General features: G+C 63.9%; 113 protein-coding genes, 1 tRNA gene, 1 rRNA gene and 2 pseudogenes (1 of these 117 running past the window's edge). 36 read left to right on the top strand and 81 right to left on the bottom strand.

Annotation, left to right across the window (positions count from 1 at the left end; all coding sequences use genetic code 11):
• On the bottom strand, positions 1 to 1036 hold the 5' portion of the coding sequence (gene rpsA / locus ACSU1L_RS00585) for a 30S ribosomal protein S1 (protein ID WP_438255372.1). It extends 428 nt beyond the left edge of the window; the window shows 1036 of its 1464 coding nt (coding positions 1-1036); its start codon is at positions 1034 to 1036; its stop codon lies off the left edge, out of view.
• A gap of 210 nt (positions 1037 to 1246) precedes the next feature.
• Between rpsA and ACSU1L_RS00580 the strand changes: the two genes are divergently transcribed.
• From ACSU1L_RS00580 to ACSU1L_RS00570, 3 genes are read left to right on the top strand one after another with little or no spacing between them, the layout of a single operon-like run.
• Positions 1247 to 1786 (top strand): hypothetical protein, encoded by a 540-nt coding sequence (locus ACSU1L_RS00580; protein WP_439254252.1) that lies wholly within the window; start codon positions 1247 to 1249, stop codon positions 1784 to 1786.
• 47 nt (positions 1787 to 1833) lie between these two features.
• Positions 1834 to 2598: a hypothetical protein gene (locus ACSU1L_RS00575; protein WP_439254251.1), complete on the top strand. Its 765-nt coding sequence runs from the start codon at positions 1834 to 1836 to the stop codon at positions 2596 to 2598.
• A gap of 37 nt (positions 2599 to 2635) precedes the next feature.
• A complete protein-coding gene (locus ACSU1L_RS00570) occupies positions 2636 to 3556 on the top strand; it encodes a 5'-3' exonuclease (protein WP_439254250.1) in 921 nt (306 codons plus the stop codon).
• A gap of 7 nt (positions 3557 to 3563) precedes the next feature.
• Here ACSU1L_RS00570 and ACSU1L_RS00565 read toward each other — a convergent pair whose 3' ends face one another.
• Genes ACSU1L_RS00565 through trpD form a run of 3 tightly spaced genes read right to left on the bottom strand, consistent with a single transcriptional unit; the run spans position 3564 to position 6865 of the window.
• Positions 3564 to 4820, bottom strand: coding sequence for an MFS transporter (locus tag ACSU1L_RS00565; protein WP_439254249.1), 1257 nt, complete (start codon positions 4818 to 4820; stop codon positions 3564 to 3566).
• A complete protein-coding gene (locus tag ACSU1L_RS00560) occupies positions 4808 to 5794 on the bottom strand; it encodes a PHP domain-containing protein (RefSeq protein ID WP_439254248.1) in 987 nt (328 codons plus the stop codon). The genes ACSU1L_RS00565 and ACSU1L_RS00560 overlap by 13 nt, the downstream gene beginning before the upstream one ends.
• A gap of 6 nt (positions 5795 to 5800) precedes the next feature.
• Positions 5801 to 6865 (bottom strand): anthranilate phosphoribosyltransferase, encoded by a 1065-nt coding sequence (trpD, locus tag ACSU1L_RS00555; protein ID WP_438255366.1) that lies wholly within the window; start codon positions 6863 to 6865, stop codon positions 5801 to 5803.
• Positions 6866 to 7044: 179 nt separating this feature from the next.
• On the opposite strand from trpD, the gene ctaE reads away from it, so the two are divergent.
• From ctaE to ACSU1L_RS00525, 6 genes are all read left to right on the top strand, one after another.
• The gene (gene ctaE / locus ACSU1L_RS00550; RefSeq protein ID WP_438255365.1) at positions 7045 to 7698 is read left to right on the top strand and encodes an aa3-type cytochrome oxidase subunit III; all 654 of its coding nucleotides are present in this window, start codon (positions 7045 to 7047) and stop codon (positions 7696 to 7698) included.
• A 20-nt stretch (positions 7699 to 7718) separates the two neighbouring features.
• Complete coding sequence (qcrC, locus tag ACSU1L_RS00545) at positions 7719 to 8522, top strand: cytochrome bc1 complex diheme cytochrome c subunit (RefSeq protein ID WP_438255364.1); 804 nt, start codon at positions 7719 to 7721, stop codon at positions 8520 to 8522.
• A 39-nt stretch (positions 8523 to 8561) separates the two neighbouring features.
• Complete coding sequence (gene qcrA, locus ACSU1L_RS00540; protein ID WP_439254246.1) at positions 8562 to 9641, top strand: cytochrome bc1 complex Rieske iron-sulfur subunit; 1080 nt, start codon at positions 8562 to 8564, stop codon at positions 9639 to 9641.
• Positions 9638 to 11452, top strand: coding sequence for a cytochrome bc1 complex cytochrome b subunit (qcrB, locus tag ACSU1L_RS00535; RefSeq protein ID WP_438255362.1), 1815 nt, complete (start codon positions 9638 to 9640; stop codon positions 11450 to 11452). Before qcrA ends, qcrB begins: the two co-directional genes overlap by 4 nt.
• A gap of 69 nt (positions 11453 to 11521) precedes the next feature.
• A complete protein-coding gene (locus tag ACSU1L_RS00530; protein WP_439254245.1) occupies positions 11522 to 11959 on the top strand; it encodes a RidA family protein in 438 nt (145 codons plus the stop codon).
• Positions 11960 to 11963: 4 nt separating this feature from the next.
• Complete coding sequence (locus ACSU1L_RS00525) at positions 11964 to 12383, top strand: rhodanese-like domain-containing protein (protein ID WP_439254244.1); 420 nt, start codon at positions 11964 to 11966, stop codon at positions 12381 to 12383.
• 196 nt (positions 12384 to 12579) lie between these two features.
• Here ACSU1L_RS00525 and ctaF read toward each other — a convergent pair whose 3' ends face one another.
• From ctaF to ACSU1L_RS00500, 5 genes are all read right to left on the bottom strand, one after another.
• On the bottom strand, positions 12580 to 13014 hold the full coding sequence (gene ctaF, locus ACSU1L_RS00520) for an aa3-type cytochrome oxidase subunit IV (protein WP_438255359.1): 435 nt from the start codon (positions 13012 to 13014) through the stop codon (positions 12580 to 12582).
• 3 nt (positions 13015 to 13017) lie between these two features.
• Positions 13018 to 14766 carry an aa3-type cytochrome oxidase subunit I gene (ctaD, locus tag ACSU1L_RS00515; RefSeq protein WP_439254242.1) on the bottom strand — a complete coding sequence of 583 codons (1749 nt, stop codon included), beginning with the start codon at positions 14764 to 14766 and terminating at the stop codon, positions 13018 to 13020.
• A 5-nt stretch (positions 14767 to 14771) separates the two neighbouring features.
• Complete coding sequence (gene ctaC, locus ACSU1L_RS00510) at positions 14772 to 15683, bottom strand: aa3-type cytochrome oxidase subunit II (protein WP_438255357.1); 912 nt, start codon at positions 15681 to 15683, stop codon at positions 14772 to 14774.
• 96 nt (positions 15684 to 15779) lie between these two features.
• On the bottom strand, positions 15780 to 16142 hold the full coding sequence (gene erpA / locus ACSU1L_RS00505) for an iron-sulfur cluster insertion protein ErpA (RefSeq protein WP_438255356.1): 363 nt from the start codon (positions 16140 to 16142) through the stop codon (positions 15780 to 15782).
• Positions 16143 to 16231: 89 nt separating this feature from the next.
• Complete coding sequence (locus tag ACSU1L_RS00500) at positions 16232 to 17641, bottom strand: dipeptidase (RefSeq protein WP_439254240.1); 1410 nt, start codon at positions 17639 to 17641, stop codon at positions 16232 to 16234.
• Positions 17642 to 17688: 47 nt separating this feature from the next.
• On the opposite strand from ACSU1L_RS00500, the gene ACSU1L_RS00495 reads away from it, so the two are divergent.
• A complete protein-coding gene (locus tag ACSU1L_RS00495; RefSeq protein WP_438255354.1) occupies positions 17689 to 18252 on the top strand; it encodes a DUF3043 domain-containing protein in 564 nt (187 codons plus the stop codon).
• Between the two features lie 103 nt (positions 18253 to 18355).
• Here ACSU1L_RS00495 and ACSU1L_RS00490 read toward each other — a convergent pair whose 3' ends face one another.
• The 25 genes and pseudogenes from ACSU1L_RS00490 to ACSU1L_RS00370 all read right to left on the bottom strand — a co-directional run bounded on the left by ACSU1L_RS00490 (position 18356) and on the right by ACSU1L_RS00370 (position 45004).
• A complete protein-coding gene (locus tag ACSU1L_RS00490; RefSeq protein WP_438255353.1) occupies positions 18356 to 19378 on the bottom strand; it encodes a quinone-dependent dihydroorotate dehydrogenase in 1023 nt (340 codons plus the stop codon).
• Positions 19379 to 19388: 10 nt separating this feature from the next.
• Entirely contained in the window at positions 19389 to 19865 is a 477-nt protein-coding gene (gene nrdR / locus ACSU1L_RS00485; protein ID WP_438255352.1) for a transcriptional regulator NrdR, read from the bottom strand.
• Positions 19866 to 19884: 19 nt separating this feature from the next.
• Positions 19885 to 21198 (bottom strand): histidinol dehydrogenase, encoded by a 1314-nt coding sequence (gene hisD, locus ACSU1L_RS00480; RefSeq protein ID WP_439254238.1) that lies wholly within the window; start codon positions 21196 to 21198, stop codon positions 19885 to 19887.
• A gap of 1 nt (position 21199) precedes the next feature.
• Complete coding sequence (locus tag ACSU1L_RS00475; protein ID WP_439254236.1) at positions 21200 to 22375, bottom strand: hypothetical protein; 1176 nt, start codon at positions 22373 to 22375, stop codon at positions 21200 to 21202.
• A 106-nt stretch (positions 22376 to 22481) separates the two neighbouring features.
• Positions 22482 to 26000, bottom strand: a complete 3519-nt coding sequence (gene dnaE, locus ACSU1L_RS00470; protein WP_439254235.1) for a DNA polymerase III subunit alpha — start codon at positions 25998 to 26000, stop codon at positions 22482 to 22484.
• Positions 26001 to 26072: 72 nt separating this feature from the next.
• Positions 26073 to 26459 (bottom strand): annotated as a pseudogene (locus ACSU1L_RS00465) (GNAT family N-acetyltransferase); the annotation flags it as partial.
• A gap of 170 nt (positions 26460 to 26629) precedes the next feature.
• Positions 26630 to 27550, bottom strand: a complete 921-nt coding sequence (locus tag ACSU1L_RS00460; protein ID WP_438255348.1) for an RluA family pseudouridine synthase — start codon at positions 27548 to 27550, stop codon at positions 26630 to 26632.
• A gap of 2 nt (positions 27551 to 27552) precedes the next feature.
• Positions 27553 to 28161: a signal peptidase II gene (gene lspA, locus ACSU1L_RS00455; RefSeq protein ID WP_439254234.1), complete on the bottom strand. Its 609-nt coding sequence runs from the start codon at positions 28159 to 28161 to the stop codon at positions 27553 to 27555.
• Positions 28162 to 28170: 9 nt separating this feature from the next.
• Entirely contained in the window at positions 28171 to 28806 is a 636-nt protein-coding gene (locus tag ACSU1L_RS00450) for a DivIVA domain-containing protein (protein ID WP_439254233.1), read from the bottom strand.
• A gap of 159 nt (positions 28807 to 28965) precedes the next feature.
• Positions 28966 to 29271, bottom strand: coding sequence for a YggT family protein (locus tag ACSU1L_RS00445; protein WP_438255345.1), 306 nt, complete (start codon positions 29269 to 29271; stop codon positions 28966 to 28968).
• 3 nt (positions 29272 to 29274) lie between these two features.
• Positions 29275 to 29757 carry a cell division protein SepF gene (locus ACSU1L_RS00440; protein WP_439254232.1) on the bottom strand — a complete coding sequence of 161 codons (483 nt, stop codon included), beginning with the start codon at positions 29755 to 29757 and terminating at the stop codon, positions 29275 to 29277.
• Between the two features lie 40 nt (positions 29758 to 29797).
• On the bottom strand, positions 29798 to 30484 hold the full coding sequence (locus ACSU1L_RS00435; protein WP_439254231.1) for a YggS family pyridoxal phosphate-dependent enzyme: 687 nt from the start codon (positions 30482 to 30484) through the stop codon (positions 29798 to 29800).
• Positions 30485 to 30511: 27 nt separating this feature from the next.
• Positions 30512 to 31660 carry a cell division protein FtsZ gene (gene ftsZ, locus ACSU1L_RS00430; protein ID WP_439254229.1) on the bottom strand — a complete coding sequence of 383 codons (1149 nt, stop codon included), beginning with the start codon at positions 31658 to 31660 and terminating at the stop codon, positions 30512 to 30514.
• A gap of 165 nt (positions 31661 to 31825) precedes the next feature.
• Complete coding sequence (locus ACSU1L_RS00425) at positions 31826 to 32698, bottom strand: FtsQ-type POTRA domain-containing protein (RefSeq protein ID WP_438255341.1); 873 nt, start codon at positions 32696 to 32698, stop codon at positions 31826 to 31828.
• A 75-nt stretch (positions 32699 to 32773) separates the two neighbouring features.
• Positions 32774 to 34174: a UDP-N-acetylmuramate--L-alanine ligase gene (gene murC / locus ACSU1L_RS00420; RefSeq protein WP_438255340.1), complete on the bottom strand. Its 1401-nt coding sequence runs from the start codon at positions 34172 to 34174 to the stop codon at positions 32774 to 32776.
• A 71-nt stretch (positions 34175 to 34245) separates the two neighbouring features.
• Positions 34246 to 35319 (bottom strand): UDP-N-acetylglucosamine--N-acetylmuramyl-(pentapeptide) pyrophosphoryl-undecaprenol N-acetylglucosamine transferase, encoded by a 1074-nt coding sequence (locus ACSU1L_RS00415; RefSeq protein ID WP_438255339.1) that lies wholly within the window; start codon positions 35317 to 35319, stop codon positions 34246 to 34248.
• On the bottom strand, positions 35316 to 36494 hold the full coding sequence (ftsW, locus tag ACSU1L_RS00410; protein WP_438255338.1) for a putative lipid II flippase FtsW: 1179 nt from the start codon (positions 36492 to 36494) through the stop codon (positions 35316 to 35318). Before ftsW ends, ACSU1L_RS00415 begins: the two co-directional genes overlap by 4 nt.
• Positions 36463 to 37992, bottom strand: a complete 1530-nt coding sequence (gene murD / locus ACSU1L_RS00405) for a UDP-N-acetylmuramoyl-L-alanine--D-glutamate ligase (RefSeq protein WP_439254228.1) — start codon at positions 37990 to 37992, stop codon at positions 36463 to 36465. The genes ftsW and murD overlap by 32 nt, the downstream gene beginning before the upstream one ends.
• Positions 37989 to 39104, bottom strand: a complete 1116-nt coding sequence (gene mraY, locus ACSU1L_RS00400; RefSeq protein ID WP_438255336.1) for a phospho-N-acetylmuramoyl-pentapeptide-transferase — start codon at positions 39102 to 39104, stop codon at positions 37989 to 37991. The genes murD and mraY overlap by 4 nt, the downstream gene beginning before the upstream one ends.
• Positions 39101 to 40513, bottom strand: coding sequence for a UDP-N-acetylmuramoyl-tripeptide--D-alanyl-D-alanine ligase (locus tag ACSU1L_RS00395; protein WP_438255335.1), 1413 nt, complete (start codon positions 40511 to 40513; stop codon positions 39101 to 39103). The genes mraY and ACSU1L_RS00395 overlap by 4 nt, the downstream gene beginning before the upstream one ends.
• 28 nt (positions 40514 to 40541) lie before the next feature.
• Positions 40542 to 42323, bottom strand: a complete 1782-nt coding sequence (locus ACSU1L_RS00390; RefSeq protein ID WP_439254226.1) for a peptidoglycan D,D-transpeptidase FtsI family protein — start codon at positions 42321 to 42323, stop codon at positions 40542 to 40544.
• Between the two features lie 20 nt (positions 42324 to 42343).
• On the bottom strand, positions 42344 to 42916 hold the full coding sequence (locus ACSU1L_RS00385) for a hypothetical protein (RefSeq protein WP_438255333.1): 573 nt from the start codon (positions 42914 to 42916) through the stop codon (positions 42344 to 42346).
• A complete protein-coding gene (gene rsmH / locus ACSU1L_RS00380; RefSeq protein WP_438255332.1) occupies positions 42913 to 43851 on the bottom strand; it encodes a 16S rRNA (cytosine(1402)-N(4))-methyltransferase RsmH in 939 nt (312 codons plus the stop codon). The genes ACSU1L_RS00385 and rsmH overlap by 4 nt, the downstream gene beginning before the upstream one ends.
• A gap of 101 nt (positions 43852 to 43952) precedes the next feature.
• Entirely contained in the window at positions 43953 to 44384 is a 432-nt protein-coding gene (mraZ, locus tag ACSU1L_RS00375) for a division/cell wall cluster transcriptional repressor MraZ (protein ID WP_438255331.1), read from the bottom strand.
• A 230-nt stretch (positions 44385 to 44614) separates the two neighbouring features.
• Entirely contained in the window at positions 44615 to 45004 is a 390-nt protein-coding gene (locus ACSU1L_RS00370) for a DUF3040 domain-containing protein (protein ID WP_439254225.1), read from the bottom strand.
• A gap of 86 nt (positions 45005 to 45090) precedes the next feature.
• Between ACSU1L_RS00370 and ACSU1L_RS00365 the strand changes: the two genes are divergently transcribed.
• Entirely contained in the window at positions 45091 to 46179 is a 1089-nt protein-coding gene (locus ACSU1L_RS00365; RefSeq protein WP_438255329.1) for a polyprenyl synthetase family protein, read from the top strand.
• 48 nt (positions 46180 to 46227) lie between these two features.
• On the opposite strand, the gene ACSU1L_RS00360 is transcribed toward ACSU1L_RS00365, so the two are convergent.
• Positions 46228 to 46578, bottom strand: a complete 351-nt coding sequence (locus tag ACSU1L_RS00360) for an Rv2175c family DNA-binding protein (RefSeq protein ID WP_438255328.1) — start codon at positions 46576 to 46578, stop codon at positions 46228 to 46230.
• A 130-nt stretch (positions 46579 to 46708) separates the two neighbouring features.
• On the opposite strand from ACSU1L_RS00360, the gene ACSU1L_RS00355 reads away from it, so the two are divergent.
• Together ACSU1L_RS00355 and pknB are read left to right on the top strand one after the other, a co-directional pair.
• Positions 46709 to 47908 (top strand): LysM peptidoglycan-binding domain-containing protein, encoded by a 1200-nt coding sequence (locus tag ACSU1L_RS00355; RefSeq protein WP_439254224.1) that lies wholly within the window; start codon positions 46709 to 46711, stop codon positions 47906 to 47908.
• A gap of 73 nt (positions 47909 to 47981) precedes the next feature.
• Positions 47982 to 49970 carry a Stk1 family PASTA domain-containing Ser/Thr kinase gene (pknB, locus tag ACSU1L_RS00350; RefSeq protein WP_439254223.1) on the top strand — a complete coding sequence of 663 codons (1989 nt, stop codon included), beginning with the start codon at positions 47982 to 47984 and terminating at the stop codon, positions 49968 to 49970.
• A gap of 87 nt (positions 49971 to 50057) precedes the next feature.
• On the opposite strand, the gene ACSU1L_RS00345 is transcribed toward pknB, so the two are convergent.
• The 3 genes from ACSU1L_RS00345 to ACSU1L_RS00335 all read right to left on the bottom strand — a co-directional run bounded on the left by ACSU1L_RS00345 (position 50058) and on the right by ACSU1L_RS00335 (position 53205).
• Positions 50058 to 50741 carry a hypothetical protein gene (locus ACSU1L_RS00345; RefSeq protein WP_439254222.1) on the bottom strand — a complete coding sequence of 228 codons (684 nt, stop codon included), beginning with the start codon at positions 50739 to 50741 and terminating at the stop codon, positions 50058 to 50060.
• Positions 50742 to 51140: 399 nt separating this feature from the next.
• A complete protein-coding gene (locus tag ACSU1L_RS00340) occupies positions 51141 to 52481 on the bottom strand; it encodes a class II 3-deoxy-7-phosphoheptulonate synthase (protein ID WP_438255324.1) in 1341 nt (446 codons plus the stop codon).
• Positions 52482 to 52518: 37 nt separating this feature from the next.
• Positions 52519 to 53205, bottom strand: coding sequence for a lysophospholipid acyltransferase family protein (locus tag ACSU1L_RS00335; RefSeq protein ID WP_438255323.1), 687 nt, complete (start codon positions 53203 to 53205; stop codon positions 52519 to 52521).
• A gap of 179 nt (positions 53206 to 53384) precedes the next feature.
• On the opposite strand from ACSU1L_RS00335, the gene ACSU1L_RS00330 reads away from it, so the two are divergent.
• Positions 53385 to 55211 carry an AMP-dependent synthetase/ligase gene (locus tag ACSU1L_RS00330; protein ID WP_439254220.1) on the top strand — a complete coding sequence of 609 codons (1827 nt, stop codon included), beginning with the start codon at positions 53385 to 53387 and terminating at the stop codon, positions 55209 to 55211.
• Positions 55212 to 55287: 76 nt separating this feature from the next.
• Here ACSU1L_RS00330 and ACSU1L_RS00325 read toward each other — a convergent pair whose 3' ends face one another.
• From ACSU1L_RS00325 to ACSU1L_RS00315, 3 genes are read right to left on the bottom strand one after another with little or no spacing between them, the layout of a single operon-like run.
• Positions 55288 to 55779, bottom strand: coding sequence for a peptide deformylase (locus tag ACSU1L_RS00325; protein ID WP_438255321.1), 492 nt, complete (start codon positions 55777 to 55779; stop codon positions 55288 to 55290).
• On the bottom strand, positions 55779 to 57779 hold the full coding sequence (locus ACSU1L_RS00320) for a nucleotide-binding protein (protein WP_439254218.1): 2001 nt from the start codon (positions 57777 to 57779) through the stop codon (positions 55779 to 55781). Before ACSU1L_RS00320 ends, ACSU1L_RS00325 begins: the two co-directional genes overlap by 1 nt.
• Before the next feature lie 42 nt (positions 57780 to 57821).
• Positions 57822 to 61229 carry a pyruvate carboxylase gene (locus ACSU1L_RS00315; protein WP_439254217.1) on the bottom strand — a complete coding sequence of 1136 codons (3408 nt, stop codon included), beginning with the start codon at positions 61227 to 61229 and terminating at the stop codon, positions 57822 to 57824.
• A 93-nt stretch (positions 61230 to 61322) separates the two neighbouring features.
• Here ACSU1L_RS00315 and ACSU1L_RS00310 point away from each other — a divergent pair, with 93 nt between their 5' ends.
• The gene (locus tag ACSU1L_RS00310) at positions 61323 to 62135 is read left to right on the top strand and encodes a ParA family protein (RefSeq protein ID WP_439254216.1); all 813 of its coding nucleotides are present in this window, start codon (positions 61323 to 61325) and stop codon (positions 62133 to 62135) included.
• Positions 62136 to 62290: 155 nt separating this feature from the next.
• Here the strand turns inward: ACSU1L_RS00310 and ACSU1L_RS00305 are convergent, their stop codons facing one another.
• From ACSU1L_RS00305 to ACSU1L_RS00295, 3 genes are all read right to left on the bottom strand, one after another.
• Entirely contained in the window at positions 62291 to 62836 is a 546-nt protein-coding gene (locus tag ACSU1L_RS00305; protein WP_438255317.1) for a MerR family transcriptional regulator, read from the bottom strand.
• Positions 62837 to 62935: 99 nt separating this feature from the next.
• Positions 62936 to 63625 carry a transcriptional regulator FtsR gene (ftsR, locus tag ACSU1L_RS00300; RefSeq protein ID WP_439254215.1) on the bottom strand — a complete coding sequence of 230 codons (690 nt, stop codon included), beginning with the start codon at positions 63623 to 63625 and terminating at the stop codon, positions 62936 to 62938.
• Positions 63625 to 64110: an FHA domain-containing protein gene (locus ACSU1L_RS00295; RefSeq protein ID WP_439254214.1), complete on the bottom strand. Its 486-nt coding sequence runs from the start codon at positions 64108 to 64110 to the stop codon at positions 63625 to 63627. The genes ftsR and ACSU1L_RS00295 overlap by 1 nt, the downstream gene beginning before the upstream one ends.
• A gap of 99 nt (positions 64111 to 64209) precedes the next feature.
• Here ACSU1L_RS00295 and ACSU1L_RS00290 point away from each other — a divergent pair, with 99 nt between their 5' ends.
• Positions 64210 to 64893: a copper resistance CopC family protein gene (locus ACSU1L_RS00290; RefSeq protein WP_439254212.1), complete on the top strand. Its 684-nt coding sequence runs from the start codon at positions 64210 to 64212 to the stop codon at positions 64891 to 64893.
• Between the two features lie 9 nt (positions 64894 to 64902).
• A complete protein-coding gene (gene lpdA, locus ACSU1L_RS00285) occupies positions 64903 to 66300 on the top strand; it encodes a dihydrolipoyl dehydrogenase (protein WP_439254211.1) in 1398 nt (465 codons plus the stop codon).
• A gap of 142 nt (positions 66301 to 66442) precedes the next feature.
• Here the strand turns inward: lpdA and ACSU1L_RS00280 are convergent, their stop codons facing one another.
• From ACSU1L_RS00280 to ACSU1L_RS00250, 7 genes are all read right to left on the bottom strand, one after another.
• A complete protein-coding gene (locus tag ACSU1L_RS00280) occupies positions 66443 to 67561 on the bottom strand; it encodes an FAD-dependent oxidoreductase (protein ID WP_439254210.1) in 1119 nt (372 codons plus the stop codon).
• Complete coding sequence (locus tag ACSU1L_RS00275; RefSeq protein ID WP_439254209.1) at positions 67554 to 68237, bottom strand: methyltransferase domain-containing protein; 684 nt, start codon at positions 68235 to 68237, stop codon at positions 67554 to 67556. Before ACSU1L_RS00275 ends, ACSU1L_RS00280 begins: the two co-directional genes overlap by 8 nt.
• A gap of 16 nt (positions 68238 to 68253) precedes the next feature.
• Complete coding sequence (locus ACSU1L_RS00270; RefSeq protein WP_438255310.1) at positions 68254 to 69420, bottom strand: type III polyketide synthase; 1167 nt, start codon at positions 69418 to 69420, stop codon at positions 68254 to 68256.
• Between the two features lie 72 nt (positions 69421 to 69492).
• A complete protein-coding gene (locus ACSU1L_RS00265) occupies positions 69493 to 70125 on the bottom strand; it encodes a CYTH domain-containing protein (RefSeq protein WP_439254208.1) in 633 nt (210 codons plus the stop codon).
• Complete coding sequence (locus ACSU1L_RS00260) at positions 70115 to 70330, bottom strand: response regulator (protein ID WP_438255308.1); 216 nt, start codon at positions 70328 to 70330, stop codon at positions 70115 to 70117. The genes ACSU1L_RS00265 and ACSU1L_RS00260 overlap by 11 nt, the downstream gene beginning before the upstream one ends.
• A gap of 34 nt (positions 70331 to 70364) precedes the next feature.
• Positions 70365 to 70847, bottom strand: coding sequence for a prepilin peptidase (locus ACSU1L_RS00255; protein WP_439254207.1), 483 nt, complete (start codon positions 70845 to 70847; stop codon positions 70365 to 70367).
• A gap of 51 nt (positions 70848 to 70898) precedes the next feature.
• On the bottom strand, positions 70899 to 71189 hold the full coding sequence (locus ACSU1L_RS00250; RefSeq protein WP_439254206.1) for a DUF1905 domain-containing protein: 291 nt from the start codon (positions 71187 to 71189) through the stop codon (positions 70899 to 70901).
• Between the two features lie 93 nt (positions 71190 to 71282).
• Between ACSU1L_RS00250 and ACSU1L_RS00245 the strand changes: the two genes are divergently transcribed.
• From ACSU1L_RS00245 to ACSU1L_RS00230, 4 genes are read left to right on the top strand one after another with little or no spacing between them, the layout of a single operon-like run.
• Positions 71283 to 72041: a hypothetical protein gene (locus ACSU1L_RS00245; RefSeq protein WP_439254205.1), complete on the top strand. Its 759-nt coding sequence runs from the start codon at positions 71283 to 71285 to the stop codon at positions 72039 to 72041.
• Positions 72038 to 73561 carry a DNA polymerase Y family protein gene (locus tag ACSU1L_RS00240; RefSeq protein WP_439254203.1) on the top strand — a complete coding sequence of 508 codons (1524 nt, stop codon included), beginning with the start codon at positions 72038 to 72040 and terminating at the stop codon, positions 73559 to 73561. Before ACSU1L_RS00245 ends, ACSU1L_RS00240 begins: the two co-directional genes overlap by 4 nt.
• A complete protein-coding gene (locus ACSU1L_RS00235) occupies positions 73561 to 76959 on the top strand; it encodes an error-prone DNA polymerase (protein ID WP_439255023.1) in 3399 nt (1132 codons plus the stop codon). Before ACSU1L_RS00240 ends, ACSU1L_RS00235 begins: the two co-directional genes overlap by 1 nt.
• 22 nt (positions 76960 to 76981) lie before the next feature.
• Positions 76982 to 77800 carry an alpha/beta fold hydrolase gene (locus ACSU1L_RS00230; protein ID WP_439254201.1) on the top strand — a complete coding sequence of 273 codons (819 nt, stop codon included), beginning with the start codon at positions 76982 to 76984 and terminating at the stop codon, positions 77798 to 77800.
• A 3-nt stretch (positions 77801 to 77803) separates the two neighbouring features.
• On the opposite strand, the gene ACSU1L_RS00225 is transcribed toward ACSU1L_RS00230, so the two are convergent.
• Positions 77804 to 78184: a hypothetical protein gene (locus ACSU1L_RS00225; RefSeq protein WP_438255299.1), complete on the bottom strand. Its 381-nt coding sequence runs from the start codon at positions 78182 to 78184 to the stop codon at positions 77804 to 77806.
• Positions 78185 to 78276: 92 nt separating this feature from the next.
• Here ACSU1L_RS00225 and ACSU1L_RS00220 point away from each other — a divergent pair, with 92 nt between their 5' ends.
• The 4 genes from ACSU1L_RS00220 to ACSU1L_RS00205 all read left to right on the top strand — a co-directional run bounded on the left by ACSU1L_RS00220 (position 78277) and on the right by ACSU1L_RS00205 (position 80590).
• On the top strand, positions 78277 to 78921 hold the full coding sequence (locus ACSU1L_RS00220; protein ID WP_438255298.1) for a DedA family protein: 645 nt from the start codon (positions 78277 to 78279) through the stop codon (positions 78919 to 78921).
• Between the two features lie 96 nt (positions 78922 to 79017).
• Positions 79018 to 79449 (top strand): helix-turn-helix transcriptional regulator, encoded by a 432-nt coding sequence (locus tag ACSU1L_RS00215; protein ID WP_439254200.1) that lies wholly within the window; start codon positions 79018 to 79020, stop codon positions 79447 to 79449.
• 10 nt (positions 79450 to 79459) lie between these two features.
• A complete protein-coding gene (locus ACSU1L_RS00210) occupies positions 79460 to 79864 on the top strand; it encodes a VOC family protein (RefSeq protein WP_438255296.1) in 405 nt (134 codons plus the stop codon).
• Between the two features lie 30 nt (positions 79865 to 79894).
• Positions 79895 to 80590, top strand: a complete 696-nt coding sequence (locus tag ACSU1L_RS00205) for an NADPH-dependent F420 reductase (RefSeq protein WP_439254199.1) — start codon at positions 79895 to 79897, stop codon at positions 80588 to 80590.
• A gap of 34 nt (positions 80591 to 80624) precedes the next feature.
• Here ACSU1L_RS00205 and ACSU1L_RS00200 read toward each other — a convergent pair whose 3' ends face one another.
• Entirely contained in the window at positions 80625 to 81263 is a 639-nt protein-coding gene (locus ACSU1L_RS00200; RefSeq protein WP_439254198.1) for a histidine phosphatase family protein, read from the bottom strand.
• Between the two features lie 136 nt (positions 81264 to 81399).
• Here ACSU1L_RS00200 and ACSU1L_RS00195 point away from each other — a divergent pair, with 136 nt between their 5' ends.
• On the top strand, positions 81400 to 81588 hold the full coding sequence (locus tag ACSU1L_RS00195; protein ID WP_439254196.1) for a DUF4177 domain-containing protein: 189 nt from the start codon (positions 81400 to 81402) through the stop codon (positions 81586 to 81588).
• Positions 81585 to 82100, top strand: a complete 516-nt coding sequence (locus ACSU1L_RS00190; protein WP_438255292.1) for a DUF2165 family protein — start codon at positions 81585 to 81587, stop codon at positions 82098 to 82100. Before ACSU1L_RS00195 ends, ACSU1L_RS00190 begins: the two co-directional genes overlap by 4 nt.
• Here ACSU1L_RS00190 and ACSU1L_RS00185 read toward each other — a convergent pair.
• Complete coding sequence (locus ACSU1L_RS00185) at positions 82085 to 82954, bottom strand: L,D-transpeptidase (RefSeq protein ID WP_439254195.1); 870 nt, start codon at positions 82952 to 82954, stop codon at positions 82085 to 82087. The two genes, ACSU1L_RS00190 and ACSU1L_RS00185, sit on opposite strands and share 16 nt — an antisense overlap.
• A 154-nt stretch (positions 82955 to 83108) precedes the next feature.
• On the opposite strand from ACSU1L_RS00185, the gene ACSU1L_RS00180 reads away from it, so the two are divergent.
• The 3 genes from ACSU1L_RS00180 to ACSU1L_RS00170 all read left to right on the top strand — a co-directional run bounded on the left by ACSU1L_RS00180 (position 83109) and on the right by ACSU1L_RS00170 (position 86089).
• The gene (locus ACSU1L_RS00180; protein ID WP_439254194.1) at positions 83109 to 83891 is read left to right on the top strand and encodes a hypothetical protein; all 783 of its coding nucleotides are present in this window, start codon (positions 83109 to 83111) and stop codon (positions 83889 to 83891) included.
• A 2-nt stretch (positions 83892 to 83893) separates the two neighbouring features.
• A complete protein-coding gene (locus tag ACSU1L_RS00175) occupies positions 83894 to 84943 on the top strand; it encodes an ankyrin repeat domain-containing protein (RefSeq protein WP_439254193.1) in 1050 nt (349 codons plus the stop codon).
• A gap of 270 nt (positions 84944 to 85213) precedes the next feature.
• Positions 85214 to 86089, top strand: a complete 876-nt coding sequence (locus ACSU1L_RS00170; protein ID WP_439254191.1) for an SDR family NAD(P)-dependent oxidoreductase — start codon at positions 85214 to 85216, stop codon at positions 86087 to 86089.
• Positions 86090 to 86121: 32 nt separating this feature from the next.
• On the opposite strand, the gene ACSU1L_RS00165 is transcribed toward ACSU1L_RS00170, so the two are convergent.
• Together ACSU1L_RS00165 and nhaA are read right to left on the bottom strand one after the other, a co-directional pair.
• Positions 86122 to 86535 (bottom strand): DUF4260 family protein, encoded by a 414-nt coding sequence (locus tag ACSU1L_RS00165; protein WP_439254190.1) that lies wholly within the window; start codon positions 86533 to 86535, stop codon positions 86122 to 86124.
• Entirely contained in the window at positions 86532 to 88349 is a 1818-nt protein-coding gene (gene nhaA, locus ACSU1L_RS00160; RefSeq protein WP_439254189.1) for a Na+/H+ antiporter NhaA, read from the bottom strand. The genes ACSU1L_RS00165 and nhaA overlap by 4 nt, the downstream gene beginning before the upstream one ends.
• A 486-nt stretch (positions 88350 to 88835) precedes the next feature.
• On the opposite strand from nhaA, the gene ACSU1L_RS00155 reads away from it, so the two are divergent.
• A complete protein-coding gene (locus ACSU1L_RS00155; RefSeq protein WP_439254188.1) occupies positions 88836 to 89066 on the top strand; it encodes an alpha/beta fold hydrolase in 231 nt (76 codons plus the stop codon).
• Positions 89067 to 89190: 124 nt separating this feature from the next.
• On the opposite strand, the gene ACSU1L_RS00150 is transcribed toward ACSU1L_RS00155, so the two are convergent.
• Positions 89191 to 89931 (bottom strand): SDR family NAD(P)-dependent oxidoreductase, encoded by a 741-nt coding sequence (locus ACSU1L_RS00150; RefSeq protein WP_439254187.1) that lies wholly within the window; start codon positions 89929 to 89931, stop codon positions 89191 to 89193.
• Positions 89932 to 90231: 300 nt separating this feature from the next.
• Here ACSU1L_RS00150 and ACSU1L_RS00145 point away from each other — a divergent pair, with 300 nt between their 5' ends.
• Entirely contained in the window at positions 90232 to 90801 is a 570-nt protein-coding gene (locus tag ACSU1L_RS00145) for a GNAT family N-acetyltransferase (RefSeq protein WP_439254186.1), read from the top strand.
• Between the two features lie 504 nt (positions 90802 to 91305).
• Here ACSU1L_RS00145 and ACSU1L_RS00140 read toward each other — a convergent pair.
• The 4 genes from ACSU1L_RS00140 to ACSU1L_RS00125 form a co-directional block, all read right to left on the bottom strand.
• Positions 91306 to 92100 carry a nucleotidyl transferase AbiEii/AbiGii toxin family protein gene (locus ACSU1L_RS00140; RefSeq protein WP_439254185.1) on the bottom strand — a complete coding sequence of 265 codons (795 nt, stop codon included), beginning with the start codon at positions 92098 to 92100 and terminating at the stop codon, positions 91306 to 91308.
• A gap of 60 nt (positions 92101 to 92160) precedes the next feature.
• Positions 92161 to 92589: a type IV toxin-antitoxin system AbiEi family antitoxin domain-containing protein gene (locus tag ACSU1L_RS00135; RefSeq protein WP_439254184.1), complete on the bottom strand. Its 429-nt coding sequence runs from the start codon at positions 92587 to 92589 to the stop codon at positions 92161 to 92163.
• Positions 92590 to 92800: 211 nt separating this feature from the next.
• Positions 92801 to 93061: a tyrosine-type recombinase/integrase gene (locus tag ACSU1L_RS00130; RefSeq protein WP_439255022.1), complete on the bottom strand. Its 261-nt coding sequence runs from the start codon at positions 93059 to 93061 to the stop codon at positions 92801 to 92803.
• 469 nt (positions 93062 to 93530) lie between these two features.
• Positions 93531 to 93604: transfer RNA gene (locus ACSU1L_RS00125), tRNA-Pro, on the bottom strand.
• A 116-nt stretch (positions 93605 to 93720) separates the two neighbouring features.
• Here ACSU1L_RS00125 and ACSU1L_RS00120 point away from each other — a divergent pair.
• From ACSU1L_RS00120 to ACSU1L_RS00110, 3 genes are read left to right on the top strand one after another with little or no spacing between them, the layout of a single operon-like run.
• Positions 93721 to 94305, top strand: a complete 585-nt coding sequence (locus ACSU1L_RS00120; RefSeq protein ID WP_439254183.1) for a GNAT family N-acetyltransferase — start codon at positions 93721 to 93723, stop codon at positions 94303 to 94305.
• Between the two features lie 22 nt (positions 94306 to 94327).
• Positions 94328 to 94999: a lysoplasmalogenase family protein gene (locus ACSU1L_RS00115; protein WP_439254181.1), complete on the top strand. Its 672-nt coding sequence runs from the start codon at positions 94328 to 94330 to the stop codon at positions 94997 to 94999.
• Positions 94996 to 95358, top strand: a complete 363-nt coding sequence (locus ACSU1L_RS00110; RefSeq protein WP_438255263.1) for an RNA-binding S4 domain-containing protein — start codon at positions 94996 to 94998, stop codon at positions 95356 to 95358. The genes ACSU1L_RS00115 and ACSU1L_RS00110 overlap by 4 nt, the downstream gene beginning before the upstream one ends.
• 12 nt (positions 95359 to 95370) lie before the next feature.
• Here ACSU1L_RS00110 and ACSU1L_RS00105 read toward each other — a convergent pair.
• A pseudogene (locus tag ACSU1L_RS00105) lies at positions 95371 to 95862 on the bottom strand (NUDIX domain-containing protein); the annotation flags it as partial.
• Between the two features lie 80 nt (positions 95863 to 95942).
• Between ACSU1L_RS00105 and ACSU1L_RS00100 the strand changes: the two are divergent.
• Complete coding sequence (locus ACSU1L_RS00100) at positions 95943 to 96500, top strand: nucleosidase (protein WP_439254179.1); 558 nt, start codon at positions 95943 to 95945, stop codon at positions 96498 to 96500.
• Between the two features lie 21 nt (positions 96501 to 96521).
• On the opposite strand, the gene ACSU1L_RS00095 is transcribed toward ACSU1L_RS00100, so the two are convergent.
• The 19 genes from ACSU1L_RS00095 to rrf all read right to left on the bottom strand — a co-directional run.
• The gene (locus tag ACSU1L_RS00095; RefSeq protein WP_439254178.1) at positions 96522 to 97595 is read right to left on the bottom strand and encodes a Glu/Leu/Phe/Val dehydrogenase dimerization domain-containing protein; all 1074 of its coding nucleotides are present in this window, start codon (positions 97593 to 97595) and stop codon (positions 96522 to 96524) included.
• Between the two features lie 108 nt (positions 97596 to 97703).
• Positions 97704 to 99224, bottom strand: coding sequence for a ribosome biogenesis GTPase Der (der, locus tag ACSU1L_RS00090; protein WP_439254177.1), 1521 nt, complete (start codon positions 99222 to 99224; stop codon positions 97704 to 97706).
• Positions 99214 to 99948, bottom strand: coding sequence for a (d)CMP kinase (gene cmk / locus ACSU1L_RS00085; protein ID WP_439254176.1), 735 nt, complete (start codon positions 99946 to 99948; stop codon positions 99214 to 99216). Before cmk ends, der begins: the two co-directional genes overlap by 11 nt.
• Positions 99941 to 101065, bottom strand: a complete 1125-nt coding sequence (locus ACSU1L_RS00080; protein ID WP_439254175.1) for a prephenate dehydrogenase — start codon at positions 101063 to 101065, stop codon at positions 99941 to 99943. The genes cmk and ACSU1L_RS00080 overlap by 8 nt, the downstream gene beginning before the upstream one ends.
• Positions 101062 to 101904 (bottom strand): pseudouridine synthase, encoded by an 843-nt coding sequence (locus ACSU1L_RS00075; RefSeq protein ID WP_438255257.1) that lies wholly within the window; start codon positions 101902 to 101904, stop codon positions 101062 to 101064. Before ACSU1L_RS00075 ends, ACSU1L_RS00080 begins: the two co-directional genes overlap by 4 nt.
• Entirely contained in the window at positions 101901 to 102509 is a 609-nt protein-coding gene (scpB, locus tag ACSU1L_RS00070; RefSeq protein WP_439254173.1) for an SMC-Scp complex subunit ScpB, read from the bottom strand. The genes ACSU1L_RS00075 and scpB overlap by 4 nt, the downstream gene beginning before the upstream one ends.
• Entirely contained in the window at positions 102499 to 103308 is an 810-nt protein-coding gene (locus tag ACSU1L_RS00065) for a segregation and condensation protein A (RefSeq protein WP_439254172.1), read from the bottom strand. Before ACSU1L_RS00065 ends, scpB begins: the two co-directional genes overlap by 11 nt.
• Entirely contained in the window at positions 103292 to 104125 is an 834-nt protein-coding gene (locus tag ACSU1L_RS00060) for a ParA family protein (RefSeq protein WP_438255451.1), read from the bottom strand. The genes ACSU1L_RS00065 and ACSU1L_RS00060 overlap by 17 nt, the downstream gene beginning before the upstream one ends.
• Positions 104126 to 104357: 232 nt before the next feature.
• Positions 104358 to 105260 (bottom strand): site-specific tyrosine recombinase XerD, encoded by a 903-nt coding sequence (xerD, locus tag ACSU1L_RS00055; RefSeq protein WP_438255254.1) that lies wholly within the window; start codon positions 105258 to 105260, stop codon positions 104358 to 104360.
• A gap of 2 nt (positions 105261 to 105262) precedes the next feature.
• Positions 105263 to 105865 (bottom strand): NUDIX domain-containing protein, encoded by a 603-nt coding sequence (locus ACSU1L_RS00050; protein ID WP_439254171.1) that lies wholly within the window; start codon positions 105863 to 105865, stop codon positions 105263 to 105265.
• A complete protein-coding gene (locus ACSU1L_RS00045) occupies positions 105858 to 107552 on the bottom strand; it encodes a CTP synthase (RefSeq protein ID WP_438255450.1) in 1695 nt (564 codons plus the stop codon). Before ACSU1L_RS00045 ends, ACSU1L_RS00050 begins: the two co-directional genes overlap by 8 nt.
• Positions 107553 to 107578: 26 nt before the next feature.
• Entirely contained in the window at positions 107579 to 109261 is a 1683-nt protein-coding gene (gene recN, locus ACSU1L_RS00040; protein WP_439254169.1) for a DNA repair protein RecN, read from the bottom strand.
• Positions 109258 to 110181, bottom strand: a complete 924-nt coding sequence (locus ACSU1L_RS00035) for an NAD kinase (RefSeq protein ID WP_439254168.1) — start codon at positions 110179 to 110181, stop codon at positions 109258 to 109260. Before ACSU1L_RS00035 ends, recN begins: the two co-directional genes overlap by 4 nt.
• Positions 110178 to 110975, bottom strand: a complete 798-nt coding sequence (locus ACSU1L_RS00030) for a TlyA family RNA methyltransferase (RefSeq protein ID WP_439254167.1) — start codon at positions 110973 to 110975, stop codon at positions 110178 to 110180. The genes ACSU1L_RS00035 and ACSU1L_RS00030 overlap by 4 nt, the downstream gene beginning before the upstream one ends.
• Complete coding sequence (locus ACSU1L_RS00025) at positions 110972 to 111154, bottom strand: hypothetical protein (protein ID WP_438255248.1); 183 nt, start codon at positions 111152 to 111154, stop codon at positions 110972 to 110974. Before ACSU1L_RS00025 ends, ACSU1L_RS00030 begins: the two co-directional genes overlap by 4 nt.
• Before the next feature lie 45 nt (positions 111155 to 111199).
• Positions 111200 to 112231 (bottom strand): HAD-IIA family hydrolase, encoded by a 1032-nt coding sequence (locus ACSU1L_RS00020; RefSeq protein WP_439254166.1) that lies wholly within the window; start codon positions 112229 to 112231, stop codon positions 111200 to 111202.
• Positions 112232 to 112879: a hypothetical protein gene (locus ACSU1L_RS00015; protein ID WP_439254165.1), complete on the bottom strand. Its 648-nt coding sequence runs from the start codon at positions 112877 to 112879 to the stop codon at positions 112232 to 112234.
• 50 nt (positions 112880 to 112929) lie between these two features.
• Positions 112930 to 113448, bottom strand: a complete 519-nt coding sequence (locus ACSU1L_RS00010) for a hypothetical protein (protein ID WP_439254164.1) — start codon at positions 113446 to 113448, stop codon at positions 112930 to 112932.
• 88 nt (positions 113449 to 113536) lie between these two features.
• A 5S ribosomal RNA gene (gene rrf / locus ACSU1L_RS00005) occupies positions 113537 to 113609 on the bottom strand; the annotation flags it as partial.

Genomic DNA, 113609 nt, shown 5'->3' with positions numbered 1-113609 from the left:
CCTCTTCACCAACGGAAACGACCTGCTCGGCCAGCTCAACGTGCTTGCTGGAGAGCTCGGAGATGTGAACGAGGCCCTCGATGCCATCTGCGACGCGAACGAACGCACCGAACGGAACGAGCTTGGTGACCTTGCCCGCTGCGATCTGACCGATCGCGTGCGTGCGGGCGAAGACCTGCCACGGGTCCTCCTGCGTCGCCTTCAGCGACAGGGAGACGCGCTCACGGTCGAGGTCGACCTCAAGGATCTCGACGGTGACCTCCTGGCCAACCTCGACAACCTCGGATGCGTGCTCGATGTGCTTCCACGACAGCTCGGAGACGTGAACGAGACCGTCAACGCCGCCCAGGTCGACGAACGCACCGAAGTTGACGATCGACGAGACCTGGCCCTTGCGGACCTGGCCCTTGTGCAGGTTGTTGAGGAAGTTCGAGCGCGACTCGGACTGCGTCTGCTCAAGCAGTGCACGGCGCGAGAGAACCACGTTGTTGCGGTTCTTGTCGAGCTCGAGGATCTTCGCCTCGATCTCCTGGCCCAGGTACGGGGTCAGGTCGCGGACACGGCGCAGCTCGATGAGCGATGCCGGCAGGAAGCCACGGAGTCCGATGTCGACAATGAGTCCACCCTTGACGACCTCGATGACCGTACCGGTGACGACGCCGTCGTCTTCCTTGATCTTCTCGACATCGCCCCAAGCGCGCTCGTACTGTGCGCGCTTCTTGGACAGGATCAGACGGCCCTCCTTGTCCTCCTTCTGGAGAACGAGAGCCTCAACCTCGTCGCCGACCTTGACGACCTCGTTGGGGTCAACGTCGTGCTTGATGGAAAGTTCGCGGGAGGGGATGACACCCTCAGTCTTGTAACCGACGTCGAGCAGAACCTCATCGCGGTCGATCTTGACGATCGTGCCTTCGATGATGTCGCCGTCGTTGAAGAACTTCAGAGTCTTCTCGACCGCGGCCAGGAAGTCCTCAGCAGATCCGATGTCGTTGATGGCGACCTGCTTGGTGGCCGGGGCGGTCGTTGCGCTAGTCATGTAGTGGGTTGTCCTTGTTGGGTGGTTACTCGGGCCTCAGCAGTGCTCACGCACAGTTGTGTGAGCACGAGAAGCGGATGGATTGGTTCTCAGCCACTTTGACATGCGGTTGCCTGCCAAAGGTGACACCTCAGAATATCAGAGAAAACACAGACCAGGACCTGTGGATAACTTCGACGCGGTATCAAGAGTTCACGTTAGTGTGTGCGAGTGACTTCCCTGCGCTCAAGGACGAACCGATATCGGATGCTGGCGCTGCTGACCCTGGCGGCGGGCACACTGTGCGCCTGCACACCGACTCCCGCGCCGAGCCCGACGCCGACGGCCGCGTTCGCGAACGAGGAAGAAGCATTCGCCGCGGCGGAAGAGATCTATCGGGCCTACACGCATGCGCTCAATAGCCAACGATCAGGAATAGCCTCCAGCGACCCCGCCGGTTTTCTGGTGGGAGCTGCGCTCGAAGAACACCTGTCGAGTGAGCGAGACCTTGCGGAACGAAAGATCACTCTTGAAGGCGACACCGTGCTGGAGCAGCTGGTCGATGTCGAGGCGGATCTCGATAGCGACCCAATTACGTTGATCGGTGTCGTGTGCCTCGACATCGGTGACACACGTGTGATCGGAGAAGACGGGACGGACCTGACCCCGGCGCTCCGCGCACCACAGGCTGCTTTGCAGATCCAGTTCATGGCAGTTGACGACACATTCTCGATCTCAGATTCCACAGTTGATGAGGGTTCAGAATGCTAGAACTTCTCTTATCTGCAGCGGTCGCGCTTAGTACTCCCTCATCCCCGGTGGCATTTGGTTGCAGCCAAATCGACGTCTTAGTCGGCGAGTGCACGCCGGAAGGCGACGAAGTCGTCATCGGCGGAACCGAGGTCGTTCCGGGTTCGCCGCCGGGCCATAACCCCGGCAGGCCGATTGGCAATGATGGGCCGCATCCTGCGCCCGCTCCTATCCCTCCCCCGATCGACCAAGACTTCGTCGATTGCCTCGACGACTGGGACTCCTATATCCGCTGCTTCGAGCGCACCAATGAAGACGTCGAGCCTGATGAAGAAGACGTCGTCGAGATCCCGACTGTCACGATCAGCGATGTCGTGCGCTTCGCCCCGCACGGTTCGCTCGTCGCCGGCGAGCCGGACAACGTCGGCGTCGTGGGGCTTCCGACCAACTTCGTCGCTTCGGCTGACGAGCACACGGTGTCCGGTGAGCTGTTCGGCTATCCCATGGTCGTGCGATTCACGCCAGTGGGATTCGACTTCGACTACGGCGATGGAGCGACCACGACAACTTCCACCGGCGGGCTGAGCTGGGACGCACTCGGCGCAGCGCAGTTCACACCGACGGAGACGAGTCACACCTACGCCGCACGCGGCATCTACGCGGCCGACGTCTCGGTTCGATACACGGCCGCCGTCGACTTCGGTATCGGCTGGTTCCCCATCACCGGCGAGGTGACATCGACCGGCGCAGCGCAGGAGATCAGGATCTTCGAGGCACACACCGCCCTCGTCGCGCACACATGCGAACAGGATCCGCGCTCCCCCGGCTGTTGACCCGGACGACGTCGCACCCCTGTGTCATGCTGATTTCATGAGCGACAAGCTGATGCTGCTGGACACCGCCTCCCTCTACTTCCGAGCGTTCTACGGTGTGCCCGACAAGGTGAAATCGGCGGACGGCACCTCGGTGAATGCGGCACGCGGCCTGCTCGACATCATCGCCAAGCTCGTCAAGCTCTACGAGCCCACTCACATCGTCGCGTGTTGGGACGACGATTGGCGCCCGCAGTGGCGCGTCGACCTGATCCCGAGCTACAAGGCGCATCGTGTCGTCGAGCTCGTCCCAGCCGGCCCCGACATCGAAGAGGTTCCCGATCCACTCGAGGCGCAGCTGCCGATCATCCGCGAAGCGCTGCGACTTCTCGGCATCCCGATCATCGGTGTTGCCCAGCACGAGGCTGATGACGTCATCGGCACGCTCGCCACTCGCTCGACGATGCCGGTCGACATCGTCACCGGAGACCGCGACCTCTTCCAACTGGTCGACAACGATCGCGGCATCCGCGTCATCTATACCGCACGGGGAATGAGCAATCTTGAGATCGTCACCGACGAGACCGTCGTGAAGAAGTATGGTGTGCTGCCATCGCAGTATGCCGACTTCGCGACGCTGCGCGGCGATGCATCCGATGGGCTACCCGGCGTTACGGGCGTCGGAGACAAGACCGCAGCGACACTGCTGCAAGCGCACGGCGATATCGCTGGCGTCCGTGCCGCAGCCGAAGCCGGGGAGGGAATGAGCGCCGGCATCCGCGCGAAGCTGCTCGCAGCATCCGGCTATCTCGATGTCGCGCCGACGGTCGTCGAAGTCGCGCGGGGTCTCGACATCAACTGCCCGAGCTACCCCGTGCGTGCACTCGATCCTGCCGAGGCCGACGCCGCCACTGATCTGGCTGAGCGCTGGAACCTCGGTTCCTCTATGGACCGCGCCATCGCGGCGCTCGGGCGTTGACTCCAGCTCAGGCTCGTCGGAACGCGACGAACATCGCAGACACGAGAGCGATCGTATAGACAGCGGCGACAATGAGCATTGTGATCAGCGGCAGCTGCCAATCACCGGTGCTCTCGTTCAACGCGCCCATGATCGGCGCGCTGAACGCCGCAAGAACATATCCCCCACCCTGCACAAATGCAGACATGGTCGCAGCCTCCGATGCCGAGCGCGACGCGCGGATCAGCCCAGTGAAGATCAGAACGAATCCGCTCGAGTGAGCGATCGCGCCGAAGGCCGCCCAGATGCCCGCCAGCTCCGGAGCGAACAGCATCCCGAGCACCATCGTGGCGAAGCACACCCCCATGAGCACAGCCGACGGCACCGCCCCGACGTATCGCAGCAGAGCCGGAGCCAGAAAGGCGCCAGCGATAGCCACGCCCTGAAACAGTGACGCCAGCGCGCCAGCGGCCGCGGCATCAACTCCCGTCTTGTCCATCAGGATCGTCGGCAGCCACGTCGACATTGCGTAGTAGATCGCTGATTGCGTTCCGAACGCGGCGAACAGCAGCCAGACGATCGGCCGGCGAACCGTTGCCGCGACGCTGTTATCGACGATGACGGGCATCGGTCCGGTGATCGCCTCAGCATCCGCGCTCGAAAGCCCCGGCTGCGGCGCCGATCCGGAGAGCCGCTCCGCAGACCGCGTCGCTCCGCGCGATCGAATGATGTGCACCACCCACAGAGCGATGCCGGCAACGGTGAACACGCCCCACAGCAGAAGCGCTAGCCGCCATCCGGTAATCGCCGCCAGCGGCACCGTCCCCAGCGCTGTGATGAGCGAGCCGATGTTCATCGTCGCCGTGTATGCCGCCGTCGTTATCGCCGTGCGCTCGGGAGGCAGATCGCGGCGGATGATGACCGGGATCACGACGTTTCCGATCGTGATCGCCGCCCCCATGATGAACATGCCGGTGAGCATCGGCCCGAACCCGGGCAGGGCACGCACGAAGGTGCCCACCAGCACACCGCCGAGGGTGAGCAGAAGTGCGAGCTCCGCGCCGGCGCGCCTGATCAGAAGCGCCGCGAAAGGCGTCAGCGCCGCGAACATGATGATCGGCGCCGTGGTGAGCAAACCCGCCGACGCCGCACTGATATTCAGATCATCGATGATGTCGGGGAGCACCGGAGTCAGCGCGATGATGGGGGAACGCAGGCTCAGCGCCGCCACCAGGATTCCGGCGAGGACAAGCCAGGGAAACGCGCGCCGTGTCATGCCGCCCATGCCCGCAGCCGCTCCACGCCCCAGGTCGTGACGATCCGCTCCGCCGGAACACCAGCCTGTTCGGCGCGCTCGGCACCGTAGTCCAGCAGGGAAAGCTGGCCGGGCGCATGGGCATCTGAATCGAGTGCGAACAGGCATCCGGCATCCAACGCCAGGGCGATCAGTTCATCCGGCGGATCTTGCCGCTCTGGGCGCGCATTGATCTCCACCGCCACGGCGTTCTCGGCGCAAGCGTCGAACACTGCCCGCGCGTCGAACTGCGACGGAGGCCTGGTTCCGCGCTCGCCCTGCACGAGACGCCCAGTGCAGTGTCCGAGCACGTTCACCCGCGGATGCGAGACAGCAGCGATCATTCGCACTGTCATCGAGCCGGCATCCATGCGTAATTGTGAATGTACGGATGCCACGACGATATCGAGCTCCGTCAGAAGCTCCGGGTCCTGATCGAGTTCGCCATCATTCAGAATGTCGACCTCGATGCCGGCCAGCATGGTGAAGGTCTCGGTCGATGCGGCCCTGACCTGCGGAATCTGCTCACGCAGTCGCTCGGGGGAGAGCCCGCGTGCAACCCTGAGCCGCGGTGAGTGGTCGGTGATCGCGAGATACTCGTGCCCGAATGCTCGCGCAGCATCCGCCATCGTCTGGATGGACGTCATCCCGTCTGACCAGTCGGTGTGCGCGTGCAGATCGCCGCGCAATCTGCCCCGAAGTTCAGACGTGCGCTGCGGCGCCACCTCACCGCGGAGCGAGATCAAATACTCCGGGACATGACCTGCGTGCGCCTGCTGAATCACGGCGAAGGTCGATTCTCCGATGCCGGCAGCCGCGCGAAGGCGGGTCGGATCGTTCCGCACCGACTCCGCAAGGGACTCGTAGGTGGCGGCCGCCTGGCGAAAAGCCTTCGCCCGATAGCGCGATGCTCGTTCGCGCTCCAGGAGCGTCGCGATCTCGAGCAGAGCGGCTACGGCATCCATGACATCTCAGCTGGCGGCGAGCTCACGTGTGGAATCGACCCACGCTTCCAACTTCGCTGCTGCGCTGCCGTTGTCGACCGCAGCCTCCGCACGTGCGAAGCCATCACGCAGGCGCTCGAGAATCGGACGCTGCACCTGCGTGGCATCCTGCGACAACTCGAATGCGACGATTCCTGCCGCGGCGTTGAGGAGCACGATGTCACGCACCGGGCCCTTCTTCCCCGCGAGTGTGTCACGCAGAACGCCGGCATTGTGCTCCGGAGATCCGCCGATGAGGTCAGAAAGATCAGCGGTTGGGATGCCGAGATCGCGAGGATCGAGGTCGTGCTCGTGGATGTCACCGCGGGTGACTTCCCAGATACGACTGTGCCCTGTCGTGGTCAGCTCATCGAGGCCATCGTCACCGCGGAACACGAGCGCCGTCGCTCCTCGGGTGCGAAAGACACCGGTGATCAGCGGTACACGTTCGAGCTGCGCTACTCCCACCGCGTTCGCTTCCGCACGCGCCGGGTTGCACAGCGGCCCGAGCATATTGAACACCGTCGGAACACCGAGCTCGCGTCGCGCGCTGCCAGCGTGCTTGAACCCGGGATGGAATGCCGCGGCCCACGCGAAGGTGATTCCGGTGCGCTCAAGAACTTCGGCTACGTGCTCGGGTGGCAGCGAGAGCTCCAAGCCCAGTGCGCCGAGAACGTCGCTGGACCCCGACGCCGAACTCGCCGCACGGTTGCCGTGCTTGACCACAGGGATGCCCGTGGCGCCGATGATCACTGCGGCGGTCGTGGAGATATTCACTGTTCCGATGCGATCTCCGCCAGTACCGACGATGTCGAGCACGTTCGGCGATACGGGAAGCGGAACCGCTGCTTCAAGAATCGCGTCGCGGAAGCCGACGATCTCATCGACCGTCTCGCCCTTGGCACGCAGAGCAATCAGAAAGCCGGCGAGCTGGGCATCGGAGAGCTTCCCCTGCATCACCTGACGCATCGCCCATGTCGACTCCCAGACGCTGAGATCGCGTCGCTCGAGCAGAGAAGTGAGCACATCGGGCCAGGTGAGTGAGTCTGCCATGAGCCGATCTTATCGGCGTGAATAAATTCCAGCGCACACCGGCGAGCACCCGTATGCGCTGTATCCCTTGACTTCATCGAGTATTCGCAGGTACTTCTTAGGTAGGCCTAAGTACCCAATCAGGGAAACGGGCCACCCAGGTGCAAGAATCATGTCCCCGTATCGGCCATAATGGAGGAGTGACCACCTCAGCGACCTATGCCCCGGCGGCAAGAACCATCAAGCGCCCGAACTCGGTAGCTGTCGGCACCATCGTGTGGCTCGGCAGCGAGGTGATGTTCTTCGCGGGACTGTTCGCGATCTACTTCACCCTTCGCAGCACGTCCCCCGACCTTTGGGCCGAACGCACCGAACTGCTCAACGTTACGTTCGCGGCGATAAACACCGCGATCCTGGTGTTCTCCTCGTTCACGTGCCAGATGGGCGTGTTCGCGGCAGAAGATCTCCAGTCGTACCGCATCAAGAAGGGGCAGCTCAACGGCGCAGGACGCCGCCGCCTCTTCGGATGGGGAATGGTCGAGTGGTTCTGGCTCACCTTCGCGCTCGGCGCGATCTTCGTCTCCGGTCAGGTATGGGAGTACGCCACTCTCGTCGCAGAGGGCCTTCCCATCCAGGCTGATGCTTATGCATCCGCGTTCTACCTGACCACTGGCTTCCACGCCATCCACGTCACCGGCGGACTCATCGCGTTCCTACTCATCATCGGACGCGCGTTCGCAGTGAAGAACTTCACGCACAAAGAGGCGACCTCCTCGATCGTCGTGTCCTACTACTGGCACTTCGTCGACGTCGTCTGGGTCGTGCTGTTCTTCGTCATCTACTTCCTGAAATAAGAGCGGAGCTGACCTGCGAAATGGCACGAGAGAAGAAGCGTCGCTCAAACGGACGCCGTAGCCCCCTGGCCGCTGCTGCGTTGATCGGAGCAGGCCTCCTCATCACAGGAGGCATCTACGCCGGAGCATCTGCGGCATTTGCCTCAACAGATGCCCAGCCGACGGCGAGCACTCAGCTCACCGTCGAAGACGGCAAGAAGCTGTTCCAAGCGAACTGTGCGACCTGTCACGGCCTTGACCTGCAAGGAACCGACAACGGCCCGAGCCTGTATGGCGTCGGCGAACTGTCTGTCGAGTTCCAGCTGGCCACCGGTCGCATGCCCCTGCAGATGCAGGGACCGCAGGCACCGCAGAAGGAGCCGCAGTTCACCCAGCCGCAGATCGAAGCGATGGCGGCTTTCGTTCAGGAATCCGCCCCGGGACCCAGTTATCCCGCAGACGAGATCCTCGACGGCAACGGCGATGTCTCGCACGGTGCGGAGCTATTCCGCATCAACTGTGCGATGTGCCATAACGTCGCATCTGCCGGTGGAGCACTGACCGAGGGAAAGTACGCCCCGGGCCTCGCGAACACCAGCGCCCTGCACATCTATGCAGCCATGGTCACCGGCCCGCAGAACATGCCCGTCTTCGGCGACATGAACCTGTCGGACGAAGACAAGCGCGACATCATCTCGGCCCTGCTTTACCAGCAGGAGGCTGTGCAGATCGGAGGCTTCACGTTGGGCTCACTGGGCCCGGTCTCTGAGGGCCTGTTCATCTGGATCTTTGGTATCGGCGGCCTCGTCGGCCTCGCTGTGTGGATCACAGCGAAGTCCAACTAGCACGCTTAATCATTCAAGAAGGAACGTACGAGGAGCACCATGGCACACGACGACGACTCGCAGGCTCTTGACAGGGCCTACCAGCCCTCTCCGGGGCTGAGTGTCGCAGTCAGCGATCCCGCGCAGAACCCCGGGCTTCCGCCGCACCGCGAGCGGATGACCGACAAGGATCCGAAGGCGGAGAAGCGCGCGGCTCGCACGGTCTACACCCTGTTCTACCTGTCTCTTGCAGGGAGCATCTGGGCCGTTGCGGCATACATGCTGTTCCCCATCGAAGACCAGTCGCTGCTCTCGATCCGGCACAACAACCTCTTCATCGGACTCGGGATCGCACTGTCGCTCCTGTGCATCGGAATCGGCGCCATTCACTGGTCCAAGGCGCTGATGTCCGACAAGGAGCACATCGAGATGCGCCACCCCACCCGGGGCACGGACGCAACACGTGAAGCTGCCGTCGAGGTGTTCGCCGATGCAAACGAAGAGTCCGGCTTCGGCCGCCGCACGATGATTCGCAACTCGCTGATCGCAGCGATCGTTGCATCCATCGTTCCCGGTGTCGCGCTGTTCCGCGGCCTGGCTCCGCACAACAACGCAGACGGCAACCCGATCGCCGGTGACCCGGTCGCGCTTCTGAAGCAGACCATGTGGGAAAAGGGGCAGCGTCTCGTACGCGACCCCGACGGCACCCCCATCCGCGCAGCGGACGTCACTCTGGGTTCCGCGTTCCACGTCATCCCTGAGAATCTTGTTTCGCTGTCGCACCATGACGGCTATCTCGAGGAGAAGGCAAAGGCCATCGTGCTGATGATGCGCCTTCGCCCTGAGCAGTTGATCGAGTCCGAGGAGCGCAAGACCTGGTCGTACGACGGCATTGTCGCGTACTCCAAGGTCTGCACGCACGTCGGATGCCCCGTCGCACTGTACGAACAGCAGACACACCACCTGCTGTGCCCGTGTCACCAGTCGCAGTTCGACGTCACCGATCACGCCAAGGTCATCTTCGGCCCAGCCGCGCGTCCGCTGCCGCAGCTGCCGATCACCGTTGACGACGAGGGCTACCTCGTCGCGCGCAGCGACTTCACCGAACCTGTCGGCCCGAGCTTCTGGGAGCGCCATTGAGCACCGCAACGCTGTCCAAAGAGGACAAGGACAACAAAGCGCCCCTCGGCGGCCGCTTCATCGGAGCAGCCTCGAACTACATCGATGAGCGCACCAGCATCTCCGGTATCGTCAAGGAGCTGGGTCGAAAGATCTTCCCAGATCACTGGTCGTTCATGCTCGGCGAGATCGCGCTGTGGAGCTTCGTCGTCGTGTTCATCTCCGGAACATTCCTGACGTTCTTCTTCGAGCCCTCGATGGTGCCCACGCACTACACGGGCGCTTACGTCCCGATGCGTGGACTTGAGATGTCGGCCGCATTCGAATCTGCTCTGCGCCTGTCATTTGACGTACGCGGCGGCCTTCTTGTGCGCCAGATCCACCACTGGGCTGCGCTCGTCTTCATCGCCGGCATCGGTTTGCACATGCTCCGTGTGTTCTTCACCGGCGCGTTCCGCAAGCCGCGTGAGCTCAACTGGGTCATCGGCTTCGTGCTGTTCATCCTTGCCCTGGCAGAAGGCTTCACCGGTTACTCGCTTCCGGATGACCTCCTCTCGGGTAACGGTCTGCGCATCATCGACGGCATGATCAAGGGTCTCCCCCTGATCGGAACATGGACCTCGTTCCTGCTCTTCGGTGGCGAGTTCCCCGGCACCGACATCGTCGGCCGCCTGTACAGCCTGCATATCCTGCTGCTGCCGCTGCTTGTGATCGCACTGATCGTTGTGCACCTCATGCTCATGATCATCAACAAGCACACGCAGTTCGCCGGCCCCGGCCGCACGAACGACAACGTCGTGGGCTACCCGATGATGCCGGTGTACATGTCGAAGATGGGCGGATACCTGTTCATCGTCTTCGGCACCATCGTGCTGATCGCGACGTTCTTCCAGATCCTGCCCTTCTGGGAGTACGGTCCTTACGACCCGTCTCCGATTTCGGCAGGTACGCAGCCGGACTGGTACATCGGCTTCGCTGATGGCGCTCTGCGCCTGGCACCGCCGAACCTGGACATCGTGATCCTGAACCACACGCTTTCGCTCGGCATCCTCATCCCGGTCGCGGTCCTCGGACTGTTCATCGTCGCTGTCGCGATCTACCCCTTCCTCGAGGCGTGGATCACGGGCGACAAGCGTGAGCACCACCTGGCTCAGCGCCCGCGCAACGCGGCAACGCGTACCGCGATCGGCGTTGCGGGTGTCATCTTCTACGCAGTCCTGTGGGCAGCGGCATCCTCCGACCTCATCGCGACGCACTTCATGCTCACGATGGAAGGTGTGATCCACACGCTCCAGGCGACGCTGTTCCTCGGCCCGGTTCTCGGATACTTCATCACCAAGCGCATCTGCATCGCGCTCCAGAAGAAGGACCGCGAGATCGTGCTGCACGGCTACGAGTCCGGTCGCATCGTTCGCCTTCCCGGCGGCGAGTACATCGAGGTTCACCAGCCGGTCGACACGTACGACCGTTGGAAGCTCATCGACATCGACACCTATGAGCCCCTCGTCGTGCGCCCGAACGCCAAGGGTCGCATCCCGTGGACCGAGAACCTGCGTTCGTCGATCTCGCGCTGGTTCTTCGAGGACCGTCTTGCTCCGCTCACTCAGGCTGACGTGGATGCTGCAGACGCCCACCAGAGCCACGTGACCGCGAACACGGCTGAGGCTGAGGCCGAAGAGATCCAGGGCGCTCACGAGCGCGCTGGTGCTCCGGACGCCCCGCTCACGCCCACGCCGGAGACGCACGTCGATGAGACGCCCAACACTCCGAGTTCGGTCATCGCGACTGACCCGGTGAAGAAGCCTCGCAAGAAGAAGGAAGAGGGCAAGTAACACTCCCCTCCCCTGCTGAAGGGCCCCGTCCATCTGGACGGGGCCCTTTCTTCATGTAATCTGCTTCGCATGTCATCCGTCGTACAGCTCCTCCGCGCGCCCTTGCTCGCAGCCACTCCCTACGCCTATGCCGCTACGGCCCCGGCGGAGTCGCGATTGATCTTCCTTGCCGGCGCTTGCCCGCTCAACGCGGATGGTACGACGGGCCATGCGGGCGACTACACCGCACAGGCGGCGCTCTGCCTCGATACGCTGAGTGGTGCGTTACGTGCCGCCGGCGCTACTTTTACTGACGTCATCAGTACGAGAGTGCTCGTTGCATCTCCCCGACGCCAAGACCTCGTCACCGCGTGGAGCGTCGTCGAAGCCGCGTTTGGCGACCACGACGTTCCCAGCACCCTTCTGGGAGTTACTGTGCTCGGCTACCCTGACCAGCTCGTTGAGATCGAAGCAGTCGCAGCAGTATCCGATGCTTCGTCTCCGCGAATCACGTCGGGCGTAGGCTGAAGCCATGATGGATCGTGCAGATTTCTTCGCCGCAAAGCTTGCTTACGAGACCGATGCCAGCGATGTCTACGCTGCGCAGAAGGCCGGCGAGGACGTCGTGGTTATCGACGTTCGATCAGATGAGGCCTGGGCGCAGGGACGCGTTCCGGGCGCCATTCACATGCACTACGGCGAGATCGCCGCGCGTGCGGCCCAGGAGATCGCTCAGGACGCCGAGGTCGTGGTCTACTGCTGGAGCCCCGGATGCAACGCCGGAGCCAAGGGCGCGCTCGAGTTCGCCAAGCTCGGCTATCGTGTGCGCGAGATGATCGGTGGCTTCGAGTACTGGGTGCGAGAGGGCTATCCGGTCGCTGATGCCGACGGCATCCACCGTCGCCCCATCGACCCGCTCACTGGCATCCCCCGCATCCGCACCCGCACCTGATCCCCCCCCTCTCCTCTCTCCCCCTTGCCCCCTTCCACTGCGTGCGAGTGGGTAGTTGTGGCTCGAAGTATCGCCGAAAACGAGCCACAACCGGACACTCGCAAGCAGTGGACGCAGTGGGAGCAGTGGTGGGAGCGGAAGAAACACAAAAGAAGGCCCCCGGACGAATCCGGGGGCCTTCTCTAGTAGGGAGAGATCAGCGGGCGAAGTTGCCGCGGTAGAACTCGTAGACCCAGCCGACGATCGCGATCGCGAAGATAATGATCCCGATGGGGAGCAGGAAATGTCCGACGGCCAGTCCGACCAAGAACACACCGGCGGATGCCGCCAGCACCATCGGCCACCAGGACCACGGTGCGAACTCGCCGAGCTCCGGGTCGCCGTCATCGATGTCTGCGGTCAGGATGTCTTCCGGCAGTTCGCCGCCCTGCGCCTTGTGCGTACGGTCGAGGTACACCGCGATCATGGCAGCCATGAACGCACCAAACAGCAGTGCGATCGTGCCGACCCACTCGACCTTCGCTGCGCCGACAAGCTCCGGGTAGGCAACTATGTGCCAGACCGTGTAGGCCGCCGCAACAATCAGGAAGAACGCGGTGAGGATCCACCAGAGAACGATATTTGAACGCATGGCTTACTTGCCCTCTCCGGTCGTACCGGCAAGAGCAGGCTCAGGCGTCCCCACGGGGTGCTCAGCTGCTTCCGGGTGGTTCAGGTCGAATGCCGGACGCTCGCTACGGATGCGCGGGATCGAGGTGAAGTTGTGACGCGGCGGCGGGCAACTGGTCGCCCACTCGAGCGATCCGCCGTAACCCCACGGGTCGTTGACCATGACCTTGGGCGCCTTGCGGGCGGTGATCCAGACGTTCAGGAAGAACGGCAGCATCGATGCACCGAGGATGATCGAACCGATTGTCGACACCTGGTTACCCCAGGTCCAGCCATCGGCTGCCGAGTAGTCGGCGTAACGACGCACCATACCGTCGACACCCAGCCAGTGCTGGATGAGGAACGTCATGTGGAAGCCGATGAACAGCATCCAGAAGTGCACGTAACCCAAACGCTCGTTGAGCATGCGACCGGTCCACTTCGGCCACCAGAAGTAGAAGCCGGCGAACATCGCGAACACGACGGTACCGAAGACCACGTAGTGGAAGTGAGCGACGACGAAGTACGAGTCACTGATGTGGAAGTCCAGCGGCGGGGCCGCGAGGATGACACCGGTCAGACCACCGAAGACGAACGAGACGAGGAAGCCCAGTGCGAACACCATCGGCGTTTCGAACGTCACGGATCCGCGCCAGAGCGTTCCGATCCAGTTGAAGATCTTCACACCGGTCGGTACCGCGATGAGCATGGTCATCAGAGCGAAGAACGGCAGCAGTACACCACCGGTGACGTACATGTGGTGAGCCCACACCGACACCGACAGCGCCGCAATCGCGATCGTCGCGTAGACCAGAGTCTTGTAGCCGAAGATTGGCTTGCGGCTGAACACCGGGAAGATCTCCGAGACGATGCCGAAGAACGGCAGCGCGATGATGTACACCTCGGGGTGACCGAAGAACCAGAACAGGTGCTGCCAGAGGAGCACACCACCGTTGGCCGGATCGAAGATGTGGGCGCCGAGAATACGGTCAGCGGCAGCGGCGAAAATCGCAGCGGCGAGCACGGGGAACGCCATCAGGATCAGCAAGCTGGTGATCAGCGTGTTCCACGAGAAGATCGACATGCGCCACATAGTCATACCGGGAGCGCGCATGGTGATCACCGTGGTGATGAAGTTCACCGCACCGAGAATCGTGCCGAAACCAGACATGCCTAGTCCGAGCATCCACAGGTTTCCACCTGCTCCCGGCGAGAACGTCGCGTTCGCGAGCGGCTGGTAAGCAAACCAACCGAACGATGCTGCACCCTGCGGGGTGAGGAAGCCGGCGATCGCAATGATCGAGCCGAAGCTGAACAGCCAGAACGCGAAGGCGTTCAAACGCGGGAACGCCACATCAGGAGCACCGAGCTGCAGCGGCAGGATCGCATTCGCGAAACCTGCGAACAGCGGCGTCGCGAACATCAGCAGCATGATGGTGCCGTGCATGGTGAACAGCTGGTTGTACTGCTCCTTGGTCGGCACGATCTGCATACCGGGAGCGAACAGCTCAGCACGGATGACCAGGGCCATCACACCGCCGAGCAGGAAGAACAGCACCGACGAGATCAGGTACATGTACCCGATGGTCTTGTGGTCAGTGGACGTGATCCACTTGACGACGATGTTTCCCTTTTGCTCGGTGCGCGACGAGCTCAGCAGAGCCGCCTGACGCGCCGGTGTGCCGGTCGGACGAGCGCCAGCCGATGTGCTGGGCATCTCAGAGGTAGTCGACATGAGACTTACTCTCCTTCTTCCTCGGAGTCAGTCTCGGGCGCGGTTCCAGTGCCCGGGAAGTTGCTGAGACGATCGTAAGCATCGGAGATATCGCCCGTGTTGCCCTCGGCGCGCAGCGAATCGACGTAATCGTCGTACTCGTCCTGCTCAACGACCTTGACGTTGAAGAGCATCATCGAGTGATACTCGCCACAGAGCTCGGCACACTTTCCGGCGTACTCGCCGACGCGCGTCGGGATGAAGGACCAGGAGTTGTCCTTACCGATGTACATGTCCTTCTTGTACAGGAAGTCGATGATCCAGAAGGAGTGGATGACATCGCGGGACTGCAGGTTGATCTGGACCTTCTGGTCAACCGGCAGCACGAGTGTCGGAAGCTCATCGTTATCGATGTTTCCATCGGCATCCGGCTGGGCCTGAATACCCATTGTCCACACGGCGTCAGACAGATCGTCGTCCTCGCCGGCGTACATGAAGTCGAAGGCCCACTGCTTGCCGATCGCGGTGACCTGAACATCCGCGTCGTCGCCCCACTGGGTTTCGATCTCGGCCTGGTCGCGCGCCGTGAAGAAGAACATTCCCATCACGAGGATCAGCGGAATCACCGTGTAGAAGATCTCGATCGGCATGTTGTAGCGCATCTGCACCGGCAGGCCGGTCTGGCCCTTGCGACGGCGGTATGCGACGGCCGCCCACCCCATGAGGCCCCAGGTGATGAGGCCAACGAGGAGAAGAACGATCCACGAGTTCACCCAGAGACCGGCGACGCGGTCAGTCTGGTTCGTGGCGGCAGTGCCGTCTTCCACGAAGCCTGGGAGGAATCCATGAAGCTCGGTGGGAGAACATCCCGCCAGAGCCACGGCTGCCGCAATTCCTACTGGAATAGCGGCCCAACGAAGGCGGCGTTTCAAGGGCACGATGCACCTTTCAAGATCGCGGACAGGGCTTCCCTAAGTCTAGGGCAACCTCACACCTGATTCATGCCAACCACGCAGGCGTGGCCCAGCTGTTGATCAGTGGAAGCTGTCACCGCACGCGCAGCTGCCGCCGGCATTCGGGTTATCGATGGTGAAGCCCTGCTCGGAAATCGTGTCCTTGAAGTCGATGGATGCCCCATCGAGGTAGGGAACACTCATGTTGTCGATGATGACCTCGACGCCATCGAAGTCGACGGTCTCATCGCCATCGAGGTAGCGCTCGTCGAAGTAGAGCTGGTAGATGAGTCCGGAGCATCCGCCTGGCTGAACGGCAACGCGCAGACGCAAATCTTCACGTCCCTCCTGCGCGAGGAGGTTCTTCACCTTGGTCGCGGCCGCGTCGGTCAGCTTGACGCCATGTGCGTTGGTGGTCTCGGTGGTCAGTGTGGTGTCGCTCATGTCACTCCTTGGGAACAGGCCGTTCGCAGACGGCTGGTTGCTCTGATTCTACCGCCGGTCGCCTGGCTGCGGGTCGGATGCTGGCCAGCTCAGAGGGTGATCTCGTTCATGCGAGTCAACATCAGTGCCTCGGTCGCAACTGCATGCCGGAACGTGTCCAGATGCAAGGACTCGTTCGGGCTGTGCGCGCGTGCGTGCGGGTCTTCGACTCCGGTGACGAGAATCTGCGCGGCCGGGAATTCGCGCACGAGGTCGGCGATGAACGGAATCGATCCGCCGACACCGAGATCGACCGGGTCGACACCGTAGCCGTCCGCCATCGCCTGGCGGGCGAGTTCGACTGCCCATCCGTCGGTGTCGACGAGGAAGCCGTTACCGAGATCCACGTCCGAGAACGTCAGCTCGGCTCCGAACGGGGCCTGCGAGCGCAGGTGGCTCTCCAACGCCGCGTAGGCCTCTTCGCCCGTCTGGCCTGGTGCGACGCGAGCGCTGATGACGACCGTCACTTCGGGCAGAAGCGTGTTGGATGCTGCCTCCACACTGGTCGCATCGATGCCGATGACGGTGACCGCCGGCTTGTTCCAGATCCGGCTGAGGATACTGTCGCGTCCGATCGGCGACGTGCCATGCAGCAGCCCGGCCTCATCGCGCAGCGTTGCTTCGTTGTACTCGGGGGTATCGGCATCCAACTCTGTGAGCCCCTCGACGGCGACAGCGCCATCGGCGTCCCAGAGCGTGGAGAGCAACCGAACGGTCGCCATCATCGCATCCGGAACTGCGCCACCGAACATACCGGAGTGCGAGGCGTGGTCCAGGGTCCGTACCTTCAGCGTGAAGCGCGCGTTGCCGCGCAATGAGACGGTCAGGCCCGGGGTCTCGGAGTCCCAGTTACCGGAGTCAGCCACCACGATCGCGTCGGCACGCAGCGCGTCGACGTTGTCGCTGAGGAACTGTGCGAACGATCGAGAGCCGTATTCCTCTTCACCTTCGATGAACATCGAGACGCCCAGCTCCAGGTCATCCCCCAGCACCTCGGCGACCGCGCGCAGGGAAGCGATATGCGCCATGATCCCGGCCTTGTCGTCCGCGGCTCCGCGTCCGTACAGGCGCCCGTTGCGCACGGTCGGCTCGAACGGCGGGGTCTCCCACAGCTCGTCCGCTCCCGGAGGCTGAACATCGTGGTGTGCGTAGAGCAGGATCGTCGGCTTGCCGCCACGTGCTGCTCGTGTTGCCAGCACTGCGGGCTGACCGAGCTCGTCGGTGCCGTCGATCGTCGCGCGGAGCACGCGAACCGAGTCGAAGACCCCCGTCTCGGTGGCGAGCGTCGCAACGTGCTCAGCGCTGCGCTCGAGCTGAGTCTGGTCAAACGAAGGCCAGGCGATGCCCGGGATGCGCACCAGATCGCCCAAATCCGACAGCGCGGAGGGGATGCCGATGGCCACGGCCTCGGTGACGGCGGATTCGATGGCGGGGTCTGCATTCGGCGGCACTGAACTCATGCGAGTAATCTTAAGGCCGAACCCTAGTTTTCTATCCGAGGAGCCCCGTGGCCACTTCCACCCCATCGACGAACGACGACTCCCCCGAGACGCCAGTCGTCGGCAAGGGACGGCCGACACCCAGTCGCGCCGAGCAGGAAGCTGCCCGGCGACGCCCACTTGTCGCTGACACCAAAGAAGCCCGTGCTGCTGCGAAGGCGCAGCTGCGCGAGCGCCGTGACCGTGCTCAAGCGGGTATGGCCGCCGGTGAGGACAAGTATCTTCCGCCCCGTGACAAGGGTCCGCAGCGCCGGTGGGTGCGCGACTACGTCGATGCCGGCTGGCACGTCTCCGAGTGGGTGATGGCGCTGATGGTGGTGGTCATCCTCGTCTCGCTGATCCCGGATCCCACGTTCTCGTTCTACGCCTTCGTAGGCCTGTGGGCTTTCATCCTCGTTGCCGTGGGCGACATGGTCCTACTGGGAACTCGTGTGAAGAAGAAGGCCGCCGCGAAGTTCGGCAAGGAGCGTCTCGAGAAGGGCCTGGGCTGGTACGCCGCGATGCGCTCACTCCAGATGCGCTTCATGCGTCTGCCGAAGCCGCAGGTCAAGCGCGGACAGTACCCCGAGTAACCCCTAATTCCCTTTGCGAGCGGGCGCTCGTGGCTCTTCGCAACGCGAATCTCGAGCCACGGGCGCCCACTCGCAATTTAGGTGGGTGGTGGTGACGGGGGCGCTACGGGCGGCGGAGCGCGCGGTTGATCTGGCGCGCCCAGAGCGGGCCACGGTACAGGAACGCTGTGTAGCCCTGCACCAGGGTGGCGCCAGCATCCAATCGCGCTTGCACGTCGGATGCCGTCTCCACTCCCCCGACGGAGATCACGCAGAAGCTCTCCGGAACCGCCGCGCGCACGATCCGCAGAACATCCATCGAGCGCTCGCGCAGCGGCGCGCCGGACAGGCCACCGGCTCCAGCCGCTTCGACGACAGCGGCATCCGTCGTGAGTCCTTCGCGACTGATCGTGGTGTTGTGGGCGATGATCCCGTCCAGGCCCTCGCTGACGGCGAGCTGCGCGATCGCAGTGATCTCCTCATCCGGCAGGTCCGGAGCGATCTTCACCAGCAGCGGTGTTGAGCCGGCCGCATCCTTCACGGCGCGCAGCAGCGGCGCGAGGGTCTCGACCGCTTGCAATCCGCGGAGCCCGGGGGTGTTCGGTGAGGAGACGTTCACCGCCAGGTAGTCGGCCAATCCGGCGAGCTTCTTCGCACTCGCGACATAGTCGGCGGTGGCGTTTTCGACCTCGACCACCCGACTCTTGCCGATGTTGACACCGATGATCGTCTTCGGCCGATGGCGGCGGAGCTTCTCCAGCCGGCGTGCCGCAGCATCCGCGCCATCGTTATTGAAGCCCATCCGATTGATGACAGCACGGTCCGCGACGAGACGGAACAGACGAGGTTTCGGGTTGCCCTCCTGAGGGATGGCGGTGACCGTCCCAATCTCGACGTGTCCGAATCCGAGTGCAGCCAGGCCGCGCACGCCCACGGCGTTCTTGTCGAAGCCTGCTGCGACACCGAACGGCGAATCGAAGGTCAGTCCGAGCGCTGAAACCTGCTGATCCGGGCTGGGCGCGGCGATCGCCCTGGTGATCCAGGAGAACGGCGGAACGCCGAGCACACGGACCACCGCCATGCCGGCGTGGTGGGCGAACTCGGGATCGAAGCGCGAGAGAACAGCGCGAAAAAGCAGCGGATACATCCCTGCCAGATTACCGCTCGGCCGGGTCTGCTCCGGCCGCAACATGATCCGAGCGCAGGTCACTGATCGCGCTTTCGAAATCTTCCAACGAATCGAACGCCTGGTACACGCTGGCAAAACGCAGGTAAGCAACCTCATCCAAGTCGCGAAGCGGCCCGAGGATCGACAGGCCAATCTCGTTGGCATCCAACTGCGAGACACCCGTCTGACGCACGGCTTCCTCAACCCGCTGCGCGAGAACGGCGAGATCAGCCTCGGTGACCGGACGCCCCTGACAGGCCTTGCGCACACCCGAGATGACCTTCTCCCGACTGAACGGCTCCATCACACCGGAACGCTTGATCACGTTGAGGCTGGCCGTCTCGGTCGTTGTGAAGCGTCCACCGCATTCCGGACACTGCCGTCGACGACGGATGGAAAGCCCGTCGTCGCTCGTGCGTGAATCGATCACACGGGAATCGGAATGACGACAGAACGGGCAGTGCATGGTGTTACAGCGTAGTCGCTCAGACCGTCGGCTCGGGGAAGCGCGCCTCGACGGCATCACCGTGTGCAGGAAGCGCTTCGGCGTTCGCCAGCGCGACGACGTCCGCGCGTGCCCGGGCGAGAGCCTCGTGATTGTATTCGATGACCTGCTGCGGACGCAGGAAAGTGTACGCGCCGAGACCCGCTGCATAGCGCGCCTGTCCCCCGGTGGGCAGCACGTGGTTGCTGCCGGCCATGTAGTCGCCGAGGCTGACCGGTGTCTGGTCGCCGACGAAGATGGCTCCGGCGCTCGTGAACGCGGATGCCGCGTCCGCCGCATCCGCGAGGTGAAGCTCGAGGTGCTCTGGTGCATAGGCGTTACTGAAGGCGGTAGCCATCGCACGGTCATCGACCAGGACGATGGCCGACTGCGGCCCGCCGAGGGCAGCAGCGACCCGGTCGCGGTGCGCAGTGGATGCTGCCAGCTTCGCCACCGCGGTGGACGCACGCTCTGCAAGCTCCGTGGAGTCGGTGACGAGAACGGCTGATGCCTGCTCGTCGTGCTCGGCCTGGCTGATGAGGTCAGCGGCGATGAGCGTCGCATCTGCCGCCTGGTCTGCAACGATCAGGATCTCGGTGGCACCCGCTTCAGAATCGGTGCCGACGACTCCGGCGACGGCGCGCTTCGCGGAGGCGACGTAGTTGTTTCCGGGTCCGGAGACCACGTCGACGGGATCGAGGCCGAGGCTTGCGACGCCGTAGGCGAAAGCGCCGATCGCGCCGGCCCCACCGATGGCGTAGATCTCATCGATGCCGAGTAGCGCTGCCGCGGCAAGGATTGTCGGGTGCACGCGTCCACCGTGCTGGGCCTGGGGCGGCGATGCGAGCGCGATCGATGACACACCAGCGACCTGCGCGGGCACGACGTTCATGACGACGCTGGATGCCAGAGCCGCCTTACCGCCGGGAATGTACACGCCGGCGCGGTGGATCGGCTGCCAGCGCTGCAGAATTCGCGCTCCGGGACCGATATCGGTCGTCTGGGGCGCAGGAACCTGGGCGAGAGAGCCCCGCCGCACTCGTTCGATCGCATTCTCCAGAGCGGTGCGAACAGCGGGATCGACGGATGCCATCGCCTCGGCGATGTGCTCTGCCGGAACCCGGATCGCGTGGTCGGTCACCTTGTCGAAGCGTGCAGCCTGATCGCGCAGAGCACTCTCGCCATGAGCGCGAACGTCCTCGACGATGCGTGTCGCGGTCTGCAGTGCTTCTGCCCGGGCCTGTGCGGCGCGTGGAACCGCGGCGAGCATATCCGCTGGCGAGAGCTGCTGCCCTCGGAGATCAATGGTGCGCACTTCAGCCCTTCGTGATGTCGTTGATGTCGTGCAGGTAGCCGACGCGGCCGTCATCGTGGCGTACGACGTAGGTCTCACCGCGATCTTCCAACACCAGAGCCCAGGCTTCCGGACCGATCTGGAACAGCGTCTGGCCCTGCTCGTCGACGACCTCACGCGCGTCCGGCGCGAGCGCCCAGAACGGCTGAGCGGCGGAAACGGCCTGAGTAGCGGCAGCCGACTGCTCGTGCGCTGCCGCATCGGCTGTGGCCTCGACATCCTCATCCACGATGGAATCGACGCTGCTCACCGGCTCGGAAACGTCACGCTCGAAGCTCTCCGGCTCCGGTTCAAAAATTTCCGCGTCCGCAAAAGCGTCGCTATCGGCGTCGCTATCGGCGTCATTGCCGCGGGCGGATCGTGCGTACCCCGGTACATAGTCGTCGTCGATAGCGGTCGTCATGCCGAGCGCACCGCCGGACGCATGCGAGGTCAGCGGCACGCTGTTCAGCAGATCCGGTGGCTCCGCACCGCCCGTTTCCGGCGCATCCGACGCATCCGGCGCTTCCGGCGCATCCGGCGCATCCGGCGCATCCGACTGAGGTGATCCGTCAAGAACGGCAGATTCCGGGCGCGGTCGGGCGATCACGGGGCGCGCGGGGTTCGCGTTGCGATGAGCGAGTGTGACCAACCGGCCTTGAAAGTCCTCACGCAGTCCGGGGATGAACGGTGCGAACACGGTCAGCGCCACCAGGGCCAGCGCGCCGATGAACTGCACGATCATCACCCAGCTCAGCAGGAAGTAGCCCTGAACCGCCATCGCGGCGATCGACTCCCAGATTGTGCTGGCCCAGTACACCGCCGCGACGGAGAAGGCGACCGACGCGAACTGATCGATTCCGAGCGAGCCGACGCGTCGGATGCCCTCAGGCGAGAACCGGCGCAGCACGATCAAGAAGACCGCAACAGTGGGCAGCCCGATCGGCAGAATCCAGGAAATCCCCCGCATCCAGATCGAAGTTCCGCTGATCTGTGCGTACAGCGGGAAGAACGATGTCACGAAAATGACCAGCCAGACGGCAACGATGAGCAGCTCGCGAAGAGTGAAACCGAGTATGCCGTGCTCGGGAGTCACTTCCTCGTCGTAGAAGACACCGTCATCCTCAGTGACAGGATCGTCCGAGAATTCCGTACTCATCAAGCGAAGTCCTTTCGATTTGGCACGCACCTGATCCTGTGCGTCCAACGCGTCACGATATTACCCGCTGTGGTCGAACGGCGCCGCTGAGGGACGCGAGACGACGTCATCCGAGACAGGTCGGCCCGAGCAATGACTTGAGATCCCCGAACAGGTCAGCGGAGACCTTCACGGGCATCGGAACGTCGAACACCTTGGCCGTCTGCCCCCGATGCACGCGCAGCACAACCTCGGTGTCGCCGCTATGACGGCGGAGCACTTCAGCCAGTTCGTGCATGACACGCTCTGTAGCGCGTTGCTCTGCGAGAACGAGCGACAGCGGCCCCGACGCGTCAAAGGAGCCGATGTCGGGAGTGAATGCTGATTGTCCGTGCAGGTTTAATCCATCGTCACGGCGTGAGATGCGTCCGCGCACCGCCAGGATGGCATCCTGCTGCAGCGTGTGCTGGTACTCGGTGTACGTCTTACCCATGAACATCACGGTGACCTCACCGTTGAAGTCCTCGACGGTGATCATGCCGTAGGGATTTCCGCTGGCCTTCGCCACGCGATGCTGCACGCTGGTCACGAGGCCGGCCACGGTGACCTGATCGCCGTCTTGCAGGTCTTCGGACGCGAGCAGATTGTGGATCGAGATCGACGCGTGCTTGGCTAGCGGCACTTCCAGCCCGGCGAGCGGATGATCCGACACGTACAGACCGAGCATCTCTCGCTCGAAGGCGAGCTTGTCCTTCTTGATCCATTCCGGGCGCTCCGGGACCTTCGCCGGGACGGCTTCTTCGACCGCCTCGTACAAGCTGTCGAAGTCGAAGCCGATGGCGCCCTGCGCCTCATTGCGTTTCTGATCGACGGCCGCTTCGGTGGCATCCTCATGGATTTCCATCAGGGCACGGCGGGTGTCTCCCATGGAGTCGAAGGCTCCGGCCTTGATCAACGACTCAACGGTGCGCTTGTTGGAAACGTGCAGCGGCACCTTCTTCAGGAAGTCGTGGAAAGAATCGAAGTTCTCCTTCTTGCGCGACTCGACGATGCCGTCGACGACGTTGCTGCCGACGTTGCGGACCGCACCGAGGCCGAAGCGGATGTCTTCCCCGACGGCGGCGAAGAAATTGATCGACTCTCGGACATCCGGCGGCAGAACCCGGATCCCCATGCGCCGGCACTCATTGAGGTAGATCGCCATCTTGTCTTTGGAATCACCGACGCTGGTCAGCAGAGCTGCCATGTACTCGGCGGGATAGTGCGCCTTGAGGTACGCGGTCCAATACGAGACGAGCCCGTATGCGGCAGAGTGCGCCTTGTTGAACGCGTAGTCGGAGAACGGCAGCAGGATGTCCCACAGCGACTTGATCGCGGCGTCACCGAATCCGCGCTCTTTCATACCGCCGGCAAAGCCCTCGTACTGCTTGTCGAGCTCGGACTTCTTCTTCTTACCCATCGCCCGACGCAGAATATCGGCCTGTCCCAGGCTGAAGCCGGCGACCTTCTGCGCGATGGCCATCACCTGCTCCTGGTAGATGATCAGACCGTAGGAGGTGTCGAGGATGTCTTTCAGCGGCTCTTCGAGCTCGGGATGAATCGGGGTGATCGGCTGCAGCCCGTTCTTGCGCAGCGCATAGTTCGTGTGCGAGTTCGCACCCATGGGGCCGGGTCGGTACAGCGCGATGACAGCCGAGATGTCTTCGAAGTTGTCGGGCTTCATCAGTCGCAGCAGGGAGCGCATCGGCCCACCGTCGAGCTGGAACACACCGAGGGTGTCTCCCCGCGAGAGCAGATCGTACGCCGGACGATCTTCAAGCTCGAGGTGCTCGAGATCGACGTCCTCACCGCGGTTCATGCGGATGTTGTCGAGGGCATCCGAGATGATCGTGAGGTTCCTGAGACCCAGGAAGTCCATCTTGATCAGGCCGAGCGACTCGCATGACGGGTAGTCGAACTGCGTGACGATCTGACCGTCCTGCTCACGGCGCATGATCGGGATGATGTCGAGCAGCGGTTCGCTCGACATGATCACACCAGCCGCGTGCACACCCCACTGGCGCTTTAGCCCCTCCAGGCCGATGGCGCGATCGAAGACGGTTTTCGCCTCCGGGTCAGTCTCGATCAGCGCGCGGAACTCGCTTGCTTCTTTGTAACGCGGATGCTTCGGGTCGAACATGCCGTCCAGCGGCATGTCCTTGCCCATCACGGGCGGCGGCATCGCCTTGGTCAGACGCTCGCCCATGCTGAAGGGGAAGCCCAGCACGCGTCCGGCATCCTTCAAGGCCTGCTTGGACTTGATCGTGCCGTACGTGACGATCTGTGCGACACGCTCGTCACCGTACTTCTCGGTGACATAGTCGATGACTTCGCCGCGGCGCCGATCATCGAAGTCGACGTCGAAGTCAGGCATCGACACACGGTCAGGGTTGAGGAATCGCTCGAAGATCAGGCCGTGCTCGAGCGGGTCGAGATCGGTGATCTTCATCGCATAGGCGACCATGGATCCGGCACCGGAACCACGCCCGGGTCCGACGCGGATGCCGTTGTCCTTGGCCCAGTTGATGAAGTCGGCAACGACGAGGAAGTAGCCGGGGAAACCCATCTGCAAGATGATGTCGGTTTCGTATTCGGCTTGCTTGCGCACCTTGTCCGGGATGCCGCCGGGGTAACGGTAGTGCAGGCCCGCTTCGACCTCTTTGACCAGCCAGCTGTCTTCGCTCTCGCCCTCCGGGACGGGGAAACGCGGCATGTAGTTGGCCGAGGTGTTGAACTCAACCTCGCAACGCTCTGCGATCAGCAGCGTGTTATCGCACGCTTCGGGGTGGTCGCGGAAGAGCTGGCGCATCTCCTGCGCAGTCTTGATGTAGTAGCCGTCGCCATCGAACTTGAAGCGGTTCGGGTTATCCAGCGTCGAACCGGACTGCACGCACAGGAGAGCCGCGTGAGCGTCAGCCTCGTGCTGGTGCGTGTAGTGCGAGTCGTTCGTGCCCACCAGCGGGATGCCGAGATCTTTCGAGATCTTCAGCAGATCGGTGATGACGCGACGTTCGATGTCGAGGCCGTGATCCATGATCTCGGCGAAGTAGTTCTCTTTACCGAAGATGTCTTGGAACTCTGCGGCCGCGGCCCGTGCCGCGTCGTACTGGCCCAGGCGCAGCCGCGTCTGGATTTCGCCCGACGGGCATCCCGTCGTCGCGATGAGACCCTTCCCGTAGGTCTGCAGCAGATCCCGGTCCATTCGAGGCTTGAAGTACTGCCCCTCGAGGCTCGACAACGAGCTGAGCCGGAAGAGGTTGTGCATACCCTCGGTGCTCTGGCTCCACATCGTCATGTGGGTATATGCACCGGACCCAGAGACGTCATCGCGCTTCTGCTCGGGAGCGCCCCAGGCGACTCGCGTCCTATCGCCGCGGTGCGTTCCGGGCGTCACATAGGCCTCGAGGCCGATGATCGGCTTCACGCCGGCGTTTTTGGCCGCGTTGTAGAACTCGAAGGCTGCGAAGGTGTTGCCATGATCGGTGACAGCGATGGCCGGCATGCCGTAATCGGCCGCCGCCTGAGTCATCAATCCGATCTTTGCGGCGCCGTCCAGCATCGAGTATTCGCTGTGCACGTGCAGGTGAACGAAGGAGTCGGATGCCACGTGTTCGAGTCTACGTCGGGGCACAGACGTCGGCACTTTGATATGGGTCCGCAGATCACCCGAGCTCGTCGATCACGCCGATAACGCCGCTTTCTTCTCCGACTTCGATAAGTCCAGTCTCATCACGACGCGAGGAAAACCGTTGAGCACCGAACTCGTCTCCGCAGCCTGAACGAATCCCGCTTTCTCGAACAGCAATTTGGTACCGACGTACATCATCGTCAAGTCGACTCGCTCGCCCGCGTTGTCGACCGGGTACCCCTCCACAGCCGGCGCTTCACGCTCCTTCGCATATGCCGCCCCGCCTGCGATCAGCGCGTGCATGATCCCCTGCTTGCGGTAGCCCGGGCGCACCCGAAAGCACCACAGCGACCACACATCGAGGTCATCCACATGCGGAATCAGACGATTTCTGGCGAAGCTCGTGTCCCGACGCGGACGGACAGCTGCCCAGCCCACATCCGGTGTGTGGCATCCTCTGACTGGTCGCGTCACAGAAGATGCGCGTGCTTGCAGCCCGCACCCGCCACAAGTGAGACACGGCTCAGCGGCGTGTCTCAGAAATCGCGGCACCCGGCGTGTGGACCCGCCACTTCTGTGACACCAAGACGTGCGGATCCTGCACCGAGTCAGTCCCCGCGCAGGATCTCCAAGGCGTGCTCGAAGTCGGCGGGATACGGCGACTCGAATGAGACCCACTCCCCCGTTGCCGGGTGCGTGAAGGCGAGCCTATGGGCATGCAGCCACTGCCGAGTCAGCCCCAGCTTCGCGGCGATCGTCGGATCGGCGCCGTAGAGCGGGTCGCCGACGCATGGATGCCGGTGAGCGGCCATGTGCACGCGGATCTGGTGCGTGCGGCCGGTCTCCAGGTGGATCTCGAGCAGCGAGGCACCGGGGAACGCCTCAAGCGTCTCGTAGTGCGTGACCGAGTCCTTGCCGTCGGGAATCACGGCGAACTTCCACGAGTGATTCGGATGCCGTCCGATCGGTGCATCGATGGTCCCTGCCAGAGGATCCGGATGCCCCTGCACAACGGCATGGTAGATCTTCTCGACCGTGCGCTCCTTGAAGGCGCGTTTGAGCACGGTGTACGCGGACTCGGTCTTCGCAACGACCATCAGTCCGCTGGTTCCGACATCGAGCCGGTGCACGATCCCGGCCCGCTCGGCAGCCCCGCTGGTAGCGATGCGGAAGCCCGCACCTGCCAGGGCGCCGAGCACAGTCGGCCCTTCCCATCCCACGGAGGGGTGCGCGGCAACGCCCGAGGGTTTGTCGATCACGACAATGTCGTCGTCATCGTGGATGATTCCGAGCTCCGGCACGACGACCGGGATGATCTTTGGGTCCTCCTTGGGACGCCACTCGACGCTCAGCCATCCGCCGGCACGCAGCCGATCGGATTTGCCGAGCGTCACGCCGTCCAGACTCACGCCTCCGGCCTCAGCCACCTCAGCGGCAAAGGTACGGGAAAAGCCCAGCATCTTGGCCAGCGCGGCGTCGACGCGAGCCCCTTCCAACCCATCCGGGACGGGAAGCGAGCGAGTCTCCATACTCAGGCGTCCTTCTCGACGGCCTTGGCATCGGTTTCGGCAGAGGTTCCCGTGACCGCTTCAGCTTCAGCTTCAGCTTCAGCAGATACAACCGGGTCGTCCTTCTCGCGCGTGCCGTCCAGACGGAGTCCCAGTACGACCAGGAGCGCGACGGCGATCATGCCGCACACGATGAAGATGTCTGCGACATTGAAGATCGCCGGCATCATCCATGGCATAGAGATCATGTCCACGACATGACCGACTCCGAAACCCGGGTCCCTAAACAGCCGATCGGTGAGGTTGCCGAGTACACCGCCGAGCAGGCAGCCGAGAACCACAGCCCATAGCCGGGAATTGAGGCTGAACGCCTTCCAGATGATGATCGCTGAGACAACAGCGAGAGCGATCGTGAAGATCCAGGTGACTTCGCTGCCCAAGGAGAAAGCCGCTCCGGGATTTCTCACGTAGTACAGCTGAAGGAACTCACCCAGCACCGGAACCGCTTCATGCAGCGGCAGATGCTCAACGGTGAGGTACTTCGCAAACTGATCGGCGGCCAGCACCACAATCGCGAGAATCGCGACGATGATACCGGCCGCCGGTCGACTGATCAGGCGACGTCCTGACAATGCGACGACCTACAGGCCGATCGCGGAGACCGGCGTCGAGTCCGTCGAAGTCGCCTTCTCGTCAAGGTCACGCAGCTGGCCCTCGATGTAACCGCGCAGCTGGGTGCGGTAGTCGCGCTCGAAGTTGCGCAGCTCGGTGATGCGAGCCTCCAGCGTGTTGCGCTCGCGCTCCAGGCGTGCTGCCTCTTCGCGCTGCTTCACCTGTGCTTCGCTCTGGATGCGGTCGACCTCGGTCTGCGCCTCGGAGATCAGCTGGCTCTTCTTCGCCTCACCCTCGGCAACGTGCTCGTCGTGCAGACGCTGTGCGAGCTCGATGATGCCGGCGGTCGCGGTCGTGGAGCCTGCGGCCTCGACTGGGGCTGCAACGGCAACGGGCTGCGGAGCGGCGGCGGGAGCCGGAACCTCGTCGACGACGGCGGGCTTCTCTTCAGCCAGAGCGGGAGCCGCAGCAGCAACAGGCGCCGGGGTCTCACCGGATTCGTATGCGGCCAGCTTCGTCTTCAGCTCGGCGTTCTCTTCGAGTGCCTTGCGCCACTCGACGACGATCTCGTCGAGGAAGTCGTCAACCTCATCCGGGTCAAAGCCGTCCTTGAATCGGACGTGCTGGAACTGCTTGGTGACGACGTCATCCGGGGTCAGTGCCATTTTCTCGGCTCCTCTTTCGATGAGTTCTGTAGCCAGTGACTGAAAGCATGGCTCGGTATTGATTCGGCGCGTACCCGGGGCGCGCACCTGGGTGCAAGCATAGTCCCCGCTCGGCGAGCACGCGATGTGAGAAATCACATCGCGTGCTCGAGCGGCCAACTACACGCGGATGAAAGCTTGCACGACCGACATCAGAATCAGCACGGCAAGCATGGTGAGGGTGAACCCGAAATCCAGTGACAGCGTTCCGATGCGCAACGGAGGAATGAAGCGTCGGAACAGCTTGATCGGCGGATCGGTGACCGTGTACACGAGCTCTGCGGCGATGAGGCCGCCGCCCTTGGGTCGCCATTCGCGGTTGAACAGCGGGATGTAATCAAGGATCAGCCGTGCGAACAGAACGAAGATGTAGATCAGCAGGATCAGATGAACGATCGATGCGATCCCAGAGACCAGCGCGGTCACGGCTTAGGACTGATCAAAGCCCGCAGAATCTGGATCTGCGTGGGCGATGCCGCCGTGTCCCGAAACAGCAATGTTCTCCGGCGAGAGCAGGAAGACCTTGCTGGTGACCCGCTCGATGCGTCCGTACAGACCCAGCGAAAGACCGCTCGCGAAGTCGATCAGACGGCGTGCGTCAGCGTCGCTCATCTGAGACAGGTTGATGATCACCGGAACGCCTTCGCGGAAGTTCTCAGCGATCAACTGAGCATCGCGGTACTGCTTAGGGTGCACCGTGAGGATCTCGTTGACTGTTCCGGCCGTGGGCTGGCGCACGGCGACCGGGCGACGCAGTGGAGTCACAGGCGCGGGCGCCGACTCTTCCTGGTCACGGTCACGGTCACGCTCACGCTGTGCGCGCGCGGGGGCCGGAGCTAGCTCTTCCTCGTAGGCCTCTTCCTCATCGGCGAGGCCCAGGTACACCATGGTCTTCTTCAGCGGGTTTCCCATCGTGTCCTCCATATTTGGCGTGGGCTGATCTGTTTCGAGGTTAACCCCGGTCGGGCCGGGGTCCGGTTATTGCCGAGCCGATCCGCAGGTGTGTCGCACCGGCTGCGATCGCCTCCGCGAAGTCGGCAGTCATGCCGGCAGAAATCCAGGCGGCTTCTGGCTCGATTGCTCGAATGCTGTCGGAAATACCGCGCAGGCGCGCAAAGGCGGATGCCGGTGCCTCATCAAGCGGCGCAACGGCCATCACGCCCCGCAACCGCAGCGACGGCAACGTCAGGATGTGCTCCGCCAAGGACTCGGCCTCAGCGGGCACCACGCCCCCGCGTCCGGCGTCATCGGTGAGATTGATCTGAACGAGCACGTCGAGCAGGTCGTCGCTCTCTGCGGCACGGTGCAGCGCGTCTGCCAGCTTGATCCGGTCGACAGAATGCACGACAGCGGCGCTGCGACGAATCGCCGCGGCCTTCTTCGTCTGCGCCTGGCCGACGAAGTGCCAGCGCAGGTCATCCAAGGCCGAGTCAAGGGCCGAGTGCTTAGCGGAAAGCTCCTGCTGCCGGTTCTCTCCGACATCCCGAACGCCCAGGTCGTAAAGAGCGCTCACCAGTTCGACGGGATGGAACTTCGTCACCACGATGCGGGTGATTTCACCAGCATCCCGCCCTGCCGAGCGCGCGGCGTCCGCGATCTGCGAATCGATCGCGGACAACCGCGCAGCAAGGTCAGTCAAAATAATCGGGCCTGTCTTCGCCGGGGTTTACTTGAGGAACTCAGGGATGTCGATGTCGTCGTCGCTGAATGCCGGCTCGAGGCTGGTCGAACCAAGTCGCGGCGCAGGCTGGGCAGGCTCGCGCTGTGCGGCCGGTGCATCCGCTGCGGCGTTCTCAGACAGCTTTACCTCGGGCAGCGAGGCCGACTCCGGGCGAGAGACGACCATCGGGTCGAGGCGCACCGAGGGTGAACCTCCGTCGAACCCGGCGGCGATGACGGTGACACGCACCTCGTCGCCCAGAGTGTCGTCGATGACCGTACCGAAGATGATGTTCGCCTCGGGGTGCGCAGCTTCCTTCACAAGATCTGCAGCATCGTGGATCTCGAAGATACCGAGGTTGGAACCACCCTGGATCGAGAGCAGCACGCCGTGCGCGCCTTCGATCGATGCTTCGAGCAAGGGCGATTCGACAGCGAGCTCCGCAGCCTTGATGGCCCGATCGGCGCCGCGGGCGGAACCGATACCCATGAGCGCGGAACCCGCGCCCTGCATGACCGACTTGACGTCGGCGAAGTCGAGGTTGATCAGACCCGGGGTCGTGATGAGGTCGGTGATGCCCTGGACACCGGCGAGGAGAACCTGGTCGGCGGTGGCGAAAGCCTCGATCATCGAGATGCCGCGGTCGCTGATCTCCAGCAGACGGTCGTTCGGCACGACGATGAGTGTGTCGACCTCTTCTTTCAGCTTGGCGACGCCAGCCTCAGCCTGGCTCTGGCGGCGGCGACCTTCGAAGGAGAACGGCTTTGTGACGACACCGATGGTCAGCGCGCCGATCGACTTCGCAATGCGGGCGACGACCGGGGCACCACCGGTACCCGTTCCACCACCCTCACCGGCGGTGACGAACACCATGTCGGCACCGGTCAGCGCCTGCTCGATCTCTTCCGCGTGATCCTCGGCTGCGCGACGTCCGACCTCGGGGTCGGCACCGGCGCCGAGTCCACGGGTCAGTTCACGCCCCACGTCGAGCTTGACGTCGGCATCGCTCATCAGCAGCGCCTGCGCGTCAGTGTTGACCGCGATGAACTCGACCCCACGCAGGCCGAGATCGATCATGCGGTTCACGGCGTTGACGCCGCCACCGCCGACGCCGACGACCTTGATCACGGCGAGGTAGTTCTGGTTCTGGCTCATGGCCGGCCTCCGTTGTGTTGAGCCTGGAAAGAATGTGAACCTTAAACCTCAACTAGAGGTGTAAAGTATTTCCCGGTATTGCGTTCTCATCACTGACGGTATGCGCACTGACGCCGCGCGCGCGCACCAACACGGGCGTGTCGTGTGTTTCGAGATGAAACACGCTCAACCGACGACGGGAACCAGGTACGACGACACATCGACAGTGCGCGCATCCGGTCGTGGAATGAGCACTCGGCTCAGAGTTTCGGCCTTCATGACCGAGTCATCAGCGCTCCCCCAGACCACCGAGAGCCCCGTCGACAGCTTCAGCGAGACGTCATCGAGGGTGCTGGCGGAGACCTCCGTCACCGTTGCCCGGATATCCGCGGGCAACGACCTGATCACAAGTCCGACAGATTCGAAGGCGTCCGACTCTGTCCCCCCGACAACGTTCAGCACGGGTTGCCCGGCCGGGGCATCCGGTGTCGTCGACAATGCGACTCCCGCTGCGTCCACCAGGGTGTACCCGGCATCCGAGGCGACCACGCCGATCGGCGTGCGCTCGACGATCCGCAGGGTGAGATCGTTCGGGGGGCGCGCCTCGAGCGCATACGTCTCGATCAGCGGAAAGGCGATCAGCGCCGATTTAACGTCATTCTCGTCGACGAGCGCCAGCGGTGTGCCGAGCTGGTCAGCCAGAGCCGCCTCGATCACCATCGGGTCCAGAGCGGATGCTCCGACCACGGTGATCTTACGCACCGCGAATAGCGGACTGTACGCGGCGGCGGCTGTCCCACCGATCAGAATCAGCACCGCCGCCAGCGCGCCCAACCAGATGAGCCGACGACGGCGAGAGCGCTGCGTGAAGCGGCGGATCTCCGCGCGCAGCGTCTTGCGACGCGCGCGAGCAGCACGCCACACATCGCGGACCGTGAGTGTCTCGTCCTCCGTAGGCGCATCCGGTTCAGAAAGCGTCGCAGAACTCTCTGACGCGGCCGAAGTAGTCGAAGTCTCGGCGTCGATATCAGCCGGCCGCTCACGAGTGAAGCGCGCCACCCGAGACGTTTGAACCGGGGCTGGCTGTTCCTCCTGCTCAGGCGCTCTCGGAAGCGGTGCCGGACGACGCATCGCTCAGTCCTCGGCGGTCTTCCGCAGCGATTCGAGCACCTGCGGAATGATCAGGTAGACGTTTCCGCAGCCGAGGGTGATCACGTAGTCGCCCTCTTGAGCCACGGTCGCGGTGTAGTCCGCGGCCTCTTGCCAATCGGTCACGTAGTGCACGTGGTCAGGATCGGAGAAAGCGCCGCTGACCAGTTCGCCGGTGACACCGGGAACCGGATCTTCCCGGGCACCGTAGACATCGAGCATGACCGTGTGGTCTGCATAGGTCTCGAGCACTTCGGCGAACTCGCGGTACATGTGCTGCGTGCGCGAGTACGTGTGCGGCTGCTGGATAGCGATCAGCCGGCCGGCGCCCACGACGCTGCGTGCGGCTTCGAGCGCAACTTTCACTTCAGTGGGGTGATGCGCGTAATCGTCGAAGACGCTGACCCCGCGCTCGACGCCATGCAGCTCGAAGCGTCGCACGGTACCGGCGAAGCCCTCGACCGCACGAACCGCGTCCGCCAGGCCGTACCCCAGCGTCAGCAGCACGGCGACAGCCCCCGCGGCATTGATCGCATTGTGCTCGCCGGGCATCGCCAGTTGCATGCGCGCGCTCTGGCCCGCGTGGACGAGAGTCGCAGCGATAGGCCCTGCCGTGGACACGTCGATCAGACGCACATCGGCATCCTCCGCTTTACCGAAGGTGATGACGTTTTTGTGCGAAAGGCCCGCTTTCACTCGGAGAGCGCCCGGGTCATCGCTCGAGATCACAACGGCCTCGCTCGCGGCATCCGCAAAGCGAATGAAGGCGTCGTGAAAAGCCTCATCCGAACCGAAGTGATCAAGGTGGTCAGGGTCGACGTTCGTGATCAGCGCGATGGCAGTGTCGTACAGCAGGAACGTGCCGTCGGACTCATCCGCTTCGACGATGAACAGTTCATCCGCACCCGAGGCGCTCGAAGCGCCCAGCTGCTCGATGACGCCGCCGTTGACGAAGTTCGGGTCGGCGCCAAGTTCCTGCAGAGCGGTGACGAGCATGCCCGTCGACGACGTCTTACCGTGCGCACCGGCCACCGATACCAGGCGTCGTCCACCGATCAACCAGTGCAGCGCCTGCGAGCGGTGGATGACGTGCAGTCCACGCTCTTTAGCGGTGACGAACTCCGGGTTCTCCGGCCAGATCGCGCCGGTGTGCACGACAGTATCGGCATCACCGAGGTGGGCGGCATCGTGTCCGACGTGCACGATCGCACCGGCCGCAGCGAGAGCGCGCAGGCTATCGCTGTCTGAGCGATCGGAACCGGAAACCCGGATGCCGGCGTCGAGGAACATCTTCGCGAGTCCGCTCATGCCCGATCCACCGATCCCGATGAAGTGGGCAGCGGTGATGGACTCCGGAATCGGAAGGGAAAGGTCAGGTCTGATCATGTCCCGTCCATCCTAATTCGCTGCCCTGACAGTGACCTCTGGCCACGCCGCCCCAGTCACGTGTGTGCTGTTCAGGCGCCGAGTGCCCGATCGATCATCGCAATGACATTCTCAGTGCCGTTGCGGGTACCGACGTTCTTCGCAGCATTCGTCATTCGCGCCCGACGCTCGGCATCGGCCAGCAGCGGGATCACCTGCGCACGCACGGCGTCACCGGTGAAGTCCGCATCGTCGATGACGATCGCCGCACCCGCATCGATGCTCGAGGCCGCGTTGAGTCGTTGTTCACCGTTACCGACGGCGTACGGCACGTACACCGCGGGCATGCCGAGCGCGCTGATCTCGCTGACCGTCGCCGCCCCAGAGCGCGACACGATGAGGTCTGCCATGGCAAATGCGAGATCCATCCGATCGACGTATCGACGCAGTGCGTAGCCTGGCACCTCCGGATCGACGAGGTCGCTTCGCTCCCCCGTCACATGCAACAGCTGCCAACCGGCAGCGAGCACATCGCCCCAGGAATCAGCCACGGCCTCGTTGAGGTGCAGTGCGCCCAACGACCCGCCGAAGACCAGCAGCACGGGGCGTGTGGCATCCAGCCCAAAGTGCTCTGCCGCCTCGGCACGCAGTGCGTCACGATCCAAATTCACGATTTCACGACGCAACGGCATTCCCACAACCTCGCTGCCCTTCAGCGCAGTGCCGGCGAATGCGACACCGACGCCAGCGGCCGAACGAGCACCCAGCACGTTCGCCAGGCCAGGCTTCGCGTTGGCCTCGTGCACGACGAACGGCACATTCTCGCGTTTCGCGGCGACGTATGCCGGTGCCGAGGCATACCCTCCGAAGCCGATCACGACGTCGATGCTGTGCGCACGAATGTGTGCTCGCACCTGCGCGATGGCCGTGCGGAATCGTCCGAGAAACGCCAGGGCCTGCTTGTTCGGTCGGCGCGGGAACGGCACCTTGTCCACGATGAGCAGTTCGTAGCCCCGTTCGGGTACGAGGCGCGCTTCCAGGCCCTCCTTCGTGCCGAGCACGAGGATGTCGGCCTGGGCGTCGCGCTCACGAAGCCCGTCGGCGACGGCGAGCAGCGGGTTGACATGGCCGGCGGTGCCACCGCCGGCGAGAAGGTACGAAGTCACTTGGTGACCCTATCCCGCTCTGATGCGGGAATCGTGCGAGCGAATGCCAGCAGCACTCCACAGGCCAGCAGCACGGACAACAGCGCCGTGCCACCCTGCGACATGAACGGCAACGGCACCCCGAGCACGGGGAAGATGCCGATCACGACACCGATGTTGATGAGCGCCTGACCGAGGATCCAGACGGTGATGCCGCCGGCGGCAACACGGATGAACGGGTCGGGGGTCTTCCGCATGATGTGGAACGCACCAACAGCGAAGAAGGTGAACAGTGCCAGCACCACGATGCATCCGATGAGCCCAAGCTCCTCACCGACGATCGCGAAGATGAAGTCGTTGGCCGCCGCGGGCAGCCAACCGTACTTCTCCTGCGAGTTGCCCAGGCCCAGGCCGAAGACCCCACCCTTCGCCATGCCCCATACGGCATGAATCGACTGGTAGCAGTCGTCTTCGTAATTGGCCATGTCCGAGCAGACCATCGTGATGCGACGCATCCGGTCCGGGCTGACGACGGCAAGTGCGATGATGCCGACCACGCCCAGTAAGACCGGGAGGATGAACAGGCGCAGTTTGACGCCGGCGAAGAACAAGCATCCCAGCAGGATTGCCACGAGAACCATCACGGTTCCGAGGTCACGTCCTGCCATCACGGTGGCGATCGCGAGCAGTCCGACCGGGATGACCGGGATGAACACGTGCCGCCAGATACCGAGAAGTGTGCGCTTGCGCAGCAGTACGTAAGCGATCCACAGCGCGAGGGCGAGTTTGAGGAATTCCGAGGGCTGCATGGAGACGACGCCGAGGTCGATCCAGTTGCGGTTTCCGGCGTCTTCGATGCCCAGTGGCGTGAACACCAGAAGCTGCAGCAGCGTCGCCCCGATCAGCGCCGGCCAGGCCAGTTTCTTCAGGAATGCGATCGGAATACGGCTGACCAGGAACATCAGCGGGATGCCGACAGCGGCGAACATCGCCTGCTTGAGGGCGGTATCCATGGATCCGGATTCGGTGGCGCTGGTCGCCGAGATCACCATGATGATGCCGAACGCCGTGAGAAGCAGCGCGGTGGATGCGATCAGAAGGAACTCGCTGGAGGGCGGCGTGAAAATCCGCCCGAGTGAGACGCGTGCCGCGAGTCCCTGAGATTCAGTGCGCGGTGGGCGAGCTGTCTGCGTCATCCGCGCTCCCCCGCTCGATCCACGTGCGCACCGCATCGGCGAAGCGGTGGCCACGATCCGCGTAGCTGGTGAACTGGTCGAAGGATGCCGCGGCAGGAGCCAGTAACACTGTGCCCCCGTCGGTGACGATCCCTGCGGCAAGTTCCACCACACGAGTCATGACGTCTTCAGTCTCACCAGTGATGACCTCGATCACCGGGACTGCGGGCGCGTGTCGCTCGAATGCCGCGACCACCTCGGTGCGTTCGGCTCCGATGACCAGCGCCGCTCGCGCGATCCGCCCGGCATCCGCGACCAGTTCCGACAGGTCGACGCCCTTCAGATCTCCCCCAACAATCCACACCGCTCCGGGATACGCGCGCAGCGACGAGGCTGCGGCATGGGGGTTGGTGGCCTTGGAATCGTCGACCCAGGTGATGCCCTGATGACGGGCGATGACCTGAATACGGTGCTCGTCGAGGCGGAATGCCTGCAGCGCGCTGCGAATCGCCTCCGGCGTCGTTCCGAGAGAGCGGGCGAGAGCGGTGGCTGCGAGGATGTTCTGCACGATGTGCGGGGCGGACAGACCCGCGTTCTCGAGGTCGGCAAGCGTGGTGATCTCCAGCGCGCTGTTGCGACGGTCATCGAGGAACGCCCGGTCGGCAAGAATACCGTCGACGACGCCGAGGTCGCTGGGCCCGGGCACGCCGAGATCGAAGCCGATGGCTCGGGCTCCCTCCGTGACATCTGCTTCCTCGACCATGTGCTGCGTTGCCGCGTCGGCCTTGTTGTAGACGCAGACGACTCGCGTGTTGCGGTAGACGATGGCCTTTGTTGCGCGGTAGGCCTCGGCGCTGCCGTGCCAGACGAGGTGATCGTCAGCGAGGTTCAGACAAACCGACGCGTAGGGAACCAGCTCCCCTGCCGCGCTGCTCTGTGCGATGTACCAGAGCTGGTGGCTGGAGAGTTCGACGACCAGCACATCGAAGCCGGCAGGATCACGCACAGCATCCAGTACCGGAATTCCGATGTTGCCGCAGGGCGCGGCACGCAGTCCGCCTGCGACGAGCAGCGACGCCGTCAGCTGTGTCGTCGTTGTCTTGCCATTGGTGCCGGTGATGAGCACCCAATCCGCCGGAGTGCCGTCTGCGCGCACGACCTTATCGCGCACGCGCCAGGCAAGTTCCACGTCACCCCACAGGGCGATGCCGGATTCCTGCACCCAGCGGATTACCGGATGCGACGGCGAGAAACCCGGGGATGCGACGACGACATCAGCACCGAACTCGCGAAGCACTTCAGGAACCTCACTGAGCGGTCCGAGTTCCAGTTGCGCACCGATGACCGGGACGAGTCGTTCATACTCGTCCGAGGCTGATTCGGAGAGCACCAGCACGTCAGCACCGAGCTCGGTGAGGGTGTCGGCCGTGGAGAAGCCGGTCACCGACAATCCGAGCACTACAACCCGCAGACCCTTCCAGTCGGCGTGCCAACTGGTCAGAGCATCCAATCTGGTCATGCCAGCGTGAGCCATTCGACATAGAACAACCCGACCGCTGACACAGCAAGAAGGCCGGCGATGATCCACAACCTGACGACGATGGTCACCTCTGGCCAACCGCGCATCTCGAGGTGGTGGTGGAACGGGCTCATCAGGAACAGCCGTTTGCCGCGAGTGATCTTGAAGTAGGCACGCTGCAGGATCACCGATCCGGACGACAGCACGAAAACGCCGGCGATCACGAGCAGCAGCAGTTCGGTGCGGGTGAGGATCGCCATCGCGGTGATGACGCCACCGATGGCCATCGAGCCGACGTCGCCCATGAAGACCTTCGCCTTGGGCGCATTCCACCAGAGGAATCCGATCAGGCCGGCCGCAAAAGACGCAGCGATGATCGCGAGGTTGAAGGGGTCGCGCACCTGATAACAGGCCGCGAGAACATCATCTTCAGCACCAGCGCCGGTGCCGATGCAGGACTGCTTGAACTGCCAGAAGGCGATGAGGCTATAGGCACCGACGACGAACACACCGGCCCCGGCGGCGAGACCGTCCAGGCCGTCGGTGAGGTTCACGCTGTTCGATGTTGCGATGCCGATCACGGCGATCCAGATCAAATAGAGGATCCAGCCGATGATGACGCCGAAGCTGAAGAGGTTCAGCCACGGGATGTCACGGAACAGCGACACATGGCTGCTCGCAGGGGTCTGCCCCCACTGGTTCTTGAAGTTCAACGCGACGATGCCGAAGGGAATCATCACGATCAGCTGGCCGATGACCTTCCGCCAGCCGGACAGCCCGAGGCTGCGCTGCGACTTCACCTTCATGTAGTCGTCGATAAACCCGACGACACCGAAGCCCACCATGAGCCAGATGACAAGAATCGCGGACAGTGCCGGGGTGCTGCCGCCGACGTAGACGCCGACGAAGTAGCCGACGATCGTGCCCATGATGAAGATCACACCGCCCATCGTGGGGGTGCCGCGCTTGGCCTCATGACTCGGGTTCGCGATGTCTTCCGGGGTGCGGATGACCTGCCCCCAGCCCCAGCGGCGGAACAGCCGCAAGAAGACCGGGGTGAGGAAAAGGGTGAAGGCGAGCGATATCGCCGCTGCCATCAGGAGTGATCTCACGAGAACAATTCTCCCAGACGATCGCCGAGATGCCTGAGGCCCACGGAATTGGATGATTTGACGAGCACGCGATCGCCGTCGCGCAGCTCTGTGCTGAGGTAGTCGAAGGCTGCGTCCTGGTCGGGCAGATGCACAGCCTCGCTGTCCCACGATCCCTCGCCGACGGCGGCGAGATAGAGCCGTCGTGCCTCAGAACCGACCACGACGATGCGGCGAATGTTCAACCGCACGGCGAGCAGACCGATCCGGTCGTGCTCTTCCCCCGCGCTCTCGCCCAGCTCGCTCATCGCACCGAGAACAGCGACGGTGCGCTCGTCTGGCCCGGTGATCTGTGCGAGTGTGCGCAGAGCGGCAGCGGTCGAGTCCGGGCTGGCGTTGTACGCATCGTTGATGATGCGCACCCGGTCGTTGCCCATCGGCTGCATCCGCCAACGCTCAGCGATCTCAACCGTTTCGAGTCGCGCGATGGCATCCGCTGTCGAGACGCCGAGCACGCCGGCTGCGGCAATTGCCGCCAACGCGTTACTGATGTGGTGCGCACCGAGAACTTTCAATCGAAGTGGCAGTGACTCACCGGCCGCAGTGATCACTGCACTCGTGCCGTCGGCCGTGACGTGAATATCGCTCGCGCGCACGTCAGCGGAGTCGTTCTGTCCGAAGCCGACGACGCGCTGGCCGTGAGCGATCGCGATCTCGCGCATGGCGGACACGCGTGAGTCGTCGATGTTCAGCACGGCGACGCCGCCGGGCCGGGAGGCCGTGATCAGTTCGGATTTGGCCTGGGCCGTTGCCTCGATGCCGCCGAAGCCGCCGGCGTGCGCCATCCCGACCATCAGGATGACAGCGACATCGGGCTCGACCAGGCCGGCGAGGCGGGCGATGCTGCCGGGTTCGGCCGCGCCGAACTCGCTGACGAGGAACCGTGTCGTCTCAGTGACCCGCAGCATCGTGACGGGCGCGCCGACCTCGTTGTTGTATGAGGCGATGGGCGCGATCGTCTCTCCCTCATCGCTGAGGATGCGCGCGAGGAAGTTCTTCGTCGTCGTCTTGCCGTTGGACCCGGTGATGCCGATGACCTTCATGTCACCGGATTCGCGAACCCGAGCGACGACGGCACGAGCGAGGTCTGCCAGTGCCGCCACGGCATCCGGCACGATGATCTGTGAGATGTCGGCGACGACGGCGTGCTCCACGAGCGCGAGGACCGCGCCGTTGGCAGCGGCGGCCTCGACGAAACGGTGTCCGTCGGTCTCAGCGCCCGGCTTGGCTACAAAGATGCCGCCTGCGGTCATCTTCCGAGAATCGGTATCGACGACGCCGCTGGCCACTGCCTGTGCGGTATCAGCGTCGATGGTGCGCAGATCGCCGCCGGTGATGGCAGCGATCTCGGCAAACGACAGGGCGATCATGACATCTCCATGCGCGGCTTCACGCCGGCTACTTGAACTTGGGAAGCAGTTCGTCCATCGGTTCCGTGGACGGTGAGACGCGGTAGGTCTTCAGGACCTGGGTCATCGCCTTCTGGAAGCCGGCCGCCGTCGCTGCTGATGAAGTAATTCTAGTCGGCTCGTCGAGCGTGACGATCACGACGTACTCAGGATCGTCCACCGGAGCGAAGCCGACCATACTCGTGAAGTAGATGCCCGACTTGTAATCGCCGTGCCCGTCGGGAACCTCCGCCGTACCGGTCTTGATGCCGATGCGATAGCCGGGAACCTCGACCCGTTCAGCGAGGCCGCCCTGCACCGCGACGTTCTCGATCATCCGCGCGACCTTGTCGGCGGTGGCCTCCGAGACGATCTGTTCACGCTCAGGCGCCTCGGGCTTGACGACGGTGCCGTCAGGCAGCGTGCACGATTCGATGAGCGAGAGATCGATCTTCTCGCCGCCGTTGGCGATGGTCTGGTAGACGCTGGCGACCTGCGGGGCAGTGACGGTGAAGTACTGACCGAACGTCGTCGTGTAGAGCGACTGACTGTCCCACTTCGAAACCGGATGCAGGCTGCCGCCCTCCTCGCGCGGAAAGTTGATCGTCTTCTCGCCGACGCCGAATTTCTGCAAATAGTCGTACCGGGTCTGGGGATCAACCATCGTGCCGAATTTCGACAGGGCGACGTTCGACGAGTCGATCAGGGCTCCAGCGAGTGTGTACTCGTAAGCGCCGTGCACGAACGCGTCGTTGACCATTGCACCGTTCGGGAAGGTCTCTCGACTCGACGCACTCACGGTGGTGCTGTCATCGACGGCGCCCTCCTCGATCAGGGTCGCCGCAGTCACCGCCTTGTAGGTCGAGCCGGGCTCGAACGTGCGTGTAAAGACCTTCGTTCCCCAGTCGTCGGGATTCGAGGCGTTCAGATCGTTCGGGTCGAGCGAGGGCCACTCGGCCGCCGCCCGAATCTTTCCGGTCTTGACCTCGACGACCACGGCGGTGGCGGCTTTTGCCCCCTGAGCCTGTGCTTCCTCAGTCATCATCTGCTGCAGATACCACTGCAGATCGCTGTTGATCGTGAGCTGCACCGTGCCGCCGTCCTGCGCTTCGACGGTGCGATCGCTGCCCGGAATGATCACTCCGGTTGTGCTGCGCAGATAGCTGTGCTCACCATTGGTCGGCGCGAGGCACGATGTTTCGAGTTGCTCGACTCCAGCCTGCCCCTGACCCGCGCTGTCGACGAAGCCGACCACGTTTCCGGCCACCGCGCCATTCGGGTAGACCCGGGTCTCCCGCGGAATCATGTCGAGATAAACGAGCCCGAGGTCGCGCAGTTCGAGATACTTCTCCGTGCTGAGTCCGTTCTTCAGCAGGTAGTACTGCGAGTGCGGGTCTGCCTCGAGATTGGCGGCCACGGCAGTGCGAAGCTCATCAGCATCCTGACCGATGATCTCCGCGATCTTGTCGGCGGCTTCATTCCAGGGCAGCTTCGGCGGGTTCTTCTCGTCCTCCTCGACCTCGACGATCAGGCTAGGACTGAGCTGCGCGTCATAGACCTTCATGCTCGAGGCCAGAGTAACGCCACTGGCGTCGACGATTGTTCCGCGATCGCCATACAGAGTCTTGGTGGTGCCGAGCTTGCCCACATGCAGGGAATCATCGACGTGCTCGGTCGCGCTCACGACCTGGATGTCAACCAAGCGCACAACGAATGCGGCCAGCACAGCCAGGATCACCGCGAGAGCGACGACAGTACGTCGGCGTGGGCCGCGCGTTGCTCGTGTCGTCATGTGGGTGTCTCCATGTCCGATCAGCGGGTCGATGGGCTCGGAAGCCCCTCGGTGATGGGCGGGGGAAGGTTCGGATCGACCGCGTCCACAGCCTCGTCAGTTGCAGGTACTTCTTCTGCGGCGGGCGGCGGCGCCGGCTGCTGCAGCAGGGCGTTGTGAACGGCCCCGTTGCCGCGCGGGTCTACGGTCGATTGGCTGCCGGCTCCGGTGTTCGACCCGAAGATCGTGGCGTCGCTCAGTCGCAGGTAGGAGGCAGAGCCGGTGACGACGAGGCCCAGTTCTGCGGCCTTGGTCGCCAACATCTGCGGAGAAGATATGCCGGCCAGATCATCGCTGAGGGCGCTGGATTGCAGGTTGAGTTCGCGTTCTTGCGCCTTCAGGTCTGCGAGCACGAACGAGTCCTGCGTGATCGCCAGCGACAAGCCGATCTGGCCGATGCCGATCGCTGCTGCTCCCGCGAGGGCGATCAAGGCGTAGGCGAGTTTGGGACGCCGCCGCGGGGCGGGTGCTGTGACCGGCTTGAGTCGGCGATCAGGACGCGTCGCGGGGGCCTGTGGTTCGGGCAGCAGCGCTGCCGCGGTCGCGCGACTCATGCTGCCTCCCTGATTCGTTCAGCGGCGCGCAAGCGCACCGGGATCGCGCGCGGGTTGCGTGCCTTCTCTTCATCGCTGGCGAGTTCTGCACCCTTGGTGATGGTCCGGAAACGCGGAGCGTGCTCGGGGAGTTCCACGGGGAGCCCGGCCGGTGAAGTGGATGCGGATGCCGCGGCGAAGGCTTGCTTGATCAAGCGGTCCTCCAGCGACTGATAGCTCATCACGACGATGCGCCCACCGACGTCGAGGGCGTCCATCGCCGCGGGGATCGCATCGGCGAGAACGCTGAGCTCGGAGTTCACTTCGATGCGCAACGCCTGGAAGACCCGCTTGGCCGGGTGACCGGCTCGCTGCACTGCCGCGGGAGTGGCCTGCTGCAGCAGGTCGACCAGGTCCTGCGAACGGACGAAGGGATTCTCGTCCCGCGCCTGCACGATGAAGCGCGCGTAGCGTGCGGCGAGCTTTTCCTCGCCGTAGCGCTCGAAGATGCGCCGGAGGTTGCCCTCGCTGTATGTGGCGAGTACCTCAGCGGCAGTGACACCCTTCGTCTGGTCCATACGCATGTCCAGCGGAGCATCCTTCGCATAGGCGAAGCCGCGCTCCGCCTCATCAAGCTGCAAGGAGGAGACGCCGAGATCCATGAGGATGCCCGACGCGCCATGCACGTGCAGCCCGATCTCGTCGTACACGGTGTGCACCAGTGTGATGCGGTCAGCGAACCGCTCCAGTCGCTGTCCGGCGATGCGCAGTGCGTCGGTGTCCCTGTCGAGGCCGATGAGCCGAATGTTGTCGAAACGCTCCAGCAGGGCTTCGGAGTGTCCGCCCATGCCGAGCGTGGCATCCACCAGCACTGCTCCGTCGTGCTGCAGCGCCGGGGCCAACAGCTCGATGCAGCGCTCGAGGAGAACCGGGGTATGTATGTCGCGAAGATTCATGATCTTTTCCGGTTGACCTTCGACTCTGATCCCCCTCCGCTTCTCGACCCGGCACCGGGGAAGTGTGTCGGGGCGGGAGCGGCGGGGCATCACAGTCGAGGTCAGAAGAGTCCCGGAATCACCTCCTGTTCCAATTCTGAATAGCTGTCCTCGCCAGCAGCGAGGTAGTCGTTCCAGGCCGCAGCATCCCAGATCTCGGCGTGTGCGCCGACGCCCGTGACGATGAGCTCTTTCTCGAGCCCCGCGTACTGACGGAGGGGAGCAGGGATGGTGATGCGGTTCTGGCTGTCCGGCATTTCGGCGCTCGCTCCGGAAAGGAACATGCGCAGAAAATCACGGGCTTGCTTATTGCTGAGCGGCGCCTGACGGATCCGCTCGTGCATGGCCTCGAACTCGGCGGTGCTGAAGACATACAGGCAACGCTCCTGGCCACGAGTGACCACGATGCCGCCACCGAGATCCTCACGAAACTTCGCCGGCAGGATGACCCGACCTTTGTCGTCGAGCTTCGGTGCGTGCGTCCCCAACAACATCGGCCATCACCCCCTCTGTTTCCGGCCAAATCGAGGTTGGCCCCACTTTACTCCACTTTGCTCCACTTTTATATGGCAATGTCTCGACAGCATGGCAGATTCGTTCACCTCCCGCCAGGACTCCCCCGTGATCACGCGGAGAATCGGGTCGTCATGCGAGTGGAGGAAAACGGAGTGCACACAAAAAAGACCCGGATGCGATTGCATCCGGGTCTGTAAAGGGAAGAGGGTCAGCGACCGTCTTGGCGACGATCCCAACGATCGTTCATACGATCCATGAATGAGGCCGAACTCTGCGGCGACGTCGGCCGCTTCGTGTTCGAGACGCGGCTCGGGCCGGTTCGACGAACCGGCGTGGCTGCGAGGATCACACCGGCAACCATGGCCGCGAAGCCGATGACACCGATGATGATGCTGCCGACCGCGCCGATCTGGCCACCGAGCGCCACGCCAGCGACGAGCGCGCCGATGCCGACCAGAAGCAGAACAGCACCGTACACAAGGTTTCGGTAGCTGAGAGTGCGATCTCCGGAAGGCGCGCTGACGATGTCGGCGTCATTATGCAGGAGATGGCGTTCCATCTCATCGAGCAGACGCTGCTCCTGTTCTGACAGTGGCATAACGCCCCCCTTGGGTTCAGTGGCTTCAGTCTACGCTGGCTCAGGCGCAGAGGCTAGATATCAGCTGAGAACCTAAGCTGAGTATCGTGCTTTCTCCCACGCTAGTCCACGATGCCATCGCCCCTCGCCTCGACCTCGTTCTGAGCGGGCTTCGCGCCGAGTCAGCGCAGTATGGTCCGGATGCGGAGATGTTCATCGATGCCGCAGCTGAAACCCTGCGCGGCGGCAAGCGCCTCCGCGCCCGCTTCTGCCATGCCGGATGGCGCTCAGTCGCTCGATTCGCGGACCGAAATGCGGGCGAATCGAATGCCGTGTGGGATCTCTGCGCGGCGCTGGAGATCTTCCAGTCCGCCGCCCTCGTGCACGATGACCTCATCGATAACTCCGACACGCGACGCGGACGCCCGGCCGCGCACCGAGCTCTCGAGATGCAGCACCGAGAATCCGCTTGGGCTGGGGACGCCGAGGCCTTCGGGCGCGCCTCCGCGATCCTGCTCGGAGATCTGCTGGTGGCCTGGAGCGATGACCTGCTCGAGCAGGCGTTGACCGATCATGCTCACGCGCCCGCTGTGCGAGCCGAGTACGCACGCATGCGTCGCGGCGTCACTGTCGGCCAGTTCCTCGACATCGCTGAGGAGTCCGCGTGGCGGGTAAATCCAGCATCCGAGCATGCCGACCGTGCCCTGCGCATCGTCTCGTTGAAATCCGCGCGCTACAGCATCGAGCAGCCACTCCTTCTCGGCGCCGCGCTCGCGGGTGCCGAGAAGGCGCAGTCGGACGCTCTGCGCAGCTTCGGGCATCCGGTGGGAATGGCCTTCCAGCTGCGCGACGATGTGCTCGGCGTGTTCGGCGATGAGTCCGTCACAGGGAAACCAGCTGGCGATGATCTGCGCGAAGGCAAGCGCACTGTCTTGATCGCGTTCACCCGCGAACGACTTGAGCCGTCGGGGCGCCGAGTGCTCGATGAGATGCTCGGTGACCCCGAGCTTGCGCCTGAGCAGGTGGCCGCCCTGCAGGCGACGATCGTCGAGTCCGGGGCGCTCTCGCGTGTAGAGGAACTCATCGATTCCTACGCGCAGGAGGCGGACCGCGCACTTTCCGGCGCACGGCTGGACAACGCCTCGGTCAGCGAACTGCGCGATCTCGCGCGAGCGGCGACGGTGCGAACCGCCTGAAGCGGAGCAGGTTCCTGCTCAGGTGCAGGGCACCTGGCGAAAGTGCGCTCAGGCGAGAGTGCGCGCGACGCGGCGAACCGCGCTCTTGTGGCCGTCGAGAAGCGCTGCGATCGGCGTGCGCCCGAGTTCTTCCTGGTCGGCCATCAGCCAGTCGATGACCTCGTCATCACTGAACCCCGCATCCTTCAGCACGATGATCGTGCCGCGCAGCGAGGCCAGCGGACGCGCATCGACGATGAAGATCGACGGAACCGCGAACGCGCCGTTGCGGCTGGAGCCGACGAGGTACTGCTCGGCAATCAGCCTCCTGACGCGGCCCAGCGGTTCGTCGAGGATCTCAACGAGGTCCGGGGTCGTCAGCCATTCGAAGGCCGGGGTTTCGGGAGCAGTCTCAGACACTGTTCGACTATCTCATTTCCCGGGAAACATCGCACATTCTCCCGCGTGTCACTCCAGTAACATCAGCCACTCTGGTTGACATCTGTTTACATCCGTGTCAGCGTTTCATGAGCCCAAAAGGGGGGAATCCTTGAGACTCCAAACCGAGCGACACCGCACCCGCTACGCCCAGATCGGCGTCCCAGCAGCAGTGCTGGGGGTTCTGGCGACGGCGTTCAGCGCCGCGCCCGCCACCGCTGCCACAACATCTTTCGATACTGGATCGCATCATCGACTGACAGTGGTTCCCAAACCGATTCCGATGGCTGCGGCCCCGACCTCCTACGTCGTGCAGAGCGGTGACACTGTCTCCGCGATCGCCGCGAAGTTCACTCTCCGCACCGTCGACGTGCTCACGTGGAACGATCTGAGCTGGCGCTCGGTCATCTACCCCGGCCAGACGCTCTCGCTCACGGGTGCGGCTCCGGTCGCCACACCTACTCCCGCTCCCGCGCCAGCACCCGCCGCAGTGACGCACACCGTCGTCGCCGGTGACACAATCTTCGCCATTGCGCAGAAGTACGACACGTCGGTCGACGCGGTACTGGCCGCCAACGGGCTCAGCCGCGCATCGGTCATCTACCCGGGACAGGTCATCACGATCTCCGGCGCGGCGGCCCCGGCACCTGCGCCCGCCCCTGCGCCTGCCGCGGTTCCGCCCGCGGCGCCCGGTTCCGCAGCATCCACGCACGCGGTCGCCCCCGGCGATACGCTCTTCGCCATCGCGCAGAAGCACGGAATTTCTCTCGACGAGCTCTACCGTCTGAACGGATTGGGCCCTGCCTCGATCATCTATCCCGGCGAGAGCATCATCGTGGCCGCCCCAGCACCTGCGCCGGCACCTGCTGCTCCAGCGCCCGCCGCTACGGGGCCGCAGACCGCGGCGCTCGATACTCCGCAGGCGGAGAACGCGGCGCTCATCATCAGCATCGGACGCGAACTCGGCGTCTCCGACCGCGGTATCGCCATCGCGCTGGCCACATCGATGGTCGAGTCGTGGTTGCGCAACCTCGACTGGGGAGATCGAGATTCGCTCGGACTGTTCCAGCAGCGTCCGAGTACGGGTTGGGGTACACCAGAGCAGATCATGAATCGTGATCGCAGCATCCGGGTCTTCTTCGGCGGAGCATCCGATCCGAATGGCCAGACCACACGAGGACTGCTCGACATCGCCGGTTGGGAAAGCATGCGCTTCACCGACGCTGCACAGGCCGTGCAGATCTCGGCATACCCGGAGCGCTACGGCGCTTGGGAGGCTCAGGCGTACGAGTGGATCGCACTTCATGGCTGATTCCCCGGTGTTTCCGCGCCGAAAGGGTGAGCCGCTCCCCTGGCTTTCAGCCAGTTCTTCATAGACTCTGTACGTGACGACCAATCAGCAGGCCGACCCCCTCATCGGGCGGCTTGTCGACGGCCGTTACCGTGTGCGTGCGCGTATCGCCCGCGGCGGTATGGCCACCGTCTACGTCGCCACTGACCTGCGCTTGGAGCGCCGCATCGCGCTCAAGGTCATGCACGGGCATCTCAGCGACGATTCGGTGTTCCAGAGTCGGTTCATCCAAGAGGCTCGCGCAGCCGCTCGGTTGGCCGATCCACACGTCGTCAATGTCTTCGACCAGGGCCAGGACGGCGAACTCGCCTACCTCGTCATGGAGTATCTTCCCGGCATCACGCTGAGAGAGCTGATGCGCGAGCAACGCCGGCTGAGCATTGCTCAGACCATCACGATCATGGACGCGATCCTCTCCGGACTTGCAGCAGCGCACAAGGCCGGCATCGTTCACCGTGACGTTAAGCCTGAGAACGTGCTGCTCGCTGAAGACGGCCGGATCAAGATCGGCGACTTCGGTCTTGCCCGTGCGACGACTGCCAATACCGCGACGGGCCAGCAACTGCTCGGCACGATCGCCTACCTCGCGCCGGAACTCGTCACGCGAGGCATGGCCGACGCCCGCAGCGACATCTATGCGCTGGGCATCATGCTTTACGAGATGCTCACCGGCGAGCAGCCGTACAAGGGTGAGCAGCCGATGCAGATCGCTTTCCAGCACGCGACCGAGTCAGTGCCGCGACCGAGTGTGCGCAATCCGGGCGTTCCCGAGCCGCTGGACGAACTCGTACTGTGGTCGACGGAGAAGTCTCCGGATGAGCGACCGAACGACGCTCAGCAGATGCTCGACCGGCTCCGCGAGATCGAGCGCGAGCTCGGCGTATCGCCCATGGCTACAACGACGGCGACTGTGCCCCTGCGTTCCCAGAGCGACTCCGGTGATCTGACCAAGGTCATGCCGACGACGATGGCGCTTGATGATCCGACCGGACCGGTCGCCACGGCGGGTGCCGCTGTCCAGCAGCCCATCGACAATGCGACGCTGCTTCGACGTCGATCCTCCAAACGTCGCGCGCGCGGCGCATTCTTGCTCACTCTGGTGTTGCTGCTGGCTGTTGTTGCCGGCGGTGTCGGTTGGTGGTTCGGGTCTGGACCGGGTTCGCTCGTGGCCGTGCCGAGCGTTGCCGGAAAGACACTGGAGCAAGCGACCGCGCTGTTGGCGGATGAAGAACTCGTCGCCGTTCCCGGTGAGAGGAGCTCGGTCGAGGTTGCTGCCGGCACGGTCATCGACTCTGATCCCGGTGCTGGTGAGCGACTCGATAAGGGCGCATCCGTGACCGTGTTCGTCTCCACGGGTCCCACGCTGCACACCATCGAGCCTCTGAATGGCAAGACCGAGGAAGAGGCACGCCAGTACCTCGCTGAGCTCAACGTCAATGTGGCTGATGAGACGCTCGAGCTCTACTCCGACGCTGCCGACGACATCGTGATCAATGCCTTCGTGACGCCGCGTGCCGAAGGTGAGCCGTATATCTGCGGCGAAGGCTGCGACCTGTTCGAAGACGACTCCGTCGAGCTGTACGTCTCGCTGGGCGGGCTTCCTGATGTCGTCGGGATGTCAGCTGACGACGCAGTCGCAGCGCTGGCCGAGAAAGAGATCTCAGTCAGCGAGCAGGTCGAGGAGTTCAGCAACGATGTCGAGGCCGGCATCGTCATCTCCATGGCCGAACGTGAGGGCGGCGGCAACTGGCGCCCGGGCGATTCGACGCGTTTGGTTGTGTCGAAGGGGCCTCAGCTTTTTGAGGTGCCTAATGTCACCGGGATGACCCGCGACGCGGCCACCGCTGAACTCAGCAACGCTGGATTCAAGTACGCCTATGTGAGCGCGGAAAACGTCATCTTGCCGGACGGCGTCTGGGGCATCATCAACAACGCGAACACTCGCGTCGTGTCCTACAGCCCGACGAGCCCGCAGCTGAAGGGCACGACAATCACTCTCACGATGGATCTCGCCGAAGGCTAGCTCCCCCGCCCCCGTCCCCGTCCCCCGCGAAACTTCACTTGTGTCTCTAAATCGGGCCGGTTTCCGCACACAAGTGAAGTCTCGCGGTCAGGACATGGCGCGGCGGATGCGAGACATGAGAGCTGCCACGCGCGTCGGGCGGAGATCGTCCGCGCCGATGAGCATGGGGCGGTAGCCAGCATCCTCGAAGAGCTGCACGCGAGTGAGGTCCTCCAACCACTGCTTCCGGTCGGTGCGGTGGTAGTCGCCCTGGTACTCGAAGAGTAGTTTCAGCACCGGGTACCCGAGATCGGCATGCCTCAGCCCCTCTGCCGTCATCACCGGCACCTGCACGTCGGGCTCCGGCAGGCCATGAGCCACCATCGCCAACCGCAGCTGCGTTTCTTTCGGTGAGTGCACGGGTGAACGCACCTGATCGTATGCTTCCCTGAGCAGTCGCCCGCCGCGCTTGCCCTTACGACGCCGCAAGACTTCGAGCATCTCCTCGCGCGTGCACAACGGTATACGTCGCCCGTTCTTCGATGGTCCAGTCAGCAGGTAGTCCCCCACAGCGACAAGCCAGTCGTTGTTGAGATTGCGCTTGCGCCCCTCGACATCGAGCCCCATGGCGCCACGCACTGCGAGCTGTGCCCAAACATCCGCCGGACGCACGAGCGGCAGCCCGTCCAGAACGGTACGCGACATGTCAGAGCGTGCCGTCTCCCACCCAATGACATCCCGTCGTCGCATCGGCGCAGCATCCGTCAGCGTGAGCACGTGCATCTGCTCCATGACGGTCCACATTGTCGGCAGCGGAAATCTCCACAGGCGTGCGGCCGTCAAATGACTGAAGCATTGATCATTGGTGAGCAACGGGACAAGATTGCGACATCGCAGCTCGAAGGTGTCCTCAAGAGTGGACGGCACATAGAGCCCGCGATGAGGATGCGCGAGATCGGCACCTCTCAGACGGCTTCTCGAAACGCCCTGCGCCATCGCATCTTGGAAGGTGAACGCTCTCCGCGTAAACGATTCTGGGATGGGTTGCGGCCGCGGCATCCCCAAATGATGCCCGACGGCGCGCTGCCCGCTCCGAACTTATCCACACCCCGACTGCGAGACTTCACTTGTGTGCGTAAAACCGTCCGTTTTAGGGACACAAGTGAAGTTTCGCGGGCGGAGGGAAGGCGCTCAGCGCTTCTCGAGCTCCTCCGCCACGAGGAACGCGAGCTCGAGGCTCTGCATGTGGTTCAGGCGCGGGTCGCACAGGCTCTCATAACGGGTCGCGAGAGCGGCCTCGTCAATGTGCTCAGAGCCGCCCAGGCATTCAGTCACGTCATCACCGGTGAGCTCGACATGGATGCCGCCGGGGAAGGTTCCCACCGCACGGTGCGCCTCGAAGAAGCCACGCACCTCGTCCACGACGTCGTCGAAGCGACGCGTCTTGTAGCCGGTGGGCGTCGTGATGCCGTTGCCGTGCATGGGGTCGGTGACCCACAGCGGCTGAGCACCCGATTCGCGAACGGCTTCCAGCAGCGGCGGCAGGGCATCCCGAATCTTGCCGGCGCCCATGCGCGTGATGAACGTCAACCGGCCCGGCTCACGGTCCGGGTCGAGCTTGTCGATCAGCTGAAGCGCCGTCTCCGGTGTCGTCGTCGGCCCGAGCTTCACGCCGATGGGGTTGCGGATCTTGGAGAAGTAATCGACGTGCGCACCGTCGAGGTCACGTGTGCGCTCTCCGATCCACAGGAAGTGCGCCGAGGTGTTGTACGGAGTGTCCGTGCGCGAATCGATGCGCGTCATCGGGCTCTCGTAGTCCATCAGCAGGCCTTCGTGGCCGGTGAAGAACTCGACGCGCTTGAGCTCTTCGAAGTCCGCGCCAGCAGCCTCCATGAACTTGATGGCCCGATCGATCTCGGCCGCCATCCGCTCGTACCGCTGGTTCGCCGGGTTCTGCGCGAAGCCCTTGTTCCAGGAGTGCACCTCACGCAGGTCCGCGAATCCACCCTGCGTGAAAGCGCGGATCAGGTTCAGCGTGGATGCAGCTGTGTGATAGCCCTGCAACAAACGATCTGGGTCAGGCTGCCGAGAACCCTCGGTGAAGTCGTAGCCGTTGACGATATCGCCACGGTATGCGGGCAGTGTGACCTCGCCGCGGGTCTCGGTATCGCTCGAGCGGGGCTTGGCGAACTGCCCGGCCATGCGCCCCATCTTGACGACGGGCATCGACGCGCCGTACGTCAGCACGACCGCCATCTGCAACACGGTCTTGATCCGGTTACGGATCTGCTCAGCGGTCGCCCCGGCGAAGGTCTCGGCGCAGTCACCGCCCTGCAGGAGGAACGCGTTTCCGGATGCTGCGCGCGCCAAGCGGTCGCGAAGATTGTCTACCTCACCGGCGAACACCAGCGGAGGAAGAGCCGCGATCTGCTTCGACACATCGGCGACGCGATCGCCATCTGTCCAGATGGGCTGCTGCTTGATGGGAAGGGAGCGCCAGACGTCAAGGTTGGCATCGTGCTGCTGAGGCATTGCCCCAGCTTACTGGCCAGGAGAGCGGTAACCGGCGTCAGTTACGACGGGGCATCCGCTCTTTCACCGAAGAGGCGTAGACGTCGTCGTATTCCTGCTGACCGAGCCGCTGCAGAGCGACCATGATCTCGTCGGTGACCGACCGCAAGATATAGCGATCGTTCTCCATTCCGGCATAGCGCGAGAAGTCCAGTGGTTCGCCGATGACAATCCCGACGCGCACCAGCCGCGGAACGGTCTGACCAATCGGCATCGCCGTGTCGGTGTCGACCATGACCAGCGGGATCACCGGGACCTTCGCCTCGAGCGCCATGCGCGCAAGTCCCGTGCGGCCGCGATAGAGCTTGCCGTCGGGGCTGCGTGTGCCCTCCGGGTAGATGCCGAGCAGGTCGCCGCGGCCGAGCACCTGCAGCCCGGTGTTCAGCGATGCCTCGGATGCTTTGCCACCGGAACGGTCGATCGGAATCTGACCGGTCGCCTTCATGAAATACTTCGTGGCCCACCCTTTGATGCCGCGGCCGGTGAAGTAGTCGCTCTTCGCGAGGAACGACATCCGTCGATCGATCAGCAACGGCAGAAACACCGAGTCGGAGACCGAGAGGTGGTTGCTCGCCAGGATGGCGGCGCCGTGCTTGGGCACGTTGCTTCTCCCCACGATCCAAGGACGAAAGATCGCCTTGACGATGGGGCCGACCACAACGTACTTCATCAGCCAGTAGAACATCGTCTCGAAGTCTATCCCCGAGGCGATGCTTCCAGCAGCGCAGCCGCGCCATCGCCTCGCACGTGGTGCGACTCAGTTTCACAAACTGCGCAACTGGATTCCAGAATCACCCCGTTCCGGGTGCTCTCGTGCCCTAGACTCTTGGGAACCCGTGCCCTACCGGTACCGAAGGAGTTGCCGTGGTCCAAATTGAAGTTCCTGCGATCGTCCCCGCTGATCCAGAGGCGAACATCACCGATCTGCTGGTGAAGCGCGTCGAGGCAACGCCCGATCTCGCACTGTTCTCTCTTCCTCGCGGTGCCGGTTGGCACAATGTCAGCGCCGCCGACTTCCAGACCGCAGTGATCGCCCTTGCCAAGGGTTTCGCGGCCGCTGGCATCCAGCCTGGCGAGAAGGTCGGATTCCTCGCGCGCACCACGTATGAATGGACGCTGGTCGACTTCGCGCTGTTCTACGCCGGTGCGGTGATGGTCCCGATCTATGAGACCAGCTCCCCCGCGCAGATCCAGTGGATCATGGAGGATTCCGGGGCCAGCGCGCTCATCGTCGAATCCGCGGACCACTTCGCCAAGCTCGACGAGGTCCGCGGAGATCTCCCCCTCATTCGTGAGGTTTGGCAGCTGCATCTCGGAGCCATCGACTCGCTCACCGCGGCTGGCGCTGGCGTTGAGGATGCTGAGATCGAACGCCGCCGCAATATCGCCGTGGGCTCTGACATCGCGACGCTGATCTACACCTCCGGCTCAATGGGTCGCCCCAAGGGCTGCGTTCTCACACACAGCAACTTCGTCGAGCTGACCCGCAACTCGGCCAAGGCGCTCGACAAGGTTGTGGGAATGCCGAACGCATCGACGGTGCTGTTCATCACGACTGCGCACGTGTTCGCCCGGTTCATCTCGATCCTGAACATCCACGCCGGTGTCCGTACCGCGCACCAGCCCGATACGAAGCAGCTGCTCGAGGCGCTCGGATCCTTCAAGCCCACCTTCCTGCTCGCTGTTCCCCGTGTTTTCGAGAAGGTGTACAACTCCGCCGAGCAGAAGGCCGAAGCGGGCGGCAAGGGCAAGATCTTCCGCGCCGCGGCGGATGCTGCGATCGAACACTCCAAACTCCTCGAAGCGGGCAAGAAGATCCCGCTGGGGCTGAAAATCAAGTTCGCACTATTCGACAAGCTCGTCTACAGCAAGCTCCGCGCCGCGATGGGCGGCAACATCGCCTACGCGGTCTCCGGTTCCGCTCCCCTGGGCGCACGCCTCGGACACTTCTTCCACAGCCTCGGCGTTGTGATCCTCGAAGGCTACGGCCTCACCGAGACCACGGCACCGGCGACGGTGAACCTCGCTGACAAGTCCAAGATCGGTACGGTCGGTCCCGCCCTTCCCGGTGTCGGAGTTCGCCTGGGCGAAGACGGAGAGATCGAAGTCAAGGGCATTAACGTCTTCAAGGAGTACTGGAACAACCCCGAGGCGACCGCCGAGTCGTTCCACGACGGCTGGTTCCGCACCGGAGACATCGGCAGTTTCGACTCGGAAGGCTTCCTCACGATCACGGGTCGGAAGAAGGAGATCCTGGTTACCGCCGGCGGCAAGAACGTCGCACCGGCCGCCCTGGAGGACCCCATCCGGTCGAACCCGATCATCGGTCAGGTTGTCGTCGTCGGCGATCAGAAGCCGTTCATCGCGGCACTGGTCACGCTTGACTCCGAGATGCTACCCACCTGGCTGAAGAACAACGGACTCGACGAGAGCATGCCGCTTGCGGATGCCTCGAAGAACGAGGCAGTCCGTGCCGAGGTGCAGCGCGCCATCGACGCCGCGAACGGTAAGGTTTCCCGCGCAGAATCGATCCGCAAGTTCACGATCCTCGAATCGGAGTGGACCGAGGCGAGCGGCCACCTCACGCCGAAGCTCTCGATCAAGCGCAACGTGATCGTGTCGGACTTCGCCGATGAGATCTCGGCGATCTACGACGAGCCGGTGCACACCACGAACGTCGCCATCGGCTGAGCGCACAAGCTCCCTAACGAGAAATGCCCCCGCGATCGCGGGGGCATTTCTCGTTGAGCAGGCTACGGAGTTCGCATCAGAACCAGTCGCTCTCGCGAACCTGGCGCATCGCAATCTTGCGATCCTCGGGTGTGAGACGGGTGAGGTAGAGGTTGCCGTCGAGGTGATCGGTCTCGTGCTGCAGCGCCTGCGCGAGCAGACCTTCGCCCTCGAGGATCACCGGGTTGCCATCGAGGTCGATGCCTTCGACACGTGCCCAGGGATGCCGCAGCGCGTCATGCCAGAGCCCGGGCACAGACAGGCAGCCCTCCCCGGTCGGCACCGGGTCTCCACGCACCTCGGTCAGTACCGGGTTGAGCACGTAACCGATGTCGCCGTCGATGTTGTAGCTGAATGCACGAACAGCGAATCCGATCTGGGGGGCTGCGACGCCGGCACGTCCGGGCAGCTCGACGCTGTCCACGAGGTCAGCGACCAATGACCGGATCCCGTCATCGATCTCCTCGATCGGTGCGCAGACGGTTCGCAGCACCGGGTCGCCGAAGACGCGAATCTCCCGAACGGTCATCAGGCTGCGCTCGTACGCAGGGCCTCAATGAGGGATGCTGCGAGTTCCCGAGCGGCCTTGCGGGTCTCCGGCTGGAGGTTGGAGAACACGATGGTTCCGCCGCCGGCGATCTGCGTGTCGTACGGCATCCGCACGACGTTGCGCGCGCGCGTACCGAAGTGGGCTTCGAGCTCGTTCAGCCGCACCAGGGGGCTGCCGGGAGTTGACTGGTTGAGCACGATGATGGCGCCGCGCGCCTGATCCTCGTAGCCGTTGGTCTCGAGCCAGGTCAGCGTCTCCGATGCGAGACGTGCCTCATCGACGCTCAGCCCAGACACGATGATGAGCTGATCCGACAGATCAAGCGTCGCGCCCATGACCGAGTGCACGATGCCGGTGCCGGTGTCGGTGAGCACGAGCGAGTAGTAGTGCGCTGCAACATCAGCGACGTCACGGTAGTCGTCGTCACTGAAGGCTTCGGCAACACGCGGGTCGGAATCCGAGGCGAGCACGTCGAGTCGGGTGGTGTCTCGCGCGACGATCGCGGAGATGTCGTGATAGCCCTTGACCTCGTCGTGGATACGAACGAGGTCGCGTACGGAACGGCCGTTGGTGCGCACGACTCGGTCGGCCAACGTTCCCCGGTCCGGGTTCGCGTCGACAGCGATGACCCGGTCGTCACGGGCATCCGCCAGAGCCATTCCCAATAGAGCCGTGATCGTGGTCTTGCCCACGCCACCCTTGCGCGACAGCACCGGCACGAACCGGGCGCCACCGGCCAGCGGTGCTGCAATCCGAGCGCTCAACGCCTTGCGTGCGCGCACCTTCTTGCCATCACCGATGTTGAGCTTGCGACCGGAGATCGTGTACAGGAAACGGCTCCAGCCGCCCTCGGGCTCGGGCTTGGTGAGCCGCTGCGGGTCGAGCAACCGGTCGGCGGTGAGCAGATCGGCTGACTCGCGGTTGGACTGGCCGATCTGGTCGCCCAGACGCTTGGAGGTCAGCGCGACCTCTGGACGGGCCGCCACGGGGCGCTGCGCGAGCGCCGTCTCAGTCGGCTTCGGGTCTTCCTGGGAAGTGGTCACGGTCTCGCTCTTCGTTTCGGCGGGCAGGGTCTCTGCCGGTGCGTTCTCTGACTGCTTGGGCGCGGTCTGCGCCGACGTTGTCAGGGGCGACCCGGTCTGGGTCGACTCGGATGCTGTAGCCACTGACTCTGTGGACGTGGTTGCGGTGACATCCTGCTTCATAGCCGCCGCGATCCACGCGGATGTCGCGCTTTCCGCCTTCGGCTCCACCGGCTTTTCGACCGGGGTCACCGGTTGTGCGACCGGCGCGGCCGGCGCGGCCGGCGCGGCCGGCGCGGCGGATGCGGCCGGCTTCTGTGCGGCGGATGCTGCGGGCCGGGGTTCGGCGGGTTTCGGAGTCGCAGGCGCTGTCGTCTCGGCCGGGGTGGGCGTCGATTTCTTGGCCTTTGTCTTGACCTTGGCTTTGGCCTTGGGCGTGCTCTTAGCCGCAGGCGTGGGCCGGGAGCTCCCTGCTGCCGCGTCCACCGCGGCCGCAGCCGAAGCAGCGGCAGCCGGCGCCGGCATTTCGGGCTCTGCGACGACCTCGGCGATCACTGTTTCATCCGCAGAAACTGGGGCGGCAGCATCCGTCCGGTCACCGGTGTCGGGCTCGACCACGGGATCGACGATCTCGTCGACGGCATCCGCAACGGGTTCTGAGGAAGGCTCCGTGGCGGGGAGCTCGATGATGATTCCGGAACCGTCCAGCAGAATGCGTCCGGTCTCTGCCGACGGTGCCGGGAGTTCGGTCTCGCCGTCGATGACGAGCTCCGAGTAGATCTCACCGTCCACAACGGAGTCGTCGACGAGGTCGTCGTCTTCGTCACGCGGAAGCGCGACATTCACCTGCGCGGTCTGCCCGAGGATGCCCAAGGCGGTCGTATCCAACGAGGCGGCCTCGTCGAGAACGCCGAGGGAATCGTCCTCCGGAGAATCGGGTGTGTTCTTCGGTGTCACTGTGTCACTCCAAGCTTGTGCGAGCATGTCGCCCGCACAAGATTACTTGGCTGGACTGATTACAACCAAAAGGTCACCCGCGTCAACCTGCTGAGTGGCACCGATTGCGAGCCTGTCGATGACGCCGTCGACGGGTGCGGTGATAGCCGCTTCCATCTTCATCGCCTCGATGGATGCCACCGGTTCACCCGCACGAACGACCGCCCCCACCTCGACCTTCAGCGAGACGACACCCGAGAACGGAGCAGCCACCTGCCCCGGCTTGGACGTGTCTGCCTTCTCCACCTGGTGCGCATCGACAGCCACCGAGCGGTCCCGGATGAACACCGGCCGCAGCTGTCCGTTCAATGTGGTCATGACCGTGCGCATACCGCGGTCGTCTGCTTCGCCGATCGCCTCGAGACCGACGTAGAGCTGCACGCCGCGATCGATCTCCACCAGGTGCTCCTGGCCCTGCACGAGCCCGTACAGGTAGTCGCTGGTGTCGAGGACGGAGACATCGCCGAAGATCTCACGCAGCTGCGTGAACTCACTCGTCGGGCCCGGGAACAGCAGAGTGTTCAACCGCTCACGCCGTTCCTGGCTGCTGCCGGCCAGCGCCTTCTCATCATCCGCTGAGATCTCCGTGAATGCACTGCGCACCTCACGGCCTGCGAGCACCTTCGTGCGGAATGGCTCCGGCCACCCGCCAGGCAGATCACCGAGTTCGCCGGCCATGAAACTGACGACCGAATCCGGCACGTCGTACTTCTCGGGGTTCGCCTCGAAGTCCGCTGGATCGGCTCGCACCGCTGCGAGGTGCAGCGCGAGGTCGCCGACGACTTTCGACGACGGAGTGACCTTCGGCACACGGCCGAGAATGCGGTCCGCCGCGGCGTACATGTCCTCGATGAGCTCGAAGTCATCTGCCAGGCCCAGCGCCTTGGCCTGCTGACGCAGGTTCGACAGCTGTCCGCCCGGAATCTCGTGGTGGTAGACGCGCCCGGTGGGGCCGGGAAGGCCCGACTCGAACGGCGCGTACTGGTTGCGCACGGCTTCCCAATAGGGCTCGAGGTCCGACACGCCGGCCAGATCGAGACCGCTGTCGCGATCGGTGTGTTCCAGCGCCGCCACCAGTGACGAGAGCGAGGGCTGACTGGTCGTGCCCGACAGCGGCGCGGATGCCGCATCGACCGCATCGACGCCGGCATCACTTGCCGCCAGCAGAGTCGCCAGCTGGCCGCCAGGGGTGTCGTGGGTGTGCAGGTGCACGGGAAGGTCGAAGCGCTCACGCAGCGCCGTGACGAGCTTGGCAGCTGCGGCTGGACGCAGCAGGCCCGCCATGTCTTTGATCGCCAGGATATGCGCGCCGGCATCGACGATCTGCTCGGCGAGGCCGAGGTAGTAGTCGAGCGTGTACAGGTCTTCGGCGGGATTCAGCAGGTCCCCGGTGTAGCACAGCGCGACCTCGGCGACGGTTGTTCCTGTCGCCCGGACTGCGTCGATCGCCGGGCGCATCTGCTCGACGTCGTTGAGCGCATCGAAGATGCGGAAGATGTCGACGCCGCTCGCCGCCGCTTCGCTGACGAACGACTCGGTGACCGCCGCGGGATACGGGGTGTACCCGACGGTGTTGCGTCCGCGCAGGAGCATTTGGATGTTGATGTTCGGCAGCGCCGCACGCAGTTTGTCCAGCCGCTCCCAGGGGTCTTCCCCGAGGAAGCGCAGGGCGACGTCGTATGTGGCACCACCCCAGGCCTCCACCGACAGCAGCTCGGGTGTGAGACGTGCCAGGTACGGGGCCGCAGCGACGAGGTCACGTGTGCGCACTCGCGTCGCGAGCAGCGACTGGTGCGCGTCACGGAAGGTGGTGTCGGTGATCGCCAGAGCGCTCTGCTCGCGCAGACTCCGAGCGAAGCCCTCCGGTCCCAGCTCCAACAGACGCTGGCGTGATCCCGGGGCGGGCTGCGTGCTCAGGTCGAGAACAGGCAGCTTCGTCGCCGGGTCGGCTGCTCCCGGGTGCGCTCCGTTGGGCTTGTTGACGGTGACGTCGACGAGCCAGTTCAGCAGCTTGGTACCGCGGTCCTTCGACACCCGCCCCTGCAGCAGGTCGGGGCGCTCGTCGATGAACGACGTGCTGACATCGCCGGCGACGAACGCGTCATCGGCGAGCAGCGCCTGCAGGAACGGGATGTTCGTCGAGACGCCGCGGATGCGGAATTCTGCGAGGGCCCGGCGTGCGCGTCCCACCGCGGTCTCAAAATCACGGCCCCGGCAGGTGAGTTTGGACAGCATGGAGTCGAAGTGCGGGCTGATCTGGGCGCCCTGGTGCACCGTGCCACCATCCAGGCGGATGCCGGCGCCACCGGGCGAACGGTAGGTGGTGATCTTGCCGGTGTCCGGGCGGAATCCCTGCGTTGGATCTTCTGTGGTGATGCGGCACTGCAGCGCCGCGCCGCGCAGGTGGATGTCGCCTTGCTGGAGTCCGAGTTCGGCCAGCGTGGCACCCGCGGCAATTCGCATCTGGGTCTGCACGAGGTCGACATCGGTGACCTCTTCGGTGACCGTGTGCTCGACCTGGATGCGGGGGTTCATCTCGATGAAGACGACTTCACCGGTGCGCTCCCCTGCTGTCTCGAGCAGGAACTCCACTGTGCCAGCGTTCTCGTATCCGATCGATCGGGCGAAGGCGACGGCGTACCGGTGCATATCCTGACGGATCGTTTCGTCGAGGTTCGGGGCAGGAGCGATCTCCACCACCTTTTGGTGGCGCCGCTGCACCGAGCAGTCACGCTCGAACATGTGCACAGTCTCACCGGTTTTATCGGCGACGATCTGCACCTCGATGTGACGGGGGCGCACAACGGCCTGCTCCAGGAACATGCGCGCGTCACCGAAGGCGCTTTCCGCTTCGCGCATCGCCTCTGCCAGAGCGGGTGCGAGCTCACCTCGGCTTTCTACCCGACGCATTCCGCGACCACCACCGCCGGCGACGGCCTTGGCGAACAGCGGGAATCCGATGTCATCGGCTTGAGCGACTAACTCGTCGACATCGGCAGATGCTTCGGTAGAGCGCAGCACTGGCACACCGGCCTCTACCGCATGCCGTTTGGCTTCGACCTTGTTGCCCGCCATTTCCAGAACTGACGCAGGCGGCCCGATGAAGACGATGCCGTTGGCTGCCGCTTTCTCTGCGAGATCAGGATTCTCGGAGAGAAATCCGTATCCGGGGTAGATCGCGTCGGCGCCGGATTCTTGAGCAACTCGAATGATCTCGTCAACGTCGAGATACGCGCGAACAGGGTGTCCGCGTTCTCCGATCCGGTAGGCCTCATCAGCCTTCAACCGGTGCTGGGAACCGCGGTCTTCGTATGGGAAAACAGCAACAGTGCGCGCTCCCACCTCGACAGCAGCCCGGAACGCGCGAATGGCGATCTCACCACGGTTGGCCACAAGAATCTTCTGGAACATGCGCACCTCTGAGGGCTCGATATGCGGCATTTTCGACGCACATGGGGCGGGGCTGAGTGTTTTCCAAGCCTAGGGGACGGTAACGTGGTCTACGTGCACGTACTTAGCGTCAGCTCTCTCAAGGGAGGCGTCGGCAAAACGACCGTGACTCTCGGATTGGCCTCAGCGGCCTTCGCCCGAGGAGTCCGGACGCTCGTCGTTGACCTCGATCCACAGTCCGATGTGTCCACAGGGATGGACATTCAGATCGCCGGCCGGCTCAACATCGCCGACGTTCTGGCGAATCCGAAGGAGAAGACTGTCCGGCAGGCGATCACCTCCAGCGGCTGGGCGAAGGTTCACCCTGGAACGATCGATGTACTCATCGGCAGTCCTTCTGCCATCAACTTCGATGGCCCACACCCGAGCGTTCGCGACGTGTGGAAGCTCGAGGAAGCTCTGGCTTCGGTCGAGAGTGACTACGACCTCGTGCTGGTCGACTGCGCCCCGTCGCTGAATGCTCTGACCCGCACCGCGTGGGCGGCCAGTGACCGAGTGATGGTCGTCACAGAGCCCGGTCTCTTCTCCGTCGCAGCAGCCGATCGTGCGCTGCGCGCGATCGAAGAGATTCGCCGCGGTCTCTCCCCCCGTCTTCAGCCGCTGGGAATCGTCGTGAACCGCGTACGCCCGCAGTCGATCGAGCACCAGTTCCGCATCAAGGAACTGCGCGACATGTTCGGCCCGCTGGTGCTGTCACCGCAACTGCCGGAGCGTACGTCGCTTCAGCAGGCGCAGGGCGCCGCGAAGCCGCTGCACATCTGGCCCGGAGACTCCGCACAGGAGCTCGCTGCTGACTTCGACCTGCTGCTGGACCGCATTGTGCGCACGGGCCGGGTTCCGGTGCCGGAGAACGGCGCCCAGGCCTGATTCAGCGATACGAAAAACGCGCCCAGCATCGCTGAGCGCGTTTTTTATTTGCGCCGGTTATCGAGCCCGCTATCGAGTACGGCACCGGTACGACAGGGGCCTCGCGCCCCGAGGCTCCAGGCAGCGCGAAGCGGTGTCTGGAGTGGGCGTGGGGATCAGGCGGTGCGCTTCGCGCGGCGCGCCGAGAGGTCGTCGATGGGCTCAGGAGCCGTGGGCTCGAACTCGACAAGCGTTGACTCGACCTCGCGGAGTACCTTGCCGACGGCGATGCCGAAGACGCCCTGGCCGCGGCTGACAAGGTCGATGACCTCATCGTTCGACGTGCACAGGTAAACGGATGCACCGTCGCTCATGAGCGTGGTGCCGGCCAGGTCACGGATGCCGGCTGCACGAAGCTGATCAACGGCGATGCGGATCTGCTGCAGCGAGATGCCGGTGTCCAGGAGTCGCTTGACAAGCTTGAGCACGAGGATGTCGCGGAAGCCGTACATGCGCTGCGAACCGGAGCCACTGGCACCACGAACGGTCGGGATGACCAGTTCGGTGCGAGCCCAATAGTCCAGCTGGCGGTAGGTAATGCCGGCCGCGCGGGCAGCGACCGCACCGCGGTAACCAACCTCGTCGTCCATGGCTGGCAGCCCGTCGGTGAAGAGGAGTTCGGTCACGAACTGCGGGTCGCCTGTAAGCCCATCCGCTTTCATTTGAATTCCTCTCTGGAGTGCTTACCTCCACGCTAGAGCAGTGCCCCGGTACCGGCAATGACATCCGAGCCGGGGCGAAGGTGTGTCGCAATCAGTTCGTTACGAAAGCACTCGAGCGAGTGCTTCGCGCACGAAGATTGCCCGCACTTCGTCGATCTTGGTGGCAAGCTCTGGTGCCATCTCGCGGGCTTTTCCACGCGACGTGGCATCGGTTCGCCGAAGCAATGACGACAGCGACGACTCGATCAGCGCCACCTCACGCTCGGCGCTCTGACGGAGCGTGCGCAGGTGGCGAGGTTCGATTCCGTGACGGTCAAGAGCCACCAGGCCGCGCAGCAGCGTGACCGTGGACTCTGGGTAGGCTTCAGCGGCGGTGATGATCCCGGTGCTGATGGCATCGTTCAAGATCTGCGGACCTGCTCCCGCTGCGGACAGCAGCTCGTCCCGGCGATAGCGACGGGGGGCGGGAACGATCGATGGCGGCGGAGCGAGGGTTGCTGCTGCCTCACCGTTGGCCGCTGCCTCGTCGAGCTGATCACGGATGACGCTGAGCGGAAGATAATGGTCGCGCTGCAGAGTCAGTCCCAGCCGCAGGCGGTCAATATCCCCCTGTGAGAACTTGCGATAGCCGGAATCCGTACGAGACGGACTGACGATTCCCTGGACCTCGAGGAAGCGCAACTTGCTCGACGTCAGATCGGGAAACTCGGGCGTGAGTCGTGCAAGCACCTGACCGATACTGAGAAGCCCCGCGGACGCAGAGCGGTCGCGGGGATGAAGTGCCGCCATCAGTTCTGTGCCGCTGCGAGATCTGCGGGCGACGCAAAGAAGTTCAGTCGGAACTTGCCGACACGCAATTCGTATCCGTTCGACAGGATGCTGCGGTCGACGCGCTCACCGTTGGCGTAGGTGCCGTTGAGGGAACGCTGGTCGATGATCTCAAAGGCGCCACCGGATCGCGTGATCTCGGCATGCCGACGAGACACCGTCACGTCATCGAAGAAGATGTCTGCCTCGGGGTGGCGACCGATCGTGGTGACGTCGGTGTCCAGCAGGTAGCGGGCGCCAGCAAGTGCCCCCGAGCGAACGAGCAGCAGCGCGGCTCCAGCGGGGAGCGCGGCGATCGCCGTCTGCTCTACCTCGGTCAGATCTGCCCCGAAAGGCACGAAAGACAGATCGGAGTCGTGCCCGAACGTCTGTGTGGCGTCGTGCTTCTGTTCGCCGTCGCGGTGAATCGCCGCGTTCTGTGCCGATCGGCTTTCGTAATCTGTCACGGTGGCCCTCCTCGTGTCCAGACTAACTGATCTGCGACCGCCCTCGGGAGGGTCAATCTGTATCAGCGCTCGCATAGAGGCATTTCCTATGGTGAAGGTGTGCGCACACTCACTCTTCGACGCCCTCTGGTTCCGACAGCGCTTGCGGCAACTCTGCTGGCAGCGTTCGTTTTCCTCTTCGCGTGGCCGCAGTCCGCGGCCGCTCATGATGCCCTGATCGCCTCTGACCCGGCCGCAGACTCGACTATCGAGACGATGCCGGAAGAGCTCACCCTCACGTTCAGCGCTGCGCTGATCAGCGGTGAGGGAACGACGGCAATTAAGGTAGTGGATGCCGACGGCAACTCGGTCATCGATGGCGAGCCGACCGTCGACGGCGCAGTGGTGACTCAGCCCCTCCTGTCGGAGGCGGCAGCTGGCGAGTATCACGTGGAATGGCGTGTCCTCTCCAGTGATGGGCATCCCACCGACGGCGCGTTTGGCTTCACGACGACAACCAGCACGGTGCCCGATCCGATCGAGCCTTCCGCCACTCCGTCCGCAGAGCCATCAGCCGAGCCGTCAAGCGAGCCCTCTTCTGCGCCGAGCGCAGAAGAAAATGCAGAACCCACGCAAACCGCCGCCCCGGCGCCGGACGCGCAGGATGCGTCCCCCGCGACGGGATGGATCTGGACGATCTCCATCGTCGGCGTTCTGATCGCCGCAGGCGTCGTTGCCTGGCTGATCGTTCGCAGCAGGAAGAACGCTTCTCCAACCGGTTCAGACGCCCCCACAGAGCGATAGGCTTTAGACATGCCTCATTACGACGTCGTCATCCTTGGCGCGGGCCCCGGCGGTTACGTCGCGGCGGTCCGTAGCGCTCAGCTCGGTCTGAAGACCGCGATCATCGAAGAGAAGTACTGGGGCGGTGTCTGCCTGAACGTGGGCTGCATCCCTTCCAAGGCTCTTCTGAAGAACGCGGAGCTTGCTCACACCCTCAAGCACAAGGCCGACTTCTTCGGCATCTCCGGTGAATTCACCATCGACTTCGGCAAGGCATTCGACCGCTCACGCGAGGTTGCCAATGGCCGAGTCAAGGGCATCCACTTCCTGATGAAGAAGAACAAGGTGACCGAGTACGACGGTCGCGGCACCTTCACCGGCCCGAAGGCGATCTCGGTCGCGAAGGCCGACGGCACCACCGAAGAGGTCACGTTCGACAACGCGATCATCGCCACGGGCTCGAAGGTTCGCCTGCTTCCTGGCGTCGAACTCAGCGAGAACGTCGTCACGTATGAGGAGCAGATCCTCTCCCGCGAACTGCCGGAGTCGATCGTCATCGTCGGCGCCGGCGCCATCGGCATGGAGTTCGCCTACGTTCTGACGAACTACGGCGTGAAGGTCACGATCATCGAGTTCCTCGACCGCGCGCTTCCCAATGAGGATGCCGATGTGTCGAAGGAGATCGCCAAGCAGTACAAGAACTACGGTGTCGACATCCTCACCTCCACCAAGGTCGAGACGATCGTCGACAACGGCTCCTCCGTTACCGTCACCTACACCGGCAAGGACGGCAACCAGGCTTCCATCGACGCTGGCAAGGTGCTCATGTCGGTCGGCTTCGCCCCGAACATCGAGGGCTTCGGCCTCGACAAGACCGGCGTGAAGCTCACCGAGCGCGGCGCGATCGACATCGATGACTACATGAAGACGAACGTTGATGGCATCTATGCCATCGGCGACGTCACCGCCAAGCTTCAGCTCGCGCACGTCGCCGAGGCACAGGCCGTCGTCGCAGCCGAGACCATCGGAGGAGCTGAGACGCAGACGCTGGGCGATTACCGGATGATGCCGCGTGCAACGTTCTGCTCGCCGCAGGTCGCTTCCTTCGGTCTCACCGAGCAGCAGGCGAAGGACGAGGGACGCGAGATCAAGGTCGTGTCGTTCCCGTTCATGGCCAACGGCAAGGCACACGGGCTCGGCGAGCCTGTCGGCTTCGTCAAGATGATCGCGGACGCCGAGAACCTCGAGCTCATCGGTGCGCACATGATCGGCCCGGACGTCTCCGAGCTTCTCCCCGAGCTCACGCTCGCGCAGAAGTGGGACCTCACCGCTCTGGAGCTGGCGCGTAACGTGCACACGCACCCGACCCTGTCGGAGGCGCTGCAGGAGGGCTTCCACGGCCTCGCCGGCCACATGATCAACTTCTGATCCTTCGCAAAGGAGCCCGGCAGATTCTGCCGGGCTCCTTTGCGTCCACCTGCAGGGCGAATGCACGGATGTACGAGCACCCCACGGCGTGTCGCCCTGCGCCCGTACGATCGCCCTGCATGTGTGCGGGGCCCGAGCCGTCCTACAGGCCGCGCATCGTGATCATTCCGGCTGCCCGACTTCGCAGCAGCGGCGTACCGAGCGCCCTGATCACGGTGTTGCGGATGCCCACGCCCAGGCGCGGCGAGGGACGTCCCATCACCATATAAAAGGCGGACCTCCGCTGCGCGCGTACGGCAGCACGCTGGGCGCTGTGCTCGTACTCCCGAAAATCTGGTTGGCCCGTGCGCAATGATCGCTCGATTGCCGCCGCGACGTGGTGCGCGGCAATCCACCCGAGACTCATTCCCTGTCCGCCGATTGGACTGGTCTCATGTGCGGCGTCACCCACCAGCACTACTCTCCCCGCGGCAACTCGCTCCGCTCGATGCTGTCTCGCTTGAAACGCTGTGGGCTGCAGGCGGGCGGGCAACCGCAGCAGGATGCCGGTGCGCTCCCGAATCGCTTCTACGAACGACGCCGCATCGCCGAGGGTACGACGTGGATCTGCGGCGACCCAGCGCCTTCGATCCCCCGGAAGTGGAAACGATTCGACCAGCCCAGCGGGCTCACAGTACAGCTGGACGCGCGATCCAGTCAGCGTGTCCGGGATGTCCACCATTGCGTACGAACCGCGCCCCGGCCGCGCACGCCAGCCGATACCCTGCTGCTGGCGAATGCCGCTGCGCGCTCCGTCTGCAGCGACCACGAATGATGCCGAGGCCTCGCGCCGCTCCGCGTCCACATCCATCGATAGCCGGACGACACCCGCATCATCGAGGATGCCGACAACGTCGTGGCCACGATGCAGAGCACCGCTATGTAGCTGCTCCAACCGCTCTACCAGCAACGCGTGCGTGCGATGCTGCGGCAGAATCAGCACTCGTTGCTGCGCGTTGAAGGAGAGCGACGCGAGGATCCGGCCGTCACAGATCACCTCTCCCCCATCCAGTTCGAGTGCTTCACGACGCGCCTGTAATCCCAGACCCGCGGATTCCAGCACCGCGCGGCCAGGCGGGTGGATACCGATCGCGCGCGACCGATCATCAGTTCCCCTACGGCGTTCGTACACGCCCACATCGATCCCTGCTTGAGCGAGTAAGCACGCCAGCAGCAGACCGACCGGCCCCGCCCCGATGATCGCGACGTCGTGATCAGGCATGCGCAGCCTCCCATCGCAATTCCAGCCGCGCAGGAAAAGCCCGTCCCACCTGCCACGGCGATGGCACAACCGACGCGAGTTCGTCTGCGGTAAATGCCCGCCGGATGCTGGTGAGCCCATCAGCCCGAATGAACGAGCCTGCGAGCAGATTTTTCGCGAACGGCAGGGTTCCCGCAGCGAAGGCCCGGTAGGCGAACCTGCTGCGTTCGATGTCGCGATGGACCACGAGGCCTTCATTACTCACGAGGCGGGTCGAATCAGCGAGTGTCTCCTGCAGCTCCCGCTGGCTCAGATGATGAAGCAGGTGATTGGAGATCACGATGTCGAAGACCTCCCCGGCGCCGACCAGCTCCGTCGTATGCGCACACCGATACTCCACACCGCCGCCACGACTCTTCGCCCAGCGAATGGCTCTGGCATCGGCATCCAGCGCCACGACATCCACCGTCAGCCCGTCTCGCCGCGACCACCGGGCGATCGCCCGCGATACGTCCCCGCCACCGGCACCGACATCGAGAACTCTGACCGGCCCCTTCCGCGCGCGCGGGCGGATGTCCCGTCGGTACACCGTGCGCCAGCGCGACACCACGGCATTGACCAGCGCGAAGCGGTCATAGGTGCGCTCCAGCATTTGCGGATCCGCATGCGGATCATCCATCAGTTCGCGTGCATCCACCTCGCGAACCGCGAGATCACCCCGCACTGCGCCCGGGAGCGACGACGGTCATGAGCGCTGTCTCGGCGGTGAGGCCGGGGCCGAACGCCATCGCGGCGACGCGCTCCCCATCCCGCGTGCCGGCATCCTCCAAAATCCTCCGCAGCACGAACAGGACCGTCGCACTGGACATATTGCCGTACTGTCTGAGAACCTCGCGAGCGGGGTGAAGTTGCTGCTCCGAGAGACTCAGCCGTTCTTCGACGCGGTCCAGGATGCTGCGCCCGCCGGGGTGAATCGCCCAATGCGAGATCTGCTCGCCGATCGTGCCGTCCTCGAATGCCTGAGCGAGGGGAGCTTCTTCGCGGTACAGCGGCCGAAGAGCGTCGTGAATGTGCTCGCCGATGAGCTGCGGGACCGCCGTCGACAAGACCATCTCGAAGCCGTGATCCCCGATCGTCCACGCCATGTCTTTCTCCCCCTCGGGGATGATGCCGGTGTGAAACCGATCGAGCGCAAGGCCGGGCGCATCGGAATCGAATCTGCGCGCGGTGACGATCCCCGCAGCAGCACCATCGGCGAACAGCGAGGTGGCGACGATCATGTCCGGGTCATCCGAGGAGCGCAGATGCAGCGTGCACAGTTCGACGCTGACTACCAGCACCACAGCATCCGGACTGCCGGCGCAGATCTCGCTGGCCGCTCGAAGCGCGGGCATCGAGGCGTAGCAGCCCATGAATCCCAGATGATATCGCCGCGTGCTCCCACTCAACCCCAGGGCACGGACGATCTCATAGTCGGGGCCCGGCGCGTAGAAGCCGGTGCAGGAGACGGTGATCACGTGGGTGATATCGGCGGCGGTGATGTCGGCGGCGCCATCCAGAGCACGCCGCGCCGCTTCCACGTAGAGCCTGCCCGCTTCACGGATGTACACCTCGTTGCGCGCTTTCGTTCCCGGTTCGAGGAGAAGACCGGTGGTTCGATCGAAGAACTGCGGCGATTCGACCTCGGCAGTGAACGACAGCTCTTCGAGCACCGTGTACCGGGTGTCAATACCCGAACCGTTGAACGACGCAGACACGATCCGCTTCGCCAGCCGCCCGATATCGGGCTGTGCGGCGAAGACATCGCGAACCTCGTCCTGCACGAGCGGTGTATCGGGAACGATCGTCTGCAACGATCGGAGCACGGCCGGTCGGGTCATATCGTCACTCAAGCACGATAGAAGACCTGAGAAAAGGGGGTTGCGCAGCGCTGGCGGCTGTGCGGGTGCGGTTCAGACGCCGAGGGCGCGAGCGAGCTTGGATCCGGATGCCGCGTGCCGTCCGCCGGCAGCGAATATCGCCACCTCGACGGCGGCGAAGAACTCATCGCGACCCGCATCATCGGCGGGAGCTGCGGGTCCGAGTTCCATCTCCCACTCCCGCCATACGCGAGCGGTTCCCGACCGGAGATCCGTGGCGCGCACCTGATCGTCCACGAACTCCGCAACGACACCTGCCGGACCGGTGAACAGATAGGCCGTCCGGCTGTTCACGATGCGTGCCAATGGAGTGAGTGGCGCGGTCGTCCACCGCGCGAGCACGGCTGTGACAGCATCCGGGATCGTTTCATCGTCACCGAGCGGCCATCCCAGCTCCAGACGACCGTCGCCCTCGCGCGGCCCCTTGATGTGCCAGCCCTCATCAGGGCCGCCGGTGCGTCGCCGAAGCGCGACACCAGACTGCGACAGTGCGGCATCGTGGGTATCGAAGTAGCGGGCATCCAGCTCGCGCAGCTCACCGGAAGTGACAGCATCCACACCGGGGATCGCTCCCCAGACCGGCAACGGGGTCGACGTGTCGACGTCGTACTTGCGCTCGACCTCGAAACTGCGGGAGGCTCCGTCAGCCGATGGCTCAGTCGTCACTGGGCGTGATGTCGTCGCTGGACTCGACAAACCAGAAAGCTACCTCGGTGGGCCCGTCGCTCGTACCGGTGTTGATGGCATCGCCATTTCGTCGATAGATGATCTGCGTCGCACCATAGGGCGCGATCAGACTGTCCTGCTCGGCGTCGTCGAGAGGAAGAACCTGCCCGTCGAGCGGGCCACCGTGAAGTCGTGCGATTGCCATGTGCTCACCATAGTCCTGTGCCTGGGGATCGCGCTTATGCCACGGCGATACCCAGCACCGCGCCAATGATCATCCACGGGCCGAAGGCGATTCTGGTGGAACGATTCGCCCGCCGCAGCATCATGAGCACCAGCGCATAGAGAGCGCCCAGAACGAATGCGGATGCTGCGCCGATCGCGAGTGCCTGCCACCCGTGCCATCCCAGCAGCAGGCCGATAACCGCTGCGAGTTTCACATCGCCACCACCGATCCCTCCTGGACTTGCAGCACGCAGCACCAGATAGAAACCGCCGAGTATCAGCATCCCGATGAGTCCGCTGGTCAGTCTGATGGTGCTGTGCGTGGCCAGTGCGTCGATGCCGACCACGGCAAGCAGTGCGGCCAGGGTCGGCAGCACGATGCGATTCGGGAGCCGGTGCGTTCTGGCATCGATCACGATCAGCCAGACTCCGACTCCGGCGAGCGCGAGATGGGCGAGCACCACGATGATCTCGCGGAGCAACGTCGCAGAGGGCATAGCGGAAGGTTACGAGATCATCGGATGCCGCATGAACCCCCTGTGGATAACTCAGAGATCGATGATGTCGAGGTGGACCATGAGAGTGTCGCCCTCTTCAATCTGCTGTGCATCGCGAATCGCCTTCTTCAGCGGCAGCACGAATGCACCTTCGGAGAAGAAGATCGAGGTGCGCCAAGTCGAGGTGCCGATCCGCACCTGCACCCGGAGTGATCCGAACCCGCGCGGAGGGGCGGGCAGTTCGCGCAGTTCTCGCGAGAGCTCTTCGGGGAGCGTCGCAAAGTACCAGGCTTCCACCCGCTTCTCCCAGCGGGTGACCGGGCTGTCGAACTCGATCTGCATACGTCAACGGTAGCGCGAAAACGAATGTCTGATGTGCGAATTACGATCAACACACAGCTTGATTTATTCGTAAATATATTCGAGGATGGATGCATGGGCACAGCACTCTCCGCCCCTTCAGCTCTCCCCCGCGAGGGCAACACCTCCCGCGCTCAGGAGGTGCATCGACTGCGCAACGAGATCGCTCGCATGCAGCGGCGACGCAGTGATGTGCCCTTCCTTCCCCTTGATCCAGCTTTGGAGGGTCTTCTGCCCGATCCGGGATTGCGGGTCGGTTCTTCTTATTCGATTTCACCGTCGCCCAGCCTGCTGGGCGCGCTGCTTGCCCCACCCTCACAGAGGGGCTCCTGGTGTGCTGTCATCGGGATGCCGACGATCGGCGTAGAGGCAATGGCCGGATTCGGAATCGAATTGGAGCGTCTCATCCTGGTACCCGACCCTGGGCCGCGGTGGCTCACTGTTGCCACGGCGCTCTCCGAGGTGGTCCCTCTCATCGCGGTGCATCCGCGCAGCCGGGTCTCCGATGCCGACATCGCCCGGTTGAACGCACGTCTGAGAGATCGGGGATGCACTCTGCTGGTCACGGCACCCTGGCCGCAGAGCGAGGCGACGATCCGCGTTGAAGAGACTGAGTGGCACGGTCTGGGCTCTGGGTGGGGACTGCTCGCCGATCGCACCGTGACGTTGCGGGCGACGGGACGCCGACACGAGTCGGCAAGTCGCGTTCGAGTGCGCATGCCCACTTCTCTCGGGCGGGTGGATGCCGAGGCGACACCCCTGCGCGCCGTGGCATCGTTGCCGACTCCGGCAACTGCCGTCACAGACACCGGCACCTGGGCGGTGGCCGGATGATGCCCCCACGCCATCTGGTGCTGTGGCTGCCAGACTGGCCGGTGCGAGCGGCGTTGGGAGCACCACCCGCAGAGGAGCCCGTTGCGATCTTGCAGGCGAACATCGTTATCGCCTGCTCTGCAGCGGCCCGGGCTCAGGGAGTACGCCGTGGTCAGCGGCGGCGGCTCGCCCAGTCGCGCTCCCCTGCCCTGCAGCTGATTCCTGCCGACCCGCGTCGAGACGAGCGGGCCTTCCTGCCCGTGCTGCGTCTCCTCGAAGAGCTGGTTCCCGGCGTGCAACCCCTGCGACCTGGGCTCGCCGCTCTTCGTTCCCGCGGGGCCGCTCGCTATTACGGCGGAGAAGAGCAAGCAGCACTACAGCTCATCGGCGCTCTCACCGATCATGGCTATCCCGGCGCCCGAGCGGCCATCGCCGATGGCCTGTTCACCGCTGAGCAGGCAGCACGCCTGGCCGCCCCTGCGCTCGTTGTCGCCTCCGGCGGATCACAGGAGTTCCTCGCCCCGCTTCCCGTGCAGGCGCTGGGAGATGACGAGGTCACCGCCCTGTTGCAGCGACTCGGCATCCGCACTCTCGCTGAGTTCGCAGCCCTCCGCGAAGGCGACATCCGAGACCGGCTGGGTGAGCGCGGCGCGCGCTTGCATGCTCTGGCCTCGGGCGCCGATTCGCGCCCGCTCACACCCCAGCATCCTGAGCCTGAGCTCGCACGAGAAGTCGTCTTCGAAACTCCACTGGAGCACGCAGACCAAGTCGCTTTCGCGGTACGACAGACCGCGGATGCCGTCACCGCTGCTCTCGCCGACCTCTCCCAGGTGTGCACCGAAGTGCGTATCGATCTGACCGATGATGACGGCGTGATTTCATCACGCGTCTGGATGCATCCGACCTCCTTCGAGGCGAGCGATCTGGTTGACCGGGTGCGTTGGCAGCTCGAGGGAATTCGGCCGCAGGAGTCATCCGCTGAGCGCACCGGTGCCGGTATCAGCGAGGTGCGCATCGTGCCGACCAGAGTCGATGACAGCGCGCACCACCAGCCGGGCCTGTTCGGGCAGGGCCCGCAGCAGCGTTTGCACCATGCGGTCTCTCGCGTGCAGGCGATGCTCGGACATCGTGGGGTGGTCACCCCGGTCGTGATCGGCGGCAGAAGCCTCGCCGATCGGCAGTTGCTTCAGCCTTGGGGCGATCGGGTACCACCGGAGCGCGATGCGAATCTTCCCTGGCCAGGCAGTCTGCCACCGCCGTACCCCTCGGAGGTGTTCGTGCCACCCCGCCCTGCCCAGGTGGTCGGAGCAGATGGCCTCCCCCCGATCGTGGACGCGCGCGGGGTGCTCTCTGCGCCTCCGGCCTGGATCGAGCAGGCTCCGGTGCTGAGTTGGGCTGGCCCATGGCCGCTGCGTGAGCGCGCCTGGGACACCCACCGTGCTCGTCTAGCTCAACGCTTTCAGATCGTGGACGAATCGCAGCGCGCCTGGCTTGTCCTGTTCGAGAACGATGCGTGGTGGGTCGAAGGGCGGTACCACTGATGGGCTTCTACAACCCGCCGATGTCGTGGAAAGAGCTCGAGAAGACACTCAGTGCTCCGACAGCTCCCGCCTCCCCGACCATGACAGAGCCCGCACGCCACCCCGACCCTGGTCCGACTAGCCGACGGCGAAAGGCTGACCCTCCCCCGAAGATCGTCCGACCGACCGAAGCGGTCCCGTACGCGGAATTGCACGCGCATTCCTCCTTCTCGTTTCTCGACGGGGCATCCTCACCGGAGGATCTGCTCGCCGAGGCAGAACGGCTCGGCCTGACTGCTCTTGCCATCACCGACCATGACGGCTTCTACGGTGCCGCCCGTTTCGCCGAGGCAGCCGATGTCAGCGGCGCCCAGGTGCAAACGATCTTCGGTGCCGAACTGTCGCTGGGGTTGCCCGGGCCGCAGAACGGCGTTCCCGATCCGGTCGGTGAGCACCTTCTCGTGCTCGCCCGCGGTTTGGAGGGCTATCACCGGTTGTCCGGTGCTATCACCAGGGCACAGCTGCGCGGCGGCGAGAAGGGGCGACCGGTCTACGATCTGGACGACCTCGCCGCGAGCGCGGGCGAAGACTGGACGATCCTCACCGGCTGCCGAAAGGGCGGCGTGCGGCAGGGACTGGCACGCGGAGATGCCGCCACACCGCTTCGCCGGCTGGTTGATGTCTTCGGACAGGATCAGGTCGTCGTCGAGCTCATGAATCACGGCGACCCGATGGATGATCGACGAAACAGCGCCCTGGCCGATCTGGCATCCACCCATCGGCTCCCCGTCGTGGCAACCAACAATGTGCACTATGCGGCGCCTGCTCGTGCTCGTCTCGCCGAAGCTGTCGCGGCGGTCCGTGCGACCCGGGGGATGGATGAGCTCGACGGCTGGCTTCCTGCGCACGGCTCAGCGCATCTGCGCAGCGGAGCGGAGATGACCGCTCGATTCCAGCGTTACCCCGGGGCGATCTCACAGGGACTCCGCATCGCAGCCGAGTCGGCTTTTCCGCTGCGGCGCGCTCGCCCCGCGCTCCCTCGCCAAGAGGTGCCGGAAGGGCACACGCCGATGAGTCACCTCCGCGCACTGGTCTGGGCTGCTGTTCCCGAGGTGTACCCGCGGTTGGATGACGAAGGCCGCGCGCGCATCGAGCGGGAGCTGAACGTGATCGAAGAGAAGGACTTCCCGGGTTACTTCCTCATTGTGCACGGCATCGTCACCGAGGCGAAGCGCCGTGGCATCCTCTGTCAGGGTCGAGGCTCCGCCGCGGCGAGCGCCGTCTGCTATCTGCTGGGCATCACCGCTGTCGACCCGATCCTCTACCGTCTTCCTTTCGAACGCTTCCTCGCCACCACCCGCGAGGAAGAACCCGACATCGACGTGGATTTCGATTCGGATCGGCGCGAGGAGATCATCCAGTGGGTCTATGCGAAATATGGGCGCGAGCGCGCAGCGCAGGTGGCGAATGTCATCCAGTATCGGCCGAAGAACGCGGTGCGCGATATGGCCCGGGCTCTCGGTCATGCTCCCGGCCAGCAGGATGCCTGGTCGAAACAGGTCGACGGGTGGGGTGCGAGCCTGTCCCCCGTCGACGGCCATGACATTCCCGGCACGGTGCTGGAGTATGCCGGAGAACTGCTGAAGGCTCCTCGCCATCTGGGCATCCACTCCGGCGGGATGGTCCTCACCGCTCGCCCGGTCGGTGAAGTGGTACCGGTGGAGCACGCCCGCATGGAGAACCGCACGGTCATCCAGTGGGACAAAGACGACGCCGCCTGGATGGGACTGGTGAAATTCGACCTGCTCGGACTGGGCATGCTCGCAGCTCTCCAGCACTGCTTCGATCTCATCGCTTCCTCCACCGGTGAGCGGTGGACGCTGCAGACGCTGCCCAAAGAAGAAGCGGCGGTGTACGACATGCTCTGCCGTGCCGATTCGATCGGTGTGTTCCAGGTGGAATCCCGTGCACAGATCGGACTCCTCCCGCGGTTGCAGCCACGCCGCTTCTACGATCTCGTGATCCAGATCGCTCTCATCCGCCCTGGCCCCATCCAAGGCGGAGCGGTGCACCCGTTCGTTCGCCGCAAGCTCGGCCAGGAGAAGGTCACATACGCGCATCCGTCATTGGAGCCGATCCTGGAGCGCACCCTGGGGATCCCCATCTTTCAGGAGCAGCTCATCCAGATGGCGACCGTGCTGGGCGATTGCACGGCCGATGAGGCCGATCTGCTGCGTCGGGCGATGGGCTCCAAACGCGGTCAGGAGAAGATCGAACGAATCGAGAAGAGGCTCTACGCCGGGATGGCCGCACGGGGGATTCCGGATGCTACGGCCGATCAGATCTACGCACAGATTCAGGCATTCGCACACTTCGGTTTCGCGGAATCACACTCGCTGTCCTTCGCGTTGCTGGTCTATGCCAGCTCGTGGGTGAAACTGCACTACCCCGCGGCGTTCCTTGCCGGTCTTCTGCGTTCCCAGCCGATGGGGTTCTACTCTGCGGCGACGCTCACCGCAGATGCCCGCCGGCATGGCGTCGAGGTGCGCCGCCCTGACCTGCACGCCTCCGGCGCGGCGGCGGCGTTGGAGCACGCGGACGACTCTCCGGTTCCCTCCGGTGTGAAGACCTGTCTTCTTCCAGAGCACCCTCCCGCCGAGGAATTCAGCCGAACAGCCCCCGATGAGTCTGCGGCGCATCGGCGCGATGCCGCCTTCGCTGTGCGGCTGGGGCTGTCAGATGTGCGCGGCATCGGCATGCCGATGGCCGAGCGCATCGTCGCTGAGAGGGCGGCGAACGGCCCGTTCCAGGATCTGAATGATCTGGTGCGCCGCACGGACGCCACGGCCGCTCAGTTGGAAGCCCTGGCCACTGCTGGGGCATTCGAGTGCCTGGGGATGAGTCGCCGCGAGGCTATCTGGCTCTCCGGTGCCGCCGCCGAGGATCGTGCCCGGTTCTTGCCCGGCACGACTGTATCGGTGCAGCTTCCGCTGTTCACCGATCAGACGAGCTACGAACAACTCGCGGCTGATCTTTCCGCCACTGGCGTCTCAACCGACGATCATCCGATGGCCCACTTCCGCTCGGCGCTGAACGAACGCGGTGTACTCACCGCCGCGGGGCTGCAAATGCATGAGGTGGGCCGCCGCATCGAAGTCGCCGGACTCGTCACTCACCGGCAACGTCCGGCGACAGCATCCGGTGTCACATTCCTCAATCTCGAGGATGAGCATGGTCTCGTCAATGTGGTCTGTTCCACTGGGGTCTGGAGCCGCTACCGACGGGTTGCTCGTGATTCCCCCGCCCTCATCGTGCGCGGCATCCTGGAACGTTCCCCGGAGGGCGTCATCAACGTTCTCGCGGATGCGTTCCAGGATCTGCGCACCGGGATCGAACATCGCTCCCGTGATTTCCGCTGACGCCGGTCGATACGTTCGGAGCATGATGCGACTCTCCGCGGCACTCGAAAGACCAGGCGCCACCGTTCGCTATGTCGACAGCGGTGGGACCGGTCGACCCGTCGTCTTCACGCATGGCGCTGGCGTTGATCACGCCATGTTCGATGCCCAGTTCCGTGCGGTCCGCGATGCCGGATACCGCGCAGTCAACTGGGATCTGCGCGGCCATGGCGAGTCACCGCTGGATGAGGACACGCGTTTTATCGCACAGGATGCGATTGATGATCTCGCCGGCCTCATCGAACATTTGGGGTTGCGCCGCCCCGTTCTCATCGGACACTCTCTCGGCGGCAATCTTGTGCAGGCACTCGTGCGCAGCAAGCCCGATGCGGCAACAGGACTCATCGTCATCGACTCTGCATGGAACGCCGGCCCGCTCACGCGCGCCGAGCGCTTCGGGCTTCGCATTGCCGCGCCGTCGCTGGCGATGATTCCCGCTTCTCGATTGCCGGGGCTCATGGCGAAAGCATCCGCCAGCACGCCAGGCGCGATCGACTACGCCCAGCGGTGCTTCGCCCGCATATCAAAACGGGTTTTCCTCGATGTCTGGCGAGCTACCGTGTCACTCGTCACTCCCGATGCGAGCTACCGTTCGCCGGTGCCGCTGACCCTGATTCGTGGTGCAGATGATCAGACCGGTAACATTGCCACGGCGATGTCGGAGTGGGCAAGGGTCGAAGCAATAGTCGAGCACGTGATTCCCCGCGCCGGCCACATCGCACCATTGGATGCGCCGGATGCTGTATCCGTGGTAATCCTCAGGGCCCTAGACGCCACCGACGCCGACACCTACGCGGGCTGATTCTCACCAGAATCGCGGTTCCTCGGGTTCGGGCACGCGGTCGGCACCGCCCCAGCGCAACGCCTCACCCGTCGCAGCAGCTGCCGCAGCGTCCGCTCCGCGCAGCGCGATTTCAGCCTCTGCCGAATTGGCGCCGATCGGGTCGACCAGGAGCGTCGTACTGACACCGGAGCGGGTGGACGCAACGGTGCACTCCAGCACGCGGCCCGTCCAGGTGACCGCTTCACTGCCGTGCCGGGTGCTTTGCTGGTACCGAATCCTCGTCTCCAGGTCGGTCACCGCGATCACGACCGCAATACCCGTGTCGTCCAGGCGCTCGACCACCTCGACGCGATGCGCTTGCGGGATCGGCGCCGACACCGCAATCACAATCGTCCTGTCCATAGCTACAGCTTATGAACCCCACCCGGCGAAGCAAGTGGCACTTCCGATGTCTCCCCGCTGAACTCCAGACACCTGCCGTTACGCTGGAGACCATGGATGCCGGAGCCGAAAACCTTAATGCGATCGCTGCCTGGGCAGTCTCCCTTATGGAGACGCTCGGTGGAGTCGGCGCTGGCGTCGCCATCGCCGCCGAGAACCTGTTCCCGCCGCTTCCGAGTGAGATCATCCTGCCCCTGGCCGGATTCGCCGCCGCGCAGGGAACGCTCGGACTGATCGAAGTGTTGATCTGGACGACGATCGGATCCGTGGTCGGGGCGCTGGCTCTGTACGGCATCGGCGCGTGGCTCGGCCGGCGACGGATGTACGCGATCGCACAGCGGATGCCGTTGATCAAGGTCGAGGACGTCGAACGCACGGAGGCGTGGTTCGACCGGCACGGTTCGAAGGCGGTGTTCTTCGGGCGGATGATCCCGATCTTCCGCAGCCTGATCTCCATTCCGGCGGGCATCGAACGGATGCCGCTGCTGCGGTTCACTCTTCTCACCACTGCCGGCAGCGCCATCTGGAACACGATCTTCGTCCTCGCCGGTTTCTACCTGGGCGCGAACTGGCACGTCGTCGAGGAATACGCCGGTGTTTTCCAGAAAATCGTCATCGCCGTCGTCGTCATCGCCGTCGTGACGTGGATCATCATTCGTATCCGGCAGGTGCGACGGAAGCGTCTCGCCGTCGATTGACCGCGGCGTCGACGCACGCCCAACGGTCGAGTCCTGCTCCTGATCTGTTCTGCACCCGGCGCCCGCGAGCGCGCGTGAAAGTGTCAGGATGGATGCATGGCGGAGGTGAACGACCGGACGGACCTCATCGTGATGTGCCGTGTGCGCGATCGGATCGATCGAGAGTTCGCGCACCCTCTCAATATCGAGGATCTCGCCCGCGGCGCACACATGTCCGCGGGCCATCTCAGCCGGGAGTTCCGCCGGATCTATGGCGAGCCGCCCTATTCGTATCTCATGACCAGGCGGATCGAGCGGGCGATGACGCTGCTGCGTCGCGGCGACCTGAGCGTGACTGAGATCTGCTTCGCCGTCGGGTTCTCATCGTTGGGGACCTTCAGCTCCCGGTTCTCCGAGCTCGTCGGTGTGTCGCCCAGCGTGTATCGCGACGACCCGTCCCGCTCCGTCGAGGGCATCCCGCCATGTCTTGCGCGTCAGGTGACCAGACCGGTCAGAAATCGAGAAGCGCATCTCCGGACATCAACCTAGCGTTGTCGCTATGAACATCGACATCCACAACGCGTTCCTGCCCCACACCGACGCCGACGCGGCGCTCGGTTTCTACCGCGACCTGCTCGGGTTCGAGGTCCGTAAGGACGTCGGATACAAGGACATGCGCTGGATCACGGTCGGTCCCGTCGGCAGCGCGACCTCGATCGTGCTGCATCCGCCGGCCGTCGACCCCGGCATCACCGACGACGAGCGCGAGACGATCATGAATCTTATTGCGAAGGGCGTCTACACCGCCCTCACCCTCGCGACGGATGATCTCGACGGGTTCTTCGAGCGGATGGAGGCCGGTGGCGCCGACGTCGTCCAGGAGCCCACCGATCAGGACTACGGGGTGCGCGACTGCGCGTTCCGCGATCCATCCGGCAACCTCATCCGTGTCAACCAACTCTGACCGGATCGACTTCCGCCATACGATGGCCGGGTGGAGACATTTCGCGGGATGAAGACGCTCGGTGTCCTCGGCGCAGGTCGCCTCGGCACTGTGCTCGCCCGGTTCGCCGTTTCCGCAGGGTTGCGCGTTCTTGTCGCGCGGTCAGGCGATCCGGCGCCGATCGCACACCGCATGCGGTCGATAGGTGCGACAGCCATGTCTACAGCGGCTGTCATCGAAGAGTCAGATGCTGTAGTTCTCGCACTTCCGCTCGGAAGCCTCCAGACGCTGCCCGCCGATGCGCTGCGCGGCAAGCTGGTCATCGACGCCATGAACTACTGGTGGGCATCGGACGGCATTCGCGACGATCTGAGCGATCCGCGCACTTCGACCAGCGAGCTGGTGCAGGCCCATCTCGGTGGCGCTCGCGTCGTGAAGGCGCTGAGTCACATGGGGTATCAGGACCTCGAGGACGAAGCGCGACCGCCGGGTGCACCGGGGCGCAAGGCGATCGCAATCGCCGGGGATGATTCCCACGACATCGACGTCGTTTCGCAACTGGTGGATGCACTGGGCTTTGACCCTGTGCACGCCGGACCGCTCTCGGCGGGAATCATGCTGGAGCCCGGTGCCGAGGCGTTCGGAGCTGACGTCGATGCCGGTCAGCTGCGCGACATGCTCGCCGGGTTCTGGGAGTCGCAGCGCGGGATCATCGTCCGCCGGGCTCGCGCTCACAGCCAACGATGACGGCCGCCGGTGACGGCGATGGCCGCTCGAATTGTCAGCGGGCGCGTTGGAGCGGTGGCATGTTGATCCCGAGTACACGCGCCCGCCCCGGCCAGTCCGACTCCCCGCGATAGGGGAAATCGAGTTCCAGCAACGCCGAATTATCGAGCGCTGGAAAGATGTCGCGGTACCAGTTCGGGTCCAAACCGATGAGCTCGCAGAGCATCAGACGCATCAGCGTCGCGTGGCCAACGATGAGCACCCGGCCGTCGGGGAATTCGGATGCCAGTTCGTCGAACACGGGCATGGCACGCGCAATACCGTCGATGCCGGATTCACCACCCGGAAGCGGATGCTGTGCCGGCTGCCGCTCGAAACCTGCCCAGTCGACGGGGAAGGCGGCCGCCAACTCCGCTGGTGCCAGTCCCTCCCCCTGTCCAAAGTCGATCTCGACAAGACGCGGGTCGATTCGGAGGGGCAGCTCGGCGGCGTCGGCAGCGGGTTCAGCGGTCAGTCGTGCCCGGCTCAGCGGCGACGACACAATCGCCGAGAGCGCGGCGGTCCCTGCCCATTCGGCGAGCGCGGCGGCCTGGTGAACAGCCCCCGGAACGAGAGCGACATCGGACGAACCCGCGTACCGATGTTCGGCGTGCCAGACGGTCTCACCGTGTCTGGCGAAGTACAGCGTTGTCATACATCCTCCACTCGTTGCCTCCACTCTGGCGCACGTTCGCCGCCGCGCTGGCAACCAGCGGCGTTTCGCCACCGTGGCCGCGTCGCCATTGACGCCCGCAGAGGGTGATGCCATGGTGAGTTTTGAAGGAGCAGCCATGCGCGAATACGCTTTTGCCAGCATCCCGATCCTCCGACGGCGCAGTGGGACCGCGCTGAGAACGGATTATCGTGACGTGATCCGTGACCACGCCGCAACCGGTTGGGAGTTCGTTCAGGCGATCAGCTTCGAATCAGACGCACAGCCGCGCCTGGACCTGGTGTTCACACGAGAGGTAAGAGAATGAAGCATCCACTTCGCCTGTTGCAGGCCTTCACCCTTTTCTCAGCCGGACTATTCGGGCTGTTCGTGTTCATGGGCAATCTCATGGACTACGACTCCAACTACCAGTTCGTCAAGCACGTGCTCTCGATGGACACCACGTTCGACGGCAATGCGCTGATGTGGCGTGCCATCACCGCACCGTGGGTGTGGACTGTCGGCTATCTCGGCATCATCGTTGTTGAGGGGGTCTTCGCCGCACTCGGACTCATCGGTGGTGTCAAACTTTTCCTTCTGCGCGACGCCGACATCGCCCGCTACGACAAAGCCCGCGTGTGGGGATACGCCGCCTACGCCCTGGGCTTCGCGATCTGGTTCATCGGCTTCATCGTCATCGGCTCCGAGTGGTTCGCGATGTGGCAGTCGAGCTCATGGAACGGCAAGGACACAGCTATGCCGCTCGCTATCCTCTGGGCCGGGTTCGCGGTACTCCTCGCGCAGAATGAGCCCGTGACCGTTGATCAGGGACGGATGTAGACCGGCGTACCGACCGGAACCTGCGCGAGTGCATCGATCGCTGCCGGGTCGAGGCGGATGCATCCGTTCGAAATCGCGCCGGCTCGAGCGTCGTGATAATGGAAGGCGGTAACGGCAACATCGCCTCCGGCGAACCCGTCGAGGGTTGGTGACTGCACAGCCAGGTACACGATCGGATGCCCGCGCGTGTATCCGAACTCCGGAACGACAGCCGTCTTCATCACGAAGCTGCGTCCGATGGGCGTGGGCGTCGCTTCTGTTCCCCACGCGAAATCGATAGCGATGCGCTCTGGCACGCCGTCTCGAACGATGTCGACCGTGCGCTCGGACAGGCTCACCTCGACACTGACCGCGGACTCGGTGATCACGACGTCCGCGACGCGCAGCCATCCGGTGATCTGGGCGGGGTTGCCCTGCGACGGAATCGCCTGACGCCCGGCGAGCAGAACTCGCACCCAGTGCTCCTGCCGTTCGATCACCGGGACCGTCGTGCCGCCGTGCACGAACTCGATGGGCAGGTATGCCACCGGCTCCGCGGTGGGGTCAGCCCACACCGGCGCTCCCTCACCCTGCGCTGTGGCGTGCTGGCCGGAGGTAGGCGCATCAGGAGCGTCGTCGACGGGGAGCGCCGCGTTGACGGCGTACACATTCGCTTCTGGCAACACGGCCACGTCGTACACGGATGTGTTCGCGGGGAACCCGGTGGGCGTCGGAGATGGGGTGGGAGTCGGCGTCTGCGTCGGTATCGCTGTCGCGGCCTGTTCGGGCGGGGAGGCCTCTGTCTGTCGTGACCCGATGATCCACAGGAGCGTGAGCACCAGAGCAACAGCCAGCGCCGCCACGAGGGCGATCATCCAGCCCATTCTCTTCTGCACTCTGACCCCACCTAGCAACACATAAACATCCGGCGCCAATCGTAGCAACGGCATTAACGTTTCGTTTCCGAATCATTGACTCGTCGTTCATGCTGCCGCCGTACGGTCGCGTTTATAAGAGTCGACGCGGTCTGTGGGGAGCATCATCAACGGATACCGGCAGGCGCGTGGGATCGGCATTGTTATCGTCCTGGGCGTCATCGTGTTGCAGTTCATCGTTCCGCTCTTTTCGGACGGTCCGTACCTGGAGTCACTCGACCCGTTGGGCATTCTCATCTCAACCGGCGTCGGCCTCATCTGCCTTGTCGCCATCTGGTTCTCTTTCCGTCCTCCCGCGCATGAGCGCCGCGAGTTTCAGGATGCTCCCCTCGGTGTCGGCATGCTCGTCTCGGCTCGAGCGACTGGAACCTCCTTCAACGATCAACCGGAGATCGAGCTGGTCCTTGACGTCGATACCCCGGATGGGCGAAGCATCCGCGGCACAGCGCACACGATCGTCAATCAGGGTGAGCTCGCGCAGCTCACCCCCGGATCGACGATTCCGGTGCGGTATCGAGAGGATGGCCGGTTCGCGGTCGCTCCGGATGCTGAAACCGCGGACCTACAGAACTCTCTCTACGCTTCTCAGATCGCCCGCGGCATGCTCACCGAGCAGCAGGTCGACGTCGCCACCCGGGGCACAGACGCCACGGCCGTGATCATGGCGATGCAGCCTACCGGCGAGATCGCGCATGGCCAGGCGGTGCTGCATCTCGACCTGCGCGTGAACAGGCCCGATGGCACCAGTTTCGACGCCACGCGCGACATGCCCGTGGCAGACGCAGCGCTCGATGAACTACAGCCGGGGCGCATCATCCAGGTTCGATATTTGCCGAGCGACGAGAACTACGTCGCGATCAGTACACGGGTCGGTTGATCGTGGCTCGGCTCCGCAAACGTCTTCCCAAGGATTTCGAGCAGATTGTCGCATCCGGCGATCTGGAGGAGATGCAGGCGGTCTTCACTGTCTGCGATATCAACGCGCGCAGCGCCGGGAAGGCTCCAGGGTTATCCACCTACGGCATTCCTGAGGCGCTGATCCGGTGGATGGTCGCATCCGATGCCGATATCGAGGCGCCCGATGATGATGGTGAGACGCCGTTGCATCACCATGCCGGCGCGTGGAACGGCCACCCCGCCGTGCTGATCGAGCTTGGTGCGAATATCGAGGCGCGCGACCGGCGCGGGCAGACGCCTCTTTTCGGTGCCAGCATTCATGTCGACAACACTCGAATACTGCTGGCCGCTGGCGCCGACGTCCATGCCACGAATCTCGAGGGGCACACCGCGCTCGAGGACCGGATGCTGGATGCTGACACCGGCGATCTGGACCGCATCGCAGCGACTTCGCGGCTGCTCGTTGACGCGGGCGCGACTGTGACGGATGCCGGTCGGGCTGCTGTGGTTCGCCTGGGCGAGAAGTTCGAAGCCATCCGCGAGGTCTACAACCCGGACTCTGTGGAGCGGGCTGCACAGGACATGGCAGCGCTCTATGAGCTTTTCGACGCAGAGCCTGCGCCGGCTGTGCATCGTCATGATGGGGTCTCCCCCATCGAACTGCACAGCACCGACTGGCGTGACCAGTACGACGAGCTCTGGGCGAGTCTGGTGCCGGCCATGGGTCCGGCACCCACGGTTCAGGGTGAGACAGTGCGCATCGCCACGCGAGTACTCAACGAGATCGAAGACAACGGCTCGATCAACTGGGACGATGATTTCCGGGCGATGCTCGACTCGCTTCCCGCACACCTCTCATCCGGGACGCCACTCGCCCCCGACCGTCTCGCTGAGCTTGATCAGTTGGTGCGCACAGTACGGCGTGGCAGGTCCAGCGGCACCGAGACGCTCGAACTCGTACGGTTGGTCGTGGTCTGGGTGTCACACAATCTTGAGCCGATGCCCCTTGTCGAACCGCCGTACCGGCGGTGACCCCGACTAACGGTTGTTGACGTTGCTCAGTCCGTGCAGCGCTTGGGTAATGCACTCTGCGGGATCACTGGGATCTTCCTGCAGCCCCCACCAGTGGAGCGCCTCGATGATTGCCGTGTGGATTGCTGACACTCGGCGGATGATCGTCGATGGAGACTCCGGACTTGTGAAGCGTGAAGACGAGTCAATGGTTCACGGGCTATACGCTACTGGTAGAAATGCCGTCGGCGTCGGTTCCAATAGCTACATCAGCGGATTTTCGCTGGCTGATTGCATCTTCAGCGGACGTCGAGCCGCCGCTCACGCCACAACTCACCTTCCAGATACAGAAAAGAAGCTCACCGCATGAATATCTCCGGAAAAGTTTTCGTTGTCACCGGTGCTGGAAACGGCATCGGACGATTCACAACGCGGTTGCTCCTCGAGAATGGGGCGCGGGTCGCAGGAGTCGACCTGAATGGGGAGGGCCTCGCAACAACTGCCGCTCTCGCAGGGGCTGGCGAGCGCTTCAGCAGCCATATCGTCAACATTGCTGACCGTGAGCAGGTGATGTCTTTGCCAGCTGCAGTAATCGGCGCACACGGAAACGTCGATGGTCTCGTGAACATCGCAGGAGTAATCCAGAAGTTCGTCAAGATCCTCGACCTCCCGTTCGAGGAGATCGAGAAGGTGATGAACGTCAATTTCTGGGGCACCATGAACATGATCAAGGCGTTCCTGCCCACACTGATCGAACGCCCCGAGGCGAGCATTGTGAACGTGGCAAGCATGGGCGCCTATGCTCCTGTGCCTGGCCAGTCGGTGTACGGCGCTTCGAAAGCGGCGGTTCGGCTGCTGACCGAAGGGTTGTATGCAGAGCTTCTGAATACCAATGTGGCGGTCACATCTGTGTTCCCCGGCGCCATTGCGACCGACATCGCGTCGAATTCCGGCGTCACGCTCGGTGACGATGCTTCAGCCGATTCGCCTGCGTTCAAAATGACGTCCCCGGAGGCTGCCGGTCAAGCCATCGTCAAAGCCATCTGTAAGGGTTCTTTCCGCGTGACGATCGGGGCTGACGCATCAGCGATGGACAAGCTGGCACGCTTGAGCCCGAAGTTGGCGGCTCGCACGATCGCGAAACAAATGGGTAGCCTGCTGAACTGAGACAGAGCAAAGGACGTCACCACGGGCCACCATCAGGCGCGCGTTTTCCTGTCCTTCCCGATCCATCCCATATGGGTGTGCGTGAAGGCGTCTGGGAGCTTCAGACCATAACCGAGAGCCCGGTCGACTCCCACGTGGAACGCCCAGGCGAAGGCGATGATGGCGGACCACAACGACAGGGCGGGGGTGAAGCTGCTGGCTACGAGTGCGACAACAGCCAGAACGACAGCCCAGGCGTATGTGTGAATAGCGTTGTACCAGGCGGCTCCTGCGGCGGGAGACCGAAGGTATCCGAGTTGTGACAGATCGAACACCAAAAACAGCGCCAGTGGTATCCACCACCAGTCTGGGGCCAAGACGATTGTCCCCACGAGCGAGAACACCGCGATCAGGCCACCTTCAATACGCTGGATTACTGCTGGTCCTGTTACGCCGCCGTCTCTCATTTGTGATCTTCTCCTTCCGCTCGGACCGCCTCTGAGGAGGACAGGCCGGTCCGAGCTGTGGCCTCGAGGGCGCGGATGAGCGAGGCTGCGTCAAAGGGACCGGTGTGCCGCACGCCGTTGACGAAGAAGGTGGGCACGGCAGTGATCTCCATTGCCTCAGCATCGAGCGTGTCGTCGCGAACGCGTGCAGTGACCTCCGCCGAGTTGAGGTCGGTTTCGAATCGATCAACATCCAGGCCCAGCTCAACGGCACGCCGCAGGATGTCTGCCGGCAGCTGGTTATTCTGATCTGCGAACAGGCTCCGCATGAACTCAGGAAATTTTCCCTGCAGCGCAGCCGCTTCAGACGCCTCCGCTGCGGCGAGCGCGTTGGGATGGTAGCTCGTGAGCGGAGCATGCCGCCAGACATATCGCACCTTATCCCCGAGCCCACGCTGCACTTCCGCAATAGCCCCTGTTGCTTTGAGACAGAATTCGCACTGGAAGTCGCCGTACTCGACAAGCGTGTAGGGAGCGTCATCTGGCCCGAACGTATTATCGCGAGACTCATCAACGGGACGAACGAGCGTGCGGCTCACCTCAGTCATCGGGTGCACAAGATCCGAGATACGAAAGAAGAGGCTGGCGAGAGCAAACGCGATGACGGATGCTGCGAGCACGCCCACGCGCGCGATGTTTTGGGTATCCGGGTCAGAGATCGCTAAATCGACGATCAGCAGCGAGATCGTGAATCCAATGCCGGAGAGCAGCCCACCGCCGGCTATGCGATCAAGTGTGAGACCCGGCCCGAGGCTGCCGATGCGGAAGACCTGCATGAGCGCGGTAGCTCCAAAGATTCCGACGAACTTGCCGACGACGAGACCGACGACGATTCCCCACATGATCGGAGAACGGACTGCGGCAGTAAGGACTTCTCCGCTGACGTGCACCCCGGCGTTCGCCAACGCGAACAGCGGGATGATGGCGTATGCGACAAGCGGTGCATAGGCGGTTTGCAGTCGTTCGTTGATCGAAATCGATTCGCGCAAGCTGTTGGCGGCTACGCGCGCATACTGGGAATTTGGTGATTGGCGGAACGCGCGCGTGAGATCCAGAGCGTGCTCGACATCTCGGCGGTTGGGCCGATAGACGGGAACGAGGAGCGCAATAGTGACGCCTGCGAGTGTCGGATGCATGCCAGACGCGAGGAATGCGAGCCAGATGATGATCGAGAGCAGAGCGTACGTTGGCCCTCGACCGGCCCGAAGATATCGCGCGAAGTAGATTCCTGTGAGTCCGATTGCCGCGATGACGAGGGGAAGCAGTTGCACGTTCTCCGTATAGATGAGAGCGATGATTGCCAAGGCTCCGATGTCGTCAACGACGGCAAGAGCGAGAAGGAAGACGCGCAGTCGTCCAGGCGCACGCGGGCCGACGAGAACGAGAGCGCCGACGAGAAACGCGGTGTCGGTCGAGATGACAACGCCCCACGCGTCTTCATTGCCGGTCCCTGACGTAATCATGATGTACAGGAGCGCGGGAGCCCCGAGGCCCGCGATTGCCGCAGCGACAGGAACCATCGCACGCGACCACGTCGTGAGCTCGCCGATGGCGAATTCTCGCCGCACTTCGAGCCCGACCGTGAAGAAGAACACCGCCATGATCGATTCATTGACGAATCCGTGCAGGGTGAAGTTCAGCTGCAGATCTTCGACGCCGATGACAAGGTGAGTGCCCCACACTTGTTCGTACGAAGCGTACGAAATGTTTGCCCAAGCGATCGCGACGACCGTGGCGATCAACAGAAGGAGTGCACCGAGTCGACTTTGCCCCATAGCTTGGATGCGACTGCCAAAGGAGGGATGGGAACGAGATTCGGCCTGGTCGCGTTCCGGGTCTGGTGACCGCCGAATGACGGTCAGACCGACGTCGGAGCGCACAGATCCGTCCGAAGATGATTCATGTGCATTCATCGTCTGCGCCTTTGCTTGTCCTTCCTCCGTGCAAGCCATCTTGCTCTCGTTTGAGCCCGGGTGGTTAGTCAGTTTGGGCTACGCAGAGGGAGCTTGGTATGCATCGCTCATCGCGTCCCACCTCGGCTCGTGCGGGTCGGAACGGGTTGCGAGCCTGACCCTTGGCGAGGGCATCACGACGTTCGTAAAGCCATCGCCGGATGCGTTGCGGCGGATGTTCAGTTCCGCGTTCTTCCCGACGAAGAAACGAATGGATGCCTTCAACGAGTGGCTCTCTCCTGGTGTAACGCTGGCTCCCGAAGACATCGCTCTGGCGGCTGCCCCGATGAAGTTCAAGCGGTACACGCCATGGCTTGCGCCGCTCAGCGACGGCGAACTGCGCGCAATCACGCCCCGACGCTCGCCTTGTTCGGGTCGGAGACGCGCCTCGGCGACCCAGTCGCCGCGGGCGCGGGCATCACCCACAACATCCGCGGCTCCCAGGTCGAACTCATTCCCGGTGGTGGCCACGGCCTGCTCTGGCAGCTGAGAGACGAAGTGATGCCGCGCATCACTGGTTTCCTCCAGGCGCACAACTAGCGGTGTCCTTATCGGTATGCCAGAGCCGTGGAACGCGAGAAGGCCTGCAGTCTGAGTGCGTATAGCACCACTCAGACTGCAGGCCTTCTCTTCTATCGGTCACAAACGTACTGACCGAGTACAACTAAATCGCCGTGGCACCACCGTCGATGACGAGCTCACTGCCGGTGATGTACGTCGACTCATCCGATGCGAGGAAGACGACGAGGTCGGAGATTTCACGCACGTCGGCCATGCGCTTCACGGGGATGGTCTGCGCAAACGCGTCGACGTCTTCCTTCGGAACGCTGGCGAGCAGCGGCGTCATGACTGCTCCGGGGTGAACGGAGTTGGCGCGGATGCCCTTGTCGGCGTATTCGATGGCGACAGCCTTGGTGAGGCCGCGGACAGCGAACTTCGCCGCAGCGTAGGCGGCGTTCGTGGCCTGGTAGACGAAGCCCGCGACCGAAGAGATGTTGATGATGGAGCCGCCGCCGTTCTCGAGCATGCCCGGCAGTACAGCCTTGATGCCGTAGAAGACGCCGTGCTGATCGACAGCGACCGTGCGATCGTAGTCTTCAAGCGACAGTTCTTCGATCTTGGCCATGGGGCCCGCCAGGCCCGCGTTGTTGACGAGCACGTTGACAGGGCCGAACTTGTCGTTCGCCTGCTTGACCACGGCGACCCAGGCTTCAAAATCTGTGACGTCGTGCTTGATGAACAGTGCGTTCTCACCGATCTCGTTGGCGACCTTTTGGCCCGCCTCAGCGTTGACATCGGTCAGCACGACCCGGGCTCCGTGCTCAGCGAGCACGCGGGCGTGCGACTCGCCCATGCCTGCACCGGCTCCGGTCACGATAGCGACCTTGTTTTCTAGACGACTCATGAAGTTTCCTTTCTTCGCCGCGCCCGCACGCTGGAATCCGTATTTGCGTCGTGCGATACGCGCTCAATGGGCTTTTTAGGCTCAAGGCCGGCGCGGGTGTTTTATGCTTCCATCCTACCAGATCAATGCATACGCATACACTTGAGCACATGTCGTCGCTGGGCGCCCGTGAGGCACTTCTCACATGAGGCCTAAGTCTCAGGGGTGCCCGCAAGCCCAGACCACCATCGAACGCACGCGCGGGATCATACCGTGGGAGCATTGTTCGAGTACTCCGCGCAGTAGCGAACAGGCCGGAAGGTGGTATCAGTGACCATTCGAATTAAGCCTGCAACTCAAAGTCGCTGGCCTGATGTGGCCAGCGCCTTTGATCGCGGTGGCTCGAACCCGAACTCCTGCTGGTGCCAGCGGTTCCGTGATCACAATGCGGCCACAAACGAAGATGCTCTTCGTCGCGAAATCGACCGTGCAACAATTCCGGTAGGCCTGCTGGCGTACGACGACGAGCATCCAGTCGGGTGGACGCGAGTCATGCCGCGGCGAACTCTCCCCGGAGTAACCCGCAACCGTGCGCTCCGTCGTCTCCTCGACGACGACGACTCCGCCTGGTGGGTAGCGTGCGTGAACGTCCAACGCGGATCCCGCGGTGAAGGAGTCGGAGTTGCCCTGCTCAAAGCCGCTGTCGAGCATGCCCGCGAGCACGGCGCTTCGGTTCTTGACGGCCATCCGGTGGATGTCGCTATGAGTAAGTCTCGACCTTCACCGGCAGCCCTTTTCACTGGAACTGTCAGCATCTTTCGCGCCGCTGGCTTCCGAGAGTTCGGCCGCACGTACCCGACTCGGCCGGTCATGCGAATCGAGTTACGATGACCATTCGACCACCGCCCCCAACGGGAAGAACATCTAGTCCTAGTGCGCGGGTTGCACGCCGCGGAACGCTCGTGGACGGTGCGACAGCAGCAATGGCTGAGGTAATCCCGGCCGTTTGCCTTTCACTCCCCTAAGCGGATGCGTTCTTGTTCCTTCTACGCTTCCCCGTCCATCGTCGATGCGTACTCCACGAGTGCCTAGACGACGGTGATGAAATCGTCGCTGTCAGCTAGGCCGAGCAGCACCGGCTTGAACTGGCTGACCTTTTTGTCGTTGGTCACTCGCATTTCCCTACTCGATCATGTGGTTGTCGTCTCAACGCGGTCGTGGAATCATTCTTCGCCTGTTGCAGGAGAACGTCCTCGACCGCCGCTCCTTGGCCACCCGTGAGCGGCTGCGCATCGCGAGCGGCCACGCCGACTCGAAATCGGAACCCGCGCTGACCGCGAACTCGAACAACGCGCAACCCTCATCCAACTCAGCCCCGGAGACCTCGGAATCACGTCAGGCTAGGTTTCCTGCGTCTTGGCTGAACACCGGATCAAGAATTGCTGCCACTCGAACGACCTGTTCGTCCAGGTTCTCCTCGCAAACAGCTTCGAGCTTCTCTTTGCGACGCCAGGCAGCCCACTTCGACTGTCCTACTGCTCCGTAGCCTTCAAGGAGTGGCGTGATCGGCTTCAACTCGATACCCCGATAGTCAGATACTGCTCGGACTGCTTCTAGCAGTACCTCGGCGCCTAGTCCGGCGTTTCCGAGTGCCACGATGTCGACGTAATCCCTCCATCGAGTGCTCGTGATCCCGCGTTCGAGAATCGTCACACCCTTCTCAGCAACCGTTGATTCGGGGGCGTATCCGATGAGCTTGATGGGTTCGCCGAGAATTCTGTCGAGCGTCACTTCGCGCGGTGCTGGCACGATCGGATCTCCGGTTGACACGTCCCACGCCACCGTTCCCCTCCAGCTACTGATAGCGACTTTCACGCGCAGACGAACTCCGGGGTATTCGGCGCCGTCGCGGATCTCCTGAACAGTGAGAGTGTCGAGATCGAACTCGACCCCATCATCAGATTCGATCGCTGCGGCATCCCGAACAACGGCCGCCAGGTGTTCAGGCGAGACTTCCGCTCCGACCGCGTTCGAATCAGCGTCCTTCGTCGGGCGACGAACGCCGTACGCGCCGAGCAGATTCCCACCCTTCAGTACGAAATCATGCGCATGAGGTGTGCGATTCAGCCGGTCAAGAAACGATTCGAGCGCGTGTCGAATCAGATACTCCTCCCGTTGGTGCCGGGACACCTCGCTTTGCCGCGACCGATCGAGCTGCCGACTGAAGTTGACGGTACACGTCGTTGCCGGTCATGTAAGTGCCTCCAAGGTTTGCAGGAGCGGAGCTTTAGCTCGCGGGAGTTGTGTGGCGAACGCCATCAGCTCGGCGGGCTTACCGCCGCGGCGGAGCCATTCTTTGGTTGCGTCACGAGCCACTTCGTACCCGACTGACGACCGAAGGCGGAAGCAGTCTGTAATCGTGCGCTCGGCGCTGTACAAACCGATGTGTTGCGAGCTGCCTGGAATCAAGATCTCGTCACGTCCAAGTTCAAACGTTGCAGCGTCAAAACGATGCCAGCGAATCGCTCCTTCAGTCGCCGGTGCACGCATTCCGCGCGGGATTGCGACGTCCAGAGCATCGGGAATCGCATCGGTGAGGTCGTAGTACGCAAGCGCAGAAAGCAGACAAATGGTGGCCTCTGGTCGCCGGGTAGCTGCTTCAAGCTGATCCCAGTCCATCGCGGGCGCGTCAGCAGGCAAGTAGACGCCTCGGCCGATGCGTTCCCACCGTCCATCTGCATGCCCGCGATACAGGGCACTCCGCTTCTCAGCGGCAGCCTTTGGCCTTAAAGCCTTCACTTGACCACATCCTGACACGATTCGTATACATGTAATGTTATCTGAGTACGTTACGTTTCGCGAGGCAATGTGCTCGACGAATTATTCGCCCTCATCCAAACACCTTCTCCAGCGCCGCGGTTACGGGGTCGACGGTTTCGTTGCGGCAAATGTAGTGCTTAGTCGTGATCGTCGGGTCGGTGTGGCCAAGCAGCTGCGATGCCAGCTCGACACCGGCAATTTCGCTGATCGTGGTTGAGACCGTGCGGCGGAACTTGTGCGAGGTGACGCCTTCGATCCCTGCGATGTTCATCACGTGACGTGGCTGGCGGCGCACTTTGTTTGTTGTCAGCGGGTGCCCTCGCGAGAGCAGAACAGCAGTGCGTCGGGGTCAATCGTGTCGAGTTTCTTCAATCGAAACTGCACGGCCGTCGCGGCAAATCCCGGAAGCTGAATCGTGCGTCGCGACCGCGCCGTCTTCGGATGATCCTGCCGCGTTGTCAGTTCGCCCTTTCGGGCTGGTGATGGTTCCGGTGATGCGCACGGACGGCATGCTCAGGTCGATGTCGCGGCGGCGGATCGTGAGAACCTCACCGATGTGAGCGGAGGTGCCCGGCATGACCTCGATGATTGCGCCGGGTTGCCCACCTAGCTTCGGCACCGACGCCTCGCGTCCGGCCCCCGAATACAGCCGCGACATTCCGGGTATTAATAGAGATTGCGGCGCATCAGGCTCGCAAACACCATCAGCCAGTTTTTTCTTGCGTGTACCCTTGCGTGTACATTGCCACCAAGAAACGACAAAGCCCCGACCAGATTTACCATCTGATCGGGGCTTTCTGTCGGGCTGACAGGATTTGAACCTGCGACCCCCTGACCCCCAGTCAGGTGCGCTACCAAGCTGCGCCACAGCCCGTTGTTCTGCGCTCACGCGCAGGCAACTCCCCTATCTTAGCGGGATCTCAGCGCCTTCGCGAACCAGCATCCGAACCTTCCCTTGCCTGTGTCGGAGCCCCGGCGTAGCGTGCCGATATGCCAACCATCACGACCGCTCTTGCCCGTCCCGAGCTCTGGGACGACATCCAGCACGCGTTGAGCGGTGGCGGCGACGGACGAAGTTGCCAGTGCGTTTGGCCCGTGCTGACGAACAAGGAGTGGGAGTCCACGAGCCTCGACGCGCGCACGACGATATTCCAACAGGAGATCGCCTCCGACTCCTCACCCGGCCTCGTCGCCTACGTCGACGACGAAGCCGCAGGATGGATGCGCATCGGGCCGCGTCCGGCCCAGCGCCGCCTCGCCCGAACCAGCAACATCATCACCACCACCCGCGAACCGCTCGATGACGACAGCGTCTGGGCGGTCACGTGCTTCGTCGTCCGTAAAGAACACAGAGGGCAGGGCATCAACGCCGCGCTCCTGAAGGCCGGAATCGATTTCGCCCGGGCATCCGGCGTCCGCGTCATCGAGGGCTACCCGATCAACACCGCGCTGACGGGCGTGCGTGTGAACGATCTCTTTCACGGCGCGCTGTCGACCTTCTTGAACGCGGGGTTCGCCGAAGTGCCGAGTACCAAACCCAACCGACCGCTGGTGAGTCTCGACCTCCGCGGCTGAGCCGCCGATCTACGATGGGGGGATGCAGCGCAGCACCCCACCACGCACCGTCCTGGCCTGGGCTTTCATCCCGTACGTCGTGATGTCGATCGTGCATGTGATCGCCCTGGCCGTTCAAAGCGACATCGCCGGTCCCACCAAGCTCTGGCTCATGCCATTGCTTGCTCTGCCGATCCTGCTCTCTCTGAGGCTTCGTCCCCATCTGGCGATTGCACTCCTCGTGGCAGCCGTGTTCTTCTCCTGGCTCGGCGACGGTGCCGGTGCCTTCTTCCCGGGCGGGCCCGAACTCCCCCTGATGCTGCTGTTCTTCGGCATCGCTCACATCGCGTACATCATCGTGTTCCTGCGCACCCTGCGCATGCGAAAGATGCCGCCGTGGGCACTGGTCTACGCCGCTTGGTGGGTCGCCATGGTCGCCGTCCTCGGCCCGCACACGGGCCCGCTGCTACTCGCCGTCGCCGGGTACGGCCTGGTACTCGGCAGCACCGCCGCGTTCTCGACCCGCTGCCATCCGCTCATCATCTGGGGTGGTGTCTTCTTCCTCATCAGCGACACCGTCCTCGCTTTCCGCCTCTTCCTCTCCGACACGATGCCGCAGTGGACGAGTCCGCTGGTGATGCTCACCTACACGCTCGGCCAGGGGCTGATCATCGCCGGTGCTCTCGTGACCCTCCGTCTGAGAAAAACCTCATGATGGATGCCCCGGTCAGAGTCGACAGTTGGCTGTGGGCGATCCGCATCTACAAGACCCGCTCCGCCGCCACAACCGCATGCCGCGCCGGGCATGTGCGCGTCAACGGCGAAAAGGCCAAAGCCGCCCAGATGGTGAAGCCCGGTGACGAACTGCGGGTGCGTATCAGTGGGTTTGACCGTCTCCTCGTCGTCCGGCAAACGCTCACCAAACGCGTCGGCCCGCCGGTGGCCGCACTCGCTTACGAGGACCGCACTCCCCCGCGCGACCCGGTTGCCGCCCTTGGCCTGCGCGACCGCGGTGCAGGCCGCCCGACGAAACGCGAAAGACGAGACATCGACCGGTTGCGCGGGCGAGACTGAGTCCGCTCAGCCCAGCCTTTCGCGCAGGCTCGGCCACGCATCGGCAAACCCCGGATGCAGTGGACGCTCGGTGACCTCATCGACAGGCACCCACTCCAGAGCCACGCTCTCGGGGTCGCTGATCACCGGCTCGAACGGCCTGACCACGTCGGCGACGACCGTCGTATACGACCAGATCTTCAGATCGAGCACACTGGTGAACCGTGGCGAAACCGCCCCCACGGGGACACCTGCTTCTTCCGTCGCCTCACGCAACGCCCCGTCGATCGCAGATTCGCCCTCGTGCAACGCTCCCCCGGGCAACCCCCAGGTGCCGCCGAAATGACTCCAGCTGACCCGGTGCTGCAACAGGATGCCGCGCTCGGCATCCACCGCCAGTAAACCGGCTGCGCCGAAACGCCCCCAGTACTTCTCCCCGGTCGCCGCAACAACCCAGGCGTCACCCGGATCCCGCGGCCCATCCGGACGTCGCGGCTCACCGGGAACTGGAGGAACGATCGTCATTACCTCAGCATTTCACAGCATCCACTCCTCTGGGTCGGCGACAGACACGAGCGGCAACGTAACTCTGGGAGAATAGTCGGGTGAAGCTTCTCGTCGCCGCCCTTGATTCCGAACTCGTCGCCTTCCCCGAAGATCTGCCCGGGTTTGAACGCCTCGTGACCGGACCCGGCAAACTCAAGGCCACCTTTGCCCTCACCCGCGCCCTCGACGCCGGCACCTACGACGAGATTCTCGTGCTCGGCACCGCCGGTGCTCTCGACGAGTCCGTCGCATCCGGTGTCCACGAGATCAACTGGACGTTCCAGCACGACGTGATCAATGAAGAAGGCGTCCGCGGCGAGCATGTGTCTATGCCGCAGCGTATGGATCTCGGCGACGGCGACATGGTCATCGCCACCGGAGACAGCTTCATCGACGATGCCGATGCCGTACAGCTGATCCTGGCGCTGGGCGGTCGCCTCGTCGATATGGAGTCGTACGCGTACGCGTGGGTCGCCGCGCAGTTCGGCGTACCAATCCGCATTTGGAAGGCCGTCTCCGACCGCGCTCAGGATGACGCGAACACCACCTGGACTGAGGCCGTCACCGCGTGCAGCCACCAGCTGCGCGAGCGTCTTCGCGACGAGTACGGCATCTGAGCGGCCCCAGCCCCGCGACGATCAGCTCAGCGCGGGCGTAGGTGCCCCCGAGCGCAGACGTGCGGCCGCGAGCTCTTCCGCCGCCGCGAGGGGCGTGATCCCACGCTCTGCGGAATCGGTGAGGATCGTGCGGACAGTGTCGCCGATCTGCGCGACGCGCTCCATAATCTCAGCCCGCGTGCCGAGTTGCTTGGCCTCATGGTCGAGATAGATCACACCGCCAGCGTTGACGACGAAGTCCGGTGCGTACAGGATGCCGCGCGAAGCTAGCCGATCCGCACCGCTGTGCGAAGCAAGCGGATTGTTCGCCGGCCCGCAGACTGCGGCGGTGTCGAGGGCATCAATGACCTCGTCCGTCAGCAGCCCGCCGATGCCGGCCGGCACGAACACATCCGCCGGCACAAGGTGCTCAGTGCCAGGCTCCACCCACTTCGCCCCCAGCTCGCCCGCCAAATGCTGACGCGCGGAGTTGACGTCGGTGACCGTCAGCACCGCCCCCTCGGTCGAAAGCCGAACGGCGAGGCGTCCGCCAACCTGGCCGAGTCCGGAGATCGTGATGCGGCGCCCAGCCACGTCCGCCGAACCCGTGGTGCGCTCCAGTACAGCGCGCAATGATTCGTAGACGCCCAGGCTCGTGGGCCCGGCCGGTTCGCCCGAGCCACCGGCAGCATCCGGAAGTCCTACGACATGGGCCGTGCGCTCAGCAACAACAGCCATGTCGTCCATGGTCGAGCCAACGTCCTCGGCGGTGCGGTACAGACCGCCCATCGATTCCACTGCGTCGCCGAGATCGAGGAACGCATCACGACGCCGTTGCGCGTCAAGCTCGGTGCCGGGCTCCAGCCCGATGACGGACTTTCCGCCGCCAGCATCCAACCCTGCCGTCGCATTCTTCAACGTCATCGCTGCGGAAAGACGCAGGGCGTCACCGAGAGCATCGCTCCAGTGCGGGTACGTCCACAGCCTCGCACCGCCAAGGGCAGAACCGAGCACCGACGAGTGCAGCGCTACCGCAATGAGCAGGCCACTGCGCCGTCCGGTGATCACCTCCACACGTTCGTGGGCGAACTCGGGCAGGGGCAGGGTATGCGACATTGCAACCTCTTTCGACGGGCCTTGTGGGCGCAGAAGGTGGATGCCGCTGTGTCGCAGCATCCACCTTCTATTGCATCACTCGGTCAGCCGTTAGGCAACCTTCTGCGACTAGCGCTGGCGCTTCTCCCGAACGCGCATGTTGATGACGATCGGCGTGCCCTCGAACTCGTAGAGCTCACGCAGTCGACGCTGAATGAAGCGCCGGTAACCCGGGTCGAGGAACCCGGTCGTGAACAGCACGAACGTCGGCGGGCGCGTCGCGGCCTGCGTACCGAACAGGATGCGCGGCTGCTTGCCACCGCGCAGCGGGTGCGGGTGCTCGGCGATCAGTTCGCTCAGGAACGCGTTGAACTTGCCGGTGGGAATGCGGCGATCCCAGTTCTCCAGCGCCGTCTCCAGCGCCGGGACGAGCTTGTCGAGGTGACGACCGGTTTTCGCGGAGATGTTCACGCGCGGAGCCCACGCAACGTGCGCGAGGTCCTGCTCGATCTCACGCTCCAGGTAGCGGCGGCGGTCCTGGTTCTCCATGTCGTCGTCGGTCAGGCGATCCCACTTGTTGAACGCCAGCACGAGCGAGCGTCCGGATTCAAGAACGAGATCGATGATGCGCACGTCCTGCTCGCTGAGCGACTCAGAAACGTCCAGCACGACGACAGCGACTTCCGCTTTCTCAAGCGCAGCCGAGGTACGCAGCGAAGCGTAGAAGTCAGCGCCCTGCTGCAGGTGCACTCGCCGACGGATGCCGGCCGTGTCGATCAGGCGCCACAGCTTTCCGCCGAGTTCGACGACCTCATCCACCGGATCACGGGTGGTTCCGGCCAGTTCGTTGACAACGACGCGGTCTTCGCCGGCAGCCTTGTTCAGCAGCGACGACTTGCCGACGTTCGGACGCCCGAGGATCGCGACGCGACGGGGACCGCCGATCTCGTACTTCGCGACCGACGAGATCGACGGCAGCTTCTCAAGCACGGCGTCCAGCAGATCCGCGACTCCTCGACCGTGCACGGCCGAGGTCGGGTACGGCTGGCCGAGACCGAGGCTCCACAGGGAGGCGATCTCCGGCTCCTGGCGGGCATCGTCGATCTTGTTGGCGACGAGGAACACCGTCTTGCCGCTCTTGCGCAGCAGCTTCACGACGTGTTCGTCGGTGGAGGTGGCCCCCACCATCGCGTCGACGACGAACAGCACGAGGTCCGAAAGGTCGATCGCGACCTCGGCCTGGGCTGCGACCGAACGGTCGATGCCCTTGGCATCCGGCTCCCACCCGCCGGTGTCGACCAGCGAGAAGCGCCGGTCGTTCCATTCGCCCTTGTAAGTCACGCGGTCGCGTGTGACACCGGGGGTGTCTTCCACGACTGCTTCGCGGCGCCCGAGGATGCGGTTCACCAGCGCGGACTTGCCGACGTTCGGACGTCCGACGATCGCCACGACCGGAAGTGCGGGAAGGAATTCGACCCCGCCCTCGGTCTGCGCAAGGCCGGCAAGCAGCGCGGCGTCATCCTCGTCCAGGTCGTAATCGGCGAGACCGGCGCGCAGAGCCTCCGCACGCTGTTCGGCGAGCTGTTCGTCAAGCTCATCCATCTTCTCGGCGAGGTGGTCGGGACCACCCTCGTATTCGTCAGCGGCCATGTTCCGCTCCTTGCTTTCGTTCGATCACCGCGAGTACGGCGTCGATGGTCTGTGGGAAATCGAGGTCCGTCGAATCAACGACTTCAACGCCATCTGCGGCGTTCAGGAAGTCGACGACGGCGCTGTCCGAAGCATCGCGCTTGTGCAGCGCTTCTGCAACGGCAGCGGCATTCTCGCCGGCGAGTTCACCGGCTCGTCTGGCCGCCCGCACCTCGGGGGCGGCAGTGAGAAGAATCCGTACCGCAGCGTCCGGGGCGACCACCGTGGTGATATCGCGCCCTTCCACGACGACCGCTGGGTAGGGCGATGCCGCCACCAGCGAACGGAAGAAGATGTTGACCTGCTCGCGCACCGCGGGAACTCGTGCGACGCCGCTGACTGCTCCGGAGACGCGGGGCTCACGGATCGCTGCCGTGATGTCGTTATCGCCGACAGCGACGGTGCGGTCATCAGGGTCAAGCCCGAGACGAAGATCGAATTCGGATGCCGCGGCCAGAACGGCTTCGGCATCCTCGGTGTCAGCACCACGCTCGAGGACGTGCCAGGCCAGCGCCCGGTATGCAGAGCCGGTGTCGAGGTAGCCGTAGCTGCGCGCGCGGGCGACAGCCTTGGAGACACTGGACTTGCCAGAGCCTGCCGGTCCGTCGATGGCAATGAACTTGCCCGCTCCGGCCACCCCTTCGACAGGCTCAGCCAGTGGCGCGGGGATGGAAGGGTCACTCATTGGTTGCTCCTGCAATTCGCCATCCGCGCGTGTGCAGTCCTTCGATCGCGCCGAGCAGCGCAGCCGGGGCCACGCTGATCTCAGCGAGGCCGAACTGCGCGCCTGGCGAATGCTCCAGGCGCAGGTCTTCTACGTTCACTCCGAGCTCGCCGAGCTCACCGAACAGGCGCCCGAGCTGCCCCGGGGTGTCGTCGACCATGACGACCAACTGCTCGAACCGGCGATTCTGACCATGTTTGCCGGGCAGACGCTCCACGCCGTCGTTTCCCTGACGGATCGTCTCGGCCACAGCGCGGCGTGCACCGGGTGCCTCGGGTTCGCGAAGCGCATCCGACACGGTGCGCAGGTCTGCGGCGAGCGCGTCGAGAACCTCGACCACCGGCTGCGCATTGGCGCCGAGGATCTGCACCCACAGCTCCGGCGCGGAAGCAGCGATCCGCGTGGTGTCGCGCACCCCCTGCCCTGCCAGACGAAGGGCGTCCTCGTCGGCGGTGGCAAGTCGTGCGGCCAGCAGACTGGCAACCACCTGCGGCACGTGCGAGGTGAGCGCCACCGAACGGTCGTGCTCTTCGGGAGTCATCTCCAGCGGCATCGCTCCGACGTCGAGCGCGAGCGCCTCTACGAGCGCGAGATCAGCAGCCCGGGTTTCCTCGTCACGGCAGACAACCCACGGGCGACCGATGAACAGGTCCGCGCGTGCGGAGATCGCTCCCCCGCGCTCGCGTCCGGCAAGGGGATGCGAGCCGATGTAGCGGGTGATGTCGACACCGCGTTGCTTGAGCAGGCGGAACGGTTCCAGTTTGACGCTGGCGACATCAGTGACCACGGCATCCGGGAATCGAACAAGTTCCGCCTCGATGACGTCAGCTGTGACATCCGGCGGGACGGAAACCACGATCAAAGCGGGCGCGTCATCATCGCGAGCGGCACGCCCCGCACCGTAGTCAATCGCCAGGCGGAGTTGCGCGGGCGAGGTGTCCGACAGGACGACGTCCACACCCTTGGCTGTCAGCGCGTGCCCGATACTCGACCCGAGAAGGCCGGCACCGACGATGCGCACCGTCCCCGAAAGCCGCAGCGCTCGGCTGCTGCCATGGGTTCTGGCGGTCTCGGTCACTCGTTCTCCTGGGCGTCTCCCGGCGTGGTGTCCGAGGAGGAATCATGGCGCGAGAGAGTCAACAGCGCACCACGTTCGATTTTAGTCAGTTCCCGGGTCTTCCCCGCCGGGAGAGTTCCCAGGTGGAGCGGGCCGAACTGGCGACGGACGAGTTCAGTGACCGGATGCCCGACAGCGGCGAGCATCCGGCGGACGATGCGGTTGCGTCCCGAGTGCAGGGTGAGCTCTACCAGGCTGGAGGCGGCTTGACCGGTCACTGAGCCGGTCGACGTGTCCAGCAGTCGTGCCTTGTCTGCCTTGATCGGGCCGTCTTCGAGCTCGATCCCGCGGGTCAGCTGCGCGATCACCTGCGCTGTGACCGTGCCCTCGACCTTGGCGATATAGACCTTGGTGACCCCGAACGAGGGGTGCGCGAGCACATGTGCGAGTTCACCATCGTTCGTGAGGATGAGCAGGCCACTGGTCTCAGCATCCAGCCGTCCGACGTTGTACAGCCGCTCTTCCCAGTCCTTCGTGTACTGACGCAGATCCGGGCGGCCGTTCTCGTCTTTCATCGTGCTGACGACACCGGTGGGCTTGTTCAGCATGACGTAGCGCTTCGACACATCGAGTTGGATGGCGGTGCCGTCGACGTCGACCAGGTCGTTCTCCGGGTCGATCCGCCGTCCCAACTCTTCGACGACTTTGCCGTTGACGCGGATTCGGCCCTCGACGATGTACTGCTCCACCACGCGACGGGATGCCACGCCTGCCGCCGCGAGGACCTTCTGCAGGCGCACGCCGTCCGGTAATGCTCCGTCACCGAGGCTTGTGGACGGGTCGGGTGTCGAGTCATTCATCGGATATTTCCTTCGTCGAATCCATCAGCGCCGTCATCGAGGAGCGGCGATATCGGGGGCAACTCGTCGATCGAGTTGATACCCAGGTTCTGTAACAGCGCATCGGTGGTGCCATAGTTGATCGCACCGGTCTCAGAATCAGCGAACAGTTCGGTGATGAGCCCGCGGGCAAGAAGCGTGCGTACGACGGAATCGACGTTCACAGCGCGAATGGATGCCACCTGGCTACGCGTGACCGGCTGCTTATAGGCGATCACGGCCAGGGTTTCCAGCGCGGCCTGCGACAGTCGGGCCGGCGCCTGCCCGCCGATGAACTCGGCGACAAGCGCGTCGTGGTCCTCACGAACATACAGTCGCCATCCGCCACCGACCTCGCGCAGCTCGAACCCTCGCCGCGGTCCCTGCCCGTTGCCGTCGTAGTCGTCGACGAGCGTTTCGATCGCCTGGCGCACGGCCGGCACCGGAGCGCCCACGGCCGCCGCGAGAGCGACGAGTCCCAGAGGCTCATCGATGATCAGCAGAATCGCCTCGAGTTTCTCGGTGAGTGGTGAGACCGGCACTGCCTCGTCGACAGACTCGGGGCTGGTCGAAGTGTCATCGGTCATAGTCGGCCCCCAGGCTCGCAAGTGTCTCGTCAGACCAGGAATCGGCGGCCCAGCGCAGCGTCAGCTCGCCGAGCGGTTCGATCTGTTCGAAGGAAAGGGCTGCGTGTCGGTAGAGCTCAAGCACGGAGATGAACCGCGCGACGACGATTCCTGGCTCGGTCGTTCCGGAGACCAGCTCACGGAAGGTGAGGGACTCGGTGTTGCGCAGCAGAGTCACCACGATGGCGGCCTGCTCTCGAATGCTGACCAGCGGCGCGTGCAGGTGGTCGAGCCCGACACTGGGGATGTCTTTCGGCGCAAAGGCGAGCAGCGCGAGCGCCGCGAAATCGTCCACGCTCAGTGTCCACACCAGCTCCGGCGTCTGCTTGCGGTGCTTCTCGTCGAGGCGCACGGCGCGCGAGTGGCGCCGATCCTCTCGTTGCAGACAACGGGAGAACCAGGTCGATACCTCTTTGAAGGCCCGGTACTGCAGCAGTCGCGCGAACAGCAGATCTCGCGCTTCCAGCAGCGCAACGGCTTCGGCATCGACGAGTTCACCCTGAGGCAGCAGGCCCGCCACCTTCATATCCAGCAGGGTGGCGGCAACGACGAGGAATTCGGATGCCTGATCCAGCTCCTCGTCCGATTCAAGCGCGCCGAGGTACGTGATGAACTCATTGGTGACCGCGCTCAGCGAGACCTCGGTGATGTCCATCTCATGCTTGGAGATGAGATTCAGGAGAAGGTCGAACGGGCCGTCGAAATTCGACAGGGAGACGCGGAACCCTTCGACAGGTTCTTCGCTAGGCGACGGCGCCACGGGCGACCAGCTCCCGGGCCAGTCGCAAGTACGCCTGGGCGGCGGCATGCTCTGGCGCGAACTCGGTGATCGGAACACCCGATACCGATGCGTCAGGAAACTTCACCGTGCGTCCGATCACAGTTTCCAGCACGTCATCGCCGAATGTCTCGACGACCCGTTCCAGCACCTCACGGGAGTGCAACGTGCGTGCGTCGTACATGGTCGCAAGCAGCCCGTCGAGCTGAATGGCCGGGTTGAGCCGATCACGAACCTTCTCGATGGTCTCGATGAGCAGAGCCACACCACGCAGCGCGAAGAACTCGCACTCCAACGGAATCAGCACACCGTGGCTGGCCGTGAGCGCGTTGACGGTGAGCAGGCCGAGCGAGGGCTGGCAGTCGATGAGGATGACGTCGTATTCACTGGAGACCTGACGCAGCACGCGGGCGAGGATCGTCTCACGCGCAACCTCGTTGACCAGGTGCACCTCAGCGGCAGACAGGTCGATGTTCGCGGGCATCACGTCGAGCCCGTCGACGGAAGACTTCACGATGACATCGCGCGCATCGCGCTTGGTGTCCAGCAGCAGGTCGTAGATTGTGGGCACGTCGTGCGTGGGAATCCCGAGGCCGGCCGAGAGCGCACCCTGCGGGTCGAAGTCGACGGCGAGCACCTTGCGACCGTACTCAGCGAGGGATGCTGCCAGGTTGATCGTTGTCGTGGTCTTGCCGACTCCGCCCTTCTGGTTGCACAGCGCGATGATTCGCGCCGGACCATGGGACTCCAACGGGGCCGGGATGTCGAAGCCGTTATACGGACGCCCGGTGGGTCCCATCAGGGTGCCGCCAGCGTTCGACGTCTTACCCTTGGACTTCGCCACGTTCTGAGCCACCGAATCTCCTGCTTCCTTCGTGCTTGCTCGATTCTACCGATTGACTGCCCGTTGTCTTCCGCGCCGCCCCGCTCTCCCCCAGATCCCCGCTTGATCCCCGATTGATCCCGGCTTGCGAGTGGGTAGTTGTGGCTCCTTCTGGACGAGAAAGTGAGCCACGCGCGGCCACTCGCAACTAACGCGCCCGCGGATGCGAGGTCGCGTAGATGTCACGCAGCGTGTCCACCGACACATGGGTGTAGATCTGGGTCGTTGCGACGGATGCATGGCCCAGCAGTTCCTGCACCACGCGCACATCTGCGCCGCCCTGCAGCAGATGGGTCGCGAACGAGTGGCGGAGCGTGTGCGGTGATACTTCGGCGGTGATGTGCGAGGCCTCGGCCGCCGCACGGATCACCAGCCAGGCACTCTGACGTGAAAGCGGCGCTCCGCGTGCGCCGAGGAACAGCCGTGCTGATGCCTGGCCCTTAGCTGCGAGGGCCGGCCGCACCCGCGTGAGGTAGGCATCCACGGCATTCCGCGCAAACGAGCCGAGCGGCACGATGCGCTCCTTGGAGCCTTTGCCGCGAAGACGCAGCACGTCACCATGGGCGAGGTCGTCGACATCGAGGCTCACTGCCTCCGATACGCGTGCACCGGTCGCGTAGAGCAACTCGAGCAGAGCACGGTCGCGAATGCCGATCGGTTCCTCAGCAGACGGTGCCGCCAGCAGCCGCTCGACCTGGTCGATCGAAAGCGCCTTCGGCAGACGTTGCGGAGCCTTGGGCGGTCGAAGCCTGCCACTGGGGTCTTCGAGCTCGATTCCCTCGCGCACGAGAAAACGGTGCAGCCCCCGTACCGACGACTGCAGCCGCGCCAGGCTTGTCGCGGCAGGACGCGGCACCATGGCCGAACGGTCGGCGATGAAGCGGCCGATGATGGCCCCTGTCACCGCTGACGTGTCGTTGACCCCAACATCTGTCAACCAGGCCAGGTACACAGCCAGATCTCGGCGGTACGCGCCGACGGTGTGCTCGGACAGCCCGCGCTCGATCGTGACGTGTCGGAGGTACGCATCGATCGCGCGGTCGATCAGCACGACTAGCTCCGCAGTCTCCGCTCGGCCGCGAGCGCGCCGATGGAAAGGATGCCGTTGTGCAAACGCCCGGCAAGCACGCCGTCGACGACGTCAGACAGCGCCACCCACTCCACCCGGATGTCAGCTTCTTCATCGGATCGCTCGTAAACGGCCGCTGCCGAGTCGATGCCGGTGGCGAGATAGATGTGAATCATCTCGTTGTTGCCGCCCGGCGTCGTCCACGTCGACACCAGCAGCTCCCAGTGTCGGGCGACGATATCGGCTTCCTCGGCCAGCTCGCGCTGGGCCGCGACCATCGGCTCTTCCCCCGCGATATCAAGCAGCCCCGCAGGCAGTTCCCAGTCACGGTGGCGGATCGGATGCCGGTACTGCTGGATCAGCAGCACCCGGCCGTCGTCGTCGAGCGCGAGCACAGCGACCGCGCCGGGATGATCGACGTACTCGCGGGTGATCTCACCATCACCGTAGGCAAGGCGATCAGATCGGACATCCCACACCCAGCCCTTGTAGACGACATCACTGTTGACGGCCGCGGGCTCAAAAGGTTCGTCGCGCAGGCCGGCCTCAGGCATCTCGACGAGCAGAGCAGCCGAAGACTCAGGCATCGGACTCCACGTCGAAGAGCTCGCTGGAGCGGTGGCGCTCGATGGCAGCACCGATCAGACCGCGGAACAACGGGTGCGGGGTCGTCGGACGCGAACGCAACTCAGGATGCGCCTGCGTTGCGATGTAGTAGGGGTGCACGTCGCGCGGCAACTCCGCGAACTCGACGAGATCGAGCTCGGGGTTCAGACCCGAGAACACGAGCCCAGCATCCGCGATGCGCGCACGGTAGGCGTTGTTGACCTCGTAGCGGTGGCGGTGGCGCTCGGAGATCTCCGTCGAACCGTAGACCTCAGCCGCCAACGAGCCTTCGGCCAATGCCGCCTGGTACAGCCCGAGCCGCATGGTGCCGCCCAGGTCGCCGCCATCGATGATGTCGACCTGCTCGGCCATGGTCGCGATGACCGGCTCCGCCGTCTCAGGGTCGAACTCGGTGGAGGATGCTCCGGCGATACCGGCCACATTGCGTGCGTACTCGATGACCATGCACTGAAGACCCAGGCACAGGCCAAGAGTCGGAATGCCCTGTTCGCGCGCGAACTTCAGTGCGCCGAGCTTGCCCTCGATGCCGCGGATGCCGAAGCCGCCGGGAACGCAGATGCCGTCCAGGTCGCCGAGCGCCTTCTCCGCGCCTTCCGGCGTCTCGCAGGAGTCGGAGGGGATCCAGCGGATGTTGACCTTGGTCTCCTGCGCGAATCCGCCAGCCTTCAGCGCCTCGGTCACCGAGAGGTAGGCGTCGGGCAGGTCGATGTACTTGCCGACAAGACCGATCGTCACCTCGTGTTTGGGGTTGTGCACAGCGTGCAGCACCTTCTGCCAGCGCGACCAGTCGACTTCGTTCGCCTTGGCGTCGAGTCCGAGCCGGCGCGCGATGTATGAGTCAAGGCCCTGGTCGTTGAGGGTCGAGGGAATGTCGTAGATGCTGGGCAGATCGACGGTGTTGATCACACCTTCGACGTCGACATCGCACATGAGCGCGATCTTGTTGCGATTGCTCTCGCTGACGGGTCGGTCGCTGCGCAGCACGAGCGCGTCGGGCTGGATGCCGACCTGGCGAAGGGCTGCGACCGAGTGCTGTGTCGGCTTGGTCTTCTGCTCCCCCGAAGCCCCCATGAACGGCACGAGCGAAACGTGCACGAAGAACACGCTGTCTCGACCGAGTTCGTGGCGCAGCTGGCGCGCTGCCTCGAGGAATGGCTGCGACTCGATGTCACCGACGGTGCCGCCGACCTCGGTGATGATGACGTCAGGCTTCGGCGTCTCGTCGGCCTGCAGACGCATCCGGCGCTTGATCTCGTCGGTGATGTGCGGAATAACCTGCACGGTGTCGCCGAGGTACTCCCCACGGCGCTCCCTGGCGATCACCTGCGAGTAGATCTGACCTGTGGTGACGTTGGCCGCCTGCGACAGGTTGATGTCGAGGAAGCGCTCGTAGTGGCCGATGTCGAGGTCCGTCTCGGCGCCGTCGTCGGTGACGAAGACCTCACCGTGTTGGAACGGGTTCATCGTGCCGGGATCGACGTTCAGATAGGGGTCGAGCTTCTGCATGACCACGCGCAGACCGCGCGCGGTGAGAAGGTTTCCCAGGCTGGCTGCTGTGAGCCCCTTGCCCAAAGATGAAACGACACCGCCAGTCACAAAAATGTGTTTGGTCGTGTCGTTTTTGGGCCCCGCATCAGAAGAGTTCATCACGGGCTTCAATCCTAACAGTTAGCTCAGACCGGAAGGCTGAGAAGTTCTCGGGCATGGGTGAGGGCTGCGTCGGAATCGGCGAGTCCGGAGAGCAGTCGTGCCATCTCCTCTTCGCGCTCGTTCCCCTCCAAACGGCGGACACTGGACGCGGTTACGGCACCATCATGAGCTTTCACGACGGTGAGGTGGTTCGAGGCGAAGGCTGCGACCTGAGCGAGGTGCGTCACAGCAATCACTTGAGAAGTCTCTGCAAGCCGGGCGAGTCGCCGCCCAACCTCGATCGCAGCGGCACCACCGATTCCGGCATCCACCTCGTCGAACACGAAGGTGGGGACGGGGTCGGTTCCGGCGATGACAACCTCGATGGCGAGCATCACGCGCGACAGCTCTCCGCCGGACGCACTCTTGGCGACTGACCGCGGTTCAGCACCAGGGTGGGGTGCAAGCAGAATCGCCACATCATCGCGGCCACTGGCAGTTTCCGTTCCCGCACGCACCTCAACCTCGAGGCGCGCATCCGGCATTGCCAGCGCATGCAACTCTTCGGTGACCGCGGCGCCGAGGCGCGTGGCCGCTTCTGTCCGAGCCTTCGTCAACCGGGTAGCGGCATCATCCAGTCGCACACGTGCGGCGTCGCGCTCTTCGTGCAGTCGTTCCAGGCGGTCGCCGTCGTCGTCAAGCTCGGCCAGTCGTGTGGATCCGCTCTCCCAGAGCTCCAGCGCTTCGTCCAACGACCCGTGCGTGCGGATGAGTGCCGTGAGCGCCGCGCGCCGTTCTTCGACCGCCGCGAGCTCGTGCGGCCCGGTCTCGTCGAGGTCGGCGAGGTACGCGGAGAGCTGCAGCGCGAGATCTGTCACCCGGTAGCCGACATCGGCGATGCCCTCGGCAATCTCGCTGAGCGTGGTGTCGGCAGCCCTCTCGAGGTTGCGGCGCGCTTCAGCCAGCAGCTCCGCGGCGTCTGGTTCGTCTTCTTCGCTCGAGAGCGCGTTGCGCGCAAGGGATGCCGCGAGCCGCAGCTCTTCAGCGTTGGCGAGCCGCTCGGCCCGCTCGGCGAGAGCTGTGTCCTCGCCTGCCTCCGGCGCAGTCGCCTCGATCAGCTCCAGCGCCTCACGCAGCCGGCCCGCTTCTTCAGCGCGTCGGTCACTGTTCTCGGTGATCTCGATGATCTCCGAGTTCAGATCACGCCACCGCGTGAACGCCTCCGCATACGCCGCCACAGCAGTAGCGATGGGTGCTCCGCCGAAGCGATCAAGAGCGTCTCGTTGCGCTGCCGTTGATCGCAGGCGAAGCTGCTCGGACTGCCCGTGCACGACCACCAGTTCATCGGCCAGTGCTGACAAAACGCTGGCCGGCGCCGCCCGTCCGCCGACACTCGCCCGGCTGCGCCCCTCGGCGCTGAGCGTGCGCGAGACATACAGCTCACTGCGGTTCGCATCGATGGGTTCCAGTTCGCCGCCGGCATCCGCCACGATATCGGCGACAGCCCCTGTCGTCGGCACGATCCAGACACCGGCCGCCGATGCCTGCGCTGATCCTGCGCGCACGGCACCGGAGTCGGCGCGCTGGCCCAGCAGCAGTCCGAGCCCAGTGACGACCATGGTCTTTCCGGCTCCGGTTTCACCGGTGATCGCGGTGAACCCCGGGCCGAGAGGCAGTACCGCGTCGGCGATGACTCCGAGCCCCTGCATCCGCATCTCTTCGATCACGTCTGCGCTCCGCCGCTCTGCCCACGCCAGCCGGCCACTGGCAGCTGGAACTTGCGTACGAGGCGGTCAGTGAACGCGGCCGGATGAAGGCGTGCCAGACGCACCGGACGAGACGATCGACGCACGACAACACGCGCTCCGGGAGGAAGCTCATGCGAACGACGCCCGTCGCACCACAGAATGCCGGTGCCATCGGTGCGTTCGAGCATCTCGATGGCGACCGAGGCATCCGGGCTCACGACGAGCGGGCGCGCGAACAGGGCGTGCGCGGACAGCGGGATTACGGAGATCGCTTCTACGCCGGGCCAGATCACAGGGCCGCCCGCCGAGAAGTTATATGCCGTGGAACCGGTGGGAGTGGAGATGACCATGCCGTCGCAGCCGTAGCTCGACAGCGGCCGACCATCAATTTCGAGGACGACCTCGATCATGCGCTCGCGACTCGCCTTTTCGACCGTCGCCTCGTTTAGCGCCCACGTCTCGAAGACGACCTCTCCCTGAGCATCCTTCACGCGAACGGCCAGAGCAAGACGCTCTTCGACGTCGTAATCGCGGGCGATAACACGGTGCACGGCGTCATCCATGGCATCCCGTTCGATCTCGGCGAGGAAGCCGACGTGCCCCATGTTGATGCCGAGCACGGGGGCGCTGCGGGTGCCGCGAACCAGCTCAGCGGCACGCAGGATGGTGCCGTCACCGCCCAAGACGATGGCCAACTCGAGATCGTCCACAGCGACGACATCGCCCAACGTGTCGACGTCGGCGAAGATCTGATCAACGGCGGAAAGTTCAGTACGATCATCGACTGCCAGCACAGGCCGTGCGCCGGCGCTGCGCAACAGGTCGATGACACGACGGGCTGCTGCGACGGTGTCTTCCCGGCCGGCATGGGCGACAACCAGGATATTGCGCTCGTTCATCGTCCTCCTGCCAGCTCGTCGATGCGTCCCGTCCATTCTGTCGGATTGCTGCCGCGTCCGGGCGCCATGTGGATGAGGAACTCCGCGTTGCCATGCGTGCCGAGAATCGGCGAGGCGACGATCCCCAACATGCCGAGACCAGCATCCCAGCCGTGCCAGACGACGCGGGCAACAGCATCCGCACGCGTGGCCGGATCAGTGACCAATCCGCCCCTGACGGCTGTGCGCCCGACCTCGAACTGCGGCTTCACGAGCACGACGATGTCCGCAGTCGGCGCAGCAACCGCCGTGGCAGCCGGGAGAATCAGCTCGAGTGAGATGAAAGAAAGATCGCCCACGATCAGGTCCGGGGCTTCGGCTTCGCCGGTGGCTTCGGCCAGGCTTGCAGCCGTCATGTAGCGGACGTTGAAGCCTTCGACATTGACCACGTCCGGGTCTTCGGAGACTGAGGCGGCGAGTTGCCCATGCCCCACATCGACAGCGAGCACCTTGCGCGCGCCGCGCTCGCGCAGAACCTGGGTGAATCCACCGGTGGATGCCCCCATGTCCAGGGCGAGCCGACCGGTCGCCTTGACGTCGAAGGCATCCAGAGCAGCCACGAGTTTGTGTGCCCCGCGGCTGACATAGTGATCAGTTTCGGCGACGTCGATTCGGGATGATTCGCCCACCGTTGCGGAGGGCTTGATGATCTGTCGACCATCGACGCGTACCAGGCCTGCCGCAATCAGCGTGGCGGCATGGGTTCGAGAGCGCGCCAGACCTCGAGCGGCCAGAGCGGCGTCGAGACGAGTCACTTCGCTCCCGACGAATGCTTCTCTCGAGAGTCGAGCTTGGTGCCGCTCTCCAGACGTCGGAAAAGTTCGTCGTGGAGCGTCGTATAGGCATCGGCGCGCGCGGCAAGGGGCTGGCCCTCGATCAGGCGCAATCTGCTCCAGAGGCCGTCGGTCGGCGCAGCCCTATCTTCATCGCTCACAGTTCCACTGTACGTGCCACTACCGACATGGTCGATGCGGCGCACTCACGGACGATGGAACGGGTCTTCGTAGAGTTTCTCCGGCACGCGAAGCACGAACACCGGCGTTCCGGAGTCCCAGATCGCCGTCGCACCAGCACGCACGAGATCGATCTGGCGCTTGCCCTCGGCGAGGATCTCGACGTCGCCGCCGGTGACGCGAACGGATGCCCCGTTCACCGTGACCACGCCGTCCTTACGCTGGGTCTGCGGGTACGGCTCATGCAGTTCGCGCAGATCACTGAGGATGAAGGTGGGACGCGAGCCCTCGGGCGCTGCCAGCACATGCTTTGGCCGGTCGATACCGGTCAGCACCAGCGCCGAATCAATTCCGGCGCGTGCGGCACCGAGGATATCGGTGTCGAGGCGGTCACCGATGAAAAGCGACTTTGCTGCGCCGAAGCGGGCCAGAGCTTCTTCGAAGATGGGAACTTCCGGTTTGCCGGCCACTGTGGCGAGGCGGCCGATCGCCGTGTGAACTGCGGAAACCAGAGTTCCGTTGCCCGGTGCAACGCCGCGCTCTCGCGGAATGGTCCAGTCGCTGTTGGTGGCGATCCAGGGAATGCCACCCTCTTCTTCCGGTAGCTTGAGCGCGAATGCCGCCTCGGCGAGGTCAGTCCAGGCCACGTCGGGCGCGAAGCCCTGAACGACGGCATCCGGCGCGTCCTCTGCGCTGCGGGTGACCGAGTAGCCGGCCTTCTCCGCTTCGACGACAAGGCCCTCTCCCCCAACGATCAGCAGGGTTGCAGGAGCGGGAACCATCGTCTGGAGCAGACGCATGGCTGCCTGCGGACTGGTCACGACATCGTTGGCCACAACAGTCAGTCCGAGCGAGGTGAGGTGTTCGGCAACTGAGACATCAGTGCGAGACGCGTTGTTGGTGATGTAGCCGATGCGACGGGTCTCAGCTGCGGTGTTCAGGCTCTCAACCGCGTATGGGAGTGCGCCAGGGCCGGCGTAGACGACGCCATCGAGATCAGCCAGCACAACGTCGACACCGTCCAGCGGAGTCGGGCGAGACTTGGAGAAAAACGCCACTCAGGATGCCCCTTCTTCAGTCGGACCGTCTTCTTCCTCGATCAGGCCGTCTTCGATGATGATTTCTTCTTCGTCATCGCCACTCAGGCCGAGTGCGTCAGATGCGACCTCAGCGCGCTCTGCCCAGAAAGCAGCCTCGTCATCGCGTCCCAGATCTTCGAGTACGGCGGCATGCGCGCTGAAGAGAGCAGGGCTGAATTCGAAAGCACGGTCCGGGTCGAGTTCCGGAATCTGCAGCTCGCCGAGCGCGAGCTCGAGCTCGCCCTGGTCGAGTCGCGCACCTGACATCGCGATCGCAAGTGCGACGCGAACAGGAGTTGCCAACTTCGAACGATCGACGGCGCGTCCGGTCTCCAGCGCGCGGTCTGCGCGGCCGATGCCGCGTTCGCTGTCCACCATCAGAGCGATCTGATCGTCTTTGCCTGAAATCCGGCGGTAGGTGCGCAGTTCGCGCAGCGCGAGTGCGAAGTCGCCGATTGAGTAGGCGGTGATCGCCAGCGACTCGCGGACGATGGCGATACGGCCGGCACGACGGGATGCCGCCAGAGCGTGCTCGTGCGCCAGAGCGGGGTCTTCATCGATGAGACGAGCGGCCATCGCCAGGTGTCGCGCGACCTGCTCTGCGTTCTCCTTGCTCAGAGTCTTCAACTCGTTACGCGCGGAGGCGTGCAATGCGTCGGCACCGACGTCTTCTGGAATCAGTGGATCATCGTGCCGCGGACGGTCATCCGACTGGCGATCCGGACGGTCGCGTCCCGTTCCCCCGCGCTGCGGGAAGCCCCGACCAGCGGGCCGGTCATCGCGGCGTGATCCGCCGTCACGACCCTGGTAGCCACCCTCGCGACGGGGCGCACCGTCACGCGACTGGTAACCGCCTTCACGACGAGGCGCAGCACCATCACGACGAGGCGCACCATCACGCGACTGGTAACCGCCCTCACGACGAGGTGCAGCACCATCACGACGAGGCGCACCATCACGCGACTGATAACCGCCCTCACGACGAGGAGCAGCACCATCGCGACGAGGTGCACCACCATCACGGCGCGGAGCACCACCATCACGCGACTGGTAACCGCCCTCACGACGAGGAGCAGCACCATCACGGCGCGGTGCGCCGGACTTGCCAGCAGCAGTTGAGCGATCGGATCGTGGGCGCCCCTGACGGTCGTCGCGTCTGGGACTGGAGCTTTCATCGCGTCGTGGGCGACGCTCATCCTCGTTCGGCATGATCCTGATTCTCTCAACTTCCTGTAAAACGCAAAATGGCCACCCAGCGTTGGGTGGCCATTTTGTCTAAAAGAAGTTCGGCGGTGTCCTACTCTCCCACAGGGTCCCCCCTGCAGTACCATCGGCGCTATGAGGCTTAGCTTCCGGG

Origin of the sequence: Microbacterium sp. A94, assembly GCF_051842855.1 — a bacterium.
Lineage (GTDB): Bacteria > Actinomycetota > Actinomycetes > Actinomycetales > Microbacteriaceae > Microbacterium.
The sequence above is the reverse complement of the archived record's forward strand: the minus strand, read 5'-3'. Positions and strand labels throughout refer to the sequence as shown.

Excerpts from the sequence above, each read along its gene's own strand:
- ACSU1L_RS00570 (WP_439254250.1), top strand. The coding sequence starts at position 2,636 with ATGAGCGACAAGCTGATGCTGCTGGACACCGCCTCCCTCTACTTCCGA.
- ACSU1L_RS00565 (WP_439254249.1), bottom strand. The coding sequence starts at position 4,820 with ATGGGCGGCATGACACGGCGCGCGTTTCCCTGGCTTGTCCTCGCCGGA.
- ACSU1L_RS00560 (WP_439254248.1), bottom strand. The coding sequence starts at position 5,794 with ATGGATGCCGTAGCCGCTCTGCTCGAGATCGCGACGCTCCTGGAGCGC.
- trpD (WP_438255366.1), bottom strand. The coding sequence starts at position 6,865 with ATGGCAGACTCACTCACCTGGCCCGATGTGCTCACTTCTCTGCTCGAG.
- qcrC (WP_438255364.1), top strand. The coding sequence starts at position 7,719 with ATGGCACGAGAGAAGAAGCGTCGCTCAAACGGACGCCGTAGCCCCCTG.
- qcrA (WP_439254246.1), top strand. The coding sequence starts at position 8,562 with ATGGCACACGACGACGACTCGCAGGCTCTTGACAGGGCCTACCAGCCC.
- ACSU1L_RS00530 (WP_439254245.1), top strand. The coding sequence starts at position 11,522 with ATGTCATCCGTCGTACAGCTCCTCCGCGCGCCCTTGCTCGCAGCCACT.
- ACSU1L_RS00525 (WP_439254244.1), top strand. The coding sequence starts at position 11,964 with ATGATGGATCGTGCAGATTTCTTCGCCGCAAAGCTTGCTTACGAGACC.
- ctaF (WP_438255359.1), bottom strand. The coding sequence starts at position 13,014 with ATGCGTTCAAATATCGTTCTCTGGTGGATCCTCACCGCGTTCTTCCTG.
- ctaD (WP_439254242.1), bottom strand. The coding sequence starts at position 14,766 with ATGTCGACTACCTCTGAGATGCCCAGCACATCGGCTGGCGCTCGTCCG.
- erpA (WP_438255356.1), bottom strand. The coding sequence starts at position 16,142 with ATGAGCGACACCACACTGACCACCGAGACCACCAACGCACATGGCGTC.
- ACSU1L_RS00500 (WP_439254240.1), bottom strand. The coding sequence starts at position 17,641 with ATGAGTTCAGTGCCGCCGAATGCAGACCCCGCCATCGAATCCGCCGTC.
- ACSU1L_RS00490 (WP_438255353.1), bottom strand. The coding sequence starts at position 19,378 with ATGTATCCGCTGCTTTTTCGCGCTGTTCTCTCGCGCTTCGATCCCGAG.
- nrdR (WP_438255352.1), bottom strand. The coding sequence starts at position 19,865 with ATGCACTGCCCGTTCTGTCGTCATTCCGATTCCCGTGTGATCGATTCA.
- ACSU1L_RS00475 (WP_439254236.1), bottom strand. The coding sequence starts at position 22,375 with ATGAGTACGGAATTCTCGGACGATCCTGTCACTGAGGATGACGGTGTC.
- ACSU1L_RS00460 (WP_438255348.1), bottom strand. The coding sequence starts at position 27,550 with ATGGAGACTCGCTCGCTTCCCGTCCCGGATGGGTTGGAAGGGGCTCGC.
- ACSU1L_RS00450 (WP_439254233.1), bottom strand. The coding sequence starts at position 28,806 with ATGGCACTGACCCCGGATGACGTCGTCACCAAGCAGTTCCAGCACGTC.
- ACSU1L_RS00440 (WP_439254232.1), bottom strand. The coding sequence starts at position 29,757 with ATGGGAAACCCGCTGAAGAAGACCATGGTGTACCTGGGCCTCGCCGAT.
- ftsZ (WP_439254229.1), bottom strand. The coding sequence starts at position 31,660 with ATGAGCCAGAACCAGAACTACCTCGCCGTGATCAAGGTCGTCGGCGTC.
- murC (WP_438255340.1), bottom strand. The coding sequence starts at position 34,174 with ATGATCAGACCTGACCTTTCCCTTCCGATTCCGGAGTCCATCACCGCT.
- ftsW (WP_438255338.1), bottom strand. The coding sequence starts at position 36,494 with ATGACGCAGACAGCTCGCCCACCGCGCACTGAATCTCAGGGACTCGCG.
- murD (WP_439254228.1), bottom strand. The coding sequence starts at position 37,992 with ATGACCAGATTGGATGCTCTGACCAGTTGGCACGCCGACTGGAAGGGT.
- ACSU1L_RS00395 (WP_438255335.1), bottom strand. The coding sequence starts at position 40,513 with ATGATCGCCCTGTCGTTTGCCGAGATCGCTGCCATCACCGGCGGCGAT.
- ACSU1L_RS00390 (WP_439254226.1), bottom strand. The coding sequence starts at position 42,323 with ATGACGACACGAGCAACGCGCGGCCCACGCCGACGTACTGTCGTCGCT.
- ACSU1L_RS00385 (WP_438255333.1), bottom strand. The coding sequence starts at position 42,916 with ATGAGTCGCGCGACCGCGGCAGCGCTGCTGCCCGAACCACAGGCCCCC.
- rsmH (WP_438255332.1), bottom strand. The coding sequence starts at position 43,851 with ATGAATCTTCGCGACATACATACCCCGGTTCTCCTCGAGCGCTGCATC.
- mraZ (WP_438255331.1), bottom strand. The coding sequence starts at position 44,384 with ATGTTGTTGGGGACGCACGCACCGAAGCTCGACGACAAAGGTCGGGTC.
- ACSU1L_RS00370 (WP_439254225.1), bottom strand. The coding sequence starts at position 45,004 with ATGCCACTGTCAGAACAGGAGCAGCGTCTGCTCGATGAGATGGAACGC.
- ACSU1L_RS00345 (WP_439254222.1), bottom strand. The coding sequence starts at position 50,741 with ATGGAGCAGATGCACGTGCTCACGCTGACGGATGCTGCGCCGATGCGA.
- ACSU1L_RS00340 (WP_438255324.1), bottom strand. The coding sequence starts at position 52,481 with ATGCCTCAGCAGCACGATGCCAACCTTGACGTCTGGCGCTCCCTTCCC.
- ACSU1L_RS00335 (WP_438255323.1), bottom strand. The coding sequence starts at position 53,205 with ATGTTCTACTGGCTGATGAAGTACGTTGTGGTCGGCCCCATCGTCAAG.
- ACSU1L_RS00325 (WP_438255321.1), bottom strand. The coding sequence starts at position 55,779 with ATGACCGTTCGGGAGATTCGCGTCTTCGGCGACCCGGTGCTGCGAACC.
- ACSU1L_RS00315 (WP_439254217.1), bottom strand. The coding sequence starts at position 61,229 with ATGTTCCAGAAGATTCTTGTGGCCAACCGTGGTGAGATCGCCATTCGC.
- ACSU1L_RS00305 (WP_438255317.1), bottom strand. The coding sequence starts at position 62,836 with ATGAAAGCGGATGGGCTTACAGGCGACCCGCAGTTCGTGACCGAACTC.
- ftsR (WP_439254215.1), bottom strand. The coding sequence starts at position 63,625 with ATGGCGGCACTTCATCCCCGCGACCGCTCTGCGTCCGCGGGGCTTCTC.
- lpdA (WP_439254211.1), top strand. The coding sequence starts at position 64,903 with ATGCCTCATTACGACGTCGTCATCCTTGGCGCGGGCCCCGGCGGTTAC.
- ACSU1L_RS00280 (WP_439254210.1), bottom strand. The coding sequence starts at position 67,561 with ATGCCTGATCACGACGTCGCGATCATCGGGGCGGGGCCGGTCGGTCTG.
- ACSU1L_RS00270 (WP_438255310.1), bottom strand. The coding sequence starts at position 69,420 with ATGACCCGACCGGCCGTGCTCCGATCGTTGCAGACGATCGTTCCCGAT.
- ACSU1L_RS00260 (WP_438255308.1), bottom strand. The coding sequence starts at position 70,330 with ATGGCAATCGCACGACTTCACGGTGGCCCGCTCGACGGGCAGGTTCTT.
- ACSU1L_RS00255 (WP_439254207.1), bottom strand. The coding sequence starts at position 70,847 with ATGCCCTCTGCGACGTTGCTCCGCGAGATCATCGTGGTGCTCGCCCAT.
- ACSU1L_RS00250 (WP_439254206.1), bottom strand. The coding sequence starts at position 71,189 with ATGCAGATCGAGTTCGACAGCCCGGTCACCCGCTGGGAGAAGCGGGTG.
- ACSU1L_RS00245 (WP_439254205.1), top strand. The coding sequence starts at position 71,283 with ATGGGCACAGCACTCTCCGCCCCTTCAGCTCTCCCCCGCGAGGGCAAC.
- ACSU1L_RS00240 (WP_439254203.1), top strand. The coding sequence starts at position 72,038 with ATGATGCCCCCACGCCATCTGGTGCTGTGGCTGCCAGACTGGCCGGTG.
- ACSU1L_RS00235 (WP_439255023.1), top strand. The coding sequence starts at position 73,561 with ATGGGCTTCTACAACCCGCCGATGTCGTGGAAAGAGCTCGAGAAGACA.
- ACSU1L_RS00230 (WP_439254201.1), top strand. The coding sequence starts at position 76,982 with ATGATGCGACTCTCCGCGGCACTCGAAAGACCAGGCGCCACCGTTCGC.
- ACSU1L_RS00225 (WP_438255299.1), bottom strand. The coding sequence starts at position 78,184 with ATGGACAGGACGATTGTGATTGCGGTGTCGGCGCCGATCCCGCAAGCG.
- ACSU1L_RS00220 (WP_438255298.1), top strand. The coding sequence starts at position 78,277 with ATGGATGCCGGAGCCGAAAACCTTAATGCGATCGCTGCCTGGGCAGTC.
- ACSU1L_RS00215 (WP_439254200.1), top strand. The coding sequence starts at position 79,018 with ATGGCGGAGGTGAACGACCGGACGGACCTCATCGTGATGTGCCGTGTG.
- ACSU1L_RS00210 (WP_438255296.1), top strand. The coding sequence starts at position 79,460 with ATGAACATCGACATCCACAACGCGTTCCTGCCCCACACCGACGCCGAC.
- ACSU1L_RS00200 (WP_439254198.1), bottom strand. The coding sequence starts at position 81,263 with ATGACAACGCTGTACTTCGCCAGACACGGTGAGACCGTCTGGCACGCC.
- ACSU1L_RS00195 (WP_439254196.1), top strand. The coding sequence starts at position 81,400 with ATGCGCGAATACGCTTTTGCCAGCATCCCGATCCTCCGACGGCGCAGT.
- ACSU1L_RS00190 (WP_438255292.1), top strand. The coding sequence starts at position 81,585 with ATGAAGCATCCACTTCGCCTGTTGCAGGCCTTCACCCTTTTCTCAGCC.
- ACSU1L_RS00185 (WP_439254195.1), bottom strand. The coding sequence starts at position 82,954 with ATGATCGCCCTCGTGGCGGCGCTGGCTGTTGCTCTGGTGCTCACGCTC.
- ACSU1L_RS00165 (WP_439254190.1), bottom strand. The coding sequence starts at position 86,535 with ATGAGAGACGGCGGCGTAACAGGACCAGCAGTAATCCAGCGTATTGAA.
- nhaA (WP_439254189.1), bottom strand. The coding sequence starts at position 88,349 with ATGGGGCAAAGTCGACTCGGTGCACTCCTTCTGTTGATCGCCACGGTC.
- ACSU1L_RS00155 (WP_439254188.1), top strand. The coding sequence starts at position 88,836 with ATGGCTTGCGCCGCTCAGCGACGGCGAACTGCGCGCAATCACGCCCCG.
- ACSU1L_RS00150 (WP_439254187.1), bottom strand. The coding sequence starts at position 89,931 with ATGAGTCGTCTAGAAAACAAGGTCGCTATCGTGACCGGAGCCGGTGCA.
- ACSU1L_RS00135 (WP_439254184.1), bottom strand. The coding sequence starts at position 92,589 with ATGGACTGGGATCAGCTTGAAGCAGCTACCCGGCGACCAGAGGCCACC.
- ACSU1L_RS00120 (WP_439254183.1), top strand. The coding sequence starts at position 93,721 with ATGCCAACCATCACGACCGCTCTTGCCCGTCCCGAGCTCTGGGACGAC.
- ACSU1L_RS00115 (WP_439254181.1), top strand. The coding sequence starts at position 94,328 with ATGCAGCGCAGCACCCCACCACGCACCGTCCTGGCCTGGGCTTTCATC.
- ACSU1L_RS00110 (WP_438255263.1), top strand. The coding sequence starts at position 94,996 with ATGATGGATGCCCCGGTCAGAGTCGACAGTTGGCTGTGGGCGATCCGC.
- ACSU1L_RS00095 (WP_439254178.1), bottom strand. The coding sequence starts at position 97,595 with ATGTCGCATACCCTGCCCCTGCCCGAGTTCGCCCACGAACGTGTGGAG.
- der (WP_439254177.1), bottom strand. The coding sequence starts at position 99,224 with ATGGCCGCTGACGAATACGAGGGTGGTCCCGACCACCTCGCCGAGAAG.
- cmk (WP_439254176.1), bottom strand. The coding sequence starts at position 99,948 with ATGAGTGACCCTTCCATCCCCGCGCCACTGGCTGAGCCTGTCGAAGGG.
- ACSU1L_RS00075 (WP_438255257.1), bottom strand. The coding sequence starts at position 101,904 with ATGAATGACTCGACACCCGACCCGTCCACAAGCCTCGGTGACGGAGCA.
- scpB (WP_439254173.1), bottom strand. The coding sequence starts at position 102,509 with ATGACCGATGACACTTCGACCAGCCCCGAGTCTGTCGACGAGGCAGTG.
- ACSU1L_RS00060 (WP_438255451.1), bottom strand. The coding sequence starts at position 104,125 with ATGGGACCCACCGGGCGTCCGTATAACGGCTTCGACATCCCGGCCCCG.
- ACSU1L_RS00050 (WP_439254171.1), bottom strand. The coding sequence starts at position 105,865 with ATGCCTGAGTCTTCGGCTGCTCTGCTCGTCGAGATGCCTGAGGCCGGC.
- ACSU1L_RS00045 (WP_438255450.1), bottom strand. The coding sequence starts at position 107,552 with ATGAACTCTTCTGATGCGGGGCCCAAAAACGACACGACCAAACACATT.
- ACSU1L_RS00035 (WP_439254168.1), bottom strand. The coding sequence starts at position 110,181 with ATGAACGAGCGCAATATCCTGGTTGTCGCCCATGCCGGCCGGGAAGAC.
- ACSU1L_RS00010 (WP_439254164.1), bottom strand. The coding sequence starts at position 113,448 with ATGAGCGTCGCCCACGACGCGATGAAAGCTCCAGTCCCAGACGCGACG.